This is a genomic window from Veillonella sp. T14073-2 (assembly GCF_002959875.1).
GTDB lineage: Bacteria > Bacillota > Negativicutes > Veillonellales > Veillonellaceae > Veillonella > Veillonella infantium.
Genome location: NZ_PPDC01000001.1, coordinates 115,344 through 230,686 on the forward strand (window position 1 = coordinate 115,344; position 115,343 = coordinate 230,686).

Annotated in this window: 100 protein-coding genes, 8 tRNA genes and 1 riboswitch (1 of these 109 only partly in view); of the genes, 17 read left to right on the forward strand and 91 right to left on the reverse strand. The window is 39.9% G+C overall.

Annotation, left to right across the window (positions count from 1 at the left end):
- The 11 genes from rplD to VCHSUH04_RS00710 form a co-directional block, all read right to left on the reverse strand.
- Positions 1-388, reverse strand: partial view of a 50S ribosomal protein L4 gene (gene rplD, locus VCHSUH04_RS00660; protein ID WP_005377066.1) — the 5' portion only. Its footprint begins 236 nt before the window's first position; only the first 388 of its 624 coding nucleotides appear in the window; its start codon is at positions 386-388; its stop codon lies beyond the left edge, outside the window.
- 26 nt (positions 389-414) lie between these two features.
- Positions 415-1,056, reverse strand: a complete 642-nt coding sequence (gene rplC, locus VCHSUH04_RS00665) for a 50S ribosomal protein L3 (RefSeq protein WP_004695102.1) — start codon at positions 1,054-1,056, stop codon at positions 415-417.
- Between the two features lie 12 nt (positions 1,057-1,068).
- Positions 1,069-1,380 (reverse strand): 30S ribosomal protein S10, encoded by a 312-nt coding sequence (gene rpsJ, locus VCHSUH04_RS00670; protein ID WP_004695100.1) that lies wholly within the window; start codon positions 1,378-1,380, stop codon positions 1,069-1,071.
- A 180-nt stretch (positions 1,381-1,560) separates the two neighbouring features.
- On the reverse strand, positions 1,561-2,748 hold the full coding sequence (gene tuf / locus VCHSUH04_RS00675; RefSeq protein WP_105084924.1) for an elongation factor Tu: 1,188 nt from the start codon (positions 2,746-2,748) through the stop codon (positions 1,561-1,563).
- Positions 2,749-2,798: 50 nt separating this feature from the next.
- Positions 2,799-4,874 carry an elongation factor G gene (gene fusA / locus VCHSUH04_RS00680; protein WP_105083569.1) on the reverse strand — a complete coding sequence of 692 codons (2,076 nt, stop codon included), beginning with the start codon at positions 4,872-4,874 and terminating at the stop codon, positions 2,799-2,801.
- Between the two features lie 15 nt (positions 4,875-4,889).
- Entirely contained in the window at positions 4,890-5,360 is a 471-nt protein-coding gene (rpsG, locus tag VCHSUH04_RS00685; protein ID WP_004693556.1) for a 30S ribosomal protein S7, read from the reverse strand.
- A 52-nt stretch (positions 5,361-5,412) separates the two neighbouring features.
- Positions 5,413-5,787 carry a 30S ribosomal protein S12 gene (gene rpsL, locus VCHSUH04_RS00690; RefSeq protein WP_004693554.1) on the reverse strand — a complete coding sequence of 125 codons (375 nt, stop codon included), beginning with the start codon at positions 5,785-5,787 and terminating at the stop codon, positions 5,413-5,415.
- Positions 5,788-5,863: 76 nt separating this feature from the next.
- Positions 5,864-6,109 carry a ribosomal L7Ae/L30e/S12e/Gadd45 family protein gene (locus VCHSUH04_RS00695; RefSeq protein ID WP_005385487.1) on the reverse strand — a complete coding sequence of 82 codons (246 nt, stop codon included), beginning with the start codon at positions 6,107-6,109 and terminating at the stop codon, positions 5,864-5,866.
- Between the two features lie 453 nt (positions 6,110-6,562).
- Entirely contained in the window at positions 6,563-10,765 is a 4,203-nt protein-coding gene (gene rpoC, locus VCHSUH04_RS00700; RefSeq protein WP_105084925.1) for a DNA-directed RNA polymerase subunit beta', read from the reverse strand.
- A gap of 29 nt (positions 10,766-10,794) precedes the next feature.
- On the reverse strand, positions 10,795-14,949 hold the full coding sequence (gene rpoB, locus VCHSUH04_RS00705) for a DNA-directed RNA polymerase subunit beta (protein WP_105084926.1): 4,155 nt from the start codon (positions 14,947-14,949) through the stop codon (positions 10,795-10,797).
- A 330-nt stretch (positions 14,950-15,279) separates the two neighbouring features.
- Positions 15,280-16,695: an aspartate ammonia-lyase gene (locus VCHSUH04_RS00710; RefSeq protein ID WP_105084927.1), complete on the reverse strand. Its 1,416-nt coding sequence runs from the start codon at positions 16,693-16,695 to the stop codon at positions 15,280-15,282.
- Between the two features lie 301 nt (positions 16,696-16,996).
- Here VCHSUH04_RS00710 and VCHSUH04_RS00715 point away from each other — a divergent pair, with 301 nt between their 5' ends.
- Positions 16,997-18,622: a glycosyltransferase family 39 protein gene (locus VCHSUH04_RS00715; RefSeq protein ID WP_105084928.1), complete on the forward strand. Its 1,626-nt coding sequence runs from the start codon at positions 16,997-16,999 to the stop codon at positions 18,620-18,622.
- A 75-nt stretch (positions 18,623-18,697) separates the two neighbouring features.
- Here VCHSUH04_RS00715 and VCHSUH04_RS00720 read toward each other — a convergent pair whose 3' ends face one another.
- The 25 genes from VCHSUH04_RS00720 to hcp all read right to left on the reverse strand — a co-directional run bounded on the left by VCHSUH04_RS00720 (position 18,698) and on the right by hcp (position 39,218).
- Positions 18,698-19,816: an IS1249 family transposase gene (locus tag VCHSUH04_RS00720; RefSeq protein WP_105084929.1), complete on the reverse strand. Its 1,119-nt coding sequence runs from the start codon at positions 19,814-19,816 to the stop codon at positions 18,698-18,700.
- A gap of 318 nt (positions 19,817-20,134) precedes the next feature.
- Positions 20,135-20,503 carry a 50S ribosomal protein L7/L12 gene (gene rplL, locus VCHSUH04_RS00725; protein ID WP_005385476.1) on the reverse strand — a complete coding sequence of 123 codons (369 nt, stop codon included), beginning with the start codon at positions 20,501-20,503 and terminating at the stop codon, positions 20,135-20,137.
- A gap of 70 nt (positions 20,504-20,573) precedes the next feature.
- Positions 20,574-21,080, reverse strand: coding sequence for a 50S ribosomal protein L10 (gene rplJ, locus VCHSUH04_RS00730; RefSeq protein WP_105084930.1), 507 nt, complete (start codon positions 21,078-21,080; stop codon positions 20,574-20,576).
- A gap of 174 nt (positions 21,081-21,254) precedes the next feature.
- Complete coding sequence (gene rplA, locus VCHSUH04_RS00735) at positions 21,255-21,965, reverse strand: 50S ribosomal protein L1 (protein ID WP_005385473.1); 711 nt, start codon at positions 21,963-21,965, stop codon at positions 21,255-21,257.
- A 76-nt stretch (positions 21,966-22,041) separates the two neighbouring features.
- Positions 22,042-22,467, reverse strand: a complete 426-nt coding sequence (gene rplK / locus VCHSUH04_RS00740) for a 50S ribosomal protein L11 (protein WP_004693535.1) — start codon at positions 22,465-22,467, stop codon at positions 22,042-22,044.
- 103 nt (positions 22,468-22,570) lie between these two features.
- Positions 22,571-23,107, reverse strand: a complete 537-nt coding sequence (gene nusG, locus VCHSUH04_RS00745) for a transcription termination/antitermination protein NusG (protein WP_005385471.1) — start codon at positions 23,105-23,107, stop codon at positions 22,571-22,573.
- Positions 23,108-23,119: 12 nt separating this feature from the next.
- The gene (secE, locus tag VCHSUH04_RS00750; RefSeq protein ID WP_005385468.1) at positions 23,120-23,341 is read right to left on the reverse strand and encodes a preprotein translocase subunit SecE; all 222 of its coding nucleotides are present in this window, start codon (positions 23,339-23,341) and stop codon (positions 23,120-23,122) included.
- A 41-nt stretch (positions 23,342-23,382) separates the two neighbouring features.
- Positions 23,383-23,532 (reverse strand): 50S ribosomal protein L33, encoded by a 150-nt coding sequence (gene rpmG, locus VCHSUH04_RS00755; RefSeq protein ID WP_004693530.1) that lies wholly within the window; start codon positions 23,530-23,532, stop codon positions 23,383-23,385.
- 335 nt (positions 23,533-23,867) lie between these two features.
- Positions 23,868-26,105, reverse strand: a complete 2,238-nt coding sequence (locus tag VCHSUH04_RS00760) for a nitric-oxide reductase large subunit (protein ID WP_105084931.1) — start codon at positions 26,103-26,105, stop codon at positions 23,868-23,870.
- A 177-nt stretch (positions 26,106-26,282) separates the two neighbouring features.
- The gene (gene tuf / locus VCHSUH04_RS00765) at positions 26,283-27,470 is read right to left on the reverse strand and encodes an elongation factor Tu (RefSeq protein ID WP_105084932.1); all 1,188 of its coding nucleotides are present in this window, start codon (positions 27,468-27,470) and stop codon (positions 26,283-26,285) included.
- A gap of 241 nt (positions 27,471-27,711) precedes the next feature.
- Positions 27,712-27,788, reverse strand: a tRNA-Met gene (locus VCHSUH04_RS00770).
- 5 nt (positions 27,789-27,793) lie between these two features.
- Positions 27,794-27,869 (reverse strand) — tRNA-Thr (locus tag VCHSUH04_RS00775).
- A gap of 32 nt (positions 27,870-27,901) precedes the next feature.
- Positions 27,902-27,977: transfer RNA gene (locus VCHSUH04_RS00780), tRNA-Met, on the reverse strand.
- Between the two features lie 5 nt (positions 27,978-27,982).
- A tRNA-Tyr gene (locus tag VCHSUH04_RS00785) sits at positions 27,983-28,067 on the reverse strand.
- 9 nt (positions 28,068-28,076) lie between these two features.
- A tRNA-Thr gene (locus VCHSUH04_RS00790) sits at positions 28,077-28,152 on the reverse strand.
- Positions 28,153-28,506: 354 nt separating this feature from the next.
- Entirely contained in the window at positions 28,507-28,971 is a 465-nt protein-coding gene (gene brxF, locus VCHSUH04_RS00795) for a BREX-3 system P-loop-containing protein BrxF (RefSeq protein WP_005379848.1), read from the reverse strand.
- Between the two features lie 28 nt (positions 28,972-28,999).
- A complete protein-coding gene (locus VCHSUH04_RS00800) occupies positions 29,000-30,415 on the reverse strand; it encodes a hypothetical protein (RefSeq protein ID WP_105084933.1) in 1,416 nt (471 codons plus the stop codon).
- Positions 30,412-31,065: a hydrogenase nickel incorporation protein HypB gene (gene hypB, locus VCHSUH04_RS00805; protein WP_005385456.1), complete on the reverse strand. Its 654-nt coding sequence runs from the start codon at positions 31,063-31,065 to the stop codon at positions 30,412-30,414. Before hypB ends, VCHSUH04_RS00800 begins: the two co-directional genes overlap by 4 nt.
- Positions 31,066-31,079: 14 nt before the next feature.
- Complete coding sequence (gene hypA / locus VCHSUH04_RS00810; RefSeq protein ID WP_005385455.1) at positions 31,080-31,421, reverse strand: hydrogenase maturation nickel metallochaperone HypA; 342 nt, start codon at positions 31,419-31,421, stop codon at positions 31,080-31,082.
- Positions 31,414-32,241, reverse strand: a complete 828-nt coding sequence (locus VCHSUH04_RS00815) for a bifunctional 5,10-methylenetetrahydrofolate dehydrogenase/5,10-methenyltetrahydrofolate cyclohydrolase (RefSeq protein ID WP_060924355.1) — start codon at positions 32,239-32,241, stop codon at positions 31,414-31,416. Before VCHSUH04_RS00815 ends, hypA begins: the two co-directional genes overlap by 8 nt.
- A gap of 118 nt (positions 32,242-32,359) precedes the next feature.
- Complete coding sequence (locus VCHSUH04_RS00820; RefSeq protein ID WP_173015035.1) at positions 32,360-34,327, reverse strand: penicillin-binding transpeptidase domain-containing protein; 1,968 nt, start codon at positions 34,325-34,327, stop codon at positions 32,360-32,362.
- Entirely contained in the window at positions 34,327-35,745 is a 1,419-nt protein-coding gene (locus VCHSUH04_RS00825; RefSeq protein ID WP_060924356.1) for a CCA tRNA nucleotidyltransferase, read from the reverse strand. The genes VCHSUH04_RS00820 and VCHSUH04_RS00825 overlap by 1 nt, the downstream gene beginning before the upstream one ends.
- Positions 35,746-35,813: 68 nt before the next feature.
- Positions 35,814-36,686 carry an L-serine ammonia-lyase, iron-sulfur-dependent, subunit alpha gene (sdaAA, locus tag VCHSUH04_RS00830; protein WP_105085058.1) on the reverse strand — a complete coding sequence of 291 codons (873 nt, stop codon included), beginning with the start codon at positions 36,684-36,686 and terminating at the stop codon, positions 35,814-35,816.
- 11 nt (positions 36,687-36,697) lie between these two features.
- Positions 36,698-37,360: an L-serine ammonia-lyase, iron-sulfur-dependent subunit beta gene (gene sdaAB / locus VCHSUH04_RS00835; RefSeq protein ID WP_005385446.1), complete on the reverse strand. Its 663-nt coding sequence runs from the start codon at positions 37,358-37,360 to the stop codon at positions 36,698-36,700.
- A gap of 292 nt (positions 37,361-37,652) precedes the next feature.
- The gene (gene hcp / locus VCHSUH04_RS00840; protein WP_105084935.1) at positions 37,653-39,218 is read right to left on the reverse strand and encodes a hydroxylamine reductase; all 1,566 of its coding nucleotides are present in this window, start codon (positions 39,216-39,218) and stop codon (positions 37,653-37,655) included.
- 274 nt (positions 39,219-39,492) lie between these two features.
- Between hcp and VCHSUH04_RS00845 the strand changes: the two genes are divergently transcribed.
- Positions 39,493-40,218, forward strand: a complete 726-nt coding sequence (locus tag VCHSUH04_RS00845; RefSeq protein WP_105084936.1) for a Crp/Fnr family transcriptional regulator — start codon at positions 39,493-39,495, stop codon at positions 40,216-40,218.
- Positions 40,219-40,402: 184 nt separating this feature from the next.
- Here the strand turns inward: VCHSUH04_RS00845 and tnpA are convergent, their stop codons facing one another.
- From tnpA to VCHSUH04_RS00870, 5 genes are all read right to left on the reverse strand, one after another.
- Positions 40,403-40,867: an IS200/IS605 family transposase gene (tnpA, locus tag VCHSUH04_RS00850; RefSeq protein ID WP_105085059.1), complete on the reverse strand. Its 465-nt coding sequence runs from the start codon at positions 40,865-40,867 to the stop codon at positions 40,403-40,405.
- Between the two features lie 291 nt (positions 40,868-41,158).
- Entirely contained in the window at positions 41,159-43,015 is a 1,857-nt protein-coding gene (locus VCHSUH04_RS00855; protein ID WP_105084937.1) for an LPO_1073/Vpar_1526 family protein, read from the reverse strand.
- Between the two features lie 9 nt (positions 43,016-43,024).
- A complete protein-coding gene (locus VCHSUH04_RS00860; RefSeq protein ID WP_105084938.1) occupies positions 43,025-43,576 on the reverse strand; it encodes a TIGR01440 family protein in 552 nt (183 codons plus the stop codon).
- Positions 43,577-43,841: 265 nt separating this feature from the next.
- Positions 43,842-44,402 carry a Fe-S-containing hydro-lyase gene (locus VCHSUH04_RS00865; protein ID WP_005385442.1) on the reverse strand — a complete coding sequence of 187 codons (561 nt, stop codon included), beginning with the start codon at positions 44,400-44,402 and terminating at the stop codon, positions 43,842-43,844.
- Positions 44,403-44,421: 19 nt separating this feature from the next.
- On the reverse strand, positions 44,422-45,264 hold the full coding sequence (locus VCHSUH04_RS00870; protein WP_105084939.1) for a fumarate hydratase: 843 nt from the start codon (positions 45,262-45,264) through the stop codon (positions 44,422-44,424).
- 742 nt (positions 45,265-46,006) lie between these two features.
- Between VCHSUH04_RS00870 and VCHSUH04_RS00875 the strand changes: the two genes are divergently transcribed.
- The 4 genes from VCHSUH04_RS00875 (at position 46,007) to VCHSUH04_RS00890 (ending at position 47,256) form a co-directional block, all read left to right on the forward strand.
- A tRNA-Asn gene (locus VCHSUH04_RS00875) sits at positions 46,007-46,082 on the forward strand.
- A gap of 4 nt (positions 46,083-46,086) precedes the next feature.
- Positions 46,087-46,161: transfer RNA gene (locus VCHSUH04_RS00880), tRNA-Glu, on the forward strand.
- 3 nt (positions 46,162-46,164) lie between these two features.
- Positions 46,165-46,240: transfer RNA gene (locus tag VCHSUH04_RS00885), tRNA-Val, on the forward strand.
- 107 nt (positions 46,241-46,347) lie between these two features.
- On the forward strand, positions 46,348-47,256 hold the full coding sequence (locus tag VCHSUH04_RS00890) for a hypothetical protein (protein WP_105084940.1): 909 nt from the start codon (positions 46,348-46,350) through the stop codon (positions 47,254-47,256).
- A 70-nt stretch (positions 47,257-47,326) separates the two neighbouring features.
- Here the strand turns inward: VCHSUH04_RS00890 and VCHSUH04_RS00895 are convergent, their stop codons facing one another.
- The 17 genes from VCHSUH04_RS00895 to VCHSUH04_RS00975 all read right to left on the reverse strand — a co-directional run bounded on the left by VCHSUH04_RS00895 (position 47,327) and on the right by VCHSUH04_RS00975 (position 61,556).
- Positions 47,327-47,683 carry a hypothetical protein gene (locus tag VCHSUH04_RS00895; RefSeq protein ID WP_105084941.1) on the reverse strand — a complete coding sequence of 119 codons (357 nt, stop codon included), beginning with the start codon at positions 47,681-47,683 and terminating at the stop codon, positions 47,327-47,329.
- Positions 47,684-47,831: 148 nt separating this feature from the next.
- Positions 47,832-48,239 (reverse strand): ATP synthase F1 subunit epsilon, encoded by a 408-nt coding sequence (gene atpC, locus VCHSUH04_RS00900; protein WP_024065902.1) that lies wholly within the window; start codon positions 48,237-48,239, stop codon positions 47,832-47,834.
- A gap of 3 nt (positions 48,240-48,242) precedes the next feature.
- Positions 48,243-49,667: a F0F1 ATP synthase subunit beta gene (atpD, locus tag VCHSUH04_RS00905; RefSeq protein WP_105084942.1), complete on the reverse strand. Its 1,425-nt coding sequence runs from the start codon at positions 49,665-49,667 to the stop codon at positions 48,243-48,245.
- An 18-nt stretch (positions 49,668-49,685) separates the two neighbouring features.
- A complete protein-coding gene (atpG, locus tag VCHSUH04_RS00910) occupies positions 49,686-50,540 on the reverse strand; it encodes an ATP synthase F1 subunit gamma (RefSeq protein ID WP_105084943.1) in 855 nt (284 codons plus the stop codon).
- Between the two features lie 3 nt (positions 50,541-50,543).
- Positions 50,544-52,082 carry a F0F1 ATP synthase subunit alpha gene (gene atpA / locus VCHSUH04_RS00915; protein WP_105084944.1) on the reverse strand — a complete coding sequence of 513 codons (1,539 nt, stop codon included), beginning with the start codon at positions 52,080-52,082 and terminating at the stop codon, positions 50,544-50,546.
- 16 nt (positions 52,083-52,098) lie between these two features.
- Complete coding sequence (atpH, locus tag VCHSUH04_RS00920) at positions 52,099-52,650, reverse strand: ATP synthase F1 subunit delta (RefSeq protein ID WP_105084945.1); 552 nt, start codon at positions 52,648-52,650, stop codon at positions 52,099-52,101.
- A gap of 4 nt (positions 52,651-52,654) precedes the next feature.
- On the reverse strand, positions 52,655-53,152 hold the full coding sequence (gene atpF / locus VCHSUH04_RS00925) for a F0F1 ATP synthase subunit B (RefSeq protein ID WP_060924369.1): 498 nt from the start codon (positions 53,150-53,152) through the stop codon (positions 52,655-52,657).
- A gap of 18 nt (positions 53,153-53,170) precedes the next feature.
- The gene (gene atpE, locus VCHSUH04_RS00930; protein WP_004695064.1) at positions 53,171-53,398 is read right to left on the reverse strand and encodes a F0F1 ATP synthase subunit C; all 228 of its coding nucleotides are present in this window, start codon (positions 53,396-53,398) and stop codon (positions 53,171-53,173) included.
- 20 nt (positions 53,399-53,418) lie between these two features.
- A complete protein-coding gene (gene atpB / locus VCHSUH04_RS00935; RefSeq protein WP_105084946.1) occupies positions 53,419-54,117 on the reverse strand; it encodes a F0F1 ATP synthase subunit A in 699 nt (232 codons plus the stop codon).
- Between the two features lie 170 nt (positions 54,118-54,287).
- Positions 54,288-54,656: an ATP synthase I superfamily gene (locus tag VCHSUH04_RS00940; RefSeq protein WP_024065896.1), complete on the reverse strand. Its 369-nt coding sequence runs from the start codon at positions 54,654-54,656 to the stop codon at positions 54,288-54,290.
- A 10-nt stretch (positions 54,657-54,666) separates the two neighbouring features.
- A complete protein-coding gene (locus VCHSUH04_RS00945) occupies positions 54,667-54,861 on the reverse strand; it encodes an AtpZ/AtpI family protein (protein WP_009352385.1) in 195 nt (64 codons plus the stop codon).
- A gap of 1 nt (position 54,862) precedes the next feature.
- Entirely contained in the window at positions 54,863-56,005 is a 1,143-nt protein-coding gene (gene wecB / locus VCHSUH04_RS00950; RefSeq protein ID WP_105084947.1) for a non-hydrolyzing UDP-N-acetylglucosamine 2-epimerase, read from the reverse strand.
- Between the two features lie 57 nt (positions 56,006-56,062).
- Positions 56,063-57,214 carry a glycosyltransferase family 4 protein gene (locus VCHSUH04_RS00955; RefSeq protein ID WP_024065893.1) on the reverse strand — a complete coding sequence of 384 codons (1,152 nt, stop codon included), beginning with the start codon at positions 57,212-57,214 and terminating at the stop codon, positions 56,063-56,065.
- 33 nt (positions 57,215-57,247) lie between these two features.
- Positions 57,248-58,606 (reverse strand): PFL family protein, encoded by a 1,359-nt coding sequence (locus tag VCHSUH04_RS00960; RefSeq protein WP_024065892.1) that lies wholly within the window; start codon positions 58,604-58,606, stop codon positions 57,248-57,250.
- An 8-nt stretch (positions 58,607-58,614) separates the two neighbouring features.
- Entirely contained in the window at positions 58,615-58,890 is a 276-nt protein-coding gene (locus VCHSUH04_RS00965; protein WP_024065891.1) for an ACT domain-containing protein, read from the reverse strand.
- A 134-nt stretch (positions 58,891-59,024) separates the two neighbouring features.
- The gene (locus tag VCHSUH04_RS00970; RefSeq protein ID WP_105084948.1) at positions 59,025-60,662 is read right to left on the reverse strand and encodes a phosphoglucomutase; all 1,638 of its coding nucleotides are present in this window, start codon (positions 60,660-60,662) and stop codon (positions 59,025-59,027) included.
- A 9-nt stretch (positions 60,663-60,671) separates the two neighbouring features.
- Positions 60,672-61,556, reverse strand: coding sequence for a YitT family protein (locus VCHSUH04_RS00975; protein ID WP_105084949.1), 885 nt, complete (start codon positions 61,554-61,556; stop codon positions 60,672-60,674).
- A gap of 205 nt (positions 61,557-61,761) precedes the next feature.
- Between VCHSUH04_RS00975 and ispE the strand changes: the two genes are divergently transcribed.
- The 4 genes from ispE to VCHSUH04_RS00995 all read left to right on the forward strand — a co-directional run bounded on the left by ispE (position 61,762) and on the right by VCHSUH04_RS00995 (position 66,498).
- Entirely contained in the window at positions 61,762-62,658 is an 897-nt protein-coding gene (gene ispE, locus VCHSUH04_RS00980) for a 4-(cytidine 5'-diphospho)-2-C-methyl-D-erythritol kinase (protein WP_105084950.1), read from the forward strand.
- A complete protein-coding gene (locus VCHSUH04_RS00985; protein WP_105084951.1) occupies positions 62,655-63,347 on the forward strand; it encodes a GntR family transcriptional regulator in 693 nt (230 codons plus the stop codon). Before ispE ends, VCHSUH04_RS00985 begins: the two co-directional genes overlap by 4 nt.
- A gap of 159 nt (positions 63,348-63,506) precedes the next feature.
- Positions 63,507-64,967: a sodium:alanine symporter family protein gene (locus tag VCHSUH04_RS00990; RefSeq protein WP_105084952.1), complete on the forward strand. Its 1,461-nt coding sequence runs from the start codon at positions 63,507-63,509 to the stop codon at positions 64,965-64,967.
- A gap of 274 nt (positions 64,968-65,241) precedes the next feature.
- Positions 65,242-66,498 (forward strand): Glu/Leu/Phe/Val dehydrogenase, encoded by a 1,257-nt coding sequence (locus VCHSUH04_RS00995; protein WP_105084953.1) that lies wholly within the window; start codon positions 65,242-65,244, stop codon positions 66,496-66,498.
- Positions 66,499-66,579: 81 nt separating this feature from the next.
- Here the strand turns inward: VCHSUH04_RS00995 and VCHSUH04_RS01000 are convergent, their stop codons facing one another.
- From VCHSUH04_RS01000 to VCHSUH04_RS01030, 7 genes are all read right to left on the reverse strand, one after another.
- Positions 66,580-67,071: a QueT transporter family protein gene (locus tag VCHSUH04_RS01000; protein ID WP_105084954.1), complete on the reverse strand. Its 492-nt coding sequence runs from the start codon at positions 67,069-67,071 to the stop codon at positions 66,580-66,582.
- 461 nt (positions 67,072-67,532) lie between these two features.
- Positions 67,533-68,222 carry a 7-cyano-7-deazaguanine synthase QueC gene (gene queC, locus VCHSUH04_RS01005; RefSeq protein ID WP_105084955.1) on the reverse strand — a complete coding sequence of 230 codons (690 nt, stop codon included), beginning with the start codon at positions 68,220-68,222 and terminating at the stop codon, positions 67,533-67,535.
- Between the two features lie 70 nt (positions 68,223-68,292).
- The gene (locus tag VCHSUH04_RS01010) at positions 68,293-69,048 is read right to left on the reverse strand and encodes an exodeoxyribonuclease III (RefSeq protein ID WP_105084956.1); all 756 of its coding nucleotides are present in this window, start codon (positions 69,046-69,048) and stop codon (positions 68,293-68,295) included.
- Between the two features lie 149 nt (positions 69,049-69,197).
- On the reverse strand, positions 69,198-69,422 hold the full coding sequence (locus VCHSUH04_RS01015) for a hypothetical protein (RefSeq protein WP_024064459.1): 225 nt from the start codon (positions 69,420-69,422) through the stop codon (positions 69,198-69,200).
- Positions 69,423-69,435: 13 nt separating this feature from the next.
- Entirely contained in the window at positions 69,436-70,254 is an 819-nt protein-coding gene (locus VCHSUH04_RS01020) for a sulfurtransferase (protein ID WP_105084957.1), read from the reverse strand.
- A gap of 208 nt (positions 70,255-70,462) precedes the next feature.
- A complete protein-coding gene (locus VCHSUH04_RS01025) occupies positions 70,463-70,867 on the reverse strand; it encodes a (deoxy)nucleoside triphosphate pyrophosphohydrolase (RefSeq protein ID WP_105084958.1) in 405 nt (134 codons plus the stop codon).
- A gap of 6 nt (positions 70,868-70,873) precedes the next feature.
- Entirely contained in the window at positions 70,874-73,777 is a 2,904-nt protein-coding gene (locus VCHSUH04_RS01030) for a DUF3427 domain-containing protein (protein WP_105084959.1), read from the reverse strand.
- A 315-nt stretch (positions 73,778-74,092) separates the two neighbouring features.
- Between VCHSUH04_RS01030 and VCHSUH04_RS01035 the strand changes: the two genes are divergently transcribed.
- Positions 74,093-75,028: a DUF3829 domain-containing protein gene (locus tag VCHSUH04_RS01035; RefSeq protein WP_105084960.1), complete on the forward strand. Its 936-nt coding sequence runs from the start codon at positions 74,093-74,095 to the stop codon at positions 75,026-75,028.
- 106 nt (positions 75,029-75,134) lie between these two features.
- Here the strand turns inward: VCHSUH04_RS01035 and VCHSUH04_RS01040 are convergent, their stop codons facing one another.
- The 10 genes from VCHSUH04_RS01040 to VCHSUH04_RS01085 form a co-directional block, all read right to left on the reverse strand.
- Positions 75,135-76,688 (reverse strand): ABC transporter substrate-binding protein, encoded by a 1,554-nt coding sequence (locus VCHSUH04_RS01040; RefSeq protein WP_105084961.1) that lies wholly within the window; start codon positions 76,686-76,688, stop codon positions 75,135-75,137.
- Between the two features lie 318 nt (positions 76,689-77,006).
- Entirely contained in the window at positions 77,007-77,822 is an 816-nt protein-coding gene (locus VCHSUH04_RS01045; RefSeq protein ID WP_105084962.1) for an ABC transporter ATP-binding protein, read from the reverse strand.
- Entirely contained in the window at positions 77,815-78,612 is a 798-nt protein-coding gene (locus tag VCHSUH04_RS01050) for an ABC transporter ATP-binding protein (protein WP_105084963.1), read from the reverse strand. Before VCHSUH04_RS01050 ends, VCHSUH04_RS01045 begins: the two co-directional genes overlap by 8 nt.
- A 12-nt stretch (positions 78,613-78,624) precedes the next feature.
- A complete protein-coding gene (locus tag VCHSUH04_RS01055) occupies positions 78,625-80,193 on the reverse strand; it encodes an ABC transporter substrate-binding protein (RefSeq protein WP_105084964.1) in 1,569 nt (522 codons plus the stop codon).
- A 149-nt stretch (positions 80,194-80,342) separates the two neighbouring features.
- Positions 80,343-81,164 carry a nickel transporter permease gene (gene nikC, locus VCHSUH04_RS01060; protein ID WP_105084965.1) on the reverse strand — a complete coding sequence of 274 codons (822 nt, stop codon included), beginning with the start codon at positions 81,162-81,164 and terminating at the stop codon, positions 80,343-80,345.
- Positions 81,164-82,102 (reverse strand): nickel ABC transporter permease, encoded by a 939-nt coding sequence (nikB, locus tag VCHSUH04_RS01065; protein ID WP_105084966.1) that lies wholly within the window; start codon positions 82,100-82,102, stop codon positions 81,164-81,166. The genes nikC and nikB overlap by 1 nt, the downstream gene beginning before the upstream one ends.
- Positions 82,103-82,265: 163 nt before the next feature.
- Positions 82,266-82,454, reverse strand: a riboswitch (cobalamin riboswitch).
- Positions 82,455-82,958: 504 nt separating this feature from the next.
- A complete protein-coding gene (gene potE, locus VCHSUH04_RS01070; protein WP_105084967.1) occupies positions 82,959-84,290 on the reverse strand; it encodes a putrescine-ornithine antiporter in 1,332 nt (443 codons plus the stop codon).
- 616 nt (positions 84,291-84,906) lie between these two features.
- Complete coding sequence (argH, locus tag VCHSUH04_RS01075; RefSeq protein ID WP_105084968.1) at positions 84,907-86,334, reverse strand: argininosuccinate lyase; 1,428 nt, start codon at positions 86,332-86,334, stop codon at positions 84,907-84,909.
- Positions 86,334-87,545: an argininosuccinate synthase gene (locus VCHSUH04_RS01080; RefSeq protein WP_105084969.1), complete on the reverse strand. Its 1,212-nt coding sequence runs from the start codon at positions 87,543-87,545 to the stop codon at positions 86,334-86,336. Before VCHSUH04_RS01080 ends, argH begins: the two co-directional genes overlap by 1 nt.
- 261 nt (positions 87,546-87,806) lie before the next feature.
- A complete protein-coding gene (locus VCHSUH04_RS01085) occupies positions 87,807-88,613 on the reverse strand; it encodes a transglycosylase domain-containing protein (protein WP_105084970.1) in 807 nt (268 codons plus the stop codon).
- A gap of 329 nt (positions 88,614-88,942) precedes the next feature.
- Between VCHSUH04_RS01085 and VCHSUH04_RS01090 the strand changes: the two genes are divergently transcribed.
- A complete protein-coding gene (locus VCHSUH04_RS01090; RefSeq protein WP_004695033.1) occupies positions 88,943-89,221 on the forward strand; it encodes a metal-sensing transcriptional repressor in 279 nt (92 codons plus the stop codon).
- A 170-nt stretch (positions 89,222-89,391) separates the two neighbouring features.
- On the opposite strand, the gene VCHSUH04_RS01095 is transcribed toward VCHSUH04_RS01090, so the two are convergent.
- Both VCHSUH04_RS01095 and ptsP read right to left on the reverse strand, forming a co-directional pair.
- Positions 89,392-89,652 (reverse strand): HPr family phosphocarrier protein, encoded by a 261-nt coding sequence (locus VCHSUH04_RS01095; protein ID WP_009352491.1) that lies wholly within the window; start codon positions 89,650-89,652, stop codon positions 89,392-89,394.
- 150 nt (positions 89,653-89,802) lie between these two features.
- Positions 89,803-91,530 carry a phosphoenolpyruvate--protein phosphotransferase gene (gene ptsP / locus VCHSUH04_RS01100; RefSeq protein ID WP_105084971.1) on the reverse strand — a complete coding sequence of 576 codons (1,728 nt, stop codon included), beginning with the start codon at positions 91,528-91,530 and terminating at the stop codon, positions 89,803-89,805.
- A 309-nt stretch (positions 91,531-91,839) separates the two neighbouring features.
- On the opposite strand from ptsP, the gene dapF reads away from it, so the two are divergent.
- From dapF to VCHSUH04_RS10230, 5 genes are all read left to right on the forward strand, one after another.
- Positions 91,840-92,673 carry a diaminopimelate epimerase gene (gene dapF, locus VCHSUH04_RS01105; RefSeq protein WP_105084972.1) on the forward strand — a complete coding sequence of 278 codons (834 nt, stop codon included), beginning with the start codon at positions 91,840-91,842 and terminating at the stop codon, positions 92,671-92,673.
- Between the two features lies 1 nt (position 92,674).
- The gene (locus tag VCHSUH04_RS01110; protein WP_105084973.1) at positions 92,675-94,072 is read left to right on the forward strand and encodes a Na+/H+ antiporter NhaC family protein; all 1,398 of its coding nucleotides are present in this window, start codon (positions 92,675-92,677) and stop codon (positions 94,070-94,072) included.
- A gap of 136 nt (positions 94,073-94,208) precedes the next feature.
- Positions 94,209-95,123, forward strand: coding sequence for a 1-phosphofructokinase (pfkB, locus tag VCHSUH04_RS01115; protein ID WP_105084974.1), 915 nt, complete (start codon positions 94,209-94,211; stop codon positions 95,121-95,123).
- A 33-nt stretch (positions 95,124-95,156) separates the two neighbouring features.
- Positions 95,157-97,142: a fructose-specific PTS transporter subunit EIIC gene (locus tag VCHSUH04_RS01120; protein WP_105084975.1), complete on the forward strand. Its 1,986-nt coding sequence runs from the start codon at positions 95,157-95,159 to the stop codon at positions 97,140-97,142.
- A 592-nt stretch (positions 97,143-97,734) separates the two neighbouring features.
- Positions 97,735-101,199 (forward strand): subtype B tannase, encoded by a 3,465-nt coding sequence (locus VCHSUH04_RS10230; RefSeq protein ID WP_199176408.1) that lies wholly within the window; start codon positions 97,735-97,737, stop codon positions 101,197-101,199.
- Positions 101,200-101,386: 187 nt separating this feature from the next.
- Here VCHSUH04_RS10230 and cysK read toward each other — a convergent pair whose 3' ends face one another.
- The 14 genes from cysK to VCHSUH04_RS01200 all read right to left on the reverse strand — a co-directional run bounded on the left by cysK (position 101,387) and on the right by VCHSUH04_RS01200 (position 115,022).
- Complete coding sequence (cysK, locus tag VCHSUH04_RS01135; RefSeq protein ID WP_105084977.1) at positions 101,387-102,322, reverse strand: cysteine synthase A; 936 nt, start codon at positions 102,320-102,322, stop codon at positions 101,387-101,389.
- Between the two features lie 15 nt (positions 102,323-102,337).
- Complete coding sequence (locus VCHSUH04_RS01140) at positions 102,338-102,787, reverse strand: Rrf2 family transcriptional regulator (protein WP_004698292.1); 450 nt, start codon at positions 102,785-102,787, stop codon at positions 102,338-102,340.
- Between the two features lie 459 nt (positions 102,788-103,246).
- Positions 103,247-103,810: an alkyl hydroperoxide reductase subunit C gene (gene ahpC / locus VCHSUH04_RS01145; RefSeq protein ID WP_004698190.1), complete on the reverse strand. Its 564-nt coding sequence runs from the start codon at positions 103,808-103,810 to the stop codon at positions 103,247-103,249.
- A 186-nt stretch (positions 103,811-103,996) separates the two neighbouring features.
- On the reverse strand, positions 103,997-104,212 hold the full coding sequence (locus VCHSUH04_RS01150; protein ID WP_004698120.1) for a hypothetical protein: 216 nt from the start codon (positions 104,210-104,212) through the stop codon (positions 103,997-103,999).
- Positions 104,213-104,221: 9 nt separating this feature from the next.
- Positions 104,222-105,832, reverse strand: coding sequence for a CTP synthase (locus tag VCHSUH04_RS01155; RefSeq protein WP_105084978.1), 1,611 nt, complete (start codon positions 105,830-105,832; stop codon positions 104,222-104,224).
- A 15-nt stretch (positions 105,833-105,847) separates the two neighbouring features.
- The gene (argS, locus tag VCHSUH04_RS01160) at positions 105,848-107,581 is read right to left on the reverse strand and encodes an arginine--tRNA ligase (protein ID WP_105084979.1); all 1,734 of its coding nucleotides are present in this window, start codon (positions 107,579-107,581) and stop codon (positions 105,848-105,850) included.
- Positions 107,547-108,005, reverse strand: a complete 459-nt coding sequence (locus VCHSUH04_RS01165) for a DUF1934 domain-containing protein (RefSeq protein WP_105084980.1) — start codon at positions 108,003-108,005, stop codon at positions 107,547-107,549. The genes argS and VCHSUH04_RS01165 overlap by 35 nt, the downstream gene beginning before the upstream one ends.
- A gap of 52 nt (positions 108,006-108,057) precedes the next feature.
- The gene (locus VCHSUH04_RS01170) at positions 108,058-108,339 is read right to left on the reverse strand and encodes a GIY-YIG nuclease family protein (RefSeq protein ID WP_105084981.1); all 282 of its coding nucleotides are present in this window, start codon (positions 108,337-108,339) and stop codon (positions 108,058-108,060) included.
- Positions 108,329-108,970: a peptidylprolyl isomerase gene (locus VCHSUH04_RS01175; RefSeq protein ID WP_105084982.1), complete on the reverse strand. Its 642-nt coding sequence runs from the start codon at positions 108,968-108,970 to the stop codon at positions 108,329-108,331. The genes VCHSUH04_RS01170 and VCHSUH04_RS01175 overlap by 11 nt, the downstream gene beginning before the upstream one ends.
- 233 nt (positions 108,971-109,203) lie before the next feature.
- Positions 109,204-109,980, reverse strand: coding sequence for an HAD family hydrolase (locus VCHSUH04_RS01180; RefSeq protein ID WP_105084983.1), 777 nt, complete (start codon positions 109,978-109,980; stop codon positions 109,204-109,206).
- 8 nt (positions 109,981-109,988) lie between these two features.
- Positions 109,989-110,225 (reverse strand): DUF1653 domain-containing protein, encoded by a 237-nt coding sequence (locus VCHSUH04_RS01185; protein WP_105084984.1) that lies wholly within the window; start codon positions 110,223-110,225, stop codon positions 109,989-109,991.
- A 44-nt stretch (positions 110,226-110,269) separates the two neighbouring features.
- Positions 110,270-111,343 (reverse strand): iron-containing alcohol dehydrogenase family protein, encoded by a 1,074-nt coding sequence (locus tag VCHSUH04_RS01190; protein ID WP_105084985.1) that lies wholly within the window; start codon positions 111,341-111,343, stop codon positions 110,270-110,272.
- 140 nt (positions 111,344-111,483) lie between these two features.
- Complete coding sequence (brnQ, locus tag VCHSUH04_RS01195) at positions 111,484-112,815, reverse strand: branched-chain amino acid transport system II carrier protein (RefSeq protein ID WP_105084986.1); 1,332 nt, start codon at positions 112,813-112,815, stop codon at positions 111,484-111,486.
- A gap of 200 nt (positions 112,816-113,015) precedes the next feature.
- Positions 113,016-115,022, reverse strand: a complete 2,007-nt coding sequence (locus VCHSUH04_RS01200) for a molybdopterin-dependent oxidoreductase (RefSeq protein WP_105084987.1) — start codon at positions 115,020-115,022, stop codon at positions 113,016-113,018.
- Positions 115,023-115,343: the final 321 nt, after the last annotated feature.

The following is a 115,343-nucleotide window of genomic DNA, read 5'->3' on the forward strand; positions in this document are numbered from 1 at the left end:
TGATTTCTTCCAAAACGTATAATTCGCTATTATTCACTTTATCGCTAAGAGCAGATTTAACTGCCAAACGTCTAGCCTTACGAGGCATAGCTTTGTAATAGCTGCGAGGTTGTGGACCAAATGTAGTACCGCCACCAATCCAGATTGGAGAACGGCTGGAACCGGAACGTGCACGACCAGTACCTTTTTGTTTCCAAGGTTTGCGGCCACCGCCACGAACCATACCTCTAGTTTTTGTTGCATGTGTGCCGAGACGTTCGTTAGACAATTGACGAACTACGGCTTGATGCATAACGGCTTCGTTTACTTCAACGCCGAATACTGCATCGTTTAACTGTATTTCACCGACTTTAACGCCGGATTGATTATATGTTGCTACTGTAGGCATTACATAATCCTCCTTTCGACAAATGATTATTTAACAGGTTTAACCGTGTTGCGAACCATAACCAAGCTACCTTTAGCGCCTGGGATACCACCTTTAACCAACAAAAGGTTACGTTCAGCATCAACTTTCACAACGGATAAGCGTTGTACGGTAACTCTGTAACCACCCATTTGTCCAGGGAGTTTTTTACCTTTGTATACCTTACCGCCGCCACCGGAGATCATAGGACCGATGGAACCAGGTTCACGGTGAGATTTGGAACCATGAGTTTCAGGACCACGGGAGAAGTTATGGCGTTTAATTGTGCCAGCAAAACCCTTACCTTTACCTGTACCCACTACGTCCACCAATTCACCTTCTGCGAAGATATCAGCTGCCAGAGTTTGGCCTACTGTGTAGTCAGCTGCATTAGCTACGCGAACTTCGCGAAGATATTTAACTGGAGCTACGCCAGCTTTGTCGAACTGACCTTTTACAGGTTTTGTTAAATGTTTTTCTTTAATGGAACCGTAACCAATTTGTACTGCTTCGTAGCCGTCTGTTTCAACAGTCTTAACGCGCACTACAACGCTTGGGGTAGTTTCCACTACTGTTACAGGAACTAATTGGCCTTCTGCTGTGAAGACTTGAGTCATTCCTAATTTTTTACCCAAAATAGCTTTAGACATTATCGCACCTCCTTATAGTTTTATTTCAATAGATACACCAGCTGGTAAATCTAAACGAGTGATAGCATCTACTGTTTTCGAATTTGGTTCAAGAATATCGATTAAGCGTTTATGTGTACGCATTTCGAATTGTTCACGAGAATCTTTGTTTACGTGTACAGAACGAAGAATTGTGAAGATATTCTTTTCTGTTGGCAATGGAATCGGACCAGATACCATAGCGCCATTTCTTTTTGCAGTGTCTACGATCTTAGCAGCGCTTTGATCGAGAGCTTTGTGGTCGTATGCCTTAAGGCGAATACGGATTTTTTGCTGTTTAGCCATTATTAATAATTCCTCCTGTCGTCCATTTCGTGAATGGGCTGCTCCATAGAAATTCTCCTCCGCAGAGGCAACCTTCTACTTCATAGTTTAAAAACACAACACTAGAGCGGCATTACTGCCGCTCTGAATGCTGCATGTATTGTGCTCAACGCATCACTACGATGAGCATAAAAGGTTAAATTAACCTTCGATTTCAGTTACAACGCCAGCGCCTACTGTATGGCCACCTTCGCGGATCGCGAAGCGAAGACCTTCTTCGATAGCGATTGGAGTGATCAATTCGATATCCATTGTTACGTTATCGCCAGGCATACACATTTCTACACCTTCTGGAAGGTTTACAACACCTGTTACGTCTGTTGTACGGAAGTAGAATTGTGGACGGTAGTTGGAGAAGAATGGAGTATGACGGCCACCTTCTTCTTTAGTCAATACGTAAACTTCTGCTTTGAATTTTGTGTGTGGTTTGATGGAACCTGGTTTAGCCAATACTTGACCACGTTCGATGTCTTTACGGTCAACACCACGAAGCAACGCACCTACGTTGTCACCTGCTACTGCAGAGTCCAAAGTTTTGCGGAACATTTCAAGACCAGTTACTACGTATTGTTCAGCTTTTTCTTTCAAGCCTACAACTTCTACTGTGTCGCCTACGTTTACTTGACCACGTTCAACACGGCCAGTTGCTACTGTACCACGACCAGTGATTGTGAATACGTCTTCCACAGGCATCAAGAAAGGTTTGTCAGTATCACGAACTGGAGTTGGGATGTAGGAGTCTACAGCTTCCATCAATTCGTCGATTTTAGCTACATATTGAGCATCGCCTTCCAAAGCTTTCAACGCAGAACCTACAACGATAGGTACTTCGTCGCCAGGGAATTCGTAGGAAGAAAGAAGTTCACGAACTTCCATTTCTACTAATTCGATCAATTCTTCGTCATCAACCATGTCAGCTTTGTTCAAGAATACTACGATTGCAGGAACACCAACTTGGCGAGCCAACAAGATGTGTTCGCGAGTTTGAGGCATAGGGCCGTCAGCTGCGGAACATACCAAGATAGCGCCGTCCATTTGAGCAGCACCAGTGATCATGTTTTTAACATAGTCAGCATGGCCTGGGCAGTCAACGTGTGCATAGTGACGGTTAGCAGTTTCATACTCAACGTGTGCAGTGTTGATTGTGATACCACGTTCACGTTCTTCTGGAGCTTTATCGATCATGCTGTAGTCTTGGAAGTCAGCTTGGCCTTTTTCAGCCAATACTTTAGTGATTGCAGCTGTCAAAGTAGTTTTACCATGGTCAACGTGACCGATTGTACCGATGTTAACATGCGGTTTCGTACGTTCAAATTTTTCTTTTGCCATTTTAAATTATCCTCCGAGGAAAATAGTAATTCTATTAATCTAATGTAAGATTAACCGTTTTTCTTTGCTTGAATTTCTTCAGCAATTTTCTTAGGAACTTCTTCGTAATGATCGAATGTCATGGAGTAGTTACCGCGACCTTGAGTTTTGGAACGAAGGTCTGTTGCGTAACCGAACATTTCGCTCAATGGAACATATGCTTTGATATGTTGGTTACCATTACGAGCTTCCATGCCGTCCATGCGACCACGACGGGAGTTCAAGTCACCGATAACGTCGCCCATGTATTCTTCAGGAACGTCTACTTCTACGGACATATATGGTTCAAGCAATGCAGGATCTGCTTTGCGAGCACCTTCTTTAAAGCCCATGGAACCAGCGATTTTGAAGGCCATTTCGTTGGAGTCAACGTCATGGTAGGAGCCGTCAAATACGATAACTTTGATGTCAACCATTGGATAACCAGCGATAACACCGGATTCCATAGCTTCTTTAACACCATTTTCAACAGGTCCGATGTATTCACGAGGAATTGCACCACCTACGACCTTATTTTCAAATTCGAAGCCAGCACCTGGTTCTTGAGGAATTAATTCCAACCAGCAGTGACCATATTGACCACGACCACCAGATTGACGAACGAATTTACCTTCAGCTTTAACAGCTTTACGGATAGTTTCGCGATAAGCTACTTGAGGTTTACCTACGTTACATTCTACTTTGAATTCACGGTTCATACGGTCAACGATGATATCCAAGTGAAGTTCGCCCATACCGGAGATAATAGTTTGACCTGTTTCTTCATCAGTACGAACTTTGAAAGTAGGATCTTCTTCTGCCAAACGAGCAAGAGCTGTACCCATTTTTTCTTGGTCAGCTTTTGTTTTAGGTTCAACAGCAACGGAGATAACTGGTTCAGGGAACTCCATGGATTCAAGAATTACAGGATTCTTTTCATCACAAAGAGTATCACCAGTAGTAGTATCTTTCAAGCCTACAGCTGCAGCGATGTCGCCAGCGTAAACCATGTCGATTTCTTTACGAGTGTTAGCGTGCATTTGAAGAATACGGCCAATACGTTCTTTCTTACCTTTTGTGGAGTTGAAAACGTAGGAACCGGATTCCAATGTACCGGAGTACACACGGAAGAACGCTAATTTACCAACATAAGGGTCAGCCATGATTTTGAATGCCAATGCGGAGAATGGCTCTTCATCGGAAGAAGGACGAGTTGTTTCTTCTTCAGTACCAGGAACTACACCTTTAATAGCTGGAATGTCGATAGGAGCTGGCATGTAATCTACAACAGCGTCCAACAACATTTGTACACCTTTGTTTTTGTAGGAAGAACCACAAAGAACTGGGAACAATTGGTTAGCGATAACCGCTTTACGCAATGCTGTTTTCAATTCTTCGATGGAGATTTCTTCACCTTCCAAATATTTCATCATGATATCGTCATCAGTTTCAGCGATAGCATCGATCATCATTTCGCGACGAGCTTCAGCTACTTCTTGATATTCTGCTGGGATATCAGTGATTTCATATTCTTTACCGTCATCGGATTTGTAAATTTCCGCTTTCATAGTCATCAAATCGATGATGCCTTCGAAAGTATCTTCAGCGCCGATTGGCACTTGGATAGCTACGGAATTTGCACCCAAACGGGATTTCATCATATCAACTACGTTGAAGAAGTCAGCACCTACTGTATCCATCTTATTTACATAAGCGATACGAGGTACGCCGTAGTTAGATGCTTGACGCCATACTGTTTCGGATTGAGGTTCAACGCCACCTTTAGCACTGAACACCGCTACGGAGCCATCAAGTACACGTAGAGAACGTTCTACTTCTACAGTAAAGTCAACGTGACCAGGAGTATCGATGATATTGATACGATGATCTTTCCAGTGACATGTTGTCGCCGCAGAAGTGATTGTGATACCACGTTCTTGTTCTTGCGCCATCCAGTCCATCGTAGCAGCACCTTCATGTACTTCGCCGATTTTGTGAACAATACCTGTATAGTAGAGGATACGTTCTGTAGTTGTTGTTTTACCAGCATCGATGTGAGCCATGATACCGATATTACGAGTTTTTGCTAGGGAAAACTCTCTTGCCACAGTTGTCACCTCTTATTACCAACGATAATGAGCAAATGCTTTATTAGCTTCTGCCATTTTATGAGTATCTTCTTTTTTCTTGATTGCAGCGCCTGCATTGTTGAAAGCGTCCATCAATTCGCCTGCTAAGCGTTCTTTCATAGTGCGTTCACCACGAAGACGAGCATAGTTTACAACCCAGCGAATACCGAGTGTTTGACGGCGATCAGCACGAACTTCAACTGGCACTTGGTAGTTCGCACCACCGATACGGCGAGCACGTACTTCAAGTACAGGCATAACATTTTTCAATGCTTGATCAAAAACTTCCATTGGGTCTTGACCCATTTTGGAACGAATAATTTCGAATGCATCATATACGATAGTTTCAGCAATGCCTTTTTTGCCATCGTACATAACTTTGTTAATGAAACGTGTTACTAATTTGCTGTTGTACACCGGATCTGGAAGTACATCACGTTTCGGAACAGGGCCTTTTCTTGGCATGTTCAATTCCTCCTTTATAATGATGTGTGTTAGTTTCGTTTAATGGCTAAAATTATTTTTTAGCTTTTTTCGCGCCGTATTTGGAACGACTTTGCATACGGTTTTGTACGCCAGCTGTATCCAATGCACCACGAACGATGTGATAACGCACACCTGGAAGGTCTTTTACACGACCGCCTCTGATAAGTACAACACTGTGTTCTTGTAAATTGTGACCAATGCCTGGGATGTAAGCAGTTACTTCAATAGCGTTTGTCAAACGTACACGGGCAACTTTACGAAGCGCGGAGTTTGGTTTCTTTGGAGTAGCTGTGTACACACGAGTACATACACCACGTTTTTGTGGAGATTCTTGAAGTGCTGGAGCTGTAGATTTTTTAGTCAAGCTCATGCGACCTTTGCGTACTAGCTGATTAATTGTTGGCATTTGGGCACCTCCTTTCCAAATTTGAGATTTATAATTGATCCGTCATAACAAAGTGTTACATCGGATATTACCAAGATTAACGTAGGATACCTACCGCTGTGGCCCGCACCTTAATGCGACACGCACGACCAAGGTCATCCATAGTGTGCTTGTCATTCACAGGTATTCCCTGTTCAGCACAAGCATTTCGTATAGGTCCAACTACACTTTCATCACTATCATGTCCTACGAACACATACTTCACAGTCCCTCGTGCAATGTTTTTCAACGTTTGCTTGGCACCGATTGTTTTGTTCATCGACTTCAGATGGGCAATGTCCATAGTAAAATTCTCCTTACGAAATTATGCTACTTAGGCATACTTGCCCCTGAGCACTATGTAAGTATACCAATTACACAAGCACATGTCAAACGTTTTTCAACGCTCTACACCGCTATACAACTGCATTTTATGTGTACACGTTTCCGTGCGTTTCACAACGGCGAATCATATAACAATATATGTAATTTTTATGCAAAAATGGTTGTTTTATTCTCATTTTTATACACTACTTTCATATTATTTTAATTAATCACATTTTATGTATGCATAATTGATATAACAGAAAAATAAATAGTCATTTTTTAGTTCAATTTTATTAACCATATTCAATATATCTATATTATTAAACTTATAGGTTTATTTATTCTATCCGAAAATTTCATCTTAACAGAGAAATTTAGTATTTATAAAAAAGAGCGTGCCCTAAGGCACGCTCTCTTCTATTGCAATAGATTATTCTTCTACAGCAGTTTCTTCTGTAATATCGATGATTTCAGGTGTGTTTTTAACAACCTCAATCTTACGGTAACGGCTCATACCAGTACCAGCAGGAATCAATTTACCGATGATTACATTTTCTTTTAAGCCCAATAATGGATCGATTTTACCTTTGATAGCAGCGTCGGTAAGAACACGTGTTGTTTCTTGGAAGGACGCAGCAGACAAGAAGGAATCCGTAGCCAATGCAGCTTTAGTAATACCCAACAATGTACGTTTGCCTGTAGCATTTTCACGGCCATTAAGAGTAAGTCGACGGTTTTCTTCGTCAAAGGTATTAACGTCGACCATATCCCCTGGAAGCATATCTGCATCGCCAGCTGTTTCAACTTTTACTTTATGAAGCATTTGACGAACGATAACTTCGATATGTTTATCGTTAATTTCTACACCTTGAGATTTATATACTTTTTGTACTTCGTAAACGAGGTAACGTTGAGTTGCTTCAGTACCCATTACGCGCATAATATCGTGAGGATTGATAGAACCTTCAGTCAAACGAGCGCCCAAGGATACAACATCACCGTCTTTAACGATAATACGAGAACCATAAGGGATTAGGTAATCGAGTTCAATACCGTCTTCACCAGTGATGAAGATAGTATTAGTACCTTTTTTACCTTCGTTAGGTACAACGCGAACTGTACCTTCGTTTTCTGCGATGATAGCATTACGTTTTGGTTTACGCGCTTCGAACAATTCTTCGACACGTGGTAAACCTTGTGTAATATCGTCACCTGCGACACCACCTGTATGGAATGTACGCATTGTCAACTGAGTACCAGGTTCACCGATGGATTGCGCTGCAATAATACCTACAGCTTCACCAACTTGAACTTGACCACCTGTACCAAGGTCGCGACCATAGCACTTGCGACATACGCCATAAGGGCTGCGGCAAGTTAATACGGAACGGATTTTAACTGTTTCATAGTGTTTTACAACTTCATCAGCCAATGGTTCTGTGATTTCACCGTTAAGAGGAACGATAACTTCGCCAGTTTCTTTATTAACCAATTCTTCAGCTGCAATACGACCTACGATACGATCTTTTAATGGTTCAATAACGCCAGTACCTTCAACGATGGCTTCCACTTCGATACCGTGAATTTCATTGTTGCGTACTTGTACTTCTTTTACATCGGAGTTAAGGATAGCTTCGATGCCTTCTTCAGTAAGGCGTGTGTTAGCAGGGAAGATTTCTACACCTTCGCTGTCAACGATGGCATTAACAGTATCTTTGTTCAACATATTTTGAACCATAGTTTCTTTTAATGTTGCACGGATGCTGTCATCGCTTTCACCAAGAATAATTTTTTGAACCAAATTAGTATGGTTGATATCGCTATCAGAGCCTAAGTGAGCACCGCGCAATGCAACAGATGTAACACCAGATTCAGCAATATCAACTAAGCATTGTTCGTCCAAGATAGTTTCAGCAGGAACAACAAGTTCGCCTGTTTCTACGTTCACTACATCTTTATCTAGCACACGGCCAATAAGTTTATCTTTCAACAATTCCAATGCTTGACGTGGAGAAGTAGCCAAACGAGCGCGTTCACGAACGAGATCGATACCTACAACATCACAATCGTCCTCACGAACGATAACGTCTTGAGATACGTCAACAAGACGACGAGTCAAGTAACCGGAGTCAGCTGTACGAAGAGCTGTATCGGCCAAACCTTTACGAGCACCGTGAGAGGATGTAAAGTAATCCAATACAGTCAAACCTTCTTTAAAGTTTGCTTTGATTGGCAAGTCGATGATACGACCGGATGGATCGGCCATCAAACCACGCATACCAGCAAGCTGACGGATCTGTTGTTTGTTACCACGGGCACCAGAGATAGCCATCATGTAAACAGGGTTGAAGCCATCTTTATCGCGCGCCATATTATCCATCATGGCATCAGTAACATCTTCTGTTGCTTGAGTCCACAATTGAATAGTTTTACGGTAACGTTCTTCTTCTGTAATAAGACCACGACGATACAAACGAGATACTTTTTCTACCTCTTGTTCCGCTGTGTCTAATAAACCAGTTTTTACTTCTGGTACTTTAATATCTGCAATAGCTACAGTCATACCTGCGCGACGTGCGAAGGAGTAACCCAAGGATTTAATACGGTCCAAGAGTTCTGCAGTCTTTTCATTGCCAAACAATTGGAAGCATTGGTCAACCAATTTACCAACTGTTTTCTTATCCATAACCTTACCTAAAGAGTAAGTGCCATCTTCGCGTTTTTCATATTGCCACAATTCTGGGAATAGCGCATTGTTGAAGATCAAGCGACCTGCAGTTGTTTCTACACGGCCATGGTCAGGCAAACGAATATAAAGAATATCTTGCAAGCCAATAATATGAGATTCGTATGCAAGCATTACTTCATCATAAGTAGCAAATGTTTTTGCTTTATCACGAGTATCTTCACGTACAACTGTTAAGTAGTATGTACCCAAGATCATATCTTGAGATGGTACTGCTACTGGCTTACCGTCCTTAGTGGACAAGATATTATGGCTGGAAAGCATCAATGTACGAGCTTCCGCTTGTGCTTCTACGGACAATGGTAAGTGACATGCCATTTGGTCACCATCAAAGTCGGCGTTGAAGGCTGTACATACTAATGGATGCAATTTGATAGCACGGCCTTCCCAAAGGATTGGTTCGAAGGCTTGAATACCAAGTCTATGCAATGTAGGGGCACGGTTCAAGAGAACCGGATGTTCTTTGATTACCTCTTCCAAGGCTTCCCATACACCAGGACCGATTCTTTCTACTTGGCGTTTAGCAGCTTTAATGTTGGATGCTTGACCACGTTCTACCAAACGTTTCATAACGAAAGGTTTGAACAATTCCAATGCCATTTCTTTAGGCAAACCACATTGGTGCATTTTAAGCTCAGGACCTACTACGATAACGGAACGACCAGAGTAGTCAACACGTTTACCAAGCAAGTTTTGACGGAAACGACCTTGTTTACCTTTAAGCATATCGGACAAGGATTTTAATGGACGGTTACCAGGGCCTGTTACAGGACGACCACGGCGACCATTATCGATCAATGCGTCAACAGCTTCTTGAAGCATACGTTTTTCATTGCGCACAATGATATCAGGAGCACCTAAATCTAACAAACGTTTTAAACGGTTGTTACGGTTGATAACACGACGGTACAAATCATTGAGGTCAGATGTAGCGAAACGACCACCATCTAATTGAACCATAGGGCGCAATTCAGGTGGGATAACAGGAACAACATCCATAATCATCCATTCTGGACGGTTGCCAGATTGACGGAATGCTTCTACCACTTCTAAACGACGAACCGCACGGATTTTACGCTGACCACTTGCAGTGTTCAATTCTTCGCGCAATTCAGCATTCAATGCTTCAAGATCAAGTTCTGCTAAAAGAGCTTTTACAGCCTCAGCACCCATGTCGATACATGCGAAGAGAACTTCTTCAGCAGCACCTAATTCATAGCGCTCTTCACGAGTTAGTTCTTCGTATTCTTTATCTGCTTCTGGGATTGTTGCATCATCGCGAAGAGCAGCATTATAGCGCTCTTTGCGTTGTGCTTCACGAACGATAGCTAAACGTTCGTTACGTTGAGCTACTGTTTCGATTACGACGGATTTACCACCGATAGTATAACCGTCTTCGTTAAATTGAGCTTCATATTCGCGGTACTCTTGCTCGGACAACAATTGGCGTTTTGCCAATGGAGTACCAGCTGGATCTACTACGATGTAGGAAGCAAAGTATAATACGCGTTCCAAGGAACGTGGGGATACATCAAGGATAAGGCCCATGCGGGATGGGATACCTTTAAAGTACCAAATGTGAGATACAGGAGTAGCCAATTGGATATGGCCCATACGTTCACGACGCACTTTTGCACGTGTAACCTCTACACCACACTTATCGCAGACTACGCCTTTATGGCGAATGCGTTTATATTTGCCGCAGTGACATTCCCAGTCCTTTGTTGGTCCAAAAATGCGTTCGCAGAATAGACCATCACGTTCTGGCTTCAACGTACGGTAGTTAATAGTTTCAGGTTTCTTAACTTCCCCATGAGACCAAGCTAAGATCTGCTCTGGAGAGGCTAAACCGATTCGCATGGAATCGAATTCATTTACGTCTAGCACTACTATCGCTCCCTTCCTTATAGATAGTTTTAGTCTTCATCGTTAGAGGAATCGCCCATTGGGAATGCCAATTGGCTAAGGATATCGTCTTCACCGCCGTTATCAGCTGGTGCTTCTTCCTCTACTTCTGGCTCTACTACAGTTACTTCATCAGTTTCTACTGCACTGCCATCCATAACTTCTTCAATACCAGTTTCTACCACTTCATCTTCGTCATCAAGTTCTTTCATAACAACTTCTTCTTGATCTTCATTCAAGATTTTTACATCAAGACCAATACTTTGAAGTTCTTTGAGCAATACCTTGAAGGACTCAGGTACACCTGGTTCAGGGATGTTTTCGCCTTTAACGATTTTTTCGTATGCTTTCACACGACCAACAACGTCGTCAGACTTAACAGTTAATAGCTCTTGAAGTGTATAAGCTGCGCCATATGCTTCGAGAGCCCAAACTTCCATTTCCCCGAAACGTTGACCACCGAACTGAGCTTTACCGCCCAATGGTTGTTGTGTAACAAGGGAGTACGGACCTGTGGAACGAGCATGGATTTTATCGTCAACCAAGTGATGGAGTTTAAGCATGTATACGTAACCAACAGTTACACGGTTATCCATAGGTTCACCAGTACGACCATCGTACAATACTGTTTTACCATCATCGGAACGACCAGCAATGCCTAATGTTTCAAATACGTCTTTTTCGTGCGCACCATCAAATACAGGTGTAGCAATATGAATACCTGCTACATCTGGTTTTGGCATGCCATATGTTTCATAGTCGTAACCAAGGCCTTCGAGTTCTTGACGAATTTCAACGCGTTTAGCACGAGCAGATTCAATATGGTTCAATGTAGTTTTAACTTTATTAATAGCTTCTAATTCTTCTACAAGAGCTGGATCCATTTCTGGAGCATCTTCTTCAGAGTCGAAGAATTCTACATGAAGTGCATTGTATTTAGCTTCAATAGCTTTAAGTTCTTGATAACGAGCTTCGCCGCCAAGAGCTTCAAGTTTCTTTTGCGCTGCAGATTCTACATGGCCAAGAATTTGAGATTTTAAGTCGATGATTTTTTCATCGATGTCGAAATGAGGAACTGTCACATCTTCTTTAGCTTTTGCTTCTAATTCTTCAATTTCAGCATATAAGCCGCGAATAGCGTCAATTTGTTCCCAATAAGATGCATCAGTACGAGCTTCTTTCAATACATTTTGAATGTGAAGGTCTGTAGCTTTGATTTTCATACCTAAGCCTTGAACAGCCCAACCCAAGTGAGTTTCAAGAACCTGACCGATGTTCATACGAGAAGGTACGCCCAATGGGTTCAATACGATTTGTACTGGAGTACCATCTGGAAGGAACGGCATATCTTCTTTTCTCATAACGCGAGAAACGACACCTTTGTTACCATGACGGCCCGCCATTTTATCGCCTTCGTGAATCTTACGTTTTTGAGCGATATATACGCGAACAAGTTTATTTACCCCTGGTTGTAATTCGTCGCCGTTTTCACGAGTGAAGACTTTAACGTCTACTACTTTACCAGATTCGCCATGAGGTACGCGCAAGGATGTGTCGCGAACTTCACGTTCTTTGTCGCCAAAGATAGCGCGCAATAAACGTTCCTCTGGAGTAAGTTCAGTTTCACCTTTTGGTGTTGCTTTACCTACGAGGATATCACCAGGATGTACTTCTGCACCAATGCAGATGATACCATCTTCATCAAGGTTTTTAAGAGTGTCATCACCAGTATTAGGCAATTCGCGAGTGATCTCTTCAGCGCCTAATTTAGTGTCGCGCGCATCACATTCGTATTCTTCAATATGAATGGATGTATAAATATCTTCTTTGCAAAGTTCTTCACTAAGCAAGATCGCATCTTCGTAGTTATAACCTTCCCAAGGCATGAACGCTACAAGAACGTTATAACCTAATGCCAATTCGCCGCCATCAGTAGCAGGACCATCAGCCAATACTTGACCTTTTACAACATGGTCACCACGATTAACGATTGGTTTTTGGTTAAAGCATGTGGATTGGTTGGAACGAAGGAATTTGTTCAAACGGTATGTATCTACACGACCATCGCTATCGCGAAGAACGTGGATTTCATTACCCCAGCAACGTACAACTTTACCAGCTTCACGTGCAAGTACGCAAACACCGGAATCAGTCGCTGCTGTATATTCCATACCTGTACCAACAAGTGGAGCTTGCGCACGCAAGAGTGGTACCGCCTGACGTTGCATGTTCGCCCCCATCAAGGCACGGTTAGCATCATCATTTTCAAGGAATGGAATCATAGCTGTACCGATGGATACAACTTCTTTTGGACTAACGTCCATGTAGTCAACCTTATCAGGTGTAACTTCTAATACATCATGACCACGACGACAAGCTACGTGTTCATTAGTAAAGTAACCTTCAGCATCGATTGGAGAGTTCGCTTGAGCAATTGTCATGCCTTCTTCTTCATCAGCTGTCATATATACAACGGAATCAGTTACACGAACCTTAATAACTTTGTCTGCATCTTCGCCTTTACCATAGATTTTTTCAACCTTACGGTATGGAGCTTCAATGAAACCGAATTCATTTACTTTCGCATAGTTAGACAAGGAGTTGATCAAACCGATGTTTGGACCTTCTGGAGTTTCGATTGGACACATACGGCCATAATGAGAATGATGCACGTCACGAACTTCGAAGCCTGCACGCTCACGGGATAAACCACCAGGGCCAAGGGCAGATAGACGACGTTTGTGAGTCAATTCTGCTAATGGGTTTGTTTGGTCCATGAACTGAGACAATTGGGAAGAACCAAAGAATTCTTTGATCGCTGCCACTACAGGACGAATATTAATCAACGCTTGAGGCGTGATAGATTCAATTTCTTGAATTGTCATACGTTCACGAACAACACGTTCCATACGAGTTAAACCAATACGGAATTGGTTTTGCAACAATTCACCTACGCAACGAAGACGACGGTTACCCAAATGGTCGATATCATCTGTGTGACCTGCACCATCCATAAGGTTGAGCAAGTAAGAGATGTTAGCGATCATATCTTCCCGTGTTACTGTACGGTGATCGAATGGCAAGTTGCAGTTATTACAGATAACTTTGGACTCTACACCATCGTTATTTACGATGTAGAATTCGGCGAAACCTTCGCCATCGAATACATGGCTATTAGCAACGATATCAAGTTGTTCTTCCCCAACTTGTACACCTGCATCAAGGATAATTTCGCCAGTCTCTGGATCTACGATTGGTTGTGCCAATGTTTGACCCAACATACGTTGACGCCAGCCAAGTTTTTTATTCAATTTGTAACGACCAACGCGCGCTAAGTCATAACGGCGTGCGTCGAAGAACAAGTTGTCGAACAAGTTACGAGCGGACTCTACAGTAGGAGGCTCGCCTGGACGTAATTTTTTATAGATTTCAACCAAGGCTTCATCAGCAGATTGAGTTGTATCTTTTTCTAATGTACGAACGATGCGTTCATCATATACTGGTAAACCATCTTCATCAGTTTTACCATTCCAGAAGAGGTCAAGGATGCTTTCATTAGTATCCCAACCTAATGCACGTACCAATACAGTAGCTGGTAATTTACGGTTACGGTCTATACGAACAGCAACAACTTCGCTTGCATCAGTTTCAAGCTCGATCCATGCGCCACGGTTAGGAATAACTGTAGAATCGTACAAACGGTTACCCATTGTATCGATTTCTTTATTGTAGTAAACGCCTGGAGAACGTACCAATTGGGATACGATAACACGTTCTGCACCATTGATGATGAAAGTACCTGTATCAGTCATCAATGGGAAATCGCCCATGAATACTTCTTGTTCTTTAATGTCCATATTTTCGGGATCATTATTTACCAAGCGAACATTTACACGAAGTGGTGCTGCATAAGTAGCATCACGGTTTTTACATTCATTAATATCATACTTAGGTTCACCTAAGCTGAAACCTTCGAAAGAAAGTACTAGATTACCTGAATTGTCTTTAATCGGAGAAATATCGTTGAAAATATTTTGTAAACCACTCTCCAAGAACCACTCATACGATTTACGCTGAATGTCCAATAAATGCGGCATCTTGATAACTTCGTTAATTTTAGCGTACGTATAACGAGTTCGTTTGCCTACCTGTTCAGGTTTGAACATATTTGCTTTCACCCCTATCAAAACACACTGGTCTACCATTTTCTATAACGGCATGGAAAAGACATCTTACAGGTCTCAGTTTTCCTGCTCAGATAACGCCAAATAAAGCAAGGCCCATTTTATTTTTAAAATAACCTTGCTTTCCATTAACCAAGCACAACCTTGGAAGAAAACCTCATCACTATTCAAGTTATAGTTTTTATATCCAAAAGCAGGAAACGCTACTTTTGCAATATATAATTTTATCAGTATTAAAAAAGACTGTCAACCAAAAGGGTTGACAGTCTTTCATTTTCATGCTTTATTCATGTATCAAAACAAATTACTATATTAGTTGCCTTTTTGTTTTAAAAGATTGGCACCAGCAATACCAGGGCGAGTCATTTCCTTAGGAGAAAGAATATGATTGATTTCATCTTCAGTCAACAAACCTTTTTCCAAGATGATGTCACGAATAGCACGGCCAGTAGTATAAGCTTCTTTCGCAAGTGAAGATGCTGTTTCATAGCCAAGATGTGGCAACAATGCTGTTACGATACCAACGGAACGATTCAACCAGTATTCGCATTGTTCACGGTCTACTTCAAGATCGATAAGCAATTTATCAACAAATGTATTTACACCGTTTTTGAGGTAGCAAAGATTATTGAACAAGTTGTATGCCAATACAGGTTCCATTACGTTCAATTCAAATTGACCATTTTCTACAGCCAATGTAATTGTAAGGTCATTACCGATAACTTGGTAACAAACTTGGTTCAATACTTCGGCGATAACAGGGTTAACCTTACCAGGCATAATGGAAGAACCAGGTTGACGAGCTGGTAATTTCAATTCCCCAATACCACAACGAGGACCAGATGCCATCAAGCGGAAATCGTTAGCCATTTTAATCAAAACAAGAGCTGTTACTTTTAAACCACTGGAGATATCTGCAAAGATATCTGTATTATTTGTAGCATCAATTAAGTTTTCAGCTGTATAGAATGGTTCACCTACTACTTCGCTAAGTTCGTAAGCTACATCATGAATGTAGCCAGGTTCAGCATTAAGACCTGTACCAACTGCAGTAGCACCCATGTTGATTACGTGTGCCCCTTCAACAGCAGATTTAATACGTCTAATACCACGGCGGATACCAGATGCATAAGCCCCCATTTCTTGACCTAATGTAATTGGTACCGCATCTTGTAAGTGAGTACGACCCATTTTCAAGATTTCGCTGTATTCTTCAGCCTTTTTCTCGAGCTCATCAACGAGGCGTTGTAATGCTTCAAGTAAAGGTTTAGATTTCAAAATAGCACATACCTTAATAGCTGTAGGGAACGCATCGTTTGTGGATTGCGCCATGTTACAGTGGTTGTTAGGGCTTACGATATCGTAGCTACCTTTTGGATGACCTAAAATTTCACAAGCTCGGTTAGCCAATACTTCGTTCATATTCATATTTACAGAAGTGCCTGCACCACCTTGGATTGGGTCAACTGGGAATTGATCAGCAAATTTACCTTCAATTACTTCGTCTGCAGCTTGTACGATTGCTTTACCTATAGATACGTTTAAGCGACCAGTTTTCATATTCGCTAATGCAGATGCTTTTTTAACCATCGCCAATGCTTTGATAAAGTCTTGGTCCAAATGTTTACCTGTAATATGGAAGTTCTCTAATGCACGAATTGTTTGTACACCATAATATAATTCATCAGCTACTTCTAATTCACCTAAGAAATCATGTTCTTTTCTCATAATAAATCCTCTTTCTACTATTTTATAGTTAAAATAGTACTTTAATGAAACGGTTTTATCTTACGCGCTCATTATAGCATGTATTTTGTATACATAAAAGTCATTTCATGTATTCTGTACAAACAATATTCTATACAATATATTATTTCATAAATAATTCTTTTGTAGCTATTTCTATTTCATAAATAATTCTTTTTGTAACTATTTCTGTATTGTAAAAGATCCAACTTTAACTTTCATCGGTTTAATTATTACACGCCCTATAGTACAATAATATAAACTATGTAAGTAAGGAGTCACTATGATTAACAATCACATGCTGCGCATAGGTGCGCTTTTTTTATTGACCGTACTGAGTTACGGTTTCTATAACGCCTATCTTCCCATAACAGATCCGGTAGAATCCAACTATGTGTTATCTGCTATTACAATGTTAAAACATAACTCATGGATATCCCCCATGATATATGACCAAGTTTGGTATGATAAACCGCCCCTCACCTATTGGGCACTCATGATCAGTTATAAACTATTTGGCATATCTGACTTTACATCACGTATACCGAATACGCTTATTGCCGGTAGCAGTGTAGCACTTATGTATCATCTTGTATATCGCATTAAAGAATCTAAGCATATAGCTCTTATAAGTGCTCTGATTTTACTTAGTGCCTTACAGTTTTGGTACATTTCACACGCAGTCATAACAGACGGCTTTCTCTTTTTCTTTTCATTAGCCATCTTTGGCTATTCCTATCTAGCCTTTGCCAAGAACGACAAATATTCTATGGTAAAAGCTTACGGAGCAGCCGCCTTAGCAGTGGTAACTAAAGGACCGGTCGGTATTGTTCTGCCTGGATTAATACTACTACTATTTATTGCTATACGATGGTTTACCCAAAAAGATAATGATGACTACTCTCTAAATAAGGATATTAAATTACTATTTAATCCTTTTGGAATTTTCCTATTTATAATTCTTGCTAGTCCATGGTACATTGCCATGTATTCAATTCACGGTCAAGAGTTCATATCTGGTTTCTTAGGCCTTCACAATATGGAGCGAGCACTAGTTTCTGAACATCCGAAATTCAACGTTTGGTATTATTACTTAATCATTGTCCCTATTGCACTTTTACCTTGGACACCATCAGTTATTTATCAACTCAAAAGTATTAAATGGAAAGAAAATTTTTATCTTCTTGGGGCTATCTGGTTTATAGTGATTGTATTATTTTATTCTCTAGTAGCGACCAAGTATATAACCTATACTTTACCAGCAATAATCCCTTGTATTATCTGGGGAGCTGAGGCTATTACAAATAGCTTTTACAATAAGATTACTAGTTTTAAATATATTGTTACCATTCCATTAGCAATATATGTCCTCTTATTCCTAGTAGCCAGCATAGTAACACCTGAATTAAATTCAGTACCATTAATCGTTGCATTAATATTAATTGTGTTATTTGCGTTATTTGCGTTATTAGCAAAACAGTATAACAACAATAAGTTACCACTATCAATTTATTTAACTATACCTTTAACCATTTTATATACGGCAATCACTATAACTGTAACTCCTATTTTATTTGATCAATCCGGGATTCAATTCAAACCATATATTGAATCAAATACGCAACCTACCTATATATACAGTACATACTATACATCAATTTTGTATTATACCGGAGATACTCCAACACAAGTATTTGTACATACTACAGATAACCCTCTATGGACAGCAGGCAAAACATTAATGCCAACCATAACAGTAGAGGAGTTTGAAAAAAGAGTATCCATAGAAAAAGGTGCTATCATTATTGTGCCAAATAAATATATCAAAGAATTTACTAGTTCCCCGATCAATATAATAGCAACAGAAGTTGGTAAAAGCGGAGCTGCTAGAATTTATCAAATTCATTAACTACCGATTTGATGTAGCTATATCAGTTCAATACTATATTGTTATCTGGGTTATAGGACAAAAAGTGTTGCTATTTCAGTCCAAAAGATTGGTAAATAGGCGATCATAATTATGCAAATCACTCCAAACAATAGCATCACCCCAAGTTGGAATAGAGGCTTCTAACCTAGACTGTTCATGTATGGTATGATATATATCAGAAATACTCTTGTTGGTCGGCATAACCTTAAGTATTTCTGCATTAGAAAGCGGGTTCGGTGAGTGCATATAGCACCACCAGAACACCGCTTTTATTCGTCTTTCAATAGACATTCCTCTATGATTACGTAACATAGCGCGTAACTGAGCATTTACGCCACCTTCTATACGATTATTAGTAGCTGGACAGGTACATGTTAACGATGTATCTAAGTAAGTAAACAAACATCTTTTATTGATTAATTTAACTAAGGAATTTTCTGCTTTTATAAGTCGTTCGTGTTTAGGTCGTATCGTACCATTTTCATCAACGGTCATTTCTGATAGAAATACTCTATGTCGCACTTTCCATGACATAACGTTTTGTACCCACTTCACGGCATGATCTTGCGTGTGTATCGTTAATAAATCCCTTGCAATTCCATATAATTCACAGCCAGCAATTGTTTTAGGACGTATTGTTGTATAGCGTTTTACTTGTTGAAATGCGTGAAATAAGCATCTTTGTAGTTTGGCTTTCGGCCAAACTTTTTTTAATGCCTTTTGAAAGCCGGTACCACCATCGGATACAACTACTGTAGGTGATGAAATACGTCGTAATAAAGCCTCCCAAGCCTTAGAGTGTTCATATCTACAAACATACCATCCTAAGACATGCGTCTCATTACAACAGATTAAAACGCAAGCATTTCTAGCTAAATAAATACCATCAACAAATGCTACGCTACTTGATGATTCAACTTTTGGTGGTAACGGCCAAAGATCCCAAAACTGTGATGTTTTTCTCCGAAATGAACGTCCATCACCAGCCATATCTAACTGTGTGTGTTTACCAAATAACCAATCCAAAAACATCTGTAAATTATTGTTAGTTTTATTCACTTTATTTGTGAATGAGCAAGAACATTGATTACAATACCAACGTTGAGAACCCGCATTTGTTTTACCATTTTTCTTACAAACGAAACCACAACTAGGGCATCTGACTAGTTTCATAATTATACTCCTTCTAAAAAATATATCTTTCTAGAAAGATAAAACCTTATTTGAGCCAGTAAAATCAAGGGGGTTCAGACTTTTTAGCAACACTTTTTGTCCTATATTTAAAAGTTACTCAAAAAGATAAAATGCCGATAGAGCCAGTATTTAACTAGCTCTATCGGCATTAACAGCAACACTTTTTGTCCTATAACCCTGTTATCTTTAGGTAATTATAATTTTTACGTACTATAATGTACATTCATGACAATCTATACCATTTAATGGTAAACAAAAAAGGCGTACCCGAGGGTACGCCTTTTATTATGGCTAGAATTATTTCAATTCTACAGTTGCGCCAGCTTCTTCCAATTGAGCTTTCAAAGCTTCAGCTGCTTCAGTAGCTACGCCTTCTTTTACAGGTGCAGGAGCGCCGTCAACGATAGCTTTAGCTTCTTTCAAGCCAAGACCAGTTGCTTCACGAACAACTTTGATTACGTTGATTTTGGATGCGCCAGCATCTTTCAAGATTACGTCGAAGGAATCTTTAGCAGCGCCGCCTTCAGCACCACCAGCAGCTGCTACAGCTACAGGAGCTGCTGCAGTTACGCCAAATTCTTCTTCAATTGCTTTTACAAGATCATTAAGTTCAAGAATAGTTGCTTCTTTCAATTCAGCAACGATGTTTTCAATGTTCAATGCCATTTTAGTTTTCCTCCATAAAATAGTTTATTGTATCAGTCTTAAGCGACCAATTGATAATGCGCAGAAATTATTATTCTGCAGCTTCTGCAGGTTGAGCTTCTGCAACAGCTTTGACAGCGTATGCAACGTTGCGAACAGGTGCTTGCAATACGGAAAGCAACATGGAAAGCATGCCTTCGCGGTTTGGAAGAGATGCAATTGCTTTAACGCCTGCAGCGTCCATAACTTCGCCTTCAACGATACCAGCTTTAACTGTTACAACTTCTTTCTCAGTAGATTTGATGAATTGTTCAATTACACGAGCAGGTGCAACAGCATCTTCTTTAGAAGTAGCCAATGCAGTTGGACCTTCCAAATGCTCAGCGAAACCTTCAAGATTCAATTCATTTGCAGCAATGCGAGTCAAAGTATTTTTGATTACTTTGTATTCAACACCTTCAGCCAACATTTTGCGGCGAAGATCAGTTGCTTGCGCAACAGTCAAACCAGAGTAACCAATCAATACAGCGCCTTTTGCTTCAGAAAGAGTTTCTTTCATTTGAGCAACGATTGCTTTCTTTTGTTCAGTGACAGCCATTAGATTACCTCCTTGTAGATTTTTTGGTGCTCTATGTACTATCTTAGCGTAAAAAACGACCCCATCGCACGCGATGAGGTCGAACTAGTCCTAGATTGTTCTAGTGTCAGCCTCAGCGGGCGGATTTTCATCCATTATACATACCAGCCGTCTACAGCTAAGAGACATATGTGATTATTGCTCTTTTGTAACGTTGCTCAATTTGAACACGTTCAAAGGCACACCAGGGCCCATTGTAGCGGACAAGGTTACAGATTTAATGTATTGACCTTTAGCTGCTACAGGTTTAGCCTTGATAATAGTATCAACGATTGTACGGTAGTTGTCAAGTAATTTTTCTTCATCGAAGGACGCTTTACCGATGGAGCAAGAGATAATACCTGCTTTATCAGTACGGTATTCGATTTTACCAGCTTTGATTTCGTTTACTGCACGAGCAACGTCTGGAGTTACTGTACCAACTTTAGGGTTTGGCATCAAGCCTTTAGGACCCAAGATTTTACCAAGACGGCCAACTTGACCCATCATGTCTGGTGTAGCAACTACTACGTCGAAGTCGCTCCAACCACCTTGGATTTTAGCTACTAACTCTTCAGAACCTACGAAATCTGCACCAGCTTCTTCAGCTGCTTTAATATTGTCGCCTTTTGCGAATACAAGAACGCGTTTAGTTTTGCCAGTACCATGAGGCAATACTACTGCACCACGAACTTGTTGATCAGCGTATTTAGGGTCGACATTCAAGTTGAAAGCGATTTCAACTGTTTCATCGAAATTTGCAGTTGCAGTTTTCTTAACCAACTCGATTGCTTCTACTGGTTCGTAGAACTTACCAGCTTCAATAAGTTTTACTGCCTCAGCGTATTTCTTACCTACTTTTGCCATTATAATATCCTCCTTATGTGGTCAAACGGGAATTCCCTCCCACCGATTTGCGCCTTATGCGCAAGTCGTACGCTTATTAGTCAACGATTTCAATGCCCATGCTGCGAGCAGTACCTTCTACCATGCGCATACCTTGTTCTACGGTATTAGCATTCAAGTCAGGCATTTTCAATTCAGCAATTTCACGAACTTTATCGCGACCTACTTTTGCTACTTTATCACGGTTAGGTACACCAGAACCTTTTGGGATACCTGCAGCTTTTTTCAATAATACTGCAGCTGGTGGAGTCTTAGTGATGAAGTCGAAGCTACGATCTTCATATACGTTAATAACTACTGGGATAATTAAGCCAGCTTGTTTAGCAGTACGTTCGTTGAATTCTTTTGTGAAAGCAACGATGTTAACACCTGCTTGACCTAGTGCAGGACCAACTGGTGGTGCTGGAGTAGCTTTAGCGGCTTCAATTTGTAGTTTTACTTGTTTAACTAATTTCTTAGCCATGGGTAATTAAACCTCCTATGCTTATACTGTGGTGGTAACGGATATATATCCTCCCACTGGCAACCAAAATCGATTGCTCTTTTTTAGAGTTATAATATATATATTAAAGAGCTTTCTCAATTTGAGAGAACTCTACCTCTACCTCGGTATCTCGGTTGAACATTTCTACATTAAGTTTCAATGTTCCTTTTTCAGGGTTAAGTTCGGTAATAACACCTAGTTTATCTTCAAAGGCCCCGGACGTAATGCGTACCGTTTCACCAACTTCTACATCGATGTTGATGCTTGGTTTCTTATCCAAGCCCTGAGACTTAAGTATATGTTCTACTTCGGAATCAGAAAGTGGAACTGGTTTAGTGGCAGAGCCAACGAAACCTGTTACACCTGGTGTGTTGCGCACAACATACCAAGAGCGGTCGTTAACTTCCATTTCAACCAATACGTACCCAGGAAATATCTTACGTTTTACTACTTTTTTAACCCCATCTTTTTCGTCAATTTCGTCTTCAAGAGGTACCAAAATTCGGCTAATCACATCTTGTAGACCCATAGACTGAACTTTAAGTTCAAGAGTGGTTTTAACTTTATTTTCGTAGCCTGAATAGGTATGAATTACATACCACTTCTTATCTGCTTCCATGAAATGGCCCCCTTATCCAACAAAGTGCAACAACGTATTAAAAAGTTGGGCAAAGACTGCATCAAGTACATAGATAATAAAGGCGATGAAAATCGTCACTAAGAATACTACTATTGTGTAATTGATGAGTTCTTTTTTTGTTGGCCAGACTACTTTTTTAAGTTCAGCTTTCACACCGCGGAAGAATTTTCCAAATCCACCACGCTGCTGCACTGCTGAGTTAGACTTTGCCATTGTTTCACATCCTCAAATCAACAGGTAATGAATGATAAGAATTATTTTGTTTCACGGTGTAATGTATGTTTACCGCAGAATTTGCAATATTTCATCATTTCAATACGATCAGGATTGTTCTTTTTGTTCTTGTTCGTTTGATAGTTACGTTGTTTGCAATCTGTGCAAGCTAAAGTAATGGCATTACGCATCCGGATACACCTCGCTTTGTATTTACTAAATCTGTCTCTTGTACTCGAAAACGCTCGACTACATACTAAAGAAATATATCATACGTAGCAAGCTATGTCAAGAATTTTGAGCAACTCAAAAAAGCCAGGCACATGTACCTGACAGGGATAGTATAACAAAAAATGGCGTCCCTTGTCTATAAAGGAACGCCATTAATATGGTACTAAATCATCACATATTTTTCATACATTTTATGCCCTTAACTCATACAGTTAAATAGAATTAATAATATGATTTAATACCCATTAAATCATCTATTTATAGATTACAGATTAAGAAGTAATCCATTTATAGATTAAGATTTCTTTGGAAATAGAACTTTCACAATTTGCCAGAAGAATGCTACAGCACCAACAATTAGTATTGTATCACCAATCATACGAAGCCAACGTAAGTTTTGTAACAATGGTTGTTGCATGAATTCTTCGCTACGTGCAAACCACAAGCCATGTGTAATGCTTGCCCACGCTTGGATAAGACCTATTGGCAACAAGCTAATGAGCACCATTAAGGCAAGACCTATATTGAGAGCCCAGAACCCGAACTTCATCAATTTATCATTGAATTCTACTTCAGGTCGAATGTAACGCGCAATAAGGAATACAAAGCCTAAACTTAAGAAACCATATACGCCGAACAATGCTGTGTGGGCATGTACTGCTGTTGTATTAAGACCTTGAATGTAGAATAAGGATACAGGCATATTAATCAAGAAACCGAAGACCCCTGCACCTACTAAATTCCAGAAGGATACCGCAATAAAGCAGTACACAGGCCATTTTAGACGATGCATCCAAGGAGCACTATGAAGACGTGTATAGTTTTCAAAAGCTTCATAACCTAAGAGAACGAGCGGTACAACTTCTAATGCAGAGAAGGATGCGCCTGTTGCCACGATAGTAGATGTAACACCTGTGAAGTATAGATGATGGAATGTACCAGGGATACCACCGATGAGATAAATAGCCCCAGAAGAGATTGCCGCAACTGTACCAGCACGATACGATACAAGACCTAATGTAACAAAGATAAATGCCATCAATGTAGTGGAGAATACTTCGAAGAAGCCTTCAACCCAAAGATGGATTACCCACCAACGCCAATATTCCATAATTGCCAAGTGGCTATGTTCACCATAGAATAACCCTGGACCATAGAAGATACCTACCATGATAACGGAGAATATGAAGGCTGCAATGAGGTTTTTGTCCCCTTTTTGCTTGAAGGCACCAATAATGCTACGTATCATGAGTACAAGCCAGAATAAAATACCAATGTATTCAATCCACTGCCAAATACGACCCAACTCGATATATTCGTAACCTTGGTGTCCGAGAAGGAAATTCCATGCTGCTGGAATTTGATGTGCTACGCCTAAATATGTACCAGCGAAGGAACCTACTACGAGAACTACAAGAGCCCAGAATAAGATGTCCACCCCAAGCTTTTGATATTTAGGATCCTTACCACCATTAATGATTGGTGCCAAGAATAGACCTGCGCTTAGGAATGCCATAGCAATCCAGAACAAGGATGCTTGAATATGCCATGTACGCGCAATAGAATAAGGGAAATATTGCGCTAATGGAATACCATAGAACGCTTGACCTTCTACAGTATAGTGGGCAATAATCCCACCCATCCCCAATTGGAATAAGAACAATGCTAGGATTGTAAACAAATATTTACCTAATGCACGTTGAGATGGCGTTAACGTGATCTTGCTAATTGGATCTTCTGTTGGTGGAACCAATGCATGGTCATCATCCTTTTTACCAAAGGCCCATAACCATACAACTACACCAATGCCACATAATAAGATAATAACACTCACAACAGACCATGCGATACTTTCAGGTGTAGGATTATGATCCAACAAAGGTTCATGTGGCCAGTTGTTTGTATACGTTGCATCTGTACCAGGACGTTGTGTAGATGCCATCCAAGTAGTCCAGAAGAAGAAGCGTGCCATATCAATGCGATCTTGTAACTCAGGTAACGTGTTATCCTTCATCGCAAAATGATCACGAGTCAATGTTAAATCAGGATTATCACCGTACAACTCAACAAAATAACGACCAGTTAAATTCATTGCCGTAATTCGTTCTGGAGATAAAACAACAGTTCCATCTTCACGGACTGCACTACCTAAATACTCTTTTTTCACAACTTCTTTAACAGCTGCTTGTTGTACAGGTCCCAATTGGTCATAAAGAGCTCCAAAGGCCTCTTGAGATTTAATATCCAACATCACGGATACTTCTTTATGTAACCAATCTGCTGTCCAGTCAGGCGCTTGATATGCGCCATGACCTAAAACGGTCCCTACCGATTGACCACCTGTAGATTGCCATGCCGATTGACCATGTAAAATATCTTCCTTAGTGAACAAGACCTGTCCATCTTGAGATACATACGCAGTCGGCACTGGCGGTGCTTGATGATACACATCAGTACCTAGATAACCAAGAATAGAAAAACCAATAATAAGAACGGCTACTACGGCTATCCAATACTTTTTGTATTCACCCATCACATTACCTCCTTTTCTATAAAAACACAAAAGGAGAGCCTTTGCTCTCCTTGAGGTAATAATAGCACTATTAGTAGAATAATTCTGTATCTTTGGTTACAAATACAATAAACAATATATAAATTAATACAAAAATAGGACCCCAATTGGGGTCCTATTTACTACAAAGATTATGAATTAACCTTCGATTTCAGTTACAACGCCAGCGCCTACTGTATGGCCACCTTCGCGGATCGCGAAACGAAGACCTTCTTCGATAGCGATTGGAGTGATCAATTCGATATCCATTGTTACGTTATCGCCAGGCATACACATTTCTACACCTTCAGGAAGGTTTACAACACCTGTTACGTCTGTTGTACGGAAGTAGAATTGTGGACGGTAGTTGGAGAAGAATGGAGTATGACGGCCACCTTCTTCTTTAGTCAATACGTATACTTCTGCTTTGAATTTTGTATGTGGTTTGATGGAACCTGGTTTAGCCAATACTTGACCACGTTCGATGTCTTTGCGGTCTACACCACGAAGCAATGCACCAACGTTATCACCTGCTACTGCAGAATCCAAAGTTTTACGGAACATTTCAAGACCAGTTACTACGTATTGTTCAGCTTTTTCTTTCAAGCCTACAACTTCTACTGTGTCGCCTACGTTTACTTGACCACGTTCAACACGGCCAGTTGCTACTGTACCACGACCAGTGATTGTGAATACGTCTTCCACAGGCATCAAGAAAGGTTTGTCAGTATCACGAACTGGAGTTGGGATGTAGGAGTCTACAGCTGCCATCAATTCGTCGATTTTAGCTACATATTGAGCGTCGCCTTCCAAAGCTTTCAAAGCGGAACCTACAACGATAGGTACTTCGTCGCCAGGGAATTCGTAGGAGGAAAGAAGTTCACGAACTTCCATTTCTACTAATTCGATCAATTCTTCATCGTCAACCATGTCAGCTTTGTTCAAGAATACTACGATTGCAGGAACACCAACTTGGCGAGCCAACAAGATGTGTTCGCGAGTTTGAGGCATAGGGCCGTCAGCTGCGGAACATACCAAGATAGCGCCGTCCATTTGAGCCGCACCAGTGATCATGTTTTTAACATAGTCAGCATGGCCTGGACAGTCAACGTGTGCATAGTGACGGTTTTCAGTTTCGTATTCAACGTGTGCAGTGTTGATTGTGATACCGCGTTCACGTTCTTCTGGAGCTTTATCGATCATGCTGTAATCTTGGAAATCAGCTTGGCCTTTTTCAGCCAATACTTTAGTGATTGCAGCTGTCAAAGTAGTTTTACCATGGTCAACGTGACCGATTGTACCAATGTTAACATGCGGTTTCGTACGTTCAAATTTTTCTTTTGCCATTAGGATTGTATCCTCCTTCACAAAAACAAATTACATTCTAGTATTAATATAATATATTAACCCTAATTTATCAATGGAATATAAGATTCCCTTATACATTATTATACCATATATAGAAAAACTTCTAAAAATACAAATATTCTTCTAAAATAAAAAAACTGACAAATGTAATCCTTACACTCATCAGCTTCAATTTATATTTTATGGAGAAATAAAAAATCCTCACCAATGTGAGGTTTAATGGTGGCGGCACACGGATTTGAACCGCGGACACACCGGGTATGAACCGATTGCTCTAGCCAACTGAGCTATGCCGCCATGTATGGAGCTAGTGACCGGGATTGAACCGGTGACCTTATCCTTACCAAGGATACGCTCTGCCGACTGAGCTACACCAGCACAATGAACGATCATTTCACTGTGAATTTTTGTGGTTGCGGGGACAGGACTTGAACCTGCGACCTTCGGGTTATGAGCCCGACGAGCTACCAACTGCTCCACCCCGCTATAAATGGTGGAGGGAGAAGGATTCGAACCTTCGAAGTCGAAGACGGCAGATTTACAGTCTGCTCCCTTTGGCCGCTCGGGAATCCCTCCAAAATAAAATGGAGCTGGCGATAGGAATTGAACCCACAACCTGCTGATTACAAGTCAGCTGCTCTACCAATTGAGCTACGCCAGCATCATTACGACAAGATGTATTTTATCATCCGTCCCACTAAGTGTCAAGAACTTTTTAAAAACTTTTTTGAAGTTTTTTTCGTTCACTGCGGTATCCCTTAGTGCTTAATCATAATAACATGAAACGATACCCTATGCAAGTATTTTTTCTAAACTTTTTAAACTTCATTTTTTCCTCATCGGCAATCATAGATAAAGATAGATAATTGCAAATATAGCCACTATTATCCGATAGTACCCAAAGAGATACCCAAAATGAGGGCAATTATATATTGTTCCATGATATCCACCTACCTTTTATATGCGGTCATACTCATGGCAATATATAATGCCCTCAACAATCAATATAACTCTATTAATCAATAACCATAACACGATCAGGTTTAGTAATTGTTACAACCGCATGTTTTGGATCATTATTGTGTTCTAAGTATAATTGATCACCTTCAAGATGACCACGCCAACCTACAACAATCGGATATGTTTTACTAATAGTCTTTAATAGTTCAAGAGGATTTAAATTTAAAATTGGTGCAAATAACACATTGATGCCATCAATAAGAACCACTTCTGTATCACTACGACTTAATGCACGACGAATTACTTCTTCTGCAAGTTGTGGTCTTTCATCACGAGGCACTAACAAAAACTCTTCTTCAATAAGTTGTTTTGCTTCTAAGTACTTCCACCCTTTTTGCTCAGATAACTCACGGATTAATAAACTTTTACCAGAACCAGGACCACCAACGATAAACAATATACGTTCATCATCACCTTGAATTTGTTCCCAACGTTCTCTTACATCTTGAACTGTAACCATATCCCTTGCCTCCTCGCTGTAACCGTTCCTACTTAACTGGACGGTCAGATAACATAACGGATTTGATATATTGGTTTTTATCATCTAGGGCAAACTGTAAATATGAGTCGCTTGCCGCTGGATTTTTATATTCATATACAGTAGATGTGCCCGCATTTGTTGTAGATTCAACAATACGAGTAGGCATACCATATACAAAGAGCAATAAGTATTTAGTATCCCCCATCGCAATACCGCGACGAGTAGGCGTGTAAATATTTAATAGAACACGATTGATGAGATTTTTTTTATCAACACTCACGCCATATTCGTTATATCCAATAAATGTGGACCCAAACAACATACCTTGATGTTTCCAATCATTATTGGGATCATTAACAAAATAATCATTTAATTTATAGCCACGCAACACAAAATCATCAGCAGTCAATTTACCTGCTTGAAAATCATATACTGGAGCTTTAGGCAATCCAAATCTTGGCCATACTTGACCACTAATCATATCAACAGCCTCTACATTGCTTTGTTTGATGGTGAAAGCAATATATTCTTTCTGTTGTCCTAGCATAGATTGTTGTTGGCTATTATTATTTGTATTCTCTATCGAGCTATTAAATTCCTTTTTTCGAGACCATGAATTTTCGGAATGACCTTCATATAGGAAGATATAACTTTCATTTTTCAAATCACGCCACATCGCAATAGGGCTACCATAGGCAAATACCAATTCCATGCGCGTGCTACCAACACCAATATCGCGTACAGTGTGGACGCCTTTTTTCGTACTATGAATATTAGTAATAGTATTCGGTTCAAAGAAATAAGTAGCACCTTGACCGCGCAATTGATTATTTACTAAACGCTCTTGAGCAGGTCCCGTATAAACGGTCACCTCCAAGTCTTTCATATAGTACGTCGTAAAGTTATCACGAACCACTGTTTTTTCTACATCTTTAGGCGCTACAAACTGATCTCCTAAGCGATACCCATCAATAGCATAATCATCTTCAGACCCTAAAGCTGGCAAATTATTAGCCGTATAAGACTTACCAATATCAGCCAAGTTATTTTGCGTTACGCTAGGCAATGGACCTTCATTTTCGCTAGCTGCTTGCCAAAACTGTATGGAATCACCAAACTCGGTAACTGCCATTTGTTCAGCTAGCCATCCTGTTTTAGTGCTTTCCTTTTTTGTCTTTGTATCGATTTTAACAGCTTTAATCGGTGCATTATCTATATACGCAACAGACTCAGCCGCATCAGTTCCCGCTGCTTCTACAGTTGTCTTATCATCCGTATGTGCAACATCATTTGCATTCTCTGTAGATTCCACCGCAGTTTGTTTCACAGTCGAAATAGCCGGTTCTGCCGCATACCCTACCGTTGTAGCAGATAGGCCAACTAAAAGTGCCGCTACGATACGGCTCTTAATAGAATGATTCATCGATTACTCTCCAATTGCGCACGCAACCATGTCAACCATGGCTCTAACCCATTATGGGCCGTGCAACTTACTTCAAAAATCTCTCCTGTTGGATTCAAATTACGTATATCTTGTATTGCCTTGTCTTTTTTAAATGGTACATAAGGCAATAAATCTATCTTATTAATGAGAATAGCCTTTGACTCTTTAAAGATTAATGGGTATTTAAGAGGCTTATCTTCACCTTCAGTAACAGATAATACAGTTACCTTCATGCTTTCACCAATCTCAAATTCTGCAGGGCATACAAGGTTACCTACATTCTCGATAATGATCATATCGAGTTCATCAAGATTTAAATCACCTAGTGCATCTTGAATCATTTGTGCATCAAGATGGCAACCTCCCACTGTATTGATTTGAATAACAGGAACGCCTAATTCATGAATCCGTTCCGCATCCTTAGCAGTAAATAAATCACCTTCAATAACAGCAAGGCGGTAATCTTTTTTCAAATCATGTAAAGTTGCCTCCAATAGAGATGTTTTACCAGCCCCTGGAGAACCTAATAGATTAAATACAAAAATATTTTTTTCCTTAAACAACTGTTGTAAGGACTCTGCAATGGCATCATTTTTTGCCAATACATTAGTTTTAACTTGAACTTGCATGCCTAACCTTTCTATCAATCGATATCCATGGAGGTCACTTGTAGTTCGCGGCCACCAATGGTTTGTACGAAATGACTGTCACAATAGGGACAGATAAACTTATAATTTTCTACAGGAAATGTTTTATCACAATCCAAGCACTTTCCTTCAATAGGAATCGTATTAATTTCTATACGCGAACCTTCTGCTGCAGTCCCCTTTGTAACGGCTTCCCAGCAAAATAGGAGAGAATCTGGCTCTACTCCACTCATAAGGCCCAAATCGAGTTGAACGGAATGAATCACAGATGCATCGTGTTGGCGCAATGTATCGAGGGCTACATCAAGTATACCTTCTGCTATAGACATCTCATGCATGGTATGCCTCATATACAGCTTCAAGCATCATAGTAGTCGTTACAGAGCCTACACCACCAGGCACTGGAGTAATTGCAGACGCAATATCTTTTACCGCTTCATAATCAACATCGCCTACCGTCTTACCTTCTAGTTCATTAATGCCTACATCGATAACAACAGCACCTGGCTTAATCATATCTGCTGTAATCATATGAGCACGACCCGCTGCAGCAATAACGATATCGCCACGTTTTACTTGTTCTGCCAAATCAGGGGTTCTGGAATGGCACATTGTAACCGTACCATGTGCACCAAGTGTCATAAGAGCTACCGGCTTACCAATCACTTGGCTACGACCGATTACTACCACATGTTTACCCTCTACAGGAATATCATAGTGGTTTAAAATCGCCATGCACGCCTTGGCAGTACAAGGGGCAAAGCCACCTTTACCGGCAGTTACAAGACCAATATTATACGTAGTTAGACCATCGATATCTTTTTTAGGATCTAGCATATCGATAAGAGCCTCTGTATCAATGTGTTTAGGCATCGGCATTAACGGTAAAATCCCATGAACAGCCGCATCATTATTTAATTCTTGCAATGCTGTAACTACTTCATCCTGTGTAGCCGTTTCAGGTAATTGTTTTAACACAAAGCCATAGCCAAAGTTCTTGGCTGTCTTTTCCATAAATGTAGCGTACATATGAGCACCGTGGTCTTCACCAACGAGTAATACTGCCATAGTAATTACAGAGTCGCCAACTGCTGCAACTTTTTCTTGTAAAATCGCCTTGTGAGCGTCTGCTACTGCTTTACCGCGTAATTCGATCATAAGTATCTCCATTCATTCAAACTATCTATAAAATAAGGTGCCTCCGGAGAGGCACCTAAGTCTCTTATTCTATTATATAACGAACTGTCTATAATTTCTAATTATGACCGAATTCGTTTTATCTACGGAAATGAACAGTAATTGCTGTACCAGCCTGAACAGTTGTACCGCTACTTTCATCTTGAGATGTAGCCGTACCAGTTCCATCCGGTTTAAAGGCAAGTCCCGCCTTATGTAACCAATCACGCACTTCACCATAGGTAAAACCAGTAAAGTTAGGCAATGTAACAGAACCATCACTTCCCGGTTTTGGTTCAGGTAATGTATTAGCAGCTTTAACAGCTACTGGTGTACTTTCTTTAACATACGGACTCATTTGGTAATACCGTACAAGTTGAGATACGATGTCCTTAAATACAGGGGCTACAATTTGACTACCATAATAAGAACCCTTTTGTGGGTCATCAATAACGACAAGAACTACAAATTTTGGATCCTCTACAGGGCCAAAGCCAATAAAGGACGCAATGTATTGTCCGTCGAGATAACCGCCATGTTTGGTATCTAGTTTTTGCGCCGTACCAGTTTTACCGCCGAAGTGATAACCTTCTACCATCGCTTTTGTACCGCCACCTTCGGATACTTCTTTTTCTAGAATATCTACAATGGTTTTAGCGGTTTCCGCCGGAACTGGTTGTCCCACAACAGATGTTTCAGTCGTACTTGTAACATCGCCTTGAGAGTTACTATAAGACTTGATGATATGTGGTTTCATCATAGCCCCACCATTAGAAAGTGCACCAAAGGCGCGAACCATTTGTAATGGTGTAACCGCAATACCTTGACCGATGGACATAGTCGCAACGTCTAGCTTACTCATATCCTCTGGATTATACAAAATACCTGCTCCTTCACCAGGCAATTCAATACCTGTTTCAGAGCCAAAGCCATAATCACGTATATATTTCGAGAGAATATCTGCACCTGTTAATGTACCAATTTCAGCCATACCAGTATTAATAGAGTACTTCAAAATATCTAGCAAACGAACAGGACCATATCCCTCACCATTCCAGTTTCTAATGATATGTCCATTGGCAGCGAAGGCCCCTTTATCGTTATACACAGTGTCTAACTTCCATTTGCCTGCTGCAAGAGCTGCAGATGCAATGATAGGTTTGAATGTAGAGCCTGGTTCATATAAATTGGTAACCGCAATATTTTTGAAAGCCTCTTCACCACTTTGGTTGTAGTTATTAGGATCATAACTTGGACGATTGGCCATCGCTAATATTTCACCGTTCTTTGGATCCATAACGATAACGCTGGCATGCTTAGCTCCTGTATCAACCATCGCCTTATCAAGAGCGCGTTCTGCAATAAATTGAATTGTTGCATCGATGGTTAAGGTTACGCTTTTACCCTTATCTGGTAAAAATTTAGATAATACGGAACCAAAGATGGCATTCCCTTTATTATCAGTAGCTACAATTTCTTGTTGTACGCCCCCCTTTAATTCGTCATCAAGAACCATTTCTAGACCATCAAGACCTTTATCATCAGTGCCGACAAAGCCTAATACTTGTGCCGCTAAGACACCATTTGGATAATAGCGCTTAGATTCTTCAACGAAATTGAGGCCTGCAATATTATTATCCTTAATAACTTGTTGTACCGCTTTTGATTTGTCTGCATCCATCATACGATTCAACCAGACAAAGGCGGTATCCTCTTGCAAAGCTTTCACAATATTCTCTTTTGACATCGTTACATACGGTGAGATGAGATCCGCAATCTCTTGAGGAGACTGTTTAATCATCTTCGGATCCGCATATAAAGATTTTGTAACTACACTCATCGCCAAAGGCTTGCCATTACGGTCATAGATTGTACCGCGCGGCGATTGTAATTTTCTATCTACTTGAACTTGTAATAAGTTTTTCTTCTCTAGGTCAAAGGTATCAAAGACCTGTAACTGTGCTAAACGTCCGATAAGGACGAAGGCAACGGTCATGAGTATGGCAAGGCACCACGTAGTGCGACTCCAATCACTCATGCGTAATAACGCTTTATTTAATAACTTCATCATTTCTCCACTGGACGGCGTAACTTATGGTCTAATGCATCATATAATGCATCTGGTTCATTGGGAATCACCCCATTTTGTACCTGACCTAATAAATACTGCAATCCTTCCCCCACTTTTTTCCCTGCAAGCTTAATAACTCGTTCGTCATAATTTAAATCCTTTGTATGGATAGGCATCTCTAGGCTAAGATCTGCCATACATTCACCAAAGGCTAAGGTACCATCAGTCGATGCATAAGGCTTCCCACAGCCTAACACATCGGCAGCACAAACCTTAGATAATTGTTCCCATGCAATTCGCATAATTTGACTATCTCGAAACTCACCGCTGCGAGCCTCTTTACGGATCCACTTCTTCTCATTAGCTTCCCCATTTTGTACAAAATAGTGAAAGCGCATATGATTTTTTACAATCCAAGCTACACGGCGCACAAAAGCCTTAGGGTAACCTAAACGAGTAAGCAAGGTTTCTGTCATTTCAGCACCTAATGTATCATGGCCACGATCCGTCAAACGTCCGTTAATAACAGCTCGTACCGCCGGCATCCCCTTTGCTACATCGTGTAACAGTGCACCCCAACGCAATATTAAATCTGGTTCTGTATGAGATACAACGGCTAATGTATGATACCAACCATCAAATTCGTGAAAGTCTTTTTCTTGTGGTAAATTCACAAGATGGTATAGCTCTGGTAAAATAGGCACTTCACGAGCGATGCCATTTTCTACAACGCGACAAGAGCACTCGGCCAAGCGAGATTGTACTAATACATCAAGGCCCTTAGCCACAGCGGGCTCTAACATGAGTCGGTCCAGTTCACTACGGACTCTCTCAAGAGATAACCCAGGCACACGATAAAATGCCTTTGGCATAGCTTCTAATAAGTCTTCGGTAGGTAAGAAATCTAGCTTTGCCACAAAGCGGCATGCTCTAAATAATCGCAATGCGTCTTCTTCAAAGCGTTGCTGTGCATTGCCAATGGTTCGCAATGTCTTATGCTTGATATCTCGACGTCCACCTACTAGGTCTATGACCTCACCAAAACGATTCATCGCCATGCCATTGACCGTAAAGTCGCGACGCAACACGTCTTCCTCCAAGGTATCGGCATAAGCGACTTCTTCTGGTCGATGACTATCCGCTCCATATCGTTCAGTGCGATACGTTGCAATTTCATATTGCTTTCCTTCTAGTGTAGCTACTACTACACCAAAGGATTTTCCTACTAAGTCTGTCGTTTGAATATCTTGACCGCGTAGGACTTCAATTACCGTATCAGGGCGTGCAGACGTCACAATATCAAAGTCATGAGGCTTTTGATGCATCAAAATATCACGCACTGCTCCGCCAATGATATAGGCTTCATAACCTGCTTCTTCTAATACAGTCAATATTCGATTGGCTTGTTCCATCATGCACACTCCTTTCTGAACTAGTCTAACCTTTATTTTACTACAAATGAAAGCATGAAAAAAGTGCAATCCTATAAGGATTGCACTCGTTCTGCAATAGCTGTACCCGTCGGTGTTACCGCAAGGCCGCCATCACTTGTTTCACGCAATGCTGCTGGCATAGCGCGACCGATATTATTCATTGCTTCAATAACTTCATCTGGTGGAATTTGACTTTCAATATTCATCAAAGCCAATTCAGATGCAGTAATGGCATGAACTGCATAGAAACCATTACGTTTAACGCACGGTACCTCTACAAGCCCTGCTACTGGATCACAGGCAAGGCCCAATAAGTTTTTCATGCACAATGCGATAGCATGTCCTACTTGACGAGGCGTACCACCCATCATTTCTACAATAGCACCGGCAGCCATACAAGCGGCCGTACCAATTTCTGCTTGGCATCCGCCAACGGCACCGGCCACACAAGCGCGATTCGCTACGACATTGCCAATGCCAGAGGCAGCCAAGAAGCCCTTTACCATAGTTGCTCTATCTAGCTTGTAATGGTCCGCTACTGCTTTCACCGCGCCAGGCATAACACCACAAGATCCAGCTGTAGGGCACGCAACAATGCGGAACATCTTTGCATTTGCTTCATTAACAGCAATAGCATAGGTCATAGCCTTGTACGCAATATCACTCATAAATCTTGGTGCTTGGCCATTAAGCTGTGCCGCCTGACCGCCGGACATACCAGACGCTGTTTTTTCTGCATAGTCTATACCATCTTGAATAGAACCTTCAAAGATGTCTAAACGATGCTCTATTTCACGAATAACCGCTTCTTCACTGCGGTCATAATTTTCTAATTCATAACGCAGTACTACTTCACCAAAGGAAATGTTATTTTCCTCAGCTAAGCGAATAATATCTGCAATTGTATCGTATGCATAACTCATCATTCGCCCTCCTATAACGCTTCAAAGGTCATCACATCTTGAATGCCTGGACACTCGCGCATAAACTGAACGGTAATAGGATTTACTACTGTATCGGTAGTAATGACCATCACTGCATCCTTGTGCTTACCCTTCCGAAACACACGCATAGTAGCGATATTAATATCGGACTCACTCAATGCTTGGCTCACCAAAGAGATAGCGCCAGGTCTATCTTCATGGAATACAACAAGAGTAAACTCATCGCCAGTAATAGACATATCATTGCCATCTACTTCAGTAATCATAATTTGACCGCCCCCAAGAGATCGACCAATCACAGTCATATGACGATTATGTTCATCGTACATATCAAAACGAACTACATTAGGATGACCTACATCAAGAGGAGACTCGATAAAGTTATACTCCATGCCCTCTTTTTCAGCTAATTTATGAGCAACACGAATATTCGTATCATCCTCTTTAAAACCCAATAAACCACCAATTAAAGCACGATCTGTACCATGGCCTTTATAAGTCTTAGCAAAAGAGCCATATAAGGTTAAATCTACCTTTTTAGGTGTGGAACGGAAAATGCACCGCGCCATCTTACCTAGCCGCGCAGCACCAGCTGTATGCGAACTAGACGGGCCAATCATGACAGGCCCTATAATATCAAAAATACTATTCATACACGCCTCTATATACACATAAACAATGTGAAAATCTTACTTTACCTATAGTATAACAATCGATATTGATCAATGTCTATATGCACATTAGCAGTATTTTTGTACACATACGGAGGACTAAGTTGTAGATACGAAACTGGGCCCCATCAATATACAGCCACTAACAGATAGCTTTCACAAAATAGTAAAAAACGCACCTTAGGCGAACCTAAGGTGCGTTATTTATAACAACAGTCCTAAATCATAAAAGAGAGGGGAAGTAGGCCTGTAGTTAATAAGTTAATGGATCCTATTAGCCCAAGATAGCTTTCATGTCAGCTTCTGGAGTTGTAATTGGATGTAATTGGAATTTTTCTACCAAAATGTTCAATACATTGCTGGAGAAGAATTTAGGCAAGGAAGGTCCGATGTAGATGTTGCGGATACCCAATGCCAACAATGTTAACAAGATACATACTGCTTTTTGTTCGTACCAGGACAATACCAATGTTAATGGCAAGTCATTTACGTCACATTCAAATGCACCAGCCAAAGCTACTGCTACTTGAATAGCGGAGTAAGCATCGTTACATTGACCCATATCAAGGATACGAGGGATACCACCGATTTCACCGATGTTAAGGTCGTTGAAGCGGAATTTACCACAAGCCAATGTCAATACTACAGTATCATCTGGAGTTTGTTTTACGAATTCTGTGTAGTAGTTACGGCCTACTTTAGCACCGTCACAACCACCAACTAAGAAGAAGTGTTTGATTGCGCCAGCTTTTACAGCGTCGATTACTTTATCAGCAATACCCAATACTGTACCATGACCGAAACCAGTAGTTACTTCGTGACCACCGTTGATGCCAGTGAATTCTTGAGCTTCTTTGTAGCCGCCCAATTCGATTGCGCGTTCAATAACAGCGGAGAAGTCTTTAGTGCCATCAGCTTTTTCTTCTACGTGTGCACAGCCGTCGAAACCTACCATATCTGTAGTGAAGATATTAGCTCTGTAGTTTTCTTTTGGTGGCATAATGCAGTTTGTAGTGAACAAGAATGCGCCAGGAACGTCAACGAATTCTTTTTGTTGGTTTTGCCATGCAGTACCGAAGTTACCTTTCAATTGAGAATGTTTTTTCAATTCAGGGTAAGCGTGGCAAGGTAACATTTCACCATGAGTATAGATGTTTACACCTTTACCATCAGTTTGTTCCAACAATTGATTCAAGTCGTGAAGGTCATGACCAGTTACAACGATGAAAGGACCTGGTTCTACAGTCAAAGGTACTGTAGTTGGTACTGGAGTACCATATGTTTCAGTGTTAGCTTTATCAAGAATAGCCATGCATTTCAAGTTGATTTGACCGAATTCCATCAACAAGTTCAACCATTCTTCAGCACTGTGGTCTTTAGCGAATTCTACCATGCCTTTGATGAACCAAGCATCAACTTCAGGATCATGGAAACCAAGGCGTGCAGCATGCCATGCATAAGCAGCCATACCACGCATACCTAACAATAATGTGGAACGAAGGGATACGATATCTTCTTCACCTTTCCACAATTGTTCCCAATCGAAGTTTTGAGCTGCGCTATCGATTTTTGCATGATAAGCGTTTACTTCGTCGATGAATTCTTGAACGCGGTCTTCAGAGAAGTTTACGTTTGTTACACACATGAACAAACCACGCATTAAATAGTCAACGCCTTCTTTAGTTTGGCCTTTTACGTCTAAAGCGCGTGCTAAACCAACTAAAGCAGCAGTTAATTCGTCTTGTAAGTTAGCAACTGGTGCAGTTTTACCACATACACCTTGTACAGTACAGCCGCCTGGTGCTGCAGATTGTTCGCATTGATAACAGAACATGCTCATTTAAAAATCCTCCTTTGCGAGACTTCCTCGCATTCAAGCTAGATAATATAAAACCTATACATTACACTGATGAATTATCAGGTGTCTGATTGATTACATTTGAAAGTATAACGTAAAGATGATACAATTTCTGTAGCTTGAGCAACAAATAAAAAACTTTTTCAAAATTTTTACCTGACTCCCCTTGTGGAACAGGTAGGTCATTTGACCTTATACTATTATTATACAATAATCATTTAAATTTACTATAGACTTCGTCACACCGGAGGTGCTCATGAAGCAAATACTTTCAAACGATATTATCAACCAATATCTGCCCACTCTTATACACTGTCCTCTATTCAATAAATTAGGTGAGCCTGAATTAAAAGGCTATTTACATAATGCAAAGGTTATTGTTCATAGCTATAAGAAAAATGACTTCATCGCCCTCTCTGGGGATCCTATGGAAGGCATTGGCGTTATTCTCGAAGGTAGCGCTTTACTGACTCGAGAAAATGTAATGGGCCAACGCGTTATTATGGCGAATCTTGAACAATCTGATATTTTTGGTGAAGCATTACTATTTAGTAAGCAACCTCTATGGCCTGCTACTATTAAGGCTACGAAGGCTACAAAAATTATGTTCATTCCGCTCGAAACATTTATTGATACATTGCCAGATTGCCAACAATGCCAAACTAAAATCTTATCTAACCTATTAGAGGACTTATCTGAAAAAGCTATTCTCCTTACAAGAAAGGTTCATTATCTTACCTTGAAAGGTATGCGCGAGAAGATTTTCGCGTACTTAACAGACATTTATAAACGTCAGCAGTCTACAACAATCCATTTGCCACATAACCGTGAGCAAATGGCAGAAGTACTCAATGTATCTCGCACAGCACTTAGCCGCGAACTCGGGCGCCTAAGAGATGAAGGCATTATCGATATTACAGGCCGTACAGTAATACTAAAAGACGTGGAAGGAATCGAAGAATTCGGTTTTAATAGCTTCTAGCATATCTTTTAACCTATAATAAAACTAATAATATACAATAATCATAACCACCCGTAGAACGGGTGGTTTGCTCTGACCCTATAAGGGTCTTTCTCTAGTGGTGGCCCTCTAAAGAGGGCATTGAATGATCTGACAACCACTCTATTACCACTGGCTGCCCCCTACTCGGGGGCTTTTATTTTGCCTATTTTACTGGCTCACCCGTAAACGGGTCAGTATACTCTTTAAAGTTTAATGTATCTTGCGCTATATCTTCTTGTAATTGATTGCGAATATACTCTTTTATCGCTCCTTCATATCGTCCTACCGTATCCACATAATATCCTCTACACCAGAAATGTCTATTTCCATACTTATATTTTAAATTTGCGTGTTTATCGAATATCATGAGGCTACTTTTACTTTTTAAATATCCCATAAAACTCGATATGCTTAAATGTGGTGGTATTGTTACTACCATATGAATATGATCTGGGCAGCATTCCGCTTCTATTATCTCTACATTTTTTCTCTTACATAGATCTCTTAAAATTTTACCTACATCAGCTTTTATCCGACCATAAATTATTTGCCTTCTATACTTTGGAGCAAAAACAATATGATATTTACATCTCCATTTACTATGTGATAAGCTTTTTACGTCATTCATTGACATTGAACCTCCTATATTAAAATGTTGTGGTTGCCAGACCAACTTCATTTTATCACTAGGAGGTTCTTTCCTTTTCTCTAAGAATTTTTACCGACCCCCAGTTTAACTGGGGGTTTAGTCATGCCTATTCGGCGTACAAACGTAAAAAGGTCTCCCTATATAATCTAGGGAGACCTTTTAGTATACAGTTATTATTTCTTTAGTATTAATTCTTTAGTATTAATTCTTTAGTATTAATTCTTTAGTATTAATTCTTTAGTATTAGTTCTTAGCAATTAATTTTACACATTAGAACCAATGAGATAAATCGAATTCTTCACCAATCGTAGCTTTCACATGAGCACGACCTAAATATAGGCCAAGTAATGTTAAACTGATTTTAGACATAGGCGTATGATCAAATACATCTGCTAAATCTAAGAGAACTGGAGAAATATCATCCATAATATCACGTGCTTCTTGACCTCTGAAAGCAGTCGGTTTACTCTTCATAAGAGCGATGAGATCTCGTTGTACCATAGAATCGGAAATGCGTGTTTGTCTAAAGAATCGTGGTGCTAAAGACTCATCAACCAAAGCCAATTTATATAGATTGGAGTTCAAGCTACGCACTACATAGCGCGGATCCACACCATGACCATCGGTAGCACGGAAGAGTTCCTCCTTGGAGAAACCACGATAGTTGAACACGAATGGATAAGAATTGGATAATACTTGAGCTAATGTAATCGGTTCACGTTCCTCTTGTGTACAGCGTAAATAGTCTAGCTGACGGTAGAAAGAATTGTTTTGAGGCAAATCAGAAATGAATGGCTCAATATATTTTTCTACATAATGTTGGAAGTGAATTAATCCATAGTTATTAGAGTTTCTAGAATATTGTAGCAATAGGGTCAATGCCATGACTTGGAAATGACCTAATGTCAAATGTGGCAATACACGTAACGCATCAAAGGCTACAAGGTACGGAGTGCTAGACTTAGGTGATTGCACCACATCTAAGAACGCACCTAAGGCGGCGGATTTCATCCACTCTGTATTCGTAGCAGCATAGGCCTTTTGCATACTCATCAAGGCTTCTTGAATAACAATATTATCAAGAAGTGCGTTGACTTCAGCTAACTTTGTAATATTAAGAGCTGCTAATGCATCTCTTGTAATGGATTCCACATAATGTTGTGTATCTCCATGCAACACGCCGAAGGCATGAACAAATGGCGCCATTGCCAATTCAATACATTTATCTTCATGTGCCGCTTTAGCCCATTGCCCTGTTGGTACCTCTTCTTCAACCATACTAGCAGCTGCCAATTGAGCTTCTATTTCGGAAGCATCAAATAAGCGCGTTTCATCCAATACAGATGGGCCTTCTGCTGTTTTAATCTCATCGACACCACCAATCATTTGTGTTGCCTCAATATTTTCTGCTTCATCAGCTTCAAGAGCCTCTACAGATTCGCCCATGGCAATCGTATCCTCTACAGAATTAGCTCGATTGCGAAATTCATCTGTAACAGCATCAAGAACAATAGTCTTATCCATCAATGGAGTGGCATGATGCTCACCATTGGAGAGTCCCACATCAGAAACTGCAGGCATTACAATAGTTTCATCCATACTATGTTCTATTCTATTAGATTCTGTATTCTCTAGAGAATCAGAATTCTCTTGAACAGATTCATGCGGAATAGATTCAGCAGAAACAGATGTAGCTTGAATAGGTTCTTGTCCTTTTAAGCCAGCTTGACTTGATTTAGCCTCAGTCTCACCTGCATGATGACCTAAGGCCAAGGAATATCCTGTTCCAGAGTTTTCCACATGTAATTGATTACCATCTCGTCGGTTATAAGATGTATCTTCATGAGTTACCATAGATTCAGAAGCATTATAATCTTCATTATCCTCTAACACAGAGGCCGTATACACATTGGTTCCACCTTCATGTGTAACAGTTACATCGCCTACCCTAGATTCATTAACGGACTTTTCTCTATGATGTTCACCATCAGACTTAGTAACAGAATTATCACGATGCTCATGTTTAGTTTGGCTTTCACTATCATTACGATTAAAAACGGCGTAACAAATGGCAAAAAATCCAAGCGCCACAACAGCTAATACAAAATATGGTATTACGTTTGACATACTATCCCCCTACATCAACGCTTCATTATATGCAGCACGTTCACCACCAATACTCTTAGGTCGAACACGACAAGCAGTTACATGAGCCTCACCAATTTCTTTAATACTGAGGCGTACTGGTACAGTAACATGTTTCATATGCATACCTATGAAAGTGTCCCCGATGTCGATGCCTGCATCAGCTTTAATAAATTCAACCATCACTGGATCGTCAAAACGTTCATAGGCAGTAACGGCCATGGCTCCACCTGCATGACGTTGAGGTACTACATTAACCTCTTCCTCCCATGTTACTGCACTACGTTCCATAACAAGAGCTCGATTAATATGCTCACAGCATTGAACGGCCAAATTAAGGCCTTTAGCTTTAATAGCTTTATATATTTCATCAAATAGGATCTGAGCCACATCAATGTGGGAATCAGTGCCAATTTTCTTACCCATAACTTCGCTAGTGGAACAACCCACTACGAACAATTGACCTTCTCGAACCTTTGCCAAATCTAGCAATTCAGCCATCGCTGTACGCACTGACTGACGAATAGTTTCTACAGAAGTCATCATATCGCCTCACTCACTTTGAATGTATAAATCTATATGTATATTATCACAAAATGGACAGAATCGGTAGACTTTACTCTACTAAGCAAAGGTGAATCTAACATAATAATATATAAACTATAAAAGTAATTTCATATATTACTATCATACTAATAAACAATGTAATAATCATTAAATATATACATGTACAGTGATAATTATTGAATATCTATAGAAAAAAAGAGGCTTGCATTAGCAAGCCTCTTTCAATCACTCAACGGTGATATTAGATTTTTCTATAAGGTTTTTGGCCTTGTTCGTAGAAGTTGTTACCTTCAGTATCGCCAACTACGATGCAAGGGAAATCTTCAACTGTCAATTCAGCCAAAGCTTCTGGACCAAGTTCACCATAAGCAAGTACTTCGTATTTTTTGATGGATTTTGCAATCAATGCTGCAGCGCCACCAACTGCTGCGAAGTATGTGCAACCATTTTTCTTCATGGATTCAACTACTGCTGGTTTACGGGAACCTTTACCGATCATGCCTTTGATACCTTGATCAAGCATTGTTGGTGTGTAAGCATCCATACGACCAGAAGTTGTAGGGCCAGCGGAGCCAATTGGATCACCAGGTTTTGCAGGTGTTGGGCCAAGGTAGTAAACGAATTTGTTAGTCCAATCGATTGGTAATTTTTCACCACGTGCTAAAGCTTCAGTCATAACTTTATGAGCAGCGTCACGAGCGGAGTAAATTTTGCCAGTGATAAGAACGCTATCACCAACTTTTAATTTACGGGAAAACTCTTCATTATATTCTTCAGTATTAATGCGAATTGTTTCAGCCATTGTAATTACCTCCTACCGATTAAAGTACTACGTGTTTATGACGAGCAGCATGACACATAATAGTAACAGCAACAGGAAGGCCGGCGATATGAGTTGCACCCCATTCGATGTTTACACCGATACAAGTTGTTGTGCCGCCCAATTGTGGACCGATACCAGTTTTGTTAACCATTTCCAAAATTTCTTCTTCCAATTTTGCATACTCAGGATCTTTGTGAGGAGTGCTAATATCGCGAAGCAAAGCTTTTTTGGACATAACAGCTGCTTGGTCCATAGTACCACCAATACCAATGCCAAGTACGATTGGAGGGCATGGGTTAGGGCCAGCATGTTTTACGATTTCAAGAACTGCATTTTTAACGCCTTCAACGCCATCTGCAGGTACCAACATAGCTACGTCAGATTTATTTTCAGAACCGAAACCTTTAAGTTCTACGTTGATTTCTACTTTATCGCCAGGAACGATATCGATGTAGATGATTGCAGGTGTGTTGTTTTGAGTGTTTTTACGGTTGAACAATGGTTCTGCTACAACGGATTTACGAAGGTAACCTTCTACATAACCTTGAGCAACACCTTCATTGATAGCTTCTTTAAGATCGCCACCAACGAAATGAACATCTTGACCTACTTCTACGAATACCAATGTCATACCAGTATCTTGGCAGTATGGACGATCTTCAGCATCAGCAATTTCTGCATTTTTGATGATTTGATCGAGAACGATGCAACCAACTGGAGACTCTTCTGTTTCACGGCCTTTTTTCAAGCCTTCATAGATGTCTTTTGGCAAGTGGTAAGCTGCGTCCATACACATTTGACGGACTGTTTTTGTGATTTCAGATACTTGAATCTCGCGCAAGATAATCCCTCCTCAGGAACATAGTTGAATATTAATTCTAAATTACCGTGAGATAACTTTTAACTCTCAAGTGTATAAGACATATGTTTCTCATACACATCGAGATTAACTCTATGCATCAATCGTAACACACAACATACATGCTTTCAACGGCTTAACTATACAGTTTTCTCAATGCTTTTTCATGTTTTGAGAATTATTTTCATGAATATCGCTGTATATATTTCGGTATTTCAATAGTTCTTTTTCATCATATTTTCAACTATAAAAACTACATTTTCAATGTGATAAAAGTCATAGTTAATCATAGGTTAAAAGAATTTTTATACCCTATATCTTAATCCACTTTTAGAGGCCAAAATTAGGTTGAAATCACCGTATAAATGCAGAGTATATCTAAGATGATAAATACACTTTCAGGCTACTTGATATTATTTTTCAAATAAAAGGTTTAAACTTTTTTGTAATGCATATGTATACCGATTATATTCAATATACTTATATTGCTAACTCTTAGTAAAATATCCCTCAAGATATCTCTATAAACACAGTGTTTATCTATGTTTATTCATTTATATAGATTATATTAATTTTAATGACTTACTTATCAAAATTTTTAATAATTGATTTTTTGTATAACGTTATGTGTTTTAGTCATAGTTAACGTCTTTTGATTTATAGTAATTTTAAAAAAAACGCTTGCTTTTATAATTAATCTAACATATAATAACAATCGTACCATTCCTCGATAGCTCAGTTGGTAGAGCAATCGGCTGTTAACCGATCGGTCGTAGGTTCGAGTCCTACTCGAGGAGCCATTCTGGCCCGTTGGTCAAGCGGTTAAGACACCGCCCTTTCACGGCGGTATCCCGGGTTCGATTCCCGGACGGGTCACCATATGGACGATTAGCTCAGCTGGGAGAGCGCCTGCCTTACAAGCAGGATGTCGGCAGTTCGATCCTGTCATCGTCCACCAAACCTAGAAGCAAGCATAAAGCTTGCTTCTTTTTTTTGTATATGTGATATAATAGTACCAGTTGTTTTGTTTGTGAATTTTAAAGAGTCTTATTTAGAGGAGGAACTATGTTTTATACATTCGGACGCTATAAACGTTCGCTACTTACAGTACTAGGTGTATTATTAGCATCTACACTCGCTACAGCAAGTGCTGCCACTATTAATATGAGCCAGTTAACATCAAATACCGCTCAACCGGTAATCATTAACTCTATGCCATCCAATGTAGATACGACTACCCCTACATTACAAGCCGATAATAATGGTCAACCTATTTTGAAGGTTGCAAATACACCTGTTTCAACTCCAATTGTTGGAACACCTGAAAAAGCGACTATCAATACTTCTAATTCTAATTATGATGGTCACTTAGATAATTTCCCTAGTCGCAAAGTTACAATTGTTGTACCTGCAAAATTGCGCAACGAAAACACCGCCCAATTAGGTCGTTACATGACAGACCGTCTATCTAATACGCTTAAGTATCCATACTATGATACAGCAATCGTAAGTACTAATACGCCAACAGCTGAAATTAGAGCTGTTGACCTTGCACAAATTGCAGCTGCACAAAATTCTGAAATCGTTATTATGCCTGTACCATTACAAGACGTATATGTACAAATCAATGGTGTTAATAGCCCATATACATATAATAATGATGATCGTGAAATGTACATCGCCGCAAAGGTAAATGCACTTTTATATTATTACGATGTGAATGATCAAGTAATTCACACTGTACGCAGTGGATTCAATCAAACTGATGATTCCTTAACAATGCCAACACATAAGGCTGTATGGAACAAAGTTATGACTGTATTACTTGATAAATTACCATACAAACGCATTCCAACAGACCGCGACCGCTATCAAGCACCTGGTATTAACTCTGAATCTCCAGTAGTACTTGATTTCCAAGTAGAACAACCTAAGAATACAGCGTATTCCTTAAAAGGTGTTAGCGTATTATAAGAGACACTAAAAAGACCGTTAAGCAATTGCTTAACGGTCTTTTTGTATTCACCTATTAACGATACATAACTTAGTGAATCAAGCCGATTAATCTAAGTTGATGCTCTGTAAAACCAGCATTTCTTAAAAGTGCAGTAAATGAACTACGGAAGGAATCAGATAAATCGCTTACGTAATAAATTGAATCATCATCTTTTGCACTTGCTGTACTTGTATTAGTAGTCGCAGCATATTTAGCATTATCAGCTTCATTTTGTTTAACCATGTTAGCTCTAAAAGCATCATTTGTAGGAGTTTCTACTGGTGGACGAACCGAGTCAGTATATTTATAACCATAAGATGCGTCTACATGTGTTCCTAGTGTAGATGCACCAAAACAGCATGCTAATACAGCAAAAGCAATGAAAGATTTTTTTGATACGTTCATTAGAAAACCTCCAAATTAACACAATAAGTCATTAAATTTAAATGACAAATTTTAGTATAAGTAGATGACCTTAATGTTAGATGAGTGTTTCCTATAAACAAAATGAAATTCTATAGAAAAAGGCTAGCCCTATGGCTAGCCTTTTACTTTATAGTTGTTTAGTTACATGCAAGCGCAATAATGCACGTTTTAATGCAGCTTCTGCTCTTTCTACATCAATATCGGGTGTAGGATTAGATAACCGACCTTCTGCACGTTCTTTTGCTCGACGAGCACGCTCCACATCAATGGATGATGGATCTTGGCAATCTGGTGTTACAATACTCACCTTATTATGTTCGATTTCACAGAAACCACCGAATACTGCAAGTTCACGAGATGTTCCATCTGGTTGATCTATGCGTAACGGTGCTAAATCTAATGCAATGATCATAGGTGCATGATTTGGCAAAATACCAAATTGACCATCGATAGCTTTACCTACAAAGAATGTAGACTTGCCTTCAAAGACAATCGCATCAGGTGTAATGATCTGTAGGGTCATAGGTTCCGCCATGGATTATTCCCCCTTCTCTTGCATTTCCTTTGCTTTTTGAACGGCTTCATCGATGGTACCAACCATGTAGAATGCGCCTTCTGGCAAATCATCATGTTTACCATCAAGGATTTCTCTAAAGCCTCTCAATGTTTCGGACAATGGTACGTATTTACCAGGAGAACCAGTAAATACTTCAGCTACGAAGAACGGTTGACTCAAGAAACGTTGAATCTTACGCGCACGAGATACAGTCAATTTATCTTCATCAGACAATTCTTCCATACCAAGGATTGCGATAATATCTTGAAGATCTTTATATTTTTGCAACACTTCTTGCACGCCACGCGCTACTTCATAGTGTTCTTCACCAAGTACATGTGGGTCCAAAATACGGCTTGTAGAATCTAACGGATCCACCGCTGGATAGATACCAAGTTCCGCAATGGAACGAGACAATACTGTTGTCGCATCCAAGTGAGCGAATGTCGCCGCTGGAGCAGGGTCAGTTAAGTCATCGGCAGGTACGTATACAGCTTGTACAGAAGTAATAGAGCCTTCTTTAGTAGATGTAATACGTTCTTGTAATGCCCCTACATCATTAGCCAATGTAGGTTGGTAACCTACGGCAGATGGCATACGACCTAGGAGGGCAGATACTTCAGAGCCCGCTTGGATAAAGCGGAAGATATTATCGATAAACAAGAGCACGTCTTGTTTTTTCACATCACGGAAGTATTCAGCCATTGTAAGGCCTGTAAGACCTACGCGCATACGTGCCCCAGGTGGCTCATTCATTTGGCCATATACGAGAGCTGTTTTGTTGATAACGCCGGACTCTTTCATTTCATTCCACAAGTCGTTACCTTCACGAGTACGTTCGCCTACGCCGGAGAATACGGAGTAACCACCGTGCTCTGTGGCAACATTGTGAATCAATTCCATAATTAATACGGTTTTACCTACACCGGCACCACCGAAGAGGCCGATTTTACCACCTTTTACATATGGAGCGATAAGGTCAACGACCTTAATACCTGTTTCCAAGATTTTAGTATCTGGAGAAAGGTCATCAAATTTAGGTGCTGGACGGTGAATAGGCCATTTTTCATCGGCTACAACCGGAGCTGGATCATGGTCTACAGTTTCACCCAATACGTTAAAGATACGACCCAACACGCCTTCGCCTACAGGAACCGCAATTGCAGCACCAGTATCTTCGGCATCCATATTACGGGTCATACCGTCAGTAGAGCTCATCGCAACGCAACGTACAGTATCGTCGCCTAAGTGTTGCATAACCTCTACTACAATTTTTTGTCTATCATGTGCCTTATGATCATGGTAGATGTTGATGGCGTTGTAGATGCTTGGCAAATGACCAGCATCGAAGCGCACGTCTACAACTGGGCCAATGACCTGCACAACTTTACCAATATTATTACTCATCGACAAATGTCTCCTTATTTATTGCAAGGCATTAGCGCCACCAACGATTTCAGAAATTTCGTTTGTAATGCTAGATTGACGTAACTTGTTATATTCAAGACCTAAGGAATCAATGAGTTCCCCTGCATTATCTGTAGCAGATGTCATAGCTGTCATACGAGCACCTAATTCACTTGCTGCAGATTGCAACAATCCATTATAAACAGTAATCTCTAAATATTTTGGTAGCAACGCCTCCAAGACAGATACAGCAGATGGCATGAAATCATACTCTTCGCCCTTTACCTCATCTTGTGGTTGCTCTATCGGCAACAAGCGCTCAGCCTGTGCAATTTGCGTCATAGAATTTACAAAACGTGTATAGATCATGATGACTTCGTCAACTTCATGACGTTCGTATAGTGAAAGTGCTTCATGCATAATGGCACGGGCATGTTCATAAGAAGGTTTATCAGAAAAGCCTGCATAGGACTTATCGATATGAATTCCTCTAGATTTCATGCTATCTCTAGGCTTTTTACCTGCCGTGATAACACGGTATGTATCGGAAGATTTACCATGCAATTGTTCCATAGCAAACTTCAACACATTAGACGAGAATGCCCCTGCAAGGCCCTTATCGGCACCTACTACGATATAGCATGTGCGTTCTATAGGGCGTACCTCTAACAAAGGACTGCTAAAGCCTTCTAAATCACTATTAGATATATGACGCAAGATTTGCCCAATCTTCTCTGCGTAAGGACGAGTAGCTTCCGCTTTAGTTTGCGCCTTACGAAGACGAGCAGAGGCTACCATCTTCATCGCTTTAGTAATTTGTTGCGTATTGGTAACACTTTTTATGCGTTTTCGCAAATCTTGTGCACTAGCCATACATTACGCCTCCTTACGAGACACTAATGTATGTGTAGAACCAAATGCTTCTACACATTCTGGGATTGCTTGTTTCAATAGATTTTCAGTATCTTCGTCAATTTTCTTAGACGTTTCAATATTTGTGATGATTTCAGGATAGTTAGCTTTTATATAACGTAAAAGTTCAGCTTCAAACGCTAAAATATCATCTACTTGAATATTTGCTAAATACCCTTTTGTACCAGCGTAAAGATTAATAACCATTTCCGCTACGCTCATAGGTTCATATTGACCTTGTTTTAACATTTCAGTCAAACGTTCACCACGGTCTAATTGTGCTTTAGTAGCCGCATCAAGATCGGAACCGAACTGAGCGAAGGCGGCTAACTCACGATATTGAGCAAGGTCCAAACGCAATTGGCCTGCTACTTGTTTCATCGCTTTAGTTTGCGCACTACCACCTACACGGGATACGGACAAACCTACATCAACCGCTGGGCGGATGCCAGAGTAGAACATATCTGTACCCAAGAAAATTTGACCATCAGTAATGGAAATTACGTTTGTTGGGATGTATGCAGATACGTCACCGGCTTGTGTTTCAATGATTGGCAACGCAGTAATGGAACCACCACCAAGTTCTGGTGAAAGTTTCGCAGCACGTTCTAATAGACGGCTGTGTAAGTAGAATACGTCGCCTGGATACGCTTCACGCCCTGGTGGACGACGTAATAATAAAGACATAGCACGGTAAGCAGCCGCTTGCTTAGTTAAGTCATCATATACACAAAGTACATGTTTGCCTTTATACATGAAGTATTCACCCATAGCAACACCTGCGTACGGAGCGATGTATTGTAGTGGAGCCCCTGTAGAAGCACTAGCAGAAACAACGATTGTATACTCCAACGCACCTGTTTCTTCCAATTTTTGTACTACACGAGCTACGGTAGATTCTTTTTGACCAATTGCTACATAGATACAAATTACATCTTTACCTTTTTGATTGATAATTGTATCAAGAGCAATTGCAGTTTTACCTGTACCACGGTCACCAATGATAAGCTCACGTTGGCCACGGCCAATTGGCACCATCGCATCGATAGCTTTCAAACCTGTTTGCAATGGTTCGTTTACAGATTGACGATCCGCAATACCAGGCGCTGGATGTTCTACAGGACGACGTTCAGTCGCTTGAATAGCACCCTTGCCATCGATAGGCTGCCCCAATGGATTTACTACACGACCAATAAGAGCATCACCTACTGGTACGTCCATAATTTTGCCAGTACGGCGTACTTCATCGCCTTCTTTAATCAAGAAGTCGTCACCTAATAGTACGGCACCAACATTATCTAATTCTAAGTTCAAAACCAAGCCATATACGCCGTGTGGTAACTCTAACAACTCACCAGCCATGGCTCTTTCAAGACCATAAATATGGGCGATGCCATCCCCTACGTCAAGAACAGTACCCACGTCATCGACATTGAGGTCAACATCATAGTCCTGAATCTGCTGTTTAATTATAGCAGTGATTTCTTCAGGCTTCATTTTCATATATACCCATTCACCCCTATCTAATAGAGTTCGTTCTTAATAAAGATTTTTCTAATTCCTCTAAACGGCGAGCTACAGAGCCATCGATGCGTTTATCCCCTACTTGGATAACGATACCACCCATAATGGATGGATCTTGACGCACGGATAAGATGACATCTTTTCCTGTTACTTCTCTTAGTTTAGCTTGTACAGATGCTTCTACATCAGCTGTAATTGGTTCAGCTACTGTTACAGTAGCTTCCAAAATACCACGTGCTGCACGTGATTTCTTAATAAACGCTTCGATAGCCGATGCTATATAGCGATAACGACCGCGCTTAATCATCACATAAATAAAGTGTAGAGCAACTTTATCGATACTAGAGTCAAAAATTTTACTAATAAGCTTAATCTTTGCATCTTCTGTAACGATCGGATTCTCTAGAAATGAACGCAACTCAGGTTGATCAACCATTACGGATGCTACATAACCTAATTGCTCCTCCATGAGTTCCAACTTATTTTGTTCTTGAGCTAATTCAAACATAGCCGAACTATATTTATCTGCTACAATTTCTATGCTCATCGTATCACAACCCTATCGTTTTACTATCAAGTTGACGAATAGCGTCTTCGATCAATTTTGTATTAGTTTCGCTGTTCATATCTTTAGCAACAACTTTACCAGCCATAGCTACAGACAAAGAAACAACTTCATTGCGTAAACTATTCATAGCACGATCACGTTCGATTGCAATATCTTGGCGAGCACGATTTTTTTCTTGTTCAATTTGTTCGCGTGCTGTCGCTAATTGTTCGCGTGTTGTATTTTCTGCTTCTTGAACTGCTTTTTCAACAATTTGTTGTGCTTCTTGACGTGCTTTAGCAATTTGAGCAGCATAATCAGCTTTAAACCCCTCTGCCTCTACACGAGCTTTTTCTGCAGCTTCTAAGTCTTTAGCAATTCGTTCTTTACGTTCTGTCATCATAGCCAATAATGGTTTATATGCAAAACGAGCTAATAGCCAAACTAATATAAAAAAGTTCAACATTTGAGCAAGAATCGTTCCAAGGCTTAAGTCAACCAAGGTTATTCCTCCTCGTTATTATCTGAATAACAAAATAAATGCTACTACTACACCGATGATAGGCATCGCTTCGATCAAACCAATCGCTACGAACATAGTAGACATCAATTGACCACGCAATTCAGGTTGACGCGTAATACCTTCAATTACTTTGCTAGATACAAGACCGTCACCGATACCTGCACCAATGGCACCACAACCTACTGCGATTGCTGCTGCTAATGCGAATAAACCTTGAGCTTCCATAATATATCCTCCGTAAAAAATTAATGTTCCTCACTAAGAGCCATCCCCAAGTAGGAGGCAGTAAGAACGGTAAAAATAAAGGCCTGAATAATACCAATAAATAAACTAAAAGCAATCCATACCCATGGTACCGGTACAAACCAAGGCAAATTGTACAATACTTCTAACAGAATTTCACCAGCTACGATATTACCAAATAGACGGAAGGCAAGTGTAACAGGTCTAGCAATCTCTTCAAAAATATTCAGTATTAGCAAAGCCTTATAAGGTCGTACGAAATGCTTGAAATAGGATAAGCCTTTAACTTTAATCCCCATAACCCATACTACCAATGTGCTACATAGAGCTAATGCAACAGTAGTATTAATATCGGATGTTGGTGATGTTAAAGCCTTAAACGTAGGCATTAAACCTAATTCGTTTCCTACAAAAATAAATAAGAAAAACGTAAATAACAAGGAACTCACCATCGGCCAATGACGACCTAAGTTCGGAGCTAATTGCCCCTCTAAGCCTTCCAATATAGATTCAACTATATTTTGCAAGCCTACAGGCACCAATTTTCGTCCCCGGGTGGCTAGTACTGTTATCAGTATTACAATAGCCATAGTAACCCATGTAGCAATTAGAGTATCCAAATTAAATGTCAACCCTAACCACTGCACGACTTCATGGTGTCCCGCATGTAATTCCACGTTCTCAACCCCTTCCATAGACATAATAAAAAACTAATATACTTACAATAAATATAAATATAATATATATGTATCATCATACATCGTTATAGATATATAATCAACACTTGAAAGGTAAACAATTCAAATTACTCATGAATATATTGTGTATAATGCATTATTGGAATACATCTATAATTTAACACATCATAAGCTTAGAAATGTCGACTAAGCCACCAGTAAACAACATATAATGCGGGCTGAATAAGTGCGACACCAACAAACATGCTAATAGCCTCTATGCCGGGAATCTTTAATCCTAAGACTACTAATGAGCCTACTAACATAAGACGCCATATCATCTGTCTACGAGCTTTACGAACGGCTTTGTAAGGATCCCCTGATACAATGGATTGACCATGCAAAGCTAAACTTAGCAAGTAGAGTACCATTATAAAAATACCCCAAAACCATCCCCATAGATACTGTTCTAGGCCACATAAAACTTGTATTATACCGCCTAAAAAGGCAATAAAAAAACAAGTTAGTAGCACACGCACTATGAATTTAATATATTGATTCATATATACCTCACTACTTAACTTGTTTATATAACATATAAAAACCTGTTATAGCTCCAATAAGACCAAATATAATCATACATAACGGTTCAGTTCTAAACCAACCATCCAGTGTATATCCAATCCAAATGAAACCACCTATACAGAAAACGAGTGTGAGCCCCGCCGATGTTGCCATGGCGAGGGCTTTCACAAGGTCCTTATCCATATTATTTACCAAACCGTTCAGGACGATTAGAATCGCCTAAGAACTCATGGCGCAACGCTTGAATAATGCGTTCAGATGCTTTGCCGTCACCATAAGGGTTAACGGAGTTAGACATCAATTTATAAGCTGCTGCATTGCTCAACAATTCATGAGCCGCTGCGTGTACTGCATCTTTATCAGTACCTACTAGGCGAACCGTACCAGCTTCAACCGCTTCAGGGCGTTCTGTAGTATCGCGCAATACGAGAACTGGTTTGCCAAGGGCTGGCGCTTCCTCTTGAATCCCACCAGAATCAGTAAGAATCAAATAAGATTTAGCCATTAAGTTCGCAAATGGTTCATAATCAAGCGGATCAATTAAGGTAACACGTTCTACAGAACCAAGTTCCTCTTGTACAACTTGGCGAACCTTAGGGTTCTTATGTACAGGGAATACCACCTGAATATCTTTAAATTCATTAATCAAATCGCGAATAGCTTGATACACATGGCGCATAGGCTCGCCTAAGTTTTCACGGCGATGTGTAGTAACAAGAACTGTACGTTTTTCAGGATCTAATGCATTGATTGCAGCATCATCAAAAACATAATTATCTTGCACTGTTGTATCAAGGGCATCGATAACAGTATTGCCTGTTACATATAGATGATCTGTATTAATGTTTTCTTTTTTAAGATTGCTTTCAGAACTAGCTGTTGGTGCAAAATGATAGGTTGCAATAGAACCAGTCAATTTACGATTCATTTCCTCTGGGAACGGAGAATAAATATCTCCAGTACGAAGACCTGCCTCTACGTGACCTACAGGAATTTCTTGATAGAAGGACGCCAAAGCACCTGCAAAGGTTGTTGTTGTATCACCATGTACAAGAACTACATCAGGTTTAGCTTCTTCTAATACATCTTTGAGGCCCATCAATGCACGGTTTGTTACATCGTACAATGTTTGACCTTGGCTCATAATATTTAAGTCGTAATCAGGGGTAATATTGAACAAGTTTAGTACTTGATCGAGCATATCGCGATGTTGTGCCGTAACGGTTACAATCGGCTCCATATCTGGTGCTGCTTCTAGTGCTTTTACAAGAGGAGCCATCTTGATAGCTTCAGGTCTTGTACCAAAGATTGTCATAACTTTTAACATAGTTGCCTCCAACATAGTAGGATAGAAAAAATGGGGCGCTATGCGCCCCACATATGGTTATTTCTTATGGGAATCGTCAGATTCCTCTAAAGCTTTTGCCAATTCTTCACGATCAAAGGAAATAGTTTCATCTGAATCGCTGCGTTCAATTGTAGGACGTGGTAATGGATGTCCAGCCGCATCACTATGGGTAATAACACCAAGGCGACGAGCCACAAAAATACTGCCTAAGAAGATAACGAGTACCAATGCAATACCAATCCAAGCATTGACCTCTGCTACGATGACGGACACGCCACCAAACAAAGCTGTTACGGCATACATCATTAGCACCGCTTGTTTTTGAGATAAACCTTGAGCTAACAAACGATGATGCACATGGCCTTTATCAGGCTTAAAAATTGGACGACCGCTAATTTTACGGCGTACGATAGCAAATAATGTATCCAGAATTGGTAAGCCAAGTACTATTGCAGGAACTACTAATGCAATAGTAGCCGCTGTTTTAACAGCACCCATTACAGAAATAGCAGCCAATGTATAACCGAGGAGCATAGAACCCGTATCACCCATGAAAATTTTCGCTGGGTTAAAGTTATACCGCAAGAACCCTACTGTTGCACCTGCCAGTGCAAGAGATATACATGCTAAGTCAGTTTGGCCAAGTTGTAATGTCATAGCGCAAACTGCAATACAAGCAATAAAGGAAATCCCTGCGGCCAAGCCATCAAGGCCATCGATAAGATTTACGATATTCGTAAATCCTACGATCCAGAAAATAGTCAATGGAGCAGCCCAATATTTAAGGTACACTACACCACCCCAAGGAAGGTTGATAAAGTCCACCCGAATATCATAAGCCACCAAAATTGCAGCTGCTATGATTTGGCCCATTAACTTAGTCTTTGGCTCAATCTGTTTAATATCATCCCAAATGCCAACGAGCACAAGAATAACTGTACCAAGTACAAAGCCAAATAGTTTATGGTCATGTGGGATAGAGCCATTAAAGAGGACCGATCCTACATAACCGAGAAAGATTGCTAACCCACCAAGTCGTGGAATAGCACCATGATGCACCTTGCGGGCATCAGGTTTATCTATTGCCCCTACAGCAACGGCAAAGCGTTTTACCAAAGGGGTTAGTGCAAAGGTTATGATGAGCGCCAGAGCAAAGGCCCACACATAATCGAGCACATAATCACTCATAAGACACCTCCAACAACTGGGTTATAAACACAATTAATTAGTTAAGCTACGAATAGGTGCTGGAATACGACCACCACGGGCGATGAACTCAGCTGCACTATATGGACTCACTTCAATAATTGGAGCGTAACCTAAAAGGCCACCAAATTCAACAACCTCACCTACGGTTTTGCCAGGTACAGGAATTACACGAACCGCAGTTGTCTTATTATTAATCATACCAATAGCAGATTCATCAGCAATAATTGCAGAAATTGTATCCGCTGTTGTGTCTCCAGGAATAGCAATCATGTCAAGGCCAACAGAACATACGCATGTCATAGCCTCTAATTTATCGAGGGATAAACTACCACAAGATACGGCATCAATCATACCCGCATCTTCAGATACTGGAATAAAAGCACCACTGAGGCCGCCTACGTGAGAGGATGCCATAAGACCACCTTTTTTCACCGCATCATTAAGTAATGCAAGTGCTGCAGTCGTACCATGACAACCACAAGATGATAAGCCCATTTCTTCGAGAACGTGAGCAACAGAATCGCCTACCGCTGGTGTTGGCGCCAAGGACAAATCGATAATGCCGAATGGTTTACCAAGACGACGAGATGCCTCTTGTGCTACTAATTGGCCTACACGAGTAATTTTAAAAGCAGTGCGTTTAATCGTTTCTGCTACAACATCAAAGGACTGACCACGCACAGACTCAAGTGCGTGTTTTACAACGCCTGGGCCAGATACGCCTACAGAAATAGCACTATCACCTTCAGTGACGCCAAAGAATGCGCCTGCCATGAATGGATTATCCTCTACAGGATTACAGAAAATAACGAGCTTAGCACAACCAAGAGCATCATTATCCTTTGTAAGTTCTGCCGTTTTCTTAACGATAATCCCCATGTCGCGAACTGCGTCCATGTTGATACCGGTTTTAGTAGAACCAACACCTACAGAGCTACATACGATATCTGTAGTTGCCAATGCTTCTGGGATAGAATCAATCAAGATGCGATCAGCTCGTGTAGCACCTTTTGTTACAAGAGCGGAGTAACCACCGATAAAGTTAACACCTACTGTTTTAGCAGCACGGTCCATCGCTTCTGCAATTGGTACATAGGATGTTAAATCACTACCACCTGCAACAAGAGAGATAGGAGTTACAGAGATGCGTTTATTAATGATAGGAATACCAAACTCACGCTCAATATCCTCACCAGTAGACACAAGATGCTCAGCTTCTTTTGTAATGCGATCATAAATGCGATCACATAGTTCTTTACCAGAACTAGATGCGCATTCTAGCAAGCTAATGCCCATCGTAATAGTACGAACATCAAGCTTGTTGTCATGAATCATCTGATTCGTTTCTAAAATATTGTCGATAGATAACATAGTGCCTCCTATCCTACACGGTGCATGCTTAAGAAAATATCAGCATGTTGTGCACGGATTTCAACACCAAGTTCTTTACCAAGTGTAGTTAAAGCCTCTTGAATGGAGGTCAAATCTTTTATATCTTCAGACTTTGTTTCACACATCATAATCATATTGAAAACGCCGTCAAGAATGGTTTGATTTATAGACATAATATTTACACCGTGATTAGCAAGTACTGTACTAACCCCAGCAATGATACCAACGCGGTCAACGCCGACAACGGTAACAACTAATTTCATAACATCACCTTTTCTGAGCACTACAAACTATTTAGCCCCTATAGGGTATTCAATAAACTATATTAATATATTATATCATATTTATTACTTTTCTACGGTGAAATCTTCATGAGTTTTCACCCGAAAACAGTATTTTATACTTCGTCGGATAATGCAGCCGTTACAATAGCCTCTCCTGCTGTTAATAACGCCACTAAACCTTTATCCCCTTTATAGCTTTCACCATAGATTTTATACAAATCTTCCGTGCCAGACGGACGTGCTACAAACCAACCTGTTTCAGTTTCTACACGAACACCATCGATTGGCATATCCTTATACAAGGAAGTAGTACGTATATTAGTAATAGGATCTCCGTCTACCTCAGTAGCGGTAATGGAGCTTGCATTCAACTGCTTCAACTTAGCCTTTGCCGCCTTTGTACACGCCGCATCAATACGACCAAAGCGAGGATCTCCACAACCTTCAACAATGTTGTTATACAGTCTATCAACAGTAGCTCCCATTACGGCATACATTTCCATCGCCAATAAAGCCATTACCATGCCGTCTTTATCAGTAGTCCATACGGTACCATCCTTTTTGAGGAACGATGCACCAGCAGATTCTTCCCCACCGATACCAATCTCACCATCAAATAATAAGGAGCTAAAATATTTAAAACCTACTGGAACCTCATAAACAGGTATCTCTTTAAGGGCCGCCCATTTATCAATCATCGTAGTACAAACTACTGTTTTCCCTACCCCTTTATCAGTCCAACCACGGGTTGTAAACAAATAATCTGCAGCAACCGTAAGGAACGCATTTGGAGAAACAAGACCCTCTGTAGTAACAATACCATAGCGATCATAATCAGGATCATTGCCAACAGCAAGATCATAATTGCCAATTTGTTTAATTACATCCGCCATCGCATATTCAGAGGAACAATCCATACGCACCTTACCATCATGGTCATAAGTCATAAAGCTAAAGGTTGGATCGTACTCATCATTGATGATATCCATATTGAGATTATATCGTTCTTTAATGGCCCGCCAATAACCGAGACCACTACCACCTAATGCATTGACAAGAACCTTAGGCTTAGCACTTTGAATAGCTTCCATATTGATGATGGAAGACAACTCTTCAATATATAACCCCTTGTAGTCATACGGAACTTGTTGATCTGGTTCAATATTATCAACACTAATACGTTTGAACCCTTCTAATTCACAATAAGCACGAACGTACTCATTGGCACGGGTTTCAATCCATTTCGTTATCAACGTATCCGCAGGGCCACCATTGGTAGCATTATACTTAATACCCCCATTATCTGGCGGGTTATGGGATGGTGTAATAACGATACCATCCGCCTTATCAAAATGACTTTCATTATACCGAATGATAGCACGAGACACTGACGGTGTAGGCACAAAGTCCATATCCGCATCAACCATTGCAACCACGCCATTACCGGCAAGGACCTCAAGCACTGTTACTAATGCAGGCTGAGATAAAGCATGTGTATCTTGGCCCACAAAAATGGGACCTGTCGCACCAAATTGTCCACGACCATCACAGATAGCCTGCGTAATAGCTGCTACATGTAAATCTGTAAAGGTACCATTTAAAGAGGTACCACGATGACCAGATGTACCAAAGGATACGAGTTGTGTCGGATCCGTTACATCCGGTGCATTATCAAAATATGCATCCACCAATGTTTGCACATCAATAATATCTTGTTCTTGTACAGGCATACCTGCTAATTTATGAGCCATAGGAACCTCCTAATCTTTCAACTGTTCACATACTTCAGTCGGTATAATAGGCTGTGTAAAGCCTTGCCCAATAACCTCTTGTGCATCGGTTATCAAGATAAATACATTTGGATCCGCCTCTTGAATAACCTCTTTTAATTTATTTACTTGCAAGAGATTAACGGCTACCATAACGATTTGCTTCGGCGTCCGTGTATAGGCACCTACACCATTAATAATAGTGGCTCCACGGCCAACCTTTTTGATGATGCAATCGCAGACCTCATCGGTACGATAGGTAATGATGAAAGCTACCTTTCGTTGATTAAACCCGATAACCACCTTATTCGTAATGATGGTATATACATAGACACTAATAAGTGTGACCGCTACGGCTTCAAGGCCAACAACACCAATTGCGGCAACAAGGATAGCACAGTTTATGGCACTATTAATGGACCCCATTTGAAGTCCATAATATTTACGTACAATGAGTGCAATAGGATCAAGCCCACCTGTGTTACCGCCTACGCGGTACACAATACCAAGGCCTACACCAGTAGTAATACCAGCCATCATGGAACTCAACAAAGGATCCTTAATAATCATGTCATATTGCAAGAAGTTAAATACATCAACCATCCAAGACAGCATCAATGTGCCATACAAGGTTTTGATAACAACACGGGTGCCTAGCCATTTCCAAGCAGCCCAGAATATAGGAATATTTAAAATCATATTCCAAGAACCAACGGATAAGCCCGTTACATAATACAAAATCAAGCCTACCCCACTAATACCAGTACTCACCAATTTGTGTGGCAATACAAAGGCATCAAGGCCGGCACCAAATATGGCACATCCAAGAATGACCATAAGGCTTTCATAGATAACACTTTTATACTTAGCGAACATAGCTTCCTCCAAATTGCCATTTCACTATAAATATTCTATAATGAACTAACTAAAACATACGCTATTTACAATATATTTAGTAATAAAACAATATGCGTATACAAATTCATCATAAACCACTTAATGGTTATTTTCAATCACTTTATAAGAGTATAAAATAAACATATAAATTGCATATATTCTGTATGTTACAAACGAGGCTATCATGAGTAAAAGTTTTGAGCAACTCGGTTGCAGTAAAATCAATATTGGACTTGCTATTACGGGCAAGCGTGAAGACGGATATCACGATATCGACTCTATCTTCCAATCCATTCGCCTTAGCGACTCCATTTATTTTGCGAAGCATCATTCCGTAGTTTTCTCCGGTGGTGCTCCAGAATTACCTGAGTATATGCAAAAATTAGTTACTTACGGTGAAGAAAATCTTGCCCTCAAAGCATTACGGGCAGTCCAAGAATATACCGGCTGCAAAGCGGGAGCAGCCATTCACCTATTAAAACGGGTACCTATTCAAGCCGGTCTTGGCGGTGGTAGTGCTGATGCGGCAGCTATGTTAGTAGGTCTCAATCGATTCTGGGACTTACAACTCACCCAAGAGGAACTTTTACAAATCGGTGCTACTCTTGGATCCGATGTGCCATTCCTATTGCAAGGTGGTACAGCACGTGGCACGGGGCGTGGTGAAATATTAACGTACGGAAAATCTCCAGATCCACATTGGTTATTGCTAGTAAAGCCAAAGGTTTCTGTATCAACTGCCGCTGCTTATGGTCGCTTCACGAATAAGTCCGTAGCAACAAAACAAACTATCGATACAGTCCAACAACACCTAGAAAACAATGACTTAAAATCAGCATTCCTTACTAGTGCTAATACATTTGAAGAACTACTCTTCCCTGACCATGAGGAACTTGTCATTTGTAAAGAATTCTTCACTAGTCGTGGGTATCCAACGATTATGACTGGTAGTGGCCCTACAATGGTGGTATTGCTGGATAAACCAATGGAAGCATTACAACTGCAAGAAGAAATCAAAGCAGCCGGCCATGATTGGCTATCGCTCATTACAAAAACATGTACACAGGAGGACTTACCATGACAAAACGATTGCAACCTATACGCTTAGATGCGTATAAACCTCTACGCGAAGTCGTTAGTGAAACATTACGTCAAGCCATTCAAGACGGCGTGTTAAAACCGGGCGAACGCCTTATGGAAATTCCTCTAGCTGAAGAACTGGGCGTAAGTCGTACACCAATTCGCGAAGCCATTCGTAAGCTCGAGCTAGAAGGCTTTGTTGTCATGGTTCCTCGCCGTGGTACATATGTAGCCAATATATCGTTAAAGGATATTACTCAAGTATTCGAAATTCGATCTGCTCTGGAAGAACTCGCAGCAGGCCTTGCTGCTGAACGCATTACGGAAGAGGAAATCGAAACACTAGAACGAATGCTCGTAGAGATCGGCGACCATATGGAAAACAAAGATATGGAGTCCGTCGTAGCAGCGGACGTGGAATTCCATGAAGTACTATATCGTGCATCTCGTAACGAACGTTTAGCAGATATTGTACACAACTTGCGGGAGCAAACCTATCGATTCCGTAGCTTCTCTATGAATCAACCGGGCCGACTAAGAAAGACATGGGAAGAACATCGCCAATTAGTAGAGGCCATCGCTTCACATAACGCTACACAAGCTCGAAAACTCGCTAGAATTCATATGGAACATTCTGAACAAACCTTACTACAAGGTATGGAGGAATCTCAGGATTTCACTAAATCTTAAAGAAACATTCTAGTTGCTCATCTTGGTGGCTATACAATTATAAATTATTAATAAAATCCTTCACGCTTGTGAGGGATTTTTGTTTTACAGAGTCTATAGAAATTGATACAATATCATTAATAATTATATGAATTCTTTTTATAAGAAAGGAGCGTTTTTATGGAAGCAATGCTCAATGATGCTATTTCTACCATTAATGGCTATTTATGGAGTTATTTCATCATCTTTATCCTCATCGGCGCAGGTCTTTTCTTTACTATGACAACGAATTTTGTACAAATTCGTATGATTAAAGAAATGATTCGTCTCGTAGTCAATGGTGCAGGTAGTTCTACAGAAAAAAATCATGTATCCTCATTCCAAGCGTTCTGTGTTAGCACCGCATCTCGTGTAGGTGTTGGTAATATCGCCGGTATCGCCATTGCCGTTGTACTTGGTGGTCCTGGTGCTATTTTCTGGATGTGGGTTATCGCTCTTATTGGTGCTGCTACAGGTTTCATCGAATCTACATTGGCACAAATCTACAAAGAACCTGTTGCTAAAGGTGGCTTTTACGGCGGCCCAGCATACTACATTCGCTATGGTTTAAACAACAAAGCATTATCTGTTTTATTTGCTATTCTAATCAGTATTACATACGGTTGGATTTATAACTCAGTACAAGCGAACACATTAGCTGCCTCTCTTCAAGTATTTAACTTTGATGTATCCTACACCGGTGCCGTTGTAGCAATACTTCTTGGCCTCATTATTTTTGGTGGTATTCATCGCGTTGCAAAAGCATCTGAAATCATCGTTCCTATCATGGCTGTACTATATATTGCTACTGCATTATTCGTAGTCATCATGAACATCACCCAATTCCCACATGTTATTTATACTATTATTAGCTCAGCCTTTGAACCAGTAGCAGCAGGTGGTGGCTTATTAGGTGCCACTGTAATGAATGGTATTAAACGTGGTCTATTCTCCAACGAAGCCGGTGAAGGTTCTGTGCCTAATGCAGCGGCTACTGCGGCTGTTAACCATCCTGTTGAACAAGGTCTTGTACAAGCATTTGGTGTATTCCTTGATACTTTCATCATTTGTACAGCTTCAGCATTCATTGTACTCATGGTTGGCGACTATAGCACAACAGGTTTAACTGGTGTTGCGCTAGTACAACATAATCTAGAACAACAACTTGGTTCTTGGGCTCCAACAGCGGTAGCAATCTTTATCGTAATGTTCTCCTTCAGTTCCTTAATCGGTAACTATTACTATGGTGAAATTAATATTAGCCACTTAACAGAAAAGAGATTCTATCTTCATTTATTCCGTATCGGTGTAATCATCATGACATTTGTAGGCTCCATTGCCTCTCTTGATCTAGTATGGAATTTAGCCGATTTATTCATGGCCTTCTTAGTATTAACTAATATTAGTTCCATCGTACGTATGGGACGTACTGCAGGTCTTGCTCTTGATGACTATATCAAACAACGCAAGGCAGGCATCGAAACACCTGTATTTAACCGTTCTGTTCTTAATCATACATACGGTATCGTATGGTGGGGTGACGGTCAAACTACAGACTCTTCTGTACCTCCTACTCCAGTGGAAGATACAATGGAAAAATAAAATATATTCTCTTATGAGATCGGTGAAAGTATCTTTCATCGGTCTCTTTTTATTTTTTGTAAAAGTATCCATTTATACTGTAAAAACTACAATTTACCTCTAACTCCAGGAGTGACTATTATCACAGTAAACATCTATATTCTATACACTTTTCAAGCATTAAAAACTATAGAATATAGTTGTAAAATCATAGAGGGTATTCTGTATACAACGTCGAATACAATATGTGTAAAACTAACAACATTTTATGTACTCTGATATTCAGGAGGTAATTATGAGCACATATAACCCATATGAAAACATGTTAAACACATTAGACGTAGCCGCAGAAAAACTTGGCTATACTCGTAGCGAATACGAAGTATTGCGTCATCCAGAACGCGAATTAAAGGTAGCAGTACCTCTTCAACTAGACAATGGTGAAGTTCGCGTATACGAAGGCTATCGTTGTCAACACTCCACATTACGTGGCAGTGCTAAAGGCGGTCTTCGCTTCCATCCGGACTCCGATGAAAACGAAGTTCGTGCACTGGCAGCTTGGATGACTATCAAAAACGCTATCGCTAACATTCCTTACGGTGGCGGTAAAGGCGGTATCAAAGTTGATCCTAAAACTTTGAATCCTCGCGAATTAGAACGCTTAACTCGTAACTTTGTACGTCGTATTGCTCCAATCATTGGCGTTAATACTGACGTTCCTGCACCAGACGTAAATACTAATGCGCAAATCATGAGCTGGATTGCTGACGAATACAGCACATTAAAAGGCGAATGGAGCCCTGGTATCGTTACTGGTAAACCTATCGAAGTAGGCGGCTCCTTAGGTCGTAACGAAGCAACTGGTCGCGGCTGTCTCATCGCTTTACAAAGTTACTTAGCTAAGAAAAACTTAGACATCAAAAACCTTACTGTAGCAGTTCAAGGCTTCGGTAACGTAGGCTCCGTAGGTGCTCGCCTTATGGCTCAAGCAGGCGCTAAAGTTGTTGCTATCGGCGACGTAAGTGTTAACATCTACAACCCTAACGGTATTGATGTGGAAAAAGCATACGAATATGCTAACTCCCATGGTCGTTCCCTTGAAGGTTACAGCGAACCAGGTATGACTACAATTGGCGCTCAAGATTTATTGGCTCAACCAGTTGATGTATTGTACATGGCAGCTCTTGAAAACCAATTGAACAAAGATAACATGGAAAACATCCAAGCTAAAATCATCTTGGAAGGTGCTAATGGCCCTACCACTAATGATGCAGATAAATACTTCTATGAAAAAGGTATCGACATCATCCCTGACGTTCTTGCTAACGGCGGCGGCGTAGTTGTATCCTACTATGAATGGGTCCAAAACAAAGCTAGCTTCTACTGGACTGAAGAAGAAGTTAATGAACGCTTAACTAAAAATATGCAAAATAGCTTTGAAGCAGTTTGGGAAATGCAACATAAATACAATGTACCTCCTCGTCAAGCAGCGTACATGGTTGCCCTTGAACGTCTCGTAGTAGAAACTAAATGGCGCGGCTACAACTGCTAATACTTTCAACCTCCATAACATTTAGCCATAAAAAAGGCGTAAGCTCACATCGAGCTTACGCCTTTTTACCTATGTACTTTTTTATTTGAAAACACCTAATAAAGCAGCCATGCTAGGACGGCTGATCAATGCTTTCACCAAAACAGAGCCAAGCACTGCTGGAATTGTTTGACCTACGATGAGGTTCAATACCAATGGCCAGTATGGAAGGCCAAGTAATGGGCTGAGCCATAACGGTACACATAATGCTGGAACAAAGATAATTGGTAGAATCGCCCACCAAGCACTAAGGCCAAGCTTACGCATACCTACGATTATACCTGTTGTTAAAATACCAACGCCAAAGCCTCCCATCATATCGAGGATACCAAGACCACCGAATAGGAAGTTAGAAATGAGGTTGCCAATCCCCATAGGAATTACCAAAAACGGAAAGGCATAAGCAAGTGCATATAATGATGTTGCTATACGAATTTGGTACGCTCCGAAAGAAATGCTTTGCGTTAAATATAGTACAACGATGTACAATGCCACAACCATGGCAGAAATAGTCAATTTACGTGTAGTAATCATAACACTCACCTCCTCAAATAAAAAAAGCATGGCAAAACTACCATGCTATAAATGCTTATGAATTTCCGTAGTTTTGTTTAGAGACAGGATGGTTTCAAACTGTCTTATTTAGTTGTGCGCTTATAATATCATATATTTTCAATATTTTCAAGTCGAGGAACGTTGAAAGCGGCCTATTACAGTAACTACTATCGGTGTAATATTGGCAAGGACGGGGTGGTAGGAGATACCTTTCCTCATCGCTCCACTGGCTATACGGTCATCGGCCTAGGGCCTCGACCTGCCAAAGTCGCTCTTTGAAAAGGTATCTCCTGCCACTGCGAATTTAGGTAATCAACAAATAAGCTAATATTAGTGACTCGAAAGTCCGCCTGTTCTCAAATATGCTATCTTATATTTTAGAATATATGGCAAAGTAGCTGCCTAAAAGGCAGCTACTAATCTAAGCCAGTTTACGGGTATTATAGGGCAGGGTCTTCGATGCCATTGGCGTGAAAGGCGGCTTGTCTGTCGATGCAGGTACCGCAGTGTCCGCATGGTTTGTCGCCGCCTTCGTAGCAAGACCATGTTAGGTGGTATGGAACGCCAAGTCGTAGGCCTTCTTTTACGACGTCTGCTTTATTATGGTTAATGAATGGAGCTTCTAATGAACATTCTTTACCGGATCCTTCGAAGATGGCGTCACCCATGGATTTATAGAAGTGTTCTGTACAGTCTGGGTATGCGTTGCCCGCCGCATCATCGCTATGGGCACCGTAGTAGATATAGCCGCATTCCAGAGAGAGTGCTAAAGATGCTGCCGCAGATAGGAATAGACCATTTCTAAATGGTACATAGGTACTAACTGTGCCTTCTCCTTCTACCTCTTGTTGTTCCTTGTATGAACCTTGAGGTATTTCCTCTGTGGATTGGGTCAATAAAGAGCAATTGCTGAAGGCAAACAATTTAGTAACATCCATCGTTTTACCTTCAATTCCATAATAAGCGAGAATAGATGCAGCAGCCTCTAGTTCTTTACTATGTTTTTGACCATATTGAATGGATAAAGGCACTACATTGTCTTTGCCAAATCTTTCAATAGCTAGCGCTAAACATGTAGTACTATCTACCCCACCGCTGAATAAGACAACAGCCTTTTGTTTTTGAGCCATAAGGTCTCCTTTCACCTATTACAACAGCCCCATCCGTGGATGAGGCTGTGCTTTTACATTCACTAAAATTTTATAGATCAATTACCAATTCTACTGGACAGTGATCGGAGCCAAAGATTTGTTGGTGAATTTTAGCTTCTTGAATTTTGTCGTCAAGACGTTTAGAGGTGATGAAATAGTCAATTCTCCATCCCGTATTTCGTTCACGAGCCTTGCCCATATAAGACCACCAGCTGTATTCTTCAATAGCATCTGGATATAGGTGACGGAATGTATCAGTGAAACCAGCACCTAACAGTTCTGTCATTTTTGCACGTTCTTCGTCGGAGAAGCCCGCATTTTTACGGTTTGTCTTAGGATTTTTAAGGTCTATTTCTTGATGGGCTACGTTAAGGTCACCACAGAGAATAACTGGTTTTTTCTTATCTAATTCAAGCAAATAGTTACGGAATGCATCTTCCCAAGTCATACGGTACTCAAGACGAGCCAATTCACGTTGGCTATTTGGCGTATAGCAGCATACTAAATAGAAATTGTCATATTCAGCAGTAATAACACGGCCCTCTTGATCGTGTTCTTCAATGCCAATACCGTTAGTTACGGACAACGGTTTAATACGCGTGAATACAGCCGTACCACTATAGCCTTTTTTCACAGCGCTATTCCAGTATTGCTCATAGCCTGGCAATTCCAAAGAAATTTGATCAGGTTGCAATTTTGTTTCTTGTAAACAGAAAATATCCGCATCTAGCTCGTTAAAGGATTCCATAAATCCTTTTGTTACAGCCGCACGAAGGCCGTTTACATTCCAAGAAATTAATTTCAATGCTTACTCCTTATTCTAATAGTGCTTTTACATACTAATATAGTTTGTGAAAGCCTCTATTTCAACATTTTCCTTATATTTCAAAAATATTCTTATTTATACTAGTAATTATAGTATGTTATACAGTTCAGCCAGAAAGTTGTACATTACTATTGTTTGTGTTTCTTTGCATGTCTTGCTTCCGCACGAGCCTTTCGAGCGTTTTCGTTTGCTTTAAGATCACTTTCACGTTTTTCACGGAAATAATTAGCTATGGAAGATAAAACAAGAATTACCAACACCGTAACATTAAACATGCCGGGCCCGAAGGTATAGATGTGATAACACAAATAACCAAACGCAACAAGGGTTAGTAGATGTTTTAATATTTTCATTTGCCCTCCTGTATTATCGTAATGTTTCTACACCAGTCTTAAGTGGGAAACCGTCATAGGTTACCCAGTCACTAGAGCTCCCAACATATAAAGCCGATTCAAGCCCTACTTCGCTCATAGTTAACAGCGCATTACAAGCGGTTACCCCTGAGCCACAGTAAGTCACAACAGGTCTATTTTGGTAGATTTCATTATAGTACTCGGCTTCTAAATCTTTTACAGACTTAGGCCCATCTACGGTATAACCACTTTCATAAAAATGATTAACAGCACCAGGAATGTGACCAGTCATGCCATCCATCGTATCTACTTGAGACCCATCGTAGCGGAACGGCGCACGAGCATCAATGATAACATGATCCCCGCTTTCACTAGCCTTGAGAACCTCATCACGACTCATAACCATGTGAGTTTGCAATTCATAATTAAAAACTGTTGGTTCTGTAGGCAACGGAGTAGGATCTTTAGTAAGAACATGACCTTCTTTAACCCAACGTTCAATACCGCCCGACAATACGCGCACATCAGATAACCCCATATAGCGCAAAGTCCACCATAAACGTCCCGCCAAGAAAAGCCAAGAGTCATATACAACAACCTTGGAATCGCGAGTGATCCCGTAAGACTCAAAAGTATGAGCCAACTGCTCCATATCCGGCAATGGATGACGACCGCCATGCTCACCTACAGGACCTGTTAAATCCTTATCTAAATCTACAGGAAAAGCCCCCTTAATATGACCTTGTTTATAATCTTGATAGCCTCGAGCATCTAAAATAATGACCTCGTCGAGACAAGCTAATAATTCTTTAGGAGTGATAAAATTTGACATAAGTACTCCTTTCTTTTTATTATATCGAAAAATACAAATTTGATAATATTATTATATAACGATATGAAAGTATGGACAATGAATATCAAAATATAATTTAAACAATACTTATATATGCACTAATAATTCTTGTACATTACAAATAGGCTATCCATTAAAATAAAAGGTACACTTATATATCATAATAAGCATACCTTTATATATTATGTTATAAACGTTTAGAGATCGCATCTACTGCATCAATATCAGCAGGTAACCAATCTACTGAGTATAAATTCTCTTTTGAAAGCCATTTTGCCGCTTCGTGTTCTAATAGAGTAATATCAGAGTCATTTACTAAAGAACATAAATAGCAATGCATTGTTAAATCAAACTTCTCATATCCTGTATATTCAATAGTAATAATATGTTCCAGAACGGTAATCTCGGCTTCTAGTTCTTCATGTATTTCTCTTTTGAGTGCTACCTCGTGAGCTTCGCCAGGCTCAACCTTACCACCTGGAAACTCCCAACCATCTTTTAGATCACCATAACCACGTTGAGTAGCTAATATAGTATTATCTTTTTTGATAATTGCTGCTACAACTTCAATATGTTTTCGTTCTTCACTCATATATCCTTACCCATTAATAATATAATCATAAATATCATCCCGTACAGGCACTTCAAGTTGATACTCTAGCTCTACTGCCATAGTACCATTTGCCATAAAGATTTCTTTAGCTCGTTCTCGCCCTGTAGAATGAATAGGACCCAAATAGTAAAACTCTTTAGACTCTTCATCATCCTTATTCTTTCTCATAAATAAGTGCATAGAAACACCTAAGGCATCAGCATTAAATGCAGTCTGCACATCATCAGAAGAAAATGATCGTTTATTTTTAGAAATAGCTTTCAATAATCCTGGATTTTCAAATCTATCTTCATACTTAATAGTATCTTGAATATCATCTGCTTTATGATAATTGATGAATACAGGATATGTCTTTGTTTCCTTATGGAATTTATATCCCCCAATATTCAATGGCACTTCATTTTGAGGCCATTCTAATAATTGGCACACTTGTTCATAGGTATACTTTTCATATAAAGCAAAAGGAGTATTCGGATAAATCTTACCTTTATATTTATCATCAAACTGTTTCAAACCATAGGCGACAAGTTCTTGCACTTGCTCTTTAAAATTACTATTTTCTAATGCATCTTTAAATGCTTGAGATATTCCATAACGACCATTAGATAATTCAATAAATACACTATCTTCAAATGTTTTTTGTGCCGCTTTCACACCGAATTGATTTGTCATAACATTAATGAGATTAATTCGCCCATGCTCAGATAATTCTACATTATATGTATTTAAAAGCTCATTAGATACATATGTAATAACATCCTGCTTTTCTTCTAATAATGCTTGTAATACTAATAGCTCTCGTACACGTATTCCTGTTGTTAGTTTTTGAGATATAAAATGTAACATTCGTTCCTGAATAGGTGTAAATGATACATCATAGTCTTTATCTTTAATTTTTATCAAGAAATTATGATAAGACTTAAATTTATAAAAAATCCGACTTACATCAATAGAGCCATGTTCTGCAAAATCAGAAATTCTAGGAATACGACCTAATTTAAAGCGCAAATTAAAATAGGCTTCTTTTATTAATTTCATATCAGAAAACTTTGCTGTATCAATAGATTCGTAAATACGTTGTTTCGCAATTTTATCAAAATGTACTGTTGAGCTACCAGGGATAATACGATTACCTGCTTGTACATATCGACGCAATGTATCTTTGTTATAACTTCTATCACCAGATAGTGCCAAGGGAATCATAAAGTTATTTGTATAGTTCCCAATAAAATCAAGGATAACTACATATTCCTTATCTTCAAACTTACGAAGTCCACGCCCTAACTGTTGAATAAAAATTATTGGGCTTTCAGTTTGACGTAACATAATAACTTGATTGATTTCAGGTATATCAACGCCTTCATTAAATATATCTACAGTAAAGATATAATCTAACTGCTCATCAAGTCTACCTTGATACTCCCCAGTTCCTGTTAATCGGGCGATCGTTTTCTCTCTAATTTCTTGGCTATCCTCACCCGTCAAGCTTACCGTGCGATAAATCCCCCGCTCATTAAAAGCGTCAGATAAAGCCTTTGCTTCAACGCGATTACTGCAGAATACCAGGCCTTTTACTCGACTACCACTATGTCCAAAGTAGCGAATCTTTTCAATAATTTTATCTACACGCTCCTTTGTTGATAAATTAGAAAAAGTAACCTCCATATCACCAATCGGTTCGTCTGTATCAACCCATAAGTCACTAATACCAAAATAGTGGAATGGACACAATAAATCTTCCTCTAGAGCCTGTTGTAATCGAATTTCATAAATAATATTATGATCAAATAGCTCATATAAATCATAACCATCAGTCCGCTCCGGACTTGCAGTCATACCTAATAGAAACTGTGGTTTAAAATAGTCGATAATACGTTGATAACTTTCAGAGCCTGCACGATGTACTTCGTCAATAATAATACAATCAAAAGTTTTTGGATCGTATTGTTTCATTACATCATAACGCCCCATCATTTGCATTGTAGAAAATACATGGGTAGCATCATATTTTTTAACATTACCAGATACTAACCCAAACGTTATAAATGGATCATTATAAACCCGTGAAAAACTTGCCATTGCTTGTTTTGCTATTTGTTCTCGATGCACTATAAATAATATTCTTTTCGGATTCATTTCGCGCATCGCAAAAGCCGCTGCATAGGTTTTCCCCGTCCCCGTAGCAGAAATTAGAAGTCCTCGTTTAGCATGATTCGCTCTTAATTCATTAAAGTTGGCAATAAACTGCTGTTGCATCATATTAGGTTCTAAGGCCGGTAAATCTACCTTCTTAAATTGTTCCGCTACAGACCTTTGTGAAAAACGCTCTGGACGAACCCATCTAGGCTTATACCAAGGTATAAACTCTTCATAAGGAATGGCAAATTTTGAATTCCAATACAGATCAAATTCCTCATTAATCTCTCGAGCATAAGTATCGCTACCATGTACTTCAGAACGGGTATTCCACTCTCTATTGCTCTTTAGCGCATTAATAGTTAAATTAGAACTACCTATTATAATTTGATAGGATTCATCTTTCCTAAAAATATATCCCTTTGTGTGAAAACCATGTCCACTACCTTGAGTAGTACAATATACCTTCAAATCAATATTCTTTAGATTACCTAAATCTTCTAGAACTTGTGGACTATTAAAACCAAGATAATCTGTTGTTAATATGCGACCATGTACACCTCGATTTTCTAACTCTTTAAGTATTGGCTTTAATGTTAGTAATCCTTCTGGTGTTATAAATGCTACAGATATTAAAAACTCATCACAATTACGCAAGCCATCTTCTATAGCAGATAGCACATTGCGCCCTTCCCCATTTGCTATGAGTTCTGAAGATGTAGCAAAGTTGAGCAAACGATTCGATTCTGACATAAAAAACTCCCCATATTATGAATACTATACTTGCTATTATACCAGCCGCAGCTGCAGCGTCTAGAGAAATATATTTTTATGCAGAATAGCTTATTTATGTGAAAGCCTTTTAAGGCTATCCCTCTACAAATCACTAATTACAAATATTAATACATGTTCACATAACATAATTTCATCTATTCCTTATGATTCTCCGCTCTATACGTCTTTTTTGGGACCTAAGTTTATGATATAATATAACTAATGACTCTTAGGGGCGTAGTCCGCCCAAACGGATCCAAAAAGAGTTAGTGTGTTTTCAAGGAGCGTGCGCAGTTGAAAAAGGGGTACATCAAGTTAATAGCAGCCGTTATACTTGGCATCGCTATTATCGGTGGTGGGATCTACGGGGTGTATACACTCTTGTCATCCAATACAACGACAATTTTATATCGATCAACCGTTGACGACAAGATCAACGCTATCCGACCTTATATCGTCGCATTAGACTCATATAACGCGTACAGTGTAGCCTATGCAAATCAATTACAACCAACGCTTGAAGAGTTACGTAATGGGTCCCATAACACGACGATTACATTACCTAAATACAAAGATCTTAAAACAGCATTAGAGGCTGCAAAGCAAGATAGCCCTACTCCATACGAAGATGTAAATCAATCAACTAATGATGTGTTAGCAGTGCTAGATCAATTGATTCCTGTTGCGGATCAATTGCAAGCCTACTATGTAGAACGTCGTTTTGAAAAAGATAATTTCAAAGGTAGCGATGAGTTAGCGGCACAGTATGTACCTCTAGCTGAACAATTCTACGCTACATACAACGCTTTAGATTTAGCCTTAGATAATCGTAATAATGAGCTCTATACAGAACGCATGACTGAATATCAAGGTGAAAAACGTGAAAATGCAGTTAACTTCATCGAGTTAAATCTCATGACTGCTCAAACAATCGACCTTATCGATCCAGATGGAAATACGGATACCCAAAAGGTTGAAGCAAACTTGCAACAAATCACGCAACGCATCAACAAATTACAACCTGGTACAACATCAGAAACACAAAATGCGGTTCGCGAGTATCAAGATTCCGTAAAAGAATTTGTCGCAGAGGCTCGCAACTATATCATCATCAATTCTTCCTACGGCGAAGCATATACACAACTTTTTATAAAATATAACAAAATGGTTGGTAAAGCAAATGTCGTAAATATGGCAGAACTTGATGCAACAGAGCAAAAGAAAAAATAACTAACTACACAAAGAGGACTAGCCATGGCTAGTCCTCTTTTGATATGTCTACAATTACTTTAAATTATATTAACAAGTTTCATTACTATAGGTTTATATAATAAAATTATTTCCGTTTTAAGTCTTTCGTAATGATATAGTATTCAGATGGAGATATCTTAATACCATCGATATTATTATTCCCTACAATATTAATCTTAGGATATCCAAGGAAGAGTGCTATCGAATCATCTAGCATCAATTGTTGTGCATTAATCACCGCATTACGACGCACCAGTGGATCGTTAGCACTTTCACCAAGAGCTAACAATTCATCGAAACGTGGATTAGAGAATCCAGAGCCGTTTGCATCACTACCTGTCCCCCAGTATTGTTTCAAGAACCATACAGGTTGGCCAGTATTAGCAGTAACTACACTAGAGATGAGCATATCGTAATCTCCAGATTGCGCCAATGTATCGATCACAGCATAGTCTACGATTTTAATTTGTAAATCTACACCAATTTTCTTATAGTCCGCTTGTAATGCCTCTGCATATAATGGCAATTCAGGGCGAGATGTATAGGCATAGAAATCAAGTACTAGGTTTTCACCATCTTTATCTACAATGCCATCTCCATTTGTATCAATATAACCTTCACGTTTAAGTAATTCTTTAGCACGTTCAATATTATATGTATTAGGGTCCCGCAATTGATTGAATCCATAATCAATGGATGGTGGCAATGGAGCCTTACCGGCAACAAAGGTATCCTTCATAAGGTTCTTTGCATAAGACTCACGGTCTGCTCCGGCAATGAGGGCCGCTCGAAGATTAGCACTCTTAAGCTTGCCTTTTTGGCTCATCCGAACGAATACATCACGTAAGGATGATTCTTCATAAATAGTAAATTTCTTATCGTTTTGGAAGATACCATATTCGCCAGGTCCAATGCTAACAGCCATATCTACATCACCCGCTTGCAATGCCATAGCTCGTGTATTGGCATCGTTAATAGATGGAATTTCAACCTTACCGAAGCCTGGCTTGCCATCCCAGTAGTTATCATTCCGTGCTAGCTCAGCACGCTCTTTTGTAAATGATGTCACTACATAAGGCCCAGTCCCAATAGGACCTTCCTTTGCTATATCACGACCATTTGCTTCTGCAGTCACATCCATAATAAGGAACAATGGATCTCCCAACAAATTTGGCAAATTATAATAAGGCTTATCTGTCTTGATTGTAAGTTCTTGACCATTAGCCATCATTTCTGTGTAATTAAAGAACGTCTTTGCTCGTTTACTTTTTGTAAAAGTCCTTTCCAAGGATGCTTTTACGGCCTCTGCTGTAAGAGGATTACCATTAGAGAACTTAACCTTATCGTTAATGGTAAAAGTCCAGGTCAGCTTGTCATCACTTTGTTTCCAAGATGATGCTAACCATGGTTTAGCATTCATGTGATCATCAAACTTGGTGAGTGTTTCGCCAACACCGTACCGTACAACAGCCCAGCTAAAATAGTTTTCTGTTGGTTCTAATGTACCCGCAAAGCTAATAGCTCCTACCTTTAATACATCATTAGATGAATCAGAGGATTGATTTATGCAGCCTACAGTACCAAGGACCGTAACACCCAGCATCATGCTAATCAGTAACACCTTACGTAATCCTTTCATTCACACACCTAACCTTTCTCTATATCTATATCACTTCATATGAGCATATTTCAATTATACCCATGGGGGTATGTTGCTTAGTCAACTATACTATATAGTTAGTGTTAACACAATCATTTCTAAGAAAATTTTCGATATAATTATATATATAAGAAAATCTGTATAGATACGTAACATACAAAAATAGCAGTTAGCTCTAAAGCTAACTGCTATTATATATGTACCTATTGTATTTTATCCATATTAGTAGGCGAATCCTCTAGTCGAATACACTAGGCGATCGCTACAATGAGAAGTCGGATACGTTGTGTCAAAGTCCTATGCTTCTACAGCTGCTTCTTCTAAAGTAAGTGGCTTATGATCTTGGCCAATTTCAAAGATGGAGCTCAATAGAACTTTTGTATAAGGATGCTTCGCATCAGCTAAGTGAAATGCATCTAGTTCTTCAACAATAGCGCCTTTGTGCATTACGACCACCTTGTGGCACATAGTACGAATGAACGCAATATCATGAGCGATAAATAGGTATGTTAAATTTTTCTTTTTTTGTAAACGCGCCAATAAATAGGCAATGGAGTCTTGTACGGATACGTCTAGAGCACTAGTAGCCTCGTCTAATACGAGAATTTCAGGCTCTAATACGATAGCACGAGCAATGGCAACACGTTGACGTTGACCACCAGACATTTCATGAGGATAGCGATGCATAAACTCGCGAGGTAAATCTACCATTTCAAGATAATCACCAGCAATTTGTTCTTCCGTTCCCTTTTTAAGAAGGCCAAAGTTGTATAGTGGCTCAAGAATAATATCCTTTACCTTCATCCGCGGATTAAACGCTGCAGATGGATCTTGAAATACCATTTGAATTTTCTTGCGGTATTCTTTTGTTTGCTCAGAGTTCATATGTTGAATCTCTACACCATCTACATAAATCTCGCCTTCTGTAATAGGCAGCATCTTCATGATCATACGAACCAAAGTCGTTTTACCAGAGCCAGACTCACCTACAATCCCAAGGGACTCGCCTTTTTCTAAGGTAATATTGATATCCTTACATGCTTCGAGCTCACCACCAGTAGGAAGTGGGAATCGTTTACATACATTTTTTAATTCTACAGCGTAGTTAGTCAATGTAACGACCTCCTCCCAATGTTGGTACCGCATCTTTTAATTGTTTCGTATATTCATTAGATGGATTTTCCAAAATGTCTTGAGGCGTACCAGCATCTACGACACGACCTTTTTTCATAACGATAATATAGTCGGACATATAGGCCGCTACACCAAGGTTATGCGTAACCATTACGATAGCAGAATTATGCTCTTTAGCAAGTTCTAGCATTTGCATAACAACTTGTGATTGTGTTGTTACATCTAAAGCAGATGTAGGTTCATCACCAATTAATAACGCAGGATCCATCGCTAATGCCATAGCAATGCCCACACGTTGGCGTTGACCACCAGATAATTCGTGAGGATAACGACGTAATATATCTGCCCCATTAGGAAGAGAAACAGATTCTAATAACTCAATTGCTCGTCGATCACATTCATCATTGGTAATTTCCACATGAGATTTAAATAATTCTCTAAACTGTTTACCAATGCGAACTATTGGGTCTAAAGCACTACCACTATCTTGGAAAATCATGGCCATATCTTTACCACGTATGGCTCTCCATTCTGACTTAGATAGGGTGCGAAGATCTTGACCATTAAAGATCATAGTACCATCTGTGACCTCACCACCTATAGGCAACAAACCCATGAGGGCACGGATCACGGTAGTTTTACCGGATCCAGATTCCCCTACAATGGTCAATACCTTACCGCGTTCCAAGGTAAAGTTTACATCCATAACAGCAGGCACACCTTGGTACGCGATGTTAAGGTTCTCTACAGTTAGTATGTTTTCTGCCATTATAGCTCCTTATTATTTTGTAATTTTATTAGTAATCCAGTAGTAGTCACTTGGGTACATGACAGCACCTTTCAAGTAAGAACCAGTAACGATATTAGTTTTAGGGTAACCTAAGAACAATGCAGCACCATCATTCATCAATAATTGTTGAATTTGAATTGCATAGTCACGACGTTTTGCAGGATCGAATTCAGTTTCAGCAGCATCTAACAATTGGTCAACTTGTGGATTGGAATAACCAGAACCGTTTTGAGGGTTGGAACCATTGTCATTTGTATGCCAGTAGTTAGCCAAGAACCAGATTGGATCGCCTGTATTAGCTGTTACGATATTGGAAATAAGCATATCATAGTCGCCATCTTGACCCATTTTATCGATCAAGTTATAGTCAACCGTTTTAATTTTCATGTCAATACCAACTTTTTTGAGGTCAGCTTGAACAGCTTCTGCATAAAGTGGCAATTCAGCACGAGAATTATATACTACGAAGTCGAATGTTAATGGTTTACCATCTTTATCAAGGATGCCGTCCCCATCAGTATCTTTCCAACCATCTTCCGCTAATAATTGTTTAGAACGTTCAGGGTTATACGCATTAGGATCTTTTAAATCATTGAATCCATAGTCCATGGATGGTGGAATTGGAGCAGAACCAGGAATGAATGTACCTTTTAACAATACATCAGCATAGTTTTTACGGTCTGTGGCAGAAATAACTGCAGCACGTACTTTGTCATCACCAAGAATCCCTTTTTGGTTAATACGAGCCAATACTACGCGAAGGGATGCAATTTCATCAACCTTAAACTTATCGTTATTTTGGAATAAGCCGATTTCACCAGCACCGATGTTAACCGCCATATCAACATCGCCAGATTGTAAGCTCATAGCGCGCGTATTAGGGTCATCGATGGAAGGAATTTCTACAGTTTTAAATGGTACTGTACCATCCCAATAGTTTTCACTAGCAGCCATCTCAGCACGTTCTTTTGTGAAAGATTTAACTACGTATGGACCTGTACCAATAGGACCTTCCTTGGCAAAGTTACGGCCATCTTTTTCTGCTTGAACGTCAACGATTAGGAACAACGGATCCGCTAAAAGGCCAGGCATATTAGGATATTCTTTTGTTGTATGAATAACTAATTGTTGACCATTAGCTTCCATAGAGTCATATTCGAAGAATGTTTTCGCACGATTGGATTTTTCAAAAGCCCGTTCGATAGATGCTTTAACAGCTGCAGCATCAACTTTTTTACCATTGGAGAATTTCACCTTATCATTGATTGTGAAAGTCCAAGTTTTATGGTCTGGGGATACTTCCCATTTAGATGCAATCCATGGTTGAGGTTTCATGTGTTCATCAAACTTCGCCAATGTTTCGCCTACACCATAGCGCATGACAACCCATGCGAAGAAGTTTTCTGTAGGTTCTAATGTGGATGCGAAGTTAGTTACACCAACTTTTAAAACATCCTTATTAGCAGCACCATTATTATCAGAGCCGCAACCAGCGATGAAGGAACCCATCATTACAATGCTAAGACCTGCTAAGAGGGCCTTTTTCCAAGATTTTTTCATGTAAAATCTCCTTGTACCATTACATATAAACATAAAACATACACATCATGACCACTACAATCTACAATAGTCATAATGGAAAAACCTTATTACCGCCTATTTATATAACAACTTTCACAACATAACCTATAAATAAGCATCACACGTAACTAACCTTGATTTTTAGGATCCACTACATCGCGCAAGGAATCAGACCAAAGGTTAAAGATAGCAACTACGATAAGGATGGACATACCAGGGAAGGCCATCAGCCATGGACTGGTTTGTAAATATTGACGACCTTCGTTAAGCATAAGGCCCCATTCTGGTGTTGGTGGTTGAGCACCAAATCCAAGGAAGGAAAGACCAGCAACCTCAATCATAATAGCCCCAATATCTAGTGCACCTGTTGTAACAACAAGAGGCATAATATTAGGAATGATATGACGTCTAATAATAGTTGATGTAGATGCCCCCATCATGACAGCAGCCGTTACATACTCTTCGCCACGAACTTTCAATGTCATAGATCGTACCAAACGAGCATATTTTGCCCAACCTACTACAGATAATGCCAAAATCGTATTCATAATACTACCACCCAAAATACCTGCAATGGCAATGGCTAATACTACACCCGGGAAGGATAGCATAATGTCCGCAAAACGCATGAGGACCATTTCGATTTTCCCGCCGAAATAACCGGCTATGGCACCGATAATAGTACCAATGCTTACCATAATCACTACGATGGATACACCCATGAACAAGGATAATTGAGTACCATAAATGATACGAGACAATACGTCACGACCCAGTTTGTCGGTGCCAAACCAATGCTGAGCACTAGGGGCTTGTAATGCTTTAGACATATCCGATGTGAAAGCATCTCCCGGCGCAAGCCATGGTGCAAAGATAGCAATGAATACGATGACAAGCATCAATGCAGTGTAGAAAGAGAACAATTTATGTTTCTGAATAAATTCTTTCATTATGCTCTCTCCCTTTTCAATCTAGGGTCCAACAGAACATAGGATGCATCAACTAGAGCATTGACACACATATATGCTAAGGCAACCCATAACACAAAACCTTCGATCAATGGATAGTCGCGCATGGTAATGGCATATACCGCCATATTCCCAAGGCCAGGCCAGGAGAATACCATTTCAACAACTGCAACACCGCCTAATAGCCAACCGATGAGAACACCTAATATAGTGATGAGTGGTAATACTGCATTAGGCAAAATATGACCGAATAAAATTTTCATCTCACTCACACCACGAGCACGTGCGCCGATGACATAATCCTTTTGCATTTCTTCAAGAATAACAAGACGAACTTGGCGCATGTACTTGGACCCAACTACAACAGCTAATGTAACGGCTGGTAGAATTACACCGATTGGAGTTACACGAGAGGACGCAATAGGAACGAGCCCTAATTTAAGACCAAAGATATAAATCAATACAAGGCCTAACCAGAATGATGGCATAGACACGCCTACAAAGGAAGCAGTGCGCAACAGATAGTCGATCCATTTGTTTCGATTTAAGGCGCTTATAATCCCTGCCGGCAATGCATAGAGCAATGTAAATACTAATGCTGTACCCGCTAACATAACTGTTCCTGGCAAAGCCTCTAACATACGATCTACAACAGGCTTTTTAGCAGAGTAACTCATGCCCAAATCACCGTGTGCAGCATTTACAACCCAATTAGCATATTGTACTAAGAACGGTTTATCTAAGCCGAGTTGCGCACGCGTCTCATCAATAAGCTCTTGAGATACAATTGTATCTGCCGTTTCTAGTAACATCGTTACTGGATCGCCTGGTGCTAAATAAGTGAGACAAAATGTTAAAAAAGTAATGCCAAACAGTGTAACAATGAATTGACCTAGCTGTTTAGCAAAGCGTTTACCCATAGGCGCCTCCTATACTCTCTAAACACTAACAACAAATCAAATAAAAACTAATGTTACTATCCGCGCAACGCAGTAGTAAGAGCCGAAATCAAGGAAAAATATAGCTCTCTGCGGACCAAAAAAAGGTTAGTCCACCTGACTAACCTAAATTAAGTACGGTATATGCATACCATACATTTAGAGCAGGCTTTCTGACTCATGATTCATCGCAACATTTCGACCTTCCCAGTTTCCCAGTGACCCTATAATGAAACCTTGCTCCTCATTACAGCTATTTGCATAGTATGGGATTTACACCCATTTTCCTCTTTTACGCTCGGTATACACCGACACTCATTAGTTCATTCATTTTTATCGATTATAAATATACTATATTAATATTCTGTTTGCAATACATATACCCCTTATGGGTATTCGTACATCGTAGATTTTCAATGTAATTTTTATACTAATAAAAATTATCGATTACTGATCAAATCCCTATTCATGTATAAACCTATACAAATCACTTTATATATATGTTTTTTCCCGTATTAACTGTATGCAACTGTATATATATTAATTATTATTATAATGGTAATTTTCTCATAATTTTTTTTTATACATACCGAAAAAACTTTTAATCACTTTAGCAACTGTCAATTATTTATAATAAATAAGGCCACAATTAATAAGTTTTATTGATATTAGTATAGTTAACATAAGTATATTATCTATACCTCTTTAATTTCCAAAAACCTAATATATGCTTAACTAAAATTAATATATTCTTACTGTAGCCACCTCACTCTTACGTACAACATCAAAAAGAGGCTGTTACTAGGTAACAGCCTCTTATAAGACGAGAGTTATTTAATTAATCGATACTTTGTTGTAAGCGGTGCGCTTTGCGTGTAGCCCACGCTTTACGCAAAACATAGATCACAAGACCAATGCTTACTGCCACTGCACTACCGAGCATAGCATCAACACCACATGCGTAAATAGCATACAAACAGTAGATAACGCCAACACCAAATACGTAGTTAGAGCGTTTAATGCGGCTTTCAGCTACGCCAGCCATACGCATCATTGTAGGTACTGCTAAGATGCACAATACATATGGTACTACGTTAGTTACAACCGCCAAATTTACCAATACTTCAAATTGCTCACGCAAGGAATCACTTGCAGTGAACAATGTAAGTAATGTTTCAACAGCAAGTAGAATGAATACGCCACGAACAGGAGCATCCTTACTATTTACACGAGCGAACACTTTAGGGAAGTAACCATGTTCCGCTGCGCTTTTAAATACGCGAGACAATGTGAATTGCCAGCAAAGTAAAGCGCCAAAGCAAGAAATAACCATTGCAGCCATCACGATGTTTGCAATTGTATCATTGAACATGTATACGAATGTCAAACCAAATGGTGCATTAGAATTTAACAAGTCGATGTTAGGCACGATACCGGCCATAACATTTGTGGACAAGATGTAAACCACTGCCACGGCTAATGTACCCGCCACAGTTGCGATAGGTACGTTTTTCTTTGGATTCTCAACAGCATCAGCATTAGCCGCTGCGGACTCAAATCCTAGGAATCCCCATAAAGTAAGGGAAATAGATTGTTTTATTGCATCAAAAAACGGAAGATCATTTGGGTTCCACGCTGCCCAATAGATAGACGGATCAAACCAATACCAGCCGATTGTACCAATTAATAAAACCGGCACAATAGAGCCCCAAATAGTCATGTTGCTGAGTCGACCTGTGAAGCGATTACCACGGAAGTTCAAAATCGCTGCAAACCACAAAAGCACAATTGTTACTTGGCTTGTTTGTGTTGCATTGAGGTCAACACCAAAGAAAGCTGCGCCATAACCTACGGCAGATACCGCGATGGCGATATTAGCAATGATGAGAGATATGCTGTAAGCATAGCTCGCCATAAAATGTCCAGTTTTACCGAAGCGGTGTTCTGCATAACCGCCCATGCCCCCCTTAATCTGGGAGAACATACCCGCTTGAGCAAAAATATACGCTAACAGAAGCGCACCCACAGCTGTTACGAGCCAAGATAAAACTGAAATAGTACCAACTTGAGCCAAATTAGTTGGTAACATAATGATCCCAGCTCCTAGCATATTGGCTGCTACCATTGTGGTTAGCTGGAATACAGACATTTTTTTAGCGGTGGTTTTCATGTATCAATCCCCTTTCAAAAGGTGAATTTTTTCTCGTCCATAATTCACTTAAATATAATATACCGCTAAGTAAATTCAGTTCGTGCTGTGATGGGCTTGAATGTGAATTTACCGTTGTTATTCTTATTACGAATTAAATAATAACACCTATGAACTCAAAATGAAAGTACTTTATTGGCGGACAAGCATTATTACACGAATTGAATAAATTATAGTTAATTTATCATCTAAAACGAACAGAACTCATTTTAACAATGACAGAGTATATTTTTACCCCATTTTATTCTGTTTATATATGTGATTTTTACTATCTATCATGGTTATAGTGTCGTAGTACAAGACTATTGTTTTCGCGCAGTCCACTGTATGCGTACACAAATTTACACTATTTCAATAGTAATTTATCAATTAGAATAGCGCTCTTTTTAGGTGTTATCTATCATATAAATAAAAAATCGATATACACATAAGCTTAAAGGTTAATATAAAGCGCTTTAATATAAGACTTATATGTATATCGATCTTAAAATTTTAATATCACAAGTAACTGTTACGCTGAATGTTACTCTTGTACAGGATGTGGCCCTAAATCAAAACATTAGGCTTACTAAATCAGTTATGCTTGCACAGATTCAACAATTGCTTTCCACTGAGCAATTTGTTTTTCTTCTCCGGCGATAACAGCTTTACCATTGTTCCGTTGTCTTTCCACACATTCTGGAGCAGTACCAGAATAGTTATTACGGCCAGCTATGCAAGCTTCGATGGAAATAGCATCAAGGATATCTGCATCAAAATGGTCGGATATAGCTTTGAAATCCTCAACGGATAAATCAAGCAATACGCAACCTTTTTCGATGCAATGATGAACAGCATTCCCTACGATTTCATGCGCTTCACGGAATGGAACACCTTTTTTTGCAAGGTAATCGGCCATATCTGTAGCATTGGAGAAGTCATCATCGAGGACAGCTTTCATATGAGCCCCATTAACCTTCATGCCGCGAATCATAGCCGCATTAATGGACAATGCAAAGTGCACTGTATCGATAGCATCAAAAATGCCCTCTTTATCCTCTTGCATATCTTTATTATATGTAAGTGGCAAACCTTTTAATGTAGTTAATAAACCTAACAAGTGGCCATAGGTACGACCTGTTTTACCACGAACAAGTTCACATACGTCAGGATTTTTCTTTTGTGGCATAATGCTAGAGCCTGTACAATGAGCATCATCAAGTTCTATAAAGTTGAACTCGTTTGTAGACCACAAAATCAATTCTTCACTGAGACGGCTCAAGTGCATCATCACGAGAGACGCAAAGGACAGGAATTCAACCACGTAGTCACGGTCGGATACGGCATCCATACTATTTTCGTAAATACGGGAGAACCCTAATAGCTTTTGTGTATAGGTTTGATCAATACCGTACGTAGAACCGGCTAAGGCCCCTGCACCAAGAGGCATGATATCTGCATGCTTAAAGACCATCAACAAACGATCAAAATCACGTTCTAACATGGAGAAGTACGCCATCATATGATGACCAAATAATACGGGTTGTGCCCGTTGTAAATGCGTATAACCCGGCATGATAACGTCGCTGTATTTTTCAGCTGTTTCGATGAGGGCTTTTTGCATATCTACGATAAGCTCGCCCATTTCTACTACGGCTTTACGTACGTACATGTGCAAATCTACTGCACATTGGTCATTACGGCTACGGCCTGTATGTAAACGGCCACCTGCTTCACCAATATCATCTGTTAGGCGCTTTTCAATATTCATATGAATATCTTCAAGAGCCACGGAGAATGGGAACTCACCTTTGTCGATTTGGCCTTTAATCTTTGTTAAGCCCTCAACAATAGCATCTCGATCTGCGTCGGAGATAATATTTTGTTTTGCCAGCATTGTAGCATGTGCTTTACTGCCTGCAATATCTTCGGCGTACATCCGCGCATCAAAAGCGATAGAGGATGTAAAATCCTCTACCGCTTTATCAGTGCCTTTTGTGAAACGCCCGCCCCACAATTTAGCCATTATTTACCTGCCTTTTCTTTCATTAATGCATTAATTTTAAGAGGTAAACCGAACAAGTTGATGAAGCCAGCCGCATCAGCTTGGTTGTATACATCATCTTCTTCGAATGTTACGAAATCTTCGCTGTACAAGGAGTATGGAGATGTAGCACCAGCAGAAATGATGTTGCCTTTATACAATTTAAGTTTTACATCACCAGTTACAGTTTTTTGAGTTTCATCAACGAATGCTTGCAAAGCATACATCAATGGTGCGAACCACATGCCATCGTATACGAGTTCAGCGTATTTGTTAGCAATGAGTTCTTTATAGTGGTATGTAGCTCTGTCGAGGCAAAGGTATTCAAGTTCTCTGTGAGCATACATGATGATGGAACCACCTGGGTTTTCGTAAACGCCACGGGATTTCATACCTACCAATCTATTTTCAACGATATCTACAACACCTACACCATAATGTGCGCCAATTTCGTTGAGTTTTTCTAACAATTGTAATGGAGTACCTTCTTGGCCATCTACCGCTACAGGTACGCCGTCTTTGAAGGATACCGTTACATAACCAGCTTCATCTGGAGCTTGCTCAGGTGTATGTGTTACCAAGTACACATCATCTTTAGGAGCATTTGCTGGATTTTCAAGATCGCCACCTTCATGGGACAAATGCCATACGTTTTGGTCCATGGAGTACGGATGTTTTTTAGTAGCTACTACTGGAATGTCATGCTTAGCCGCATATTCCATGCAGTCAGTTCTAGATTTCAAGTCCCACTCTCTCCAAGGAGCGATAATTTTCATATTTGGAGCCAACGCTTTGATGGCAAGTTCGAAACGAACTTGGTCATTACCTTTACCAGTCGCACCGTGAGCGATAGCATCAGCACCTTCTTTTTCAGCAATATCTACGAGAATTTTACCGATTAAAGGTCTAGCGAAGGATGTACCTAATAAATATTTACCTTCATAAACTGCACCAGCTTTTACTGTTGGCCATACATAATCTTTTACGAACTCTTCTTTAGCATCAACGATGTACGCTTTAGAAGCACCAGATTTGATTGCTTTTTTCTCAACTGCATCATAATCCTCAGGTTGCCCCAAGTCTACGCACACTGCGATAACTTCAGCACCATAATTTTCTTTTAACCAAGGAATGATAACAGATGTGTCCAAACCGCCAGAATATGCGAGTACTACTTTATTTGCTTTACCCATGATAACACCTCATAAAAAACTTACTATGTATTTAAACTCATATAATCAATATTATATCAGATAATTGTGAAAGCACCGTGGCATCTAGCGCACCGGTCATTCTCTCTATCTGACAAAAAATAGTATACACCTGCATAATTATAAATGCAAGTATTATTTTTATTCAATTTAGTAATATATTTCGTAACGTAACCATCTTTACAAAAAATCCCTGTTAGCCAATAGTAATCAGCCAACAGAGACTTTAGTATTGTTATTAAATTATTCATCCACAAGTTCCAAGTCCTGTTGGTATGCATAGTCCGCTTCCGCTTGTGTAATCATACCTTGGTCTACCATTTGTTCGAGCACCAGTTTTTGTCTAGCCTTAGCTCCTTTATAGTTCGTATAAGGATCTAAATAGGATGGTGCATTAGGTAGTGCTGCAAGGAGTGCACTTTGCCCTAGTGTCAATCGGCTTGGACTTGTTCCAAAGTAGCCATGAGCAGCTTCGTAAATACCGTAGTAATTATGACCATAATATACAGTATTTAAATACATGGTGAGGATTTCTTCTTTCGAGTAGTAATGTTCCATTTCACTAGCAAGGATTGCTTCCTCCACCTTACGACTCATGATGCGTTTTGATGAAAGGAAGAGATTTTTTACTACTTGTTGTGTAATAGTACTACCACCCTCTACCGTTTCACCGGCTATAGTATTGGTATAAAAGGCGCGAATAATACCGAGCACATCAATAGCTCCATGTTTATAGTACCGCTTATCCTCAATAGCGATAAGTGCATTCTTTGTATATTCTGGAATGACATCCCCCTTCACCCAATGTTCTTTAGAAACACGTTGATTAAGGGCCGCCTCTACCTTTTCTTTAAATGTAAATATTCGTATGATACGATCCGTACGGCTGAGGGTATCTTCACTTTGTTCTATGCGTTTTTCAACAGTTGTGTGAGCCTTACTTTCACGATCTGTACCTTGAAAGCTATGGTATCCGTCATATATAAATATGGCCAATATGATGACCACCACGAACACCACTAGATTTCGAAGGTAGCGAAACATTTTCATTGCTTTCACCTATTTCATAAAGGACCATAGTATACATACAGTTATTAACTAACAGTATCTACAACGCCTTATATACATATACTACTATAATGTGTATTAAATGTATTGTATCACATCAATCAAGAAGAAGATATGGATAGACCTTGCTATATAGCGGCTATAAAAAGAATTATAATAATATTAAAGAGAAAGTCTTAATATTTACAACCAAACGTATATCTACATATGTAGATTTTATGCATATTAAGTATACTTATTAAGTTGTATTATAAACTTTACATAGAGTATAATAGTAAAGATGATAAAAACATGCCCATTGGAGGAGTATTATGAAACAATGTATGGATTCAGAAAATCTACATCGTCGATTGCGTAAAATCCTTGGTCAAGTGCAAGCTATTGATCGAATGATTGAAGAAGACATTCCATGCGAAGATGTGTTGAGCCAAATTAATGCAGCTAAATCTGCACTACATAAAGTAGGTCAAGTAGTCCTTGAAGGACATATCAACCACTGCGTACGAGATGGCATCGAACACGGTGACGTAGAAAAAACCATTAGCGACTTTACAAAGGCTGTAGAACGTTTTGCTAATATGGGAAAATAAAGAAGAGGCTAAGAGGCCTCTTCTTTTTTTACCAAAACAAGGATCTACTATATCTCGAAGATCCCACAAAAAAGCAAATAAAAATCAAATCTGATTAAAGCATCCATCATATATGGCTCAAGAAAAAAGGACTCTACATTTCGTAGAGTCCTTTATATTACCACAAAGTATTAGTCGTGGTTAGTTGTTAAGAATTCGCTCAATGCAGCGAGTGCGTCATCTTCGTCAGCACCGTCAGCTGTCAATGTAACAGATGTGCCTTTTGTAGCACCCAAAGTCAATACTGTTAAGATGGATTTAGCATCAGCTGTTTTGCCATTAGCAGCGATTGTCACTTTGGAAGCATATTTAGCAGCCAATTGTGTGAAAGCTGTAGCAGGACGAGCGTGCAAACCAGATTCGTTTGTAATTTCTACTGTTAATTCTTTCATGGTAAACCTCTTTCTATATAGATAGGCCATGCCTATCCCTTATGTTCTAATAGATATATTGTATCAAGTTCAAGCGTTTCAATTCAAGTATATTAAAAGTTATTTACTATGTACTGATTCGCTTAACGTTTATCTTTAATCTATACAGAATTATAGTAAGCCTTTTTCGGCTAGTACAGATTTAGCATATTCTGTGATTTCTTCGGCTGTATCCATAGCCAGCGCTTTATTAGCCACCTCTTCACATTCTGCTTTAGAAACGGAACGCAAGATTTTCTTAATAAGTGGTATAGAGGATGCTGTCATGGAGAATTCATCAAGGCCAAGCCCTAATAAAATCATTGTAGCTACAGGGTCACTAGCTAGTTCACCGCACATGCCTGTAAATTTACCTTGTTCATGGCTCGCATCGATAACATGTTTGATAAGACGTAGTACACCAGGATGCAATGGTTGGTATAAAGAACCAATAGACTCGTTCATACGGTCTACCGCCAATGTATATTGGCACAAATCATTTGTACCGATACTGAAGAAGTCTACGTGTTTAGCTAAAATTGGAGAAATAACAGCCGCTGCAGGCACTTCGATCATAATACCAACCTTAATATCCTTATTGAATTCTTTGCCTTCAGCTGTAAGTTCTGCCTTACATTCTTCGAGCATAGCATTCGCTTGTTTCACTTCTTCTACGGAAGCAATCATAGGGTACATGATGTGAATATCACCAAAGGAACTAGCACGCAATAACGCACGTAATTGTACTTTGAAGATATCTGGGCGATTCAAGGAAATACGAATCGCACGATAACCGAGGAATGGATTCATTTCACTTGGCAAATCAAGGCATTTCAATTCTTTATCGCCACCGATATCCATGGTACGGATGATAACAGGTTGTCCTTGCATATCTTCTGCAACCTTTTTATATTCTTCAAACTGTACATCTTCTGTTGGTAATTCATCGTTTTCCATATACAAGAATTCTGTACGATATAAGCCGATACCTTGTGCACCCATTGTAAGGGCGTGTTTAGCATCTTTCGACTTACCGATGTTACCAAATAGTTCTACATAATGACCATCAGTTGTTGTAGCTTCAAGATTAGCAGATTCACGCAACCGTTTTAATTCCTCTTGGTATGCGACCGCTTGATTAGTGTATTCATCCCAATCCGCATCAGATGGATTTGTTTCAACAACACCATCTGTACCAAGTACAACCGCTTTCTCGCCATCAACAAAGCCTTCAATATCACCAACGCCCATAACGGCAGGGATTTCCAAAGTACGCGCCATGATAGCCGCGTGAGAAGTAGGACCACCAGCCGCTGTCACGATGCCTTTTACCACATTTTTATCAAGAGAAGCTGTATCAGATGGCGCCAAATCATGAGCCACCAAAATAACCTCCCCAGAAATATGGGATAAACCACGAGGGTTCATACCTAACATATTGCGCATCAAACGATCACCAATATCTTTGATATCTGCACCGCGTTCGCGCATATATGGATCGTCCATACCGAGAAAGATGTTAGCAAAGGTTTCAATGGTTTGAGCTGTAGCCGCTACCACATTAGTATGGCTAGACTCAACGAGGGATTTAATACCATCAGACAAGGATGGGTCTTGAGCAATTTGCATATGCGCTTCGAAAATAGCCGCCTCTTCAGGGCCCATGTCTTTCAACGCCTTTTGACGAATTGTATCTAATTGCTTTAAGGTAGCTGCCATAGCAGAAGCGAACTTACCAATTTCCGCTTCTACCTTGTCCTCAGCCACGGTGTAATCAGGAATGACAATTTCCTCTTGAATATATCTATATACATTGCCTACTGCAACGCCACGAGATCCAGAAATCCCTTGAATTCGCATATGTGTTCCTCTTTCTATTACGATAAACTACATTACTCTCTATTTTATCATTTCTCCGTTAAACAATAAAGTAATTAGACAATATCTATCCGTCTTAAACGCCATCCCATATGGGTTATTTATGACGCATCAATCAATTTAGCTAGGCACTAAAAGTAGGTTACGTTTTCCTCTATTTCGCCATAATTTTATAAGATTTTTTCTCATAACCAAGTGCCATTTATGTTATAATATAGAATATATAATTATATACATCTGAGACTTTCACGGGCTTCATGGTGAAAGTCTTACTTATTGATAGGAGACTTTATGAAATTAACTAAAATGCATGGTCTCGGCAATGATTTTATCCTCTTTGCTGACCCAAAAGGGACTGAAAAAGATTACACAGATCTCGCTATTCACCTTTGCGATCGCCGCACAGGTATTGGCGCTGACGGTCTTGCCATTCTAGTTCCTTCAAAAACCTGTGATGTGCGCATGCGCATCATCAACTCCGATGGTAGTGAAGCGGAAATGTGCGGTAATGCAATCCGTTGCTTTGCCAAATACGCTTACGAACACGGAGAAATTACTAAAGAAACTTTTACCATCGAAACCTTGGCCGGTGTAATGAAACCTACCTTGACCATCGAAAACGGCATCGTAACACAAGTTACAGTAGATATGGGCAAACCATTCTTTAAATCCCAAGACATTCCTATGAATGTAGATATGGATAAGGTTATCGACGTAGACCTCGATGTAAACGGCGAAACAGTAACGGTAAGCTCCGTATTACTCGGCGTGCCTCATACAGAGGTGTATATCAATGACATTACAAAGGCGCCTGTAACGACACAAGGTCCTATCATTGAAAAACACGATGCATTCCCATCCAATACGAATGTTAACTACATCGAGGTAGTAAATGATAAGCACATCAAGGTTCGCACATGGGAACGCGGTGCTGGCGCTACACTAGCATGCGGTACAGGCTCTTGTGCTTCTGCTGTTATGTCCTTTGAAAAAGGCTTAACTGGTCGCGAAGTAGATGTAGAGCTCTATTTAGGAACATTACATATTTCATACTTGGAGGATGGCACGGTGCTCATGACTGGCCCGGCTGAGGAAGTATTCGAAACAGAACTTCCTATCGATTAAGATGAAGTGGTTACAACTCATATTAAATGCGTTTCTAAAGTATCAACAAGGCCGTTCTCTAATGCCGAAAAATACAGAGTCGCTCATAGGTTTACTCATATCTATCCTCGTCATTATCATCGCCGTAGCTAACGGTATTGCTATTGGTTACGCCTTAATAGTGGTATGGTGCATCATGGCCTATGTATTCTATCGCAAAGGATACCAACCAAAAGAACTGCTAAACCTATCATGGACAGGTGCTAAAACCTCCATTGTGGTAATGCAAATATTCTTGCTTATCGGTTGGCTTATTGCCATGTGGCAAGCAGCGGGCATCATCCCTATGATTATCGCCACCGGCATCGACTTGATTGATCCGTCCCTCTTTATTGCTTGTGCCTTCTTATTAACAGCCATTGTTAGCATGATATTAGGTACAGCTCTCGGTACTGTAGGCACCATAGGTATTGTACTCATCACGATGGCAAGAGCCGGTAATATTCCAGAGAATATCGTAGCTGGTGCCATTATAGCCGGTGCATACTTTGGTGATCGCAACGGCCCATTATCATCTAGCGCATCACTGGTAGCAGCCTTAACACATACTAAGGTTTCTAGTAATATACCACTTATGTTTAAAGCGGGACTACCTGCACTTGTTATTTCTACAGTGCTCTACCTAATACTGTCCCAGTGGTTCCCTCTAAACTATGAAAATAGTTTGTTATCCGATACAATCCATTTTATCTTCAATATTGATTGGACATTGTGGATTCCAGTAATTATCGTCATCGGTTTATTGCCTTTGAAAGTATCTATCCGTTGGCCTATCGGCGTCAGCGCATTAGCGGCGGCAATTCTAGCTTATACAAATCAAGGGGCTACCCTTTCCGATTTAGGCTGGTATACCTTAACGGGCTTTGAACTACCACATTATAATCCTCTAGCAGATATTATTCACGGCGGTGGATTGCAAACTATGTTCATCCCTACATTATCCATCTTTATGGCCACTGCCATTTCTGGTATGCTCGAAGGCGTTGGCTTCTGGAATGATGTTAGACAACTATTAGAGCGAGCTAAAACGCGGAGCGATGTATTTGCTGCCAATGTAGGTCTCGCACTCTTAACCGGCGCTGTTGGCTGTAGCCAAGCTATTGCGGTTGTAATGACACATTCTATTATGCGTATTACCTACGCTCAACGGGGTATTCAAGATGAAGATGTGATGCTCGACTTTGAAAATAGTGGCATCGTCATTGCTCCACTATTACCATGGAACATCGCTGCTTACGTACCTATTGTTATGATGGGTACTAGCATAGCAGGCTATGTGCCATTCGCCTTCTTCCTATACCTCGTACCACTCCTTTACTGGTTACGACTACGGAATCAAGATCAACCAATTATACGCTAATTACAAGATTAGCCAATCATACGCTAATTACAAGATTAGCCAATCATACGCTAATTACAGGATTAGCCAATCAGAGGCTAATTACAAAATTTGCCAATCGCAGGCTAATTAATTTATCTTATCAAGGGGAATTTGTATGATTTACACCATTACCTTTAACCCAGCCCTCGATTATATCGTACGCCTTGACCACCTCAAGACGGGCACTATCAATCGTACAACCCAAGAATACGTTCTTGGTGGCGGCAAGGGTATCAATGTATCTATCGTGCTCAACAACTTAGGCATGGATACAACGGCACTCGGTTTCATCGCCGGCTTTACTGGTGAAGAAATCGTTACGCAGCTCAATAGCTTCGGCGTAAAAGAAGATTTCATTCGCCTCCGCGAAGGATTAACCCGTATCAATGTTAAGGTGAAAGCCTCTGATGAAGAAACAGAGATCAACGGCCGTGGCCCAATCATTGGGTCCGACGAATTAGAAGCCCTCTACAAACAGCTCGACGCATTGACTGAACAAGATACACTAATCCTTGCAGGCAGTATTCCTTCTAGCTTACCTAGCAATATGTACGAGCTCATTATGGAGCGCTTGCAACATAAAAACATTCGCATCGTTGTAGATGCTACAAAGGATTTACTTACACGCGTATTGCCATATAAACCGTTCATGATTAAACCTAACAATCATGAACTTAGCGAAATCTTTGGCCGCCCCCTTTCTACAAAGGAGGACCTCATAGAAGCGGCTAAAGCATTGCAAGAGAAAGGCGCACAGCATGTGCTTATCTCTATGGCTGGTGATGGAGCTATCTTGGTCGCAGCTGATGGCACTGTATATACGAGCCCTGCCCCTAAGGGGACACTTGTAAACTCTGTAGGCGCTGGCGACTCCATGGTAGCAGGCTTTATTACAGGCTTTGAAAAGACAGGCGATCTACAAGAGGCACTGTACTGGGGTATCTCCAGTGGTTCTGCCTCCGCTTACTCTGAAAACCTCGCTACACTGCCGGAAGTAGAAGCATTACTTTCACAAGTACGAGTTAACTAGTTTTACATTTTATTTGCATCAAGGAGTACACATATGCAAATCACTGATTTATTAAAACCTCAATCCGTCCTGCTAAATGCAGACCCTGTTACAAAGGCTGACGCTATTTATACCTTAGGGGAGTTAATGGAAAAAGGCGGCAACCTCATCGATAAAGGTGAGTACTTAGCAGCTGTTTTCGCTCGTGAAGAATCTGGTTCTACTGGCCTTGGCGACGGCATCGCCACACCACATGCTAAATCCGCAGGTGTAAAAGAAGCAGGTCTTGCAGCTATGGTTGTGCCTCACGGCGTAGACTTCGAAGCGCTCGACGGTCAACCGTCTCGTTTATTCTTCATGATTGCTGCTCCAGAAGGCGCAGCGGACACTCATGTAGAGGTATTGAGCCAATTAGCTATGATGGTTATCGACCCTGACTTCAAAGAAGCCCTCATCGCTGCACCAACTGTAGAGCGTTTCTTGGAACTCGTAACAGCTAAAGAGCAAGGTAACTTTGATCCATCCGTTGAAGGTTTCATCAAAACGGCAGAACCGCAAGCAGAGGAAGCTGAAGCAACTGACGCTAGCACAGCAGCTGTAGCAGCTGGAACTGCTGCAGCAGTCGAAAAAGTCACTATAGACAATCCACATTACGATGTATTGGCTGTAACTGGTTGCCCTACTGGTATTGCTCATACCTACATGGCTGCAGAATCTTTAGAACGAAAAGCCAAAGAAATGGGCATTTCCTTAAAGGTTGAGAAAAATGGTGCTTCTGGTGTTAAAGATGCGCTTACAGCAGAAGAAATCGCTCATGCTAAATGCATCATCGTCGCTTCTGACCGCCAAGTAGAAATGGCGCGTTTTAATGGCAAACCTATGATTCAAACTAAGGTTGCGAACGGTATCAATAAAGCAGAGGAACTATTAACAGAAGCAATGGCCGGCACAGCAGCTGTATACCAAGCATCTGCAGCAGACCGTGAAGCTGCTGAAATCACTGCTAGTGCATCTGACAGCGTAGGTCGTCAAATCTACAAACACTTGATGAACGGCGTATCTCACATGTTGCCATTCGTCATTGGTGGCGGTATCTTGATTGCTCTCGCCTTCTTGTTCGACACATTAGATCCTGCGAATCCTAAGAACTTCGGTTCCGGCAATCCTCTTTCTGGTTTCTTAATGCAAATCGGTGGCGCATCCTTTGGCTTCATGTTGCCAGTATTAGCTGGTTACATCGCTATGAGTATTGCTGACCGCCCAGGTCTTGTAGCTGGTTTCGTTGGTGGCTTATTGGCCAACCAAGGCGGCTCTGGCTTCCTTGGCGCATTAATTGCCGGCTTTGCAGCAGGTTATTTAGTATTATTAGTTAAGAAATTAGTATCTGGTTTGCCTCAAGCTTTAGAAGGTACAAAACCAGTCCTCTTCTACCCTGTACTAGGCGTATTGTTCATAGGTTTAGCTATAACCTTCGTAATCAACCCTCCTGTATCTGCACTTAACCACTGGTTAATGGACTCCTTACAATCCATGGGCACGACTAGCCGCGTATTGTTAGGTCTCATCTTTGGGGCTATGATGTCCGTTGATATGGGCGGTCCTGTAAACAAAGCGGCTTACGTTATCGGTACTGGCGCACTTGCTACTGGTGAATATGGTATCATGGCTGCTGTCATGGCAGGTGGTATGGTTCCTCCGTTGGCAATTGCGCTTTGTACTACATTCTTCCCTAGCCGCTTCACAGAGGCTGAACGCAAATCTGGTATCACTAACTACATCATGGGCCTTTCCTTCATCACAGAAGGTGCCATTCCATTTGCAGCGGCTGATCCAGTTCGCGTATTGCCAGCTTGCATCATCGGTGCTGGTACAGCTGGTGCGTTGTCCATGTTCTTCGAATGTACACTACGCGCTCCACATGGCGGTATCTTCGTAGTACCTACAATCGGTAACCCACTTCTATACCTTGCATCCATCGCAATTGGTTCCGTTGTGGCTTGCTTCATCTTGGCACTATTAAAACCAAGCCTTAAAAAATAATTGTGAAAGCTAGTATTATACTAGTACATATAGCAAAAATGTACATAGGCTAAATAAGTACATATAGCAAAAGGACTAGAACTTTAGAGTTCTAGTCCTTTTCTTATGCAAAACACCCTATGCCATACATGATATAGGATATTTTTGTTACAACTTATAGATTTTTAGACGTAACGAATTGCAACATCATACATTATCAAATTACATCATCATAAAATAGGCCAAATACTTTTTTATACACTCGATTAGCAACATGATAACTTTCAAAATCAAAGTCTGTAGGCGTTAAGAAAGTAACATGCTCATACCCTTTATCATCAAAACTCAGGTAAATTACCAAAAGCATATCATATTTAATGGAAAGATGTATACATAAGAAAACGCCTCTTCTAATTATTAAAGCCAAAGTTTAATATTCCATGTACTTTAAATTTATTTATATTTTTCTAAGTTTATCTTCTTCGTACTCATCCAGTATTCATCTATTCTTCTATAAATTGTACAAATATATCGATTTATGTTAAACTATATAAATATAAATAAATTTTAAAATTATAAATTATTTTTTCAATTCTAGTTCGGAGAGTAATTCATGAAATCATCTAGGAAACGTAAGGTTACCGCTGCATTTTTTGCAGCTGCAGCGTTGGGTGGTGTTGCCCACGCAGCCCCTACCCTCAACATGAATGATTTGGTAGGTTCGAACACTACCACTGAATCAACGGCTCAAGGCAATAATAATGTTGCTACTCCAGTCGTACGACCTATGGCAACTCAGCCTACCCCTGTAACTACACAATCAGTTCCAAAGGTAACACCTTTAATACCGCGTGTACGTCCAGTACCTGTAAACGATATTGCAAAAGCTTTATCAGATCAACAACGGGCCGTTTCACAACCACAATATGTTGTTAACAAACAAACTAATGCTGTCTTGGAACCAACATTGGCCATGCATAGCTTGATGAACGTACAACGTAAAACTGAACCTGTTACAGTACAAAAACAAGTTGATGGCAAACAGCAAGTACAAACGACACAGGTACAACGTACTCCTGTAATGGTTCAACAAGAATCTACAACACCTTTAGTTATTGCTAATACAACTCAAACTAAAGCCGTTGTAGCAAAACAAAAATTAACTATTCGAGATATTCAACGTGCAGAACGTGAAAGATTAGCTCAATTAGCAGCAGAAGAAGCCGCACAACAAGTAGGTACAAACCAAGTTGATCAGCAAATGGTCGCCCAAAAACAAGCTGAAGCTCAGCGTCAAGCGGCAATTCTAGCAGAACAACAACGTCAAATGGCTATGCAAGCGGAACAGCAACGGATTGCACAGCAACAAGCTGAAGTTCAACGCCAAGCGGCTATGCAAGCTGAACAACAACGTTTAGCTACTGAGCAAGCTGAAGCTCAACGTCAAGCAGCTCTAAGAGCCGAGCAAGAGCGTATCGCTGAAGCACAACGTCAAGCTGCAGAGCAAGAACGTCTTCGCATCCAAGAAGAACAACGCCGCATTGCACAACAACAGGCCGAGGCTCAACGTCAAGCAGCTATGCAAGCTGAACAACAACGTATTGCACAACAACAAGCCGAGGCTCAACGCCAAGCAGCTATACAAGCGGAACAACAACGTATTACTGCTGAGCAAGCCGAGGCTCAACGTCAAGCGGCCTTAAAAGCTGAACAAGAGCGTATCGCAGCAGAGCAAGCTGAAGCTCAACGTCAAGCTGCCTTAAAAGCTGAGCAACAACGTATTGCTGCAGAGCAAGCTGAAGCTCAACGTCAAGCGTCTTTGCAAGCTGAACAACAACGTATCGCAGCACAGCAAGCTGAAGCTCAACGTCAAGCGGCTTTGCAAGCCGAACAACAACGTATTGCAGCTCAACAAGCTGAACAACAACGTATCGCTGCCGAGCAAGCTGAAGCTCAACGTCAAGCAGCTTTACAAGCTGAACAACAACGTATCGCTGCTGAACAAGCTGCTCGCCAACGTGCAGAAGCTGCTGCTAAAGCTGAGGCAGAACGTCAAGCGGCTATAAAAGCTGAACAAGAGCGTATCGCAGCAGAGCAAGCTGAGGCTCAACGCCAAGCGGCAATCAAAGCTGAACAAGACCGTGTTGCTGCCGAACAAGCTAAAGCTGAACGTGAAGCGGCACTCAAAGCTGAACAAGATCGCATTGCAGCACAACAAGCAGAAATGGCTAGACAAGCTGCAATTAAAGAAGAACAAGAACGTTTAGCTGCTGAGCAATTAGCAAAAGAAGAAGCGGAAGCTGCTGCTAAAGCTCAAGCTGAGGCTGAGGCAAAAGCTAAAGCCGAAGCAGATGCTAAGGCTAAAGCACAAGCCGAAGCTGAGGCAAAAGCTAAAGCTGAAGCTGAGACCGCTGCTAAAGCTCAAGCCGAGGCTGAGGCAAAAGCTAAAGCCGAAGCTGAAGCAAAAGCTAAAGCTGAAGCAGAGTCTAAACAAGCTCAAGAAAGCAAATTACCTCAGTCCTATGTAGATGCTCGTAATGAAGCTTCTACAAAAGGGTCTGCTGTAACGGAAGATAAAAATATTCTTTCTCAACCAATAGAACCACCATTGCAAGCCGATACATCTGCTAAGATTAGCCTTGCTTTCGACGTGAAAAATTACGAATCCATGTCTACTACAGTAGATAATAAGGAAATCAAATATCGCGCCTTCGAATATATCCCTTACGTGGCTAATCCAATCGATATCGATCAACAGTACATGAACATTTATGTACCAGAAGAATACTTCAACAATGGCACTGTAAATGGTTACAATACGCAAACAGCCCCTATCTTTATGCCAAATGCGGTAGGTGGTTATATGCCAAGCCAAGCTATGACTCCGAAAGTGGAAAATGGCAAACCTAACAGTGTTCTTTACGCATTATCCCGTGGCTATGTAGTAGCTTCCCCAGCTACACGTGGTCGTACAAATAAAGCATCCGATGGCAACTTTATCGGTAAAGCTCCTGCAGTTATTGTTGACTTACAAGCTGCCACAGCATACTTACATGCTAACGATTCCACAATGCCAGGTAATGCAAACCGTATCATCACTAATGGTACAAGTGCTGGTGGTGCTGTATCCTTATTACAAGGAGCTACAGGTAACAGCTCTGACTTCCAACCATATTTACAAGCATTAGGCGCAGCTACAGCGGCAACGAATGTATACGCAGTTTCTGCGTACTGCCCTATCACTAACCTTGATGCGGCAGATATGGCTTATGAATGGAGCTATAAAGGTATTACCTCCTTCAACAAAGTAACGATGGGTCAAGGCGAATTACCTCAAGCTAATGTAGGTGGTAATACAGCTCCACCGCAACGTACAATGCAACGTGTAAACATGAATGCTGATGATATAGCATACTCTAACTTACTCAGTGAACACTTCCCAGAATACGTAAACAATTTACAATTGCATGACTCTATGGGACGTGTATTGAAACTAGATAAGAATGGCAATGGTACTTTCAAAAATTATGTGAAAGCATTCATCATTGATGCAGCAAATAAAGCACAAGCTAAAGGTACTGATTTATCTAAACATACATACTTTGTACGAGATAATAAAACAGGCGCTATAAAAGATATTAACTGGGAAGCTTACAATCAATTTGTAAGTCGTTCTAAAGCACCAGGTGCATTTGACTCCCGTTCTAATGACTCTGGCGAAAATAGTCTGTTCGGTACAAGTACTACAGATAATAATCACTTTACCATTACTGCTGCATTACACGATACAACATCTAACCAAGATGTATACGTAGAAAATGCTAAAATCGTTACTATGATGAACCCAATGAACTATCTCGGTTCTCCAGCAGCGACAAATGCACGCTACTATCGTATCCGCTATGGTACAGCTGATAGTAATACATCCGTAGCTATTCCATTGATCGTAGGTACACGTGCTCAAAACCTTGGGTACAATGTTGATATGGCAACACCATTTGGTGTAGACCATTCTGGAGACTACGATCTAGATGAATTATTCAACTGGATGGACAATATCGTTAAAAACGGTAGATAATTACAATTAAATACATACCATAACAAAAAAGGAGCTACTTAGTGGCTCCTTTTTCTTATACATGATTAAAGGTTTTTATATAAATAGTACACCATATAAATAGTACAGCAAACAAAAAGAAGCCCCTCACAATGAGGAGCTTCTTTTTATCAAGAAAGCACTAGTAGTGCCTTCATTTATTATTTTATTATACTTCAGGGAATAAAGCTGTAGACAAGTAGCGTTCGCCTGTATCAGGAAGAATTACTACGATGTTTTTACCTTTATTTTCAGGACGTTTAGCCAATTCTTGAGCAGCCCAAAGAGCAGCACCAGAGGAAATACCAACTAAGATACCTTCTGTATGTCCAAATGCTTGAGATGTAGCGAATGCATCATCGTTAGTTACTTGGATTACTTCATCGTAAATATTAGTATCCAAAGTATCTGGAATGAAGCCAGCGCCTAAGCCTTGAATTTTATGAGGGCCTGGTTTGCCGTTAGACAATACTGGAGAATCAGTTGGTTCAACAGCTACAACTTTTACGCTAGGGTTTTGTTCTTTTAAATAACGACCTGCACCAGTCAAAGTACCACCTGTACCAACACCAGCTACGTAGATATCTACTGTACCATCTGTATCTTGCCAGATTTCAGGACCAGTTGTTTTATAGTGAATTGCTGGGTTTGCTTGATTTACGAATTGACCTGCTTCGATGGCACCAGCTGTAGCTGTTACGATTTCTTTAGCTTTTGCAATAGCACCTTTCATGCCAAGAGAGCCATCAGTCAACACGAGTTGAGCACCATAGCCAAGCATCAATTTACGGCGTTCGATGGACATTGTTTCTGGCATTACGATTACAACTTTATAGCCAAGAGCAGCACCAACAGCAGATAAGCCAATACCAGTATTACCAGATGTAGCTTCTACGATTGTACCACCTGGTTGTAATTCACCAGATTCAACAGCTGCTTGGATAATTGCTGCAGCAATACGATCTTTAACAGAGCCACCTGGATTGAAGTATTCCAATTTAGCAAAAATATTTGCATCTGCGCCATATTTTTTACCAAAACGTGTAGCTGCTAACAAAGGTGTTTTACCAATTAATTCAACGAAAGATTTTGCAATATTAGACATAATAGTCACTCCTTATTAAATAGAACCATCCCAATTGTCATATTTTGTATCAAGCTTAGCGTAAGTTCCGTCAATTACATCTTGAAGGGTTACGTTTTCTAAATAATCATGAATATAGTTTTGTAATCCTGCCCAGAAACCAACAGTTCTTTCATTGATTACTGTATCAGTACTCACCCCTTCATCAAGAGTGGAGATGATAGCCATGGATTCTTCCGTGGCAAGCAAAATTTCAATAATAGTGTACTCTTTAGGGCTTTTAGATAAGCGATAGCCTCCGTATTTACCACGAATACTATCCACTAGGTTAGCGGCACCCAAACGAGCCACAATACCCTCAAGGTATTTCTCAGATATACCTTGTCGTTCTGCAACGGATCGCAAGGAAACCGGTTTATCTTGACCTTGCTCTGCTAAATCGATGAGAACCATCAATGCATAGCGACCTTTTGTGGAAATCCTCATATATCTTGCCTCTCTTTGTAAAAGTTAGTGCTAACACACCCCATGTTATAAAGCACTTATCCTACTTCATTATAAAACCTTGTATATCACTAGGAATTAATTTCATTATAGACTACTAAATCTAAAAATGCAAGAACTTATTTCCTACTTTTACAAGGGGGTATTTAAAACCCTTATATTTATTGGCCTAAGCCTATATTATTGATTTATTTTATTCTATTATTAGACTTGCAATCACACCTATCGCTACATTAACTATTTTACATAACACAAAAGGACCAGCCCGGAGGCCAGTCCTTTTGCGTATAGTTTGTAGTTTGTTATATGAGGTTTACCATGATGAATTGGAGAGGGTTCATCTGGTATTGGGACTTACCGTATCGTCAGGAAAACGATGCGCGCCCGTTTTGTCATTTGAGGAGTTGTCTAGATTATTCTAGCGTTTAGGTTACTTCTAAATTAGATTTTACCTACTAGGTCAAGACCTGGTTTCAATGTGTCTTTACCTGGTTTCCAACGTGCAGGACACACTTGATCACCATGTTTTGCTACGAATTGAGCCGCTTGTACTTTACGAACCAATTCTTCAGCAGAACGGCCAATACCCATATCATGGATTTCAGCTGTACGAACGAAACCTTCTGGATCTACTACGAATGTACCACGGTAAGCCATAGCAGACTCTTCTTGGAATACGTCGAAGAAATCAGCTAATTCATGTTTTTTATCAGCCAACATGTAGTACTCGATTTTATTAATGCTTGGAGAAGCATCAGACCATGCTTTGTGAACGAATTCAGAGTCACAAGATACGGAGTAAACTTCGCAACCTAGTTCTTTCAATTCTGCATAAGAGTTTTGTACGTCTTCTAATTCTGTAGGGCAAACAAATGTGAAGTCTGCTGGATAGAATACGAAGATGGACCATTTGCCCAACACATCGGCAGTACTAACTTTTACTAATTCAGGTTTTTTGAAAGCATCTAGAGTAAATTCAGGAAGTTGTTTACCAATAATAGACATGTTATGTCCTCCTTAATTGAGTTCTAATGTAACAGTTATATTATTATCGGTGTACTTATCACCAAATCTATATCTATCTTTGTCTATATAATAACAAATATCATTCAAGATTGCAAGTGTTATTTTTAAATTTATCGATATATTTTTCCAATATTGTTCGATGTAAATAAAAAAGAAGAAAGATGCTCATTTCTGAGCATCTTTCTTCTTTTTACGTACTACAACAGACTTACTGTTCACAGTAGCATGATCAAAAGCGATTAACCCCGCTATATTAGCAAGCCCTCTCCGTGCTATATGACCAGTTGTAGATTGTTCTTTTCCTGATTTACCATATACAAACTGCTCTAGTTTGAGTGCAGCTAATATAAATAAACCTATAATAGATAAAATAGATCCCATCAATTTAATCTATTTTTTTAGTTCTAAAATCGCATCTACGAAGCCACGGAATAATGGATGTGCATTATTCGGACGGGATTTAAGCTCTGGATGCGCTTGTGTACCAATGAAGAATGGGTGGTTTTTCACTTCAATACTTTCCACAAGGCGACCATCTGGAGATGTACCAGAGATAACAAGGCCAGCATCAGTCAATTGTTGACGGTATTCGTTGTTGAATTCATAACGGTGACGATGGCGTTCATAGATAAGGTCTTCACCATAGGCTTCATGAGTTTTTGTACCTGCTTCTACTTTGCATGGATAGATACCTAGGCGCATTGTACCGCCTTTTTTATCTACATCTACTTGGTCACTCATCAAGTCGATTACTTTATATTTAGCATTTTCATCGAATTCGCTAGAAGTGGCACCTTCCATACCACATACGTTACGAGCAAATTCCATTACTGCAGATTGCATGCCAAGACATAAGCCAAGGAATGGAATATTGTTTTCACGAGCGTATTGAATTGTGCGGATTTTACCTTCTACACCACGGGAACCAAAACCACCTGGTACAATGATACCATCAACACCTTCATACACTTCTTTAGGATCTACAGCTGTATCATCTAGTTCTTCAGAGTCAATCCAACGAAGATTAACTTTAGTACCTGTAGCGATGCCAGCATGATCTAATGCTTCAACTACGGATAGATACGCATCATGTAATGCTACATATTTACCAACGATAGCCACGGTAATATCTTTGCTTGGGTTCAAGATTTTATGAACCATTTCTTTCCACTCAGTCATATCGCAAGGGCGTTCTTCAAGGCCTAATTTTTTAATAACAATATCATCAAGGCCTTGATCTTGCATCATCAACGGTACTTCATAGATGGAACTACAAGTTTGATTTTCAATAACTGCTTCTGGTTCTACGTCACAGAATAAAGCAAGTTTTTCTTTCATTTCATCGGAAATGTGTTTTTCACTACGGCATACCAAGATATCTGGTTGAATACCAATGCTGCGCAATTCTTTTACGCTATGTTGTGTAGGTTTAGTTTTCAACTCGCCTGCTGCATTGATGTAAGGCACCAATGTTACGTGAATGTAAAGTACATCATTACGGCCTACTTCTTTTTTCACTTGGCGGATAGCTTCCATGAATGGCAAGCTTTCAATATCACCTACAGTACCACCGATTTCAGTGATAACTACATCTGCGTTATCCTCTTTACCTACACGGTATACGTTTTGTTTGATTTCATTTGTAATGTGTGGAATTACTTGTACAGTGCTACCCAAGTAATCACCTTTACGTTCTTTATTGATTACAGACCAATACACTTTACCTGCTGTAATGTTGGAACGTTTACTAAGGTTAATATCGATGAAGCGTTCATAGTGACCCAAATCAAGGTCAGTTTCAGCACCGTCATCTGTTACGAATACTTCACCGTGTTGGTAAGGGCTCATCGTACCAGGGTCGATATTAATGTATGGGTCAAATTTTTGAATCGTTACATTGAAACCGCGGTTTTTAAGCAAGCGACCCAAGGATGCTGCTGTAATCCCTTTACCAAGAGAAGAAACAACGCCGCCAGTTACGAAAATATACTTAGTTGCCATGATGCCTCCCACCTATTACATTTTTTCCGGAGCAGAAATACCTAAAATACCCAAGCCTTGACGAAGTACAAGGGCAATCGCTGTAATTAATCCTAGACGAGCTTGTTGCAACGCTGGATCTACGCCAATGATACGACCTTGACGATAGAAGGAATGGAACATGCTTGCCAAATCGAATAAGTAACGAGCAATACGATGTGGTGCACGATGTTCGGCAGATTGAACGACCTCTTCTGGATATTCAGCTAATTTTTTAATCAATTCTAATTCCATTTCGCTTGTAAGCGTTGTGAAATCAGTTTCACTATAATCACCAAATGCAATGCCTGCTTCACGCACTTGGTTGTAAATGCTGTGAATACGAGCATGAGCATATTGGATATAATACACTGGGTTATCATTGCTACGAGATTTAGCCAAGTTAATATCGAAATCAAGTTGGCTATCTAGAGAACGCATCAAGAAGAAGTAACGAGATGCATCTACACCAACCTCTTCAATCAATTCATCTAATGTAACACTATCGCCGCTACGTTTAGATAATTTAACGAGTTGTCCATCGCGGAACAATGCTACCATTTGTAACAACAGTACTGTTAGTTTATCTGGATCATAACCAAAAGCAGCCATAGCAGCTTTTACACGGCATACATAACCATGATGGTCAGCGCCCCAAATATCAATCATTTCTTTGAAGCCACGATCATATTTATTGCGGTGGTATGCAATATCTGCCGCTAAATATGTAGGAACTCCATTATCACGAATAACTACGCGGTCTTTATCGTCACCGTAGTCAGTAGATTTCAACCACAAAGCGCCGTTTTTTTCGTATACTTTGCCAAGAGCCTTTAACGCCTCTACGGAGTGATGAATTTCCTCAGTTTCATGAACAGTACGTTCAGAGAACCAATTATCGAAAGTAACACGGAAGTTTCTCAATGTCTCCTCTAGGCGAGCTAGCTTTTCTTTAAGACCTTCCTCTTTGAACAAGGCAATACGATCTGCTTCGTTCATAGCATTTAATTTATCAAAGCCTTCGCGTTCTGCAATAGCTTTTGCAGTCTCGATAATATCAGGACCACGGTAGCCATTTTCAGGGAATACGAGAGCCCCTTCTGGAATATCGAATTCAGGCATGGAACCGTCTTCGTTGCGCTTAGGTGGGAACACTAATGTAGCACCTTGCAACTCTTGGAAACGGTACTCAATGGAGATAGCCATATTATCGATTTGGTTACCTGCATCATTGATGTAATACTCAGATTGTACATTGTAACCTGCTGCACGCAACAAGTTTACAAGTGCACTACCATATGCAGCACCACGACCATGACCGACATGCAACGGACCTGTTGGATTCGCACTTACGTACTCTACTTGAATCGTATCGCGCGCACGCAATGGTTGAACACCATACTGTTCACCAGCATTTAAAATGGCTTTCAACGTATCGTACACCATATCAGATTTCAAGAAGAAGTTGATGAAACCTGCACCAGCAACCTCTGCGCGTTCGAGCCAATCAAAATTCATATGGCTAATCAAAGCCTCTGCAATAGCACGCGGGTTTTGACGAGCTATACGAGCGGATTGCATAGCGATATTTGTAGAAAAATCACCGAATTCTTTTTGAGGTGGCACTTCGAGAACGATTTCTGGATATTCCCCAGCTGGTAAACCACCGCTGTTAATCGTATCTTGTAATGCCTGTTCAATCCCCGATTTCAGGATTTCCTTCATTTCCATGCTCTGTATCCTCCCGCACGTCTATATCTAACTGATTATAAAATTGCCATTCACCTTCTACGGAAATGTCATATCCTAAATGAACATGACCTACGCCTTCGTGAAAGTCTACTGTTAATTCATGAGTGTTCACGGCCATGTGTAAATCACCATACGGTGTTTCATACACGGACTCGCGCTCTTCACCACGGACATATTGATGACGCATATTAACAGCCCCTGTTCGGAGCAATACAATAGAGTCATCATGGATTTTAATGGTCGTCTTTACCCCATCTAAGCCAGTCACACTAGATTCTTCGTAACGCACATACTGTGTATTACCCTTTTCATGTGATGTACCCGGGGAAATCAGTTCCACTACGGTATCCTTGCCGTCCATATCTCGTTGTACACTTTTTACGGACACTAGAACCCGCTTCATTTCGTAACCTCCATGGTAGTAATTAATCATCATATTATACCATAACTAAGGACTATTTTGCACCCTTAATGAGCCTCAACTTCTTAGTCTTTGTCATCTGTTTAATGGCATATTCCCTACGTTGAGCATCCTGTTTATTGCAAAATCTTTCAGAATATACTAATACAACAGGACGGCGCCCCCTCGTATACTTAGCACCACCTGGGATATGGCCATTATGAGCCTCCATACGACGCTCAAGATCTGTAGTCCATCCACAGTACAAGGAATCATCAGAACAACGCACTAAATACACATAGTGTCGTTCTTCAGGCTTAGCCTCCTTATTTGCCATTTTTCGCATCATCAGTAATCGGTTCCAATGTAATGGTATTAATGATTACTGGTTCTACAGGCTTATCATTGCGACCAGTTTTCACTTTGCCGATTTTTTCAACTACATCCATGCCTTGTACTACAGTACCAAAGATAGTGTGTTTGTTATCTAACCAATCTGTAGGTCCCAATGTAATAAAGAACTGAGAGCCCCCTGTATTAGGGCCACGATTTGCCATAGCGAGAACGCCCATTTTGTTAAAATGTAAATCATTAGAGAATTCATCAGGAATTGTATAGCCTGGACCGCCAGCACCTGTGCCATCTGGATCTCCGCCTTGAATCATAAAGCCTTCGATAACACGGTGGAATGTAACACCATTATAGAAACCTTTTTTCACTAGGTAATCAAAGTTTTTTACGGTAATAGGTGCTTTAGAGCCTAACAATCGAACTTTGAATTGACCATAATTTGTATCAAAAATAGCATATTCATCAGCAATTGGTGCATTAGAGAAATTAGGCATAGCTACCGTTTCTGCTTTTACAGTATTCCCTTGTGGTTGTTCCCCACTTTTTGTACCACAAGCTGCTGTCCCAAGCATTGTAATCCCTAACATTGCGCATAAAGCCAAGCGTTTCCAGTTCATAGTTCCCCCAAAAATGTATCATATATACTAACATGTATGTAAAATTCACATAGAAAAGCCGCTCAACCCGTGAGCGGCTCTTTTTTAGTATATCATGTTTTAGAGAAAATTTGGTTTAAATAATTATTAAATTTACCAATTTATATAACCTTATACTTTCAGTTATATATTAGCTATTATTTACCATCAAATTGTTCTGGGTTCGTACTGTTATAGGTATGAATTTAACCAAACTAATCAATCCACTTGAAATGCTTACACGCATTATAAATGCCATCCTTATCACAGTCGGTAGTGATATAATCGGCTTTTTCTTTCAATTCAGCACGTGCATTCCCCATGGCAATATTAAGCCATTCTGGCCTAAACATAGATAAATCATTATATCCATCACCAAATACTACGGCTTGATTAGGTTTCATACCAAAATAATCAAGCATATTGCGAATCCCCAAAGCTTTTTCCATTGGTTCATATAAAACACAGCCATCGCCATAACGAATGAGCTTATGCGTCATATGCTCAATTTCTTTTTCCTCTTCTTCCCCTTCTTTAAAGAACACATAAATCTTATAAAACTCTTCTACATTATGAAAGTCAAAATTAGGATCTACTGTCGTTTTAAAAACATCCCATCTTGGATGCCAATCTAAGATTTCCTTATACGGCGTAATTCGGCCTAATTTATTCCGATCTGTTACAGCCCAAGGAATATTGTGGGACTCTAAATATTCCAAATAGTTAATGCATGCATCACGATCCATCCCAATCATGGACACTAGTTCATTATTAACAGTAACACTATGTCCTCCGTCTGCCACAAAATCTGTAAGACCTGCTTGCTCAGCAAAACGCTTAGCATCTACTTGGATACGACCTGTAGCAAGCGCTACCCGATGGCCACGACGCTTCAGTTCATCCAAACTATATTGTGCACTATCAGGAATCTTGCCTTCAGGCCATACTGCCAGGGTATTGTCGATATCAAAAAAGAAAAACTTCTGTTCCACAGGCCCTCCTAATCGCGTCCACTCATCAGCTTAAAGCGCTCTTTTTGTTTTACATCTGGATATTTTTCTTGGTCCACATCACTCAAAAACATATTTAGTGGTCGTACATATAAGTCACGTTGGTCATATAATTTTTGATATACCACGAACTGTTCATTTGTTTCCGAATGAGTTGCAACATCTAACACATAATAGTACATACCTTTAAAATGACGATATAAGCCACCCTTTACAATTTTTCGCATTTATAACCTCATTACATAACATACACAAACAGTTACAGACCATATTAATCAAGAGATTCCATGTATTGAATAGCCTTAGTCAACATATCTGCTGTAATTTTATATGGAGATACATCAATATCATGAACAGATGTAGCCTTTTCAACAATTTGAGGAATATGCGATGCAGTAAGATCTAATTGTGAAAGTTTAGTAGGCCAACCTAATTCTCGATATACTGGCAACCACCGTTGTAATTCATCCATTTGTTGGTCAACGGTTAACAAAATAAGTAAGCCATATGCTACCATTTCACCATGCAAATGATTTTCTTCTGTTTCTTTATTTGTAACACAGCCATAACATACGGCATGAGCCATGTTACTATTATATGCCATAGGTACACAACCTGATACAATACCGGTAGTAAAGATAACAGTCATGGCAATGGTATCAAATGCATCACTACGTTTATTAGCTTGATTGTCTTTATAGGCTTGTATACCATGTGCTAGAATTGGTTCACTACACATAGAAGCTAGAGTAAGGCCTAGCTGAGTATTATAGTCTTGCTCACGATTGCGAGCAGAAAGATGAGTTTCATAGTGTTTTGCAATAGTATCTCCCATTCCCGCCCACAAGTAACGGCTTGGTGCTTCTACGAGAATATCAGCATCAATAAAACAGTGCACAGGAGGATGATTTACAAAGGCTACATCATCAAAATTATGATCTGCAGTGTATACAGCTGCTACTTCTGACGTTGCAGCACAAGTAGAGGCAATGGTTGGAATGGTAAAGAATGGTTTATCATCTAACTCTAGAGCTACTACTTTTACCGTATCCATGGCCTTACCACCACCAACAGCAAATATAAAGTCCGCCTCTTTTACAGAAGCCATTTGTGCAATTTCCTTACCTCGAGCGAAAGTACACTCTCCACCAAAGTGAATAATATCTAACACATCAATACCTGCTTTATCAAGCACTGGACGGATGTGTGGCAAAGCTTTAGAAAGAGCTGTTTCACCACCGATGATGGCTACAGACTTGCCATATAATTTTGTAAATTTTGGAATAATATCGAATACATCATGACCGCCAAAACTATAACTAGGTAAACAATGAGTACTACGCATAAAATTTTCCTTCCTTCCTCTATCATGTATATCCTTATTATAGAAACTTCTACTTACAAAATCAATTTTATATGACAACACTAAAACACAAAAAGGTTCTATACTTTCACCCAAATGAAAGCATAGAACCTTTAGTTTTATTATTTATTATTAGAAACAAGACCTTTATGAATAAGACCTACAATAAAACCAAGTATTGCAAAGCTTACCCAACCCATACCAGCACCTTGGAATGGAATATACTCAACAAAAAGATTTTCCAAAAAGTCCGGTGCAATACCAGCTGTTTCCAGACCAGTCATAAGTGCAGAGATCATTGTAAGACCAATTGTCCATGCATATATACAACGACGACCGCCAAACACATCGTTAATTAATGCGAGTAAAATAATTACAATTGTCAACGGATACAACAACATTAACACAGGAATGGCAGCACTGATGATTGTCTTTAGGCCAAACATACTAAGGCAAAATGCGGCAACAGAGAAAATAACTACATATAACTTGTAGCTAATCTTCGGTGTCAACTTATGGAAGTATGTACCACAAGAAGTAATTAAACCAATACTTGTAGACAAACAAGCCAAGAGAACGATAATAGCCAGAATTATTTGTCCAAAATCACCAAATAAATAGTTAGCACTTGTAGAAAGGACAGGCGCCCCTGTATCGAACAGGCCAAAACGTTCAACACTAGTAGCACCAATGTTAGCGATAAATAGATACACAATACCGAGAAGACCTACGGCAATAGCACCAACTTCCATCACGGTTTTAGTAATTACTTCATGATTTGTAGCGCCACTAAGTCGAACAAAGTCGATAACAAGAATAGCAAATACTACAGAAGCTAACGCATCCATTGTATTATAGCCATCTAAGAATCCTTGTAACACAGCAGTAGGTGCATCTCCATACGCTGGTTGTGGCAATGCATAACCACCAATTGGCGTAATAAAGGATTTAACAATAAGTAACAAGATAACCAACAACAAGGCTGGTGTTAAAATGTTACCAATGCGATTTACAAGCTTGTGAGGGCTAATGGATAACCATAAAGATACACCAAAGAATATGGCGAGGAATATAGGTTCCATATTCATATGCAAGCCTTCAGCAAATGGCTTAATCGCAATTTCATAAGCTACTGTACCAGTACGCGGTGTGGCAAACATAGGCCCAATACTCAAGTAAAGTGCGATAGTGTATATTAAGCCATAAATTGGATGAACACGACTCGCTAACTCTTCAACATCTTTACAAGACGAGTAGCCCATAGCTACAACACCTAATAGTGGAAGGCCTACACCGGTTAATACAAAGCCGAACAAAGCCCAACCAACGTTATCACCAGAATGTTGACCTAAGGCCGCTGGGAAGATTAAGTTCCCTGCCCCAAAGAATAGGGCAAATAACATCATGCCTATAGCCCAATAGGCACGGGCAGATAATTTCTCATTACCATTCATAAATGTAACCCCCTTTAGGTTATATATAGAAATAATATTACTATTATAATCCTAACAAGGACATGTATGCAATAAAAATATCCTTATTATGATACATTTGCATAGCACCATTCCTATAAGTAAAGGGAATTAAATTTAATAATAAGTTAATAATAAAAACCATATATGTCCATCATTATTTTCATTTTTATAGTATTGCATTATACATCAATCTTTTTTAAATGAACTTGTACATCATAAAATGTACTACCCCAACCTTGATCAGTAGGTCTGTCTGCTGTAAGTACATTAATACCTACATTAGGATCACTAGATTGTGATTGCCACCATACGCCAAGGGTTACCAACGTACCTCGTTGCACATCTTCATCGTAGTAACCTTTAATTCTTACACTACCACGTTGATTATAGATTTCTACTTCGTCGCCATCATTAATATTATATACTTTTGCATCTTCAGGATTGATGCGTAGTTTCATCAATTCAGAATCATCAAACTCTAACTCACAGAAGCTAGAATCTAAAATGCGAATATCATTGCCGATAATAAGCCAGAATGGTGCATCATCACCATAAGGCGGTAAATAACGAATTAGGGGCTCCACATCATGTGGATTATATAACTCAATCTTTCCAGACGGAGTTTTAAAATCTAATTTATAATTTTCAGGCAACGTCATCTCTACAGGTTCACCTTGAAGAATTAAATTTTGATCACCCTTAGAAATACGGTGCGACGTACTTACAATTTGATCTATCAACTCTCGTTCACTATGCGTAAAGAATTCATCTGTAAGTCCCATACGTTTAGCTAATTCGGAAATCACTTGCCAGTTAGAGCGGGATTCGCCAATAGGATCGATTAATTTATAACCCGTTCCAATTGTATAGTGCCCATAGGAGTTATATATATCGTCATGTTCTACTGATGTTGTGGCAGGCAATACAATATCGGCATATTTACATGTGTCGGTAAAGAAGCGTTCGTGAACAACCGTAAATAAATCATCTCTCATCAAGCCTTTTCGCACCACATTTTGATCAGGTGCTGTTATAGCCGGATTACTAGAGAATACATAGAGACTGTGCACAGCTGTACCTGATGGTTTTGTAAGCATTTCACCTAGTTTAATCATAGGCATCAATCGTTTTGCTGGTGCATCCACATGAGCCTGTTGCATCACTTCTTTGCCCACAAACTTACTACCACTAGCACTCGATAATAAGCCACCGCCTAAATGTTGCCAAGCTCCAACTACAGCAGGTAATGCATTAATAGCACGACAGTTCATAGCACCATTCCCATAGCGTGATAACCCACTGCCAAGACGTATAAATGGAGCCTTAGCTTTAGCATAGGCATGGGCAAACTCAATTATACGCTCTACGGAAACGCCACAAAGTTCAGCTGCTTTTTCCGGTGTAAAATCAATCAACACATCGTTTATGAGTTCATCATAACCTTGTACATGTTTCTTAATAAAATCTATATCTGCTAAACCGTCTCGATGAATAATATGAAGCATACCTAACGCTAAGGCGCCATCACTACCAGGTTTTACATAAATATGTTCATGAGCTTGATTAAAAGTATAGGTTTTATGAGTATCAATAATCCAAACTCGAGCGCCATTCTTTTTTGCTATATTTACATCATGTAAGATATGAACATCGGTAGCAGTGGCATTAATGCCCCATAAAACAATTAAATCACTATGTTGTGCCTCTTGCGGTTTAATGGCTAGTGTATCACCATAAACAGAGCGGAATCCTGCCTGTTTTGCAGGGGAGCAAATACCACGGTCTTGATCCGTCGCACCAATACGGCGGAAGAAATAATCTGCTGCTGGGCTTTGGATGACCCCCATGGTACCTGCATAGGAGTAGCGCAAAATACTTTCACTGCCATAAGTACTAATAGTTTCTTTAAAATTATTAACAATGGTATCTAATGCCTCATCCCAACTGATACGTATATATTGGTCTTCACCGATTCCTTTTTTACCAATCCGTTTCATTGGGTACTGCAAACGCAATGGAGAATGAACCACTTGTTCGTAATGCGCCATTTTAGGGCATAATGTACCTCTTGTAAAAGCATGATCTCTATTACCACGAACAGATACTACTCTATTGTTCTCTACCGATACGATTAGACCACATGCATCTGGGCAATCATAAGGACATACTGATTTGTATTCTTTCAAAATAAGCACCTCGCTTATAAATTATATAAACTATAGGATGTATATTTATATTATATTACAGCATCATCTGTATAAGTGTAACCTTTAACACATTTTCTATATTCACAGAGATTAAAATCATTGCATATCATGCATATCAATACATTCAGTTATCACAATACGTTGCTATACACATCAAAAATTTTTATATATGTTATTGAACATTTCAAGTTTTATCGATGTTTATCTGTTCTCATTCTTGCTCAAAGCTTAAACAGATATACTAATAAGCTCTATAAAAATACTGAAAATCTATAAAAAAATCATGCAATCATAACTAAA

What these genes read in the sequence shown, in the direction of transcription:
- brxF (WP_005379848.1), bottom strand. Translation starts at nt 28,971, where the DNA reads ATGGTTACAGTTCAAGATGTAAGAGAACGTTGGGAACAAATTCAAGGT.
- VCHSUH04_RS00990 (WP_105084952.1), top strand. Translation starts at nt 63,507, where the DNA reads ATGGAAGCAATGCTCAATGATGCTATTTCTACCATTAATGGCTATTTA.
- atpB (WP_105084946.1), bottom strand. Translation starts at nt 54,117, where the DNA reads ATGTCTATGGAAGGGGTTGAGAACGTGGAATTACATGCGGGACACCAT.
- VCHSUH04_RS01000 (WP_105084954.1), bottom strand. Translation starts at nt 67,071, where the DNA reads ATGATTACTACACGTAAATTGACTATTTCTGCCATGGTTGTGGCATTG.
- tuf (WP_105084932.1), bottom strand. Translation starts at nt 27,470, where the DNA reads ATGGCAAAAGAAAAATTTGAACGTACGAAACCGCATGTTAACATTGGT.
- tnpA (WP_105085059.1), bottom strand. Translation starts at nt 40,867, where the DNA reads ATGAATGACGTAAAAAGCTTATCACATAGTAAATGGAGATGTAAATAT.
- VCHSUH04_RS00860 (WP_105084938.1), bottom strand. Translation starts at nt 43,576, where the DNA reads ATGACTTCTGTAGAAACTATTCGTCAGTCAGTGCGTACAGCGATGGCT.
- VCHSUH04_RS01175 (WP_105084982.1), bottom strand. Translation starts at nt 108,970, where the DNA reads ATGAACTGGAAACGCTTGGCTTTATGCGCAATGTTAGGGATTACAATG.
- hcp (WP_105084935.1), bottom strand. Translation starts at nt 39,218, where the DNA reads ATGAGCATGTTCTGTTATCAATGCGAACAATCTGCAGCACCAGGCGGC.
- VCHSUH04_RS01170 (WP_105084981.1), bottom strand. Translation starts at nt 108,339, where the DNA reads ATGGCAAATAAGGAGGCTAAGCCTGAAGAACGACACTATGTGTATTTA.
- VCHSUH04_RS00760 (WP_105084931.1), bottom strand. Translation starts at nt 26,105, where the DNA reads ATGGGTGAATACAAAAAGTATTGGATAGCCGTAGTAGCCGTTCTTATT.
- brnQ (WP_105084986.1), bottom strand. Translation starts at nt 112,815, where the DNA reads ATGAATGGTAATGAGAAATTATCTGCCCGTGCCTATTGGGCTATAGGC.
- VCHSUH04_RS00960 (WP_024065892.1), bottom strand. Translation starts at nt 58,606, where the DNA reads ATGTTATCTATCGACAATATTTTAGAAACGAATCAGATGATTCATGAC.
- rplJ (WP_105084930.1), bottom strand. Translation starts at nt 21,080, where the DNA reads ATGGCTGTCACTGAACAAAAGAAAGCAATCGTTGCTCAAATGAAAGAA.
- VCHSUH04_RS00895 (WP_105084941.1), bottom strand. Translation starts at nt 47,683, where the DNA reads ATGAACGTATCAAAAAAATCTTTCATTGCTTTTGCTGTATTAGCATGC.
- atpE (WP_004695064.1), bottom strand. Translation starts at nt 53,398, where the DNA reads ATGGAAGCTCAAGGTTTATTCGCATTAGCAGCAGCAATCGCAGTAGGT.
- VCHSUH04_RS00800 (WP_105084933.1), bottom strand. Translation starts at nt 30,415, where the DNA reads ATGAATCATTCTATTAAGAGCCGTATCGTAGCGGCACTTTTAGTTGGC.
- VCHSUH04_RS00985 (WP_105084951.1), top strand. Translation starts at nt 62,655, where the DNA reads ATGACAAAACGATTGCAACCTATACGCTTAGATGCGTATAAACCTCTA.
- VCHSUH04_RS00820 (WP_173015035.1), bottom strand. Translation starts at nt 34,327, where the DNA reads ATGAAGTTATTAAATAAAGCGTTATTACGCATGAGTGATTGGAGTCGC.
- atpD (WP_105084942.1), bottom strand. Translation starts at nt 49,667, where the DNA reads ATGAGTAATAATATTGGTAAAGTTGTGCAGGTCATTGGCCCAGTTGTA.
- VCHSUH04_RS01050 (WP_105084963.1), bottom strand. Translation starts at nt 78,612, where the DNA reads ATGGCAGAAAACATACTAACTGTAGAGAACCTTAACATCGCGTACCAA.
- rpsL (WP_004693554.1), bottom strand. Translation starts at nt 5,787, where the DNA reads ATGCCAACAATTAATCAGCTAGTACGCAAAGGTCGCATGAGCTTGACT.
- atpH (WP_105084945.1), bottom strand. Translation starts at nt 52,650, where the DNA reads ATGAGCATAGAAATTGTAGCAGATAAATATAGTTCGGCTATGTTTGAA.
- VCHSUH04_RS01185 (WP_105084984.1), bottom strand. Translation starts at nt 110,225, where the DNA reads ATGCGAAAAATTGTAAAGGGTGGCTTATATCGTCATTTTAAAGGTATG.
- dapF (WP_105084972.1), top strand. Translation starts at nt 91,840, where the DNA reads ATGAAATTAACTAAAATGCATGGTCTCGGCAATGATTTTATCCTCTTT.
- VCHSUH04_RS01120 (WP_105084975.1), top strand. Translation starts at nt 95,157, where the DNA reads ATGCAAATCACTGATTTATTAAAACCTCAATCCGTCCTGCTAAATGCA.
- VCHSUH04_RS00995 (WP_105084953.1), top strand. Translation starts at nt 65,242, where the DNA reads ATGAGCACATATAACCCATATGAAAACATGTTAAACACATTAGACGTA.
- VCHSUH04_RS01155 (WP_105084978.1), bottom strand. Translation starts at nt 105,832, where the DNA reads ATGGCAACTAAGTATATTTTCGTAACTGGCGGCGTTGTTTCTTCTCTT.
- VCHSUH04_RS01055 (WP_105084964.1), bottom strand. Translation starts at nt 80,193, where the DNA reads ATGAAAAAATCTTGGAAAAAGGCCCTCTTAGCAGGTCTTAGCATTGTA.
- VCHSUH04_RS00955 (WP_024065893.1), bottom strand. Translation starts at nt 57,214, where the DNA reads ATGAGTGATTATGTGCTCGATTATGTGTGGGCCTTTGCTCTGGCGCTC.
- VCHSUH04_RS01020 (WP_105084957.1), bottom strand. Translation starts at nt 70,254, where the DNA reads ATGTCAAATTTTATCACTCCTAAAGAATTATTAGCTTGTCTCGACGAG.
- cysK (WP_105084977.1), bottom strand. Translation starts at nt 102,322, where the DNA reads ATGTCTAATATTGCAAAATCTTTCGTTGAATTAATTGGTAAAACACCT.
- potE (WP_105084967.1), bottom strand. Translation starts at nt 84,290, where the DNA reads ATGAAAACCACCGCTAAAAAAATGTCTGTATTCCAGCTAACCACAATG.
- VCHSUH04_RS00845 (WP_105084936.1), top strand. Translation starts at nt 39,493, where the DNA reads ATGAAGCAAATACTTTCAAACGATATTATCAACCAATATCTGCCCACT.
- VCHSUH04_RS01040 (WP_105084961.1), bottom strand. Translation starts at nt 76,688, where the DNA reads ATGAAAGGATTACGTAAGGTGTTACTGATTAGCATGATGCTGGGTGTT.
- hypB (WP_005385456.1), bottom strand. Translation starts at nt 31,065, where the DNA reads ATGCAAGTTCAAGTTAAAACTAATGTATTGGCAAAAAATGATGCCATT.
- wecB (WP_105084947.1), bottom strand. Translation starts at nt 56,005, where the DNA reads ATGTTAAAAGTTATGACAATCTTTGGTACAAGACCTGAAGCTATCAAG.
- atpA (WP_105084944.1), bottom strand. Translation starts at nt 52,082, where the DNA reads ATGAAAATGAAGCCTGAAGAAATCACTGCTATAATTAAACAGCAGATT.
- VCHSUH04_RS00855 (WP_105084937.1), bottom strand. Translation starts at nt 43,015, where the DNA reads ATGTCAAACGTAATACCATATTTTGTATTAGCTGTTGTGGCGCTTGGA.
- VCHSUH04_RS10230 (WP_199176408.1), top strand. Translation starts at nt 97,735, where the DNA reads ATGAAATCATCTAGGAAACGTAAGGTTACCGCTGCATTTTTTGCAGCT.
- VCHSUH04_RS00710 (WP_105084927.1), bottom strand. Translation starts at nt 16,695, where the DNA reads ATGAGAAAAGAACATGATTTCTTAGGTGAATTAGAAGTAGCTGATGAA.
- hypA (WP_005385455.1), bottom strand. Translation starts at nt 31,421, where the DNA reads ATGCATGAGATGTCTATAGCAGAAGGTATACTTGATGTAGCCCTCGAT.
- VCHSUH04_RS00940 (WP_024065896.1), bottom strand. Translation starts at nt 54,656, where the DNA reads ATGAATCAATATATTAAATTCATAGTGCGTGTGCTACTAACTTGTTTT.
- pfkB (WP_105084974.1), top strand. Translation starts at nt 94,209, where the DNA reads ATGATTTACACCATTACCTTTAACCCAGCCCTCGATTATATCGTACGC.
- rpsG (WP_004693556.1), bottom strand. Translation starts at nt 5,360, where the DNA reads ATGCCAAGAAAAGGCCCTGTTCCGAAACGTGATGTACTTCCAGATCCG.
- VCHSUH04_RS01095 (WP_009352491.1), bottom strand. Translation starts at nt 89,652, where the DNA reads ATGAAAGAATTAACAGTAGAAATTACAAACGAATCTGGTTTGCACGCT.
- argS (WP_105084979.1), bottom strand. Translation starts at nt 107,581, where the DNA reads ATGGAAATGAAGGAAATCCTGAAATCGGGGATTGAACAGGCATTACAA.
- VCHSUH04_RS00695 (WP_005385487.1), bottom strand. Translation starts at nt 6,109, where the DNA reads ATGGACATTGCCCATCTGAAGTCGATGAACAAAACAATCGGTGCCAAG.
- VCHSUH04_RS01090 (WP_004695033.1), top strand. Translation starts at nt 88,943, where the DNA reads ATGAAACAATGTATGGATTCAGAAAATCTACATCGTCGATTGCGTAAA.
- rplA (WP_005385473.1), bottom strand. Translation starts at nt 21,965, where the DNA reads ATGGCAAAAGTAGGTAAGAAATACGCTGAGGCAGTAAAACTTATTGAA.
- VCHSUH04_RS01015 (WP_024064459.1), bottom strand. Translation starts at nt 69,422, where the DNA reads ATGAAAATATTAAAACATCTACTAACCCTTGTTGCGTTTGGTTATTTG.
- VCHSUH04_RS01030 (WP_105084959.1), bottom strand. Translation starts at nt 73,777, where the DNA reads ATGTCAGAATCGAATCGTTTGCTCAACTTTGCTACATCTTCAGAACTC.
- VCHSUH04_RS01110 (WP_105084973.1), top strand. Translation starts at nt 92,675, where the DNA reads ATGAAGTGGTTACAACTCATATTAAATGCGTTTCTAAAGTATCAACAA.
- VCHSUH04_RS01190 (WP_105084985.1), bottom strand. Translation starts at nt 111,343, where the DNA reads ATGCGTAGTACTCATTGTTTACCTAGTTATAGTTTTGGCGGTCATGAT.
- VCHSUH04_RS00970 (WP_105084948.1), bottom strand. Translation starts at nt 60,662, where the DNA reads ATGGCTCATAAATTAGCAGGTATGCCTGTACAAGAACAAGATATTATT.
- VCHSUH04_RS00965 (WP_024065891.1), bottom strand. Translation starts at nt 58,890, where the DNA reads ATGAAATTAGTTGTTACCGTTGTCGGCGTTGACCGCGTTGGTATCATT.
- VCHSUH04_RS01080 (WP_105084969.1), bottom strand. Translation starts at nt 87,545, where the DNA reads ATGGGTAAAGCAAATAAAGTAGTACTCGCATATTCTGGCGGTTTGGAC.
- VCHSUH04_RS01140 (WP_004698292.1), bottom strand. Translation starts at nt 102,787, where the DNA reads ATGAGGATTTCCACAAAAGGTCGCTATGCATTGATGGTTCTCATCGAT.
- VCHSUH04_RS00720 (WP_105084929.1), bottom strand. Translation starts at nt 19,816, where the DNA reads ATGAAACTAGTCAGATGCCCTAGTTGTGGTTTCGTTTGTAAGAAAAAT.
- atpG (WP_105084943.1), bottom strand. Translation starts at nt 50,540, where the DNA reads ATGGCTAGTGCACAAGATTTGCGAAAACGCATAAAAAGTGTTACCAAT.
- VCHSUH04_RS00825 (WP_060924356.1), bottom strand. Translation starts at nt 35,745, where the DNA reads ATGATGGAACAAGCCAATCGAATATTGACTGTATTAGAAGAAGCAGGT.
- VCHSUH04_RS01150 (WP_004698120.1), bottom strand. Translation starts at nt 104,212, where the DNA reads ATGGGATCTATTTTATCTATTATAGGTTTATTTATATTAGCTGCACTC.
- VCHSUH04_RS00890 (WP_105084940.1), top strand. Translation starts at nt 46,348, where the DNA reads ATGTTTTATACATTCGGACGCTATAAACGTTCGCTACTTACAGTACTA.
- secE (WP_005385468.1), bottom strand. Translation starts at nt 23,341, where the DNA reads ATGGCAAAGTCTAACTCAGCAGTGCAGCAGCGTGGTGGATTTGGAAAA.
- tuf (WP_105084924.1), bottom strand. Translation starts at nt 2,748, where the DNA reads ATGGCAAAAGAAAAATTTGAACGTACGAAACCGCATGTTAACATCGGT.
- queC (WP_105084955.1), bottom strand. Translation starts at nt 68,222, where the DNA reads ATGGCTCAAAAACAAAAGGCTGTTGTCTTATTCAGCGGTGGGGTAGAT.
- rplC (WP_004695102.1), bottom strand. Translation starts at nt 1,056, where the DNA reads ATGTCTAAAGCTATTTTGGGTAAAAAATTAGGAATGACTCAAGTCTTC.
- ahpC (WP_004698190.1), bottom strand. Translation starts at nt 103,810, where the DNA reads ATGTCTATTATTGGTAAACAACTTCCTGAATTTACTCTAGATGCTTTC.
- VCHSUH04_RS00975 (WP_105084949.1), bottom strand. Translation starts at nt 61,556, where the DNA reads ATGTTCGCTAAGTATAAAAGTGTTATCTATGAAAGCCTTATGGTCATT.
- rplL (WP_005385476.1), bottom strand. Translation starts at nt 20,503, where the DNA reads ATGGCATTGAACATTGAAAACATCGTTGCTGAATTGAAAGAAGCAACT.
- rpmG (WP_004693530.1), bottom strand. Translation starts at nt 23,532, where the DNA reads ATGCGTAATGCCATTACTTTAGCTTGCACAGATTGCAAACAACGTAAC.
- VCHSUH04_RS01165 (WP_105084980.1), bottom strand. Translation starts at nt 108,005, where the DNA reads ATGAAGCGGGTTCTAGTGTCCGTAAAAAGTGTACAACGAGATATGGAC.
- ptsP (WP_105084971.1), bottom strand. Translation starts at nt 91,530, where the DNA reads ATGCGAATTCAAGGGATTTCTGGATCTCGTGGCGTTGCAGTAGGCAAT.
- VCHSUH04_RS01025 (WP_105084958.1), bottom strand. Translation starts at nt 70,867, where the DNA reads ATGAGTGAAGAACGAAAACATATTGAAGTTGTAGCAGCAATTATCAAA.
- ispE (WP_105084950.1), top strand. Translation starts at nt 61,762, where the DNA reads ATGAGTAAAAGTTTTGAGCAACTCGGTTGCAGTAAAATCAATATTGGA.
- VCHSUH04_RS00865 (WP_005385442.1), bottom strand. Translation starts at nt 44,402, where the DNA reads ATGGCTGAAACAATTCGCATTAATACTGAAGAATATAATGAAGAGTTT.
- rpsJ (WP_004695100.1), bottom strand. Translation starts at nt 1,380, where the DNA reads ATGGCTAAACAGCAAAAAATCCGTATTCGCCTTAAGGCATACGACCAC.
- nikB (WP_105084966.1), bottom strand. Translation starts at nt 82,102, where the DNA reads ATGGGTAAACGCTTTGCTAAACAGCTAGGTCAATTCATTGTTACACTG.
- VCHSUH04_RS00945 (WP_009352385.1), bottom strand. Translation starts at nt 54,861, where the DNA reads ATGGATAAGGACCTTGTGAAAGCCCTCGCCATGGCAACATCGGCGGGG.
- rpoB (WP_105084926.1), bottom strand. Translation starts at nt 14,949, where the DNA reads ATGTTCAAACCTGAACAGGTAGGCAAACGAACTCGTTATACGTACGCT.
- VCHSUH04_RS00815 (WP_060924355.1), bottom strand. Translation starts at nt 32,241, where the DNA reads ATGATCGAATTACGCGGTAAAGCAGTAGCAGACGCTCACAAGGCGATT.
- VCHSUH04_RS01085 (WP_105084970.1), bottom strand. Translation starts at nt 88,613, where the DNA reads ATGAAAATGTTTCGCTACCTTCGAAATCTAGTGGTGTTCGTGGTGGTC.
- argH (WP_105084968.1), bottom strand. Translation starts at nt 86,334, where the DNA reads ATGGCTAAATTGTGGGGCGGGCGTTTCACAAAAGGCACTGATAAAGCG.
- nusG (WP_005385471.1), bottom strand. Translation starts at nt 23,107, where the DNA reads ATGGAAGCAGATAAGAAGTGGTATGTAATTCATACCTATTCAGGCTAC.
- atpC (WP_024065902.1), bottom strand. Translation starts at nt 48,239, where the DNA reads ATGGCGGAACCTATGACCCTACAGATCATTACACCTGATGCGATTGTC.
- nikC (WP_105084965.1), bottom strand. Translation starts at nt 81,164, where the DNA reads ATGAAAGAATTTATTCAGAAACATAAATTGTTCTCTTTCTACACTGCA.
- sdaAA (WP_105085058.1), bottom strand. Translation starts at nt 36,686, where the DNA reads ATGAGTTATGCATACGATACAATTGCAGATATTATTCGCTTAGCTGAG.
- rplK (WP_004693535.1), bottom strand. Translation starts at nt 22,467, where the DNA reads ATGGCTAAGAAATTAGTTAAACAAGTAAAACTACAAATTGAAGCCGCT.
- VCHSUH04_RS00715 (WP_105084928.1), top strand. Translation starts at nt 16,997, where the DNA reads ATGATTAACAATCACATGCTGCGCATAGGTGCGCTTTTTTTATTGACC.
- sdaAB (WP_005385446.1), bottom strand. Translation starts at nt 37,360, where the DNA reads ATGAATAGTATTTTTGATATTATAGGGCCTGTCATGATTGGCCCGTCT.